Source organism: Streptomyces sp. NPDC096311 (assembly GCF_044763085.1).
Classification (GTDB): domain Bacteria; phylum Actinomycetota; class Actinomycetes; order Streptomycetales; family Streptomycetaceae; genus Streptomyces.
Window position 1 is genome coordinate 869,868 of sequence record NZ_JBIWFN010000001.1, and the last position, 115,343, is coordinate 985,210.

Annotated in this window: 93 protein-coding genes and 2 pseudogenes (1 of these 95 only partly in view); 52 read left to right on the forward strand and 43 right to left on the reverse strand. The window is 68.3% G+C overall.

Translation table 11 applies throughout. From position 1 onward, the window contains the following. From ACIRA5_RS03870 to ACIRA5_RS03880, 3 genes are all read right to left on the reverse strand, one after another. Positions 1 to 10, reverse strand: the 5' end (the start) of a protein-coding gene (locus tag ACIRA5_RS03870) for an NtaA/DmoA family FMN-dependent monooxygenase (RefSeq protein WP_403686891.1). It extends 1,334 nt beyond the left edge of the window; only the first 10 of its 1,344 coding nucleotides appear in the window; its start codon is at positions 8 to 10; its stop codon lies beyond the left edge, outside the window. Positions 11 to 277: 267 nt separating this feature from the next. After that, positions 278 to 1,402, reverse strand: a complete 1,125-nt coding sequence (locus ACIRA5_RS03875; RefSeq protein WP_403686893.1) for an alkene reductase — start codon at positions 1,400 to 1,402, stop codon at positions 278 to 280. Positions 1,403 to 1,491: 89 nt separating this feature from the next. Then, positions 1,492 to 2,415, reverse strand: a complete 924-nt coding sequence (locus ACIRA5_RS03880; protein ID WP_403686896.1) for an LLM class F420-dependent oxidoreductase — start codon at positions 2,413 to 2,415, stop codon at positions 1,492 to 1,494. A 439-nt stretch (positions 2,416 to 2,854) separates the two neighbouring features. Between ACIRA5_RS03880 and ACIRA5_RS03885 the strand changes: the two genes are divergently transcribed. Both ACIRA5_RS03885 and ACIRA5_RS03890 read left to right on the forward strand, forming a co-directional pair. After that, positions 2,855 to 3,292 (forward strand): nuclear transport factor 2 family protein, encoded by a 438-nt coding sequence (locus ACIRA5_RS03885; RefSeq protein WP_403686899.1) that lies wholly within the window; start codon positions 2,855 to 2,857, stop codon positions 3,290 to 3,292. 116 nt (positions 3,293 to 3,408) lie between these two features. Then, positions 3,409 to 4,111: pseudogene (locus tag ACIRA5_RS03890) on the forward strand (transposase); the annotation flags it as partial. Positions 4,112 to 4,274: 163 nt separating this feature from the next. On the opposite strand, the gene ACIRA5_RS03895 reads toward ACIRA5_RS03890, so the two are convergent. From ACIRA5_RS03895 to ACIRA5_RS03905, 3 genes are all read right to left on the reverse strand, one after another. Further along, a complete protein-coding gene (locus ACIRA5_RS03895; RefSeq protein WP_403686901.1) occupies positions 4,275 to 5,411 on the reverse strand; it encodes a M24 family metallopeptidase in 1,137 nt (378 codons plus the stop codon). Positions 5,412 to 5,418: 7 nt separating this feature from the next. Then, positions 5,419 to 6,018: a cysteine hydrolase family protein gene (locus ACIRA5_RS03900; protein WP_403686904.1), complete on the reverse strand. Its 600-nt coding sequence runs from the start codon at positions 6,016 to 6,018 to the stop codon at positions 5,419 to 5,421. 151 nt (positions 6,019 to 6,169) lie between these two features. Next, on the reverse strand, positions 6,170 to 7,513 hold the full coding sequence (locus tag ACIRA5_RS03905; RefSeq protein WP_403686906.1) for an NtaA/DmoA family FMN-dependent monooxygenase: 1,344 nt from the start codon (positions 7,511 to 7,513) through the stop codon (positions 6,170 to 6,172). A 254-nt stretch (positions 7,514 to 7,767) separates the two neighbouring features. On the opposite strand from ACIRA5_RS03905, the gene ACIRA5_RS03910 reads away from it, so the two are divergent. Continuing rightward, on the forward strand, positions 7,768 to 8,676 hold the full coding sequence (locus ACIRA5_RS03910) for a LysR family transcriptional regulator (protein ID WP_403686907.1): 909 nt from the start codon (positions 7,768 to 7,770) through the stop codon (positions 8,674 to 8,676). 72 nt (positions 8,677 to 8,748) lie between these two features. Here the strand turns inward: ACIRA5_RS03910 and ACIRA5_RS03915 are convergent, their stop codons facing one another. Beyond that, positions 8,749 to 9,273, reverse strand: coding sequence for a flavin reductase family protein (locus tag ACIRA5_RS03915; RefSeq protein WP_403686908.1), 525 nt, complete (start codon positions 9,271 to 9,273; stop codon positions 8,749 to 8,751). A 1,310-nt stretch (positions 9,274 to 10,583) separates the two neighbouring features. Between ACIRA5_RS03915 and ACIRA5_RS03920 the strand changes: the two genes are divergently transcribed. Then, entirely contained in the window at positions 10,584 to 11,933 is a 1,350-nt protein-coding gene (locus ACIRA5_RS03920; protein WP_403686911.1) for a TetR/AcrR family transcriptional regulator, read from the forward strand. Positions 11,934 to 12,241: 308 nt separating this feature from the next. On the opposite strand, the gene ACIRA5_RS03925 is transcribed toward ACIRA5_RS03920, so the two are convergent. The 4 genes from ACIRA5_RS03925 to ACIRA5_RS03940 all read right to left on the reverse strand — a co-directional run bounded on the left by ACIRA5_RS03925 (position 12,242) and on the right by ACIRA5_RS03940 (position 16,168). Continuing rightward, complete coding sequence (locus ACIRA5_RS03925) at positions 12,242 to 12,862, reverse strand: GTP-binding protein (protein WP_403686913.1); 621 nt, start codon at positions 12,860 to 12,862, stop codon at positions 12,242 to 12,244. Continuing rightward, positions 12,843 to 13,217 carry a DUF742 domain-containing protein gene (locus ACIRA5_RS03930; protein ID WP_403686915.1) on the reverse strand — a complete coding sequence of 125 codons (375 nt, stop codon included), beginning with the start codon at positions 13,215 to 13,217 and terminating at the stop codon, positions 12,843 to 12,845. The genes ACIRA5_RS03925 and ACIRA5_RS03930 overlap by 20 nt, the downstream gene beginning before the upstream one ends. Before the next feature lie 105 nt (positions 13,218 to 13,322). After that, the gene (locus ACIRA5_RS03935) at positions 13,323 to 13,766 is read right to left on the reverse strand and encodes a roadblock/LC7 domain-containing protein (protein ID WP_403686917.1); all 444 of its coding nucleotides are present in this window, start codon (positions 13,764 to 13,766) and stop codon (positions 13,323 to 13,325) included. Continuing rightward, complete coding sequence (locus ACIRA5_RS03940) at positions 13,763 to 16,168, reverse strand: nitrate- and nitrite sensing domain-containing protein (protein ID WP_403686919.1); 2,406 nt, start codon at positions 16,166 to 16,168, stop codon at positions 13,763 to 13,765. Before ACIRA5_RS03940 ends, ACIRA5_RS03935 begins: the two co-directional genes overlap by 4 nt. Before the next feature lie 1,033 nt (positions 16,169 to 17,201). Between ACIRA5_RS03940 and ACIRA5_RS03945 the strand changes: the two genes are divergently transcribed. From ACIRA5_RS03945 to ACIRA5_RS03970, 6 genes are all read left to right on the forward strand, one after another. Further along, positions 17,202 to 18,356, forward strand: coding sequence for an acyl-CoA dehydrogenase family protein (locus tag ACIRA5_RS03945; RefSeq protein ID WP_403686922.1), 1,155 nt, complete (start codon positions 17,202 to 17,204; stop codon positions 18,354 to 18,356). 11 nt (positions 18,357 to 18,367) lie between these two features. Further along, complete coding sequence (locus tag ACIRA5_RS03950; RefSeq protein ID WP_403686924.1) at positions 18,368 to 19,396, forward strand: acyl-CoA dehydrogenase family protein; 1,029 nt, start codon at positions 18,368 to 18,370, stop codon at positions 19,394 to 19,396. Next, positions 19,393 to 20,541 (forward strand): acetyl-CoA acetyltransferase, encoded by a 1,149-nt coding sequence (locus ACIRA5_RS03955; RefSeq protein WP_403686927.1) that lies wholly within the window; start codon positions 19,393 to 19,395, stop codon positions 20,539 to 20,541. The genes ACIRA5_RS03950 and ACIRA5_RS03955 overlap by 4 nt, the downstream gene beginning before the upstream one ends. 80 nt (positions 20,542 to 20,621) lie before the next feature. Next, positions 20,622 to 21,041: a Zn-ribbon domain-containing OB-fold protein gene (locus ACIRA5_RS03960; RefSeq protein WP_403686929.1), complete on the forward strand. Its 420-nt coding sequence runs from the start codon at positions 20,622 to 20,624 to the stop codon at positions 21,039 to 21,041. 20 nt (positions 21,042 to 21,061) lie between these two features. After that, a complete protein-coding gene (locus tag ACIRA5_RS03965) occupies positions 21,062 to 21,889 on the forward strand; it encodes a MaoC family dehydratase N-terminal domain-containing protein (RefSeq protein WP_403686930.1) in 828 nt (275 codons plus the stop codon). Beyond that, positions 21,886 to 22,698 carry an HpcH/HpaI aldolase/citrate lyase family protein gene (locus tag ACIRA5_RS03970; RefSeq protein WP_403686932.1) on the forward strand — a complete coding sequence of 271 codons (813 nt, stop codon included), beginning with the start codon at positions 21,886 to 21,888 and terminating at the stop codon, positions 22,696 to 22,698. The genes ACIRA5_RS03965 and ACIRA5_RS03970 overlap by 4 nt, the downstream gene beginning before the upstream one ends. 54 nt (positions 22,699 to 22,752) lie before the next feature. Here ACIRA5_RS03970 and ACIRA5_RS03975 read toward each other — a convergent pair whose 3' ends face one another. The 3 genes from ACIRA5_RS03975 to ACIRA5_RS03985 form a co-directional block, all read right to left on the reverse strand. Next, entirely contained in the window at positions 22,753 to 23,961 is a 1,209-nt protein-coding gene (locus ACIRA5_RS03975) for a cytochrome P450 (protein ID WP_403686933.1), read from the reverse strand. Positions 23,962 to 24,082: 121 nt separating this feature from the next. Next, positions 24,083 to 24,862: an SDR family oxidoreductase gene (locus tag ACIRA5_RS03980; protein ID WP_403686935.1), complete on the reverse strand. Its 780-nt coding sequence runs from the start codon at positions 24,860 to 24,862 to the stop codon at positions 24,083 to 24,085. Between the two features lie 43 nt (positions 24,863 to 24,905). Continuing rightward, positions 24,906 to 26,384: an aldehyde dehydrogenase family protein gene (locus ACIRA5_RS03985; protein ID WP_403686936.1), complete on the reverse strand. Its 1,479-nt coding sequence runs from the start codon at positions 26,382 to 26,384 to the stop codon at positions 24,906 to 24,908. Positions 26,385 to 26,607: 223 nt separating this feature from the next. On the opposite strand from ACIRA5_RS03985, the gene ACIRA5_RS03990 reads away from it, so the two are divergent. The 7 genes from ACIRA5_RS03990 to ACIRA5_RS04020 all read left to right on the forward strand — a co-directional run bounded on the left by ACIRA5_RS03990 (position 26,608) and on the right by ACIRA5_RS04020 (position 36,232). Continuing rightward, positions 26,608 to 27,156, forward strand: coding sequence for a TetR/AcrR family transcriptional regulator (locus ACIRA5_RS03990; RefSeq protein WP_403686938.1), 549 nt, complete (start codon positions 26,608 to 26,610; stop codon positions 27,154 to 27,156). 61 nt (positions 27,157 to 27,217) lie between these two features. Continuing rightward, the gene (locus tag ACIRA5_RS03995) at positions 27,218 to 27,598 is read left to right on the forward strand and encodes a hypothetical protein (protein WP_403686940.1); all 381 of its coding nucleotides are present in this window, start codon (positions 27,218 to 27,220) and stop codon (positions 27,596 to 27,598) included. A 202-nt stretch (positions 27,599 to 27,800) separates the two neighbouring features. Further along, on the forward strand, positions 27,801 to 29,363 hold the full coding sequence (locus ACIRA5_RS04000) for an AMP-binding protein (RefSeq protein ID WP_403686942.1): 1,563 nt from the start codon (positions 27,801 to 27,803) through the stop codon (positions 29,361 to 29,363). A gap of 295 nt (positions 29,364 to 29,658) precedes the next feature. Further along, positions 29,659 to 30,522, forward strand: coding sequence for a 3-carboxyethylcatechol 2,3-dioxygenase (locus tag ACIRA5_RS04005; protein WP_403686945.1), 864 nt, complete (start codon positions 29,659 to 29,661; stop codon positions 30,520 to 30,522). Between the two features lie 8 nt (positions 30,523 to 30,530). Further along, positions 30,531 to 32,144, forward strand: a complete 1,614-nt coding sequence (locus tag ACIRA5_RS04010) for a bifunctional 3-(3-hydroxy-phenyl)propionate/3-hydroxycinnamic acid hydroxylase (protein ID WP_403686946.1) — start codon at positions 30,531 to 30,533, stop codon at positions 32,142 to 32,144. A gap of 1,178 nt (positions 32,145 to 33,322) precedes the next feature. Further along, positions 33,323 to 35,497: a carbohydrate-binding module family 20 domain-containing protein gene (locus tag ACIRA5_RS04015; RefSeq protein WP_403686949.1), complete on the forward strand. Its 2,175-nt coding sequence runs from the start codon at positions 33,323 to 33,325 to the stop codon at positions 35,495 to 35,497. A gap of 477 nt (positions 35,498 to 35,974) precedes the next feature. Further along, positions 35,975 to 36,232: a hypothetical protein gene (locus ACIRA5_RS04020; protein WP_403686951.1), complete on the forward strand. Its 258-nt coding sequence runs from the start codon at positions 35,975 to 35,977 to the stop codon at positions 36,230 to 36,232. 127 nt (positions 36,233 to 36,359) lie between these two features. Here the strand turns inward: ACIRA5_RS04020 and ACIRA5_RS04025 are convergent, their stop codons facing one another. Continuing rightward, on the reverse strand, positions 36,360 to 36,998 hold the full coding sequence (locus tag ACIRA5_RS04025; protein WP_403686953.1) for a TetR-like C-terminal domain-containing protein: 639 nt from the start codon (positions 36,996 to 36,998) through the stop codon (positions 36,360 to 36,362). A 134-nt stretch (positions 36,999 to 37,132) separates the two neighbouring features. Between ACIRA5_RS04025 and ACIRA5_RS04030 the strand changes: the two genes are divergently transcribed. Both ACIRA5_RS04030 and ACIRA5_RS04035 read left to right on the forward strand, forming a co-directional pair. After that, positions 37,133 to 37,669 carry a glutathione peroxidase gene (locus tag ACIRA5_RS04030; RefSeq protein ID WP_403686955.1) on the forward strand — a complete coding sequence of 179 codons (537 nt, stop codon included), beginning with the start codon at positions 37,133 to 37,135 and terminating at the stop codon, positions 37,667 to 37,669. A 3-nt stretch (positions 37,670 to 37,672) separates the two neighbouring features. Next, positions 37,673 to 38,155 carry a polyketide cyclase gene (locus tag ACIRA5_RS04035; protein ID WP_403686958.1) on the forward strand — a complete coding sequence of 161 codons (483 nt, stop codon included), beginning with the start codon at positions 37,673 to 37,675 and terminating at the stop codon, positions 38,153 to 38,155. Between the two features lie 42 nt (positions 38,156 to 38,197). On the opposite strand, the gene ACIRA5_RS04040 is transcribed toward ACIRA5_RS04035, so the two are convergent. The 7 genes from ACIRA5_RS04040 to ACIRA5_RS04070 all read right to left on the reverse strand — a co-directional run bounded on the left by ACIRA5_RS04040 (position 38,198) and on the right by ACIRA5_RS04070 (position 46,313). Further along, complete coding sequence (locus ACIRA5_RS04040; protein ID WP_403686960.1) at positions 38,198 to 39,727, reverse strand: ATP-binding protein; 1,530 nt, start codon at positions 39,725 to 39,727, stop codon at positions 38,198 to 38,200. A 32-nt stretch (positions 39,728 to 39,759) separates the two neighbouring features. Further along, positions 39,760 to 40,506, reverse strand: coding sequence for a response regulator transcription factor (locus ACIRA5_RS04045; protein ID WP_403686962.1), 747 nt, complete (start codon positions 40,504 to 40,506; stop codon positions 39,760 to 39,762). A 91-nt stretch (positions 40,507 to 40,597) separates the two neighbouring features. After that, positions 40,598 to 42,193 (reverse strand): streptophobe family protein, encoded by a 1,596-nt coding sequence (locus ACIRA5_RS04050; RefSeq protein WP_403686964.1) that lies wholly within the window; start codon positions 42,191 to 42,193, stop codon positions 40,598 to 40,600. A 247-nt stretch (positions 42,194 to 42,440) separates the two neighbouring features. Next, entirely contained in the window at positions 42,441 to 43,109 is a 669-nt protein-coding gene (locus ACIRA5_RS04055) for a response regulator (RefSeq protein ID WP_403686965.1), read from the reverse strand. Then, positions 43,106 to 44,497 carry a sensor histidine kinase gene (locus ACIRA5_RS04060; protein WP_403686968.1) on the reverse strand — a complete coding sequence of 464 codons (1,392 nt, stop codon included), beginning with the start codon at positions 44,495 to 44,497 and terminating at the stop codon, positions 43,106 to 43,108. Before ACIRA5_RS04060 ends, ACIRA5_RS04055 begins: the two co-directional genes overlap by 4 nt. Before the next feature lie 41 nt (positions 44,498 to 44,538). After that, on the reverse strand, positions 44,539 to 45,384 hold the full coding sequence (locus ACIRA5_RS04065; RefSeq protein ID WP_403686969.1) for an ABC transporter permease: 846 nt from the start codon (positions 45,382 to 45,384) through the stop codon (positions 44,539 to 44,541). After that, complete coding sequence (locus tag ACIRA5_RS04070; RefSeq protein WP_403686971.1) at positions 45,381 to 46,313, reverse strand: ABC transporter ATP-binding protein; 933 nt, start codon at positions 46,311 to 46,313, stop codon at positions 45,381 to 45,383. The genes ACIRA5_RS04065 and ACIRA5_RS04070 overlap by 4 nt, the downstream gene beginning before the upstream one ends. A 614-nt stretch (positions 46,314 to 46,927) precedes the next feature. Between ACIRA5_RS04070 and ACIRA5_RS04075 the strand changes: the two genes are divergently transcribed. Further along, on the forward strand, positions 46,928 to 47,842 hold the full coding sequence (locus tag ACIRA5_RS04075; protein ID WP_403686973.1) for an NADP-dependent oxidoreductase: 915 nt from the start codon (positions 46,928 to 46,930) through the stop codon (positions 47,840 to 47,842). A 282-nt stretch (positions 47,843 to 48,124) separates the two neighbouring features. On the opposite strand, the gene ACIRA5_RS04080 is transcribed toward ACIRA5_RS04075, so the two are convergent. Continuing rightward, positions 48,125 to 48,769 carry a TetR/AcrR family transcriptional regulator gene (locus ACIRA5_RS04080; RefSeq protein WP_403686974.1) on the reverse strand — a complete coding sequence of 215 codons (645 nt, stop codon included), beginning with the start codon at positions 48,767 to 48,769 and terminating at the stop codon, positions 48,125 to 48,127. A gap of 458 nt (positions 48,770 to 49,227) precedes the next feature. On the opposite strand from ACIRA5_RS04080, the gene ACIRA5_RS04085 reads away from it, so the two are divergent. Continuing rightward, positions 49,228 to 50,190, forward strand: a complete 963-nt coding sequence (locus ACIRA5_RS04085; RefSeq protein ID WP_403686976.1) for a cytochrome P450 — start codon at positions 49,228 to 49,230, stop codon at positions 50,188 to 50,190. Positions 50,191 to 50,509: 319 nt separating this feature from the next. Here the strand turns inward: ACIRA5_RS04085 and ACIRA5_RS04090 are convergent, their stop codons facing one another. After that, positions 50,510 to 51,151: a TetR/AcrR family transcriptional regulator gene (locus ACIRA5_RS04090; RefSeq protein ID WP_403686978.1), complete on the reverse strand. Its 642-nt coding sequence runs from the start codon at positions 51,149 to 51,151 to the stop codon at positions 50,510 to 50,512. A 172-nt stretch (positions 51,152 to 51,323) separates the two neighbouring features. On the opposite strand from ACIRA5_RS04090, the gene ACIRA5_RS04095 reads away from it, so the two are divergent. From ACIRA5_RS04095 to ACIRA5_RS04120, 6 genes are all read left to right on the forward strand, one after another. Further along, positions 51,324 to 52,616 carry a cytochrome P450 gene (locus tag ACIRA5_RS04095; protein ID WP_403686980.1) on the forward strand — a complete coding sequence of 431 codons (1,293 nt, stop codon included), beginning with the start codon at positions 51,324 to 51,326 and terminating at the stop codon, positions 52,614 to 52,616. A gap of 36 nt (positions 52,617 to 52,652) precedes the next feature. Then, the gene (locus ACIRA5_RS04100) at positions 52,653 to 54,152 is read left to right on the forward strand and encodes an aldehyde dehydrogenase family protein (RefSeq protein WP_403686981.1); all 1,500 of its coding nucleotides are present in this window, start codon (positions 52,653 to 52,655) and stop codon (positions 54,150 to 54,152) included. Between the two features lie 61 nt (positions 54,153 to 54,213). Then, positions 54,214 to 55,029, forward strand: a complete 816-nt coding sequence (locus ACIRA5_RS04105; RefSeq protein ID WP_403686983.1) for an SDR family oxidoreductase — start codon at positions 54,214 to 54,216, stop codon at positions 55,027 to 55,029. Positions 55,030 to 55,120: 91 nt separating this feature from the next. Then, complete coding sequence (locus tag ACIRA5_RS04110) at positions 55,121 to 55,318, forward strand: ferredoxin (RefSeq protein ID WP_403686985.1); 198 nt, start codon at positions 55,121 to 55,123, stop codon at positions 55,316 to 55,318. Position 55,319: 1 nt separating this feature from the next. Then, the gene (locus ACIRA5_RS04115) at positions 55,320 to 56,522 is read left to right on the forward strand and encodes an NAD(P)/FAD-dependent oxidoreductase (protein ID WP_403686986.1); all 1,203 of its coding nucleotides are present in this window, start codon (positions 55,320 to 55,322) and stop codon (positions 56,520 to 56,522) included. A gap of 247 nt (positions 56,523 to 56,769) precedes the next feature. After that, positions 56,770 to 57,534, forward strand: coding sequence for an SDR family NAD(P)-dependent oxidoreductase (locus ACIRA5_RS04120; RefSeq protein WP_403686988.1), 765 nt, complete (start codon positions 56,770 to 56,772; stop codon positions 57,532 to 57,534). Between the two features lie 120 nt (positions 57,535 to 57,654). Here the strand turns inward: ACIRA5_RS04120 and ACIRA5_RS04125 are convergent, their stop codons facing one another. Then, positions 57,655 to 59,283 carry an MDR family MFS transporter gene (locus tag ACIRA5_RS04125; protein ID WP_403686990.1) on the reverse strand — a complete coding sequence of 543 codons (1,629 nt, stop codon included), beginning with the start codon at positions 59,281 to 59,283 and terminating at the stop codon, positions 57,655 to 57,657. 148 nt (positions 59,284 to 59,431) lie between these two features. Here ACIRA5_RS04125 and ACIRA5_RS04130 point away from each other — a divergent pair, with 148 nt between their 5' ends. Further along, positions 59,432 to 60,046: a TetR/AcrR family transcriptional regulator gene (locus ACIRA5_RS04130; RefSeq protein WP_403686991.1), complete on the forward strand. Its 615-nt coding sequence runs from the start codon at positions 59,432 to 59,434 to the stop codon at positions 60,044 to 60,046. Positions 60,047 to 60,115: 69 nt separating this feature from the next. On the opposite strand, the gene ACIRA5_RS04135 is transcribed toward ACIRA5_RS04130, so the two are convergent. From ACIRA5_RS04135 to ACIRA5_RS04145, 3 genes are all read right to left on the reverse strand, one after another. Continuing rightward, positions 60,116 to 60,877 (reverse strand): SDR family NAD(P)-dependent oxidoreductase, encoded by a 762-nt coding sequence (locus ACIRA5_RS04135; RefSeq protein ID WP_403686992.1) that lies wholly within the window; start codon positions 60,875 to 60,877, stop codon positions 60,116 to 60,118. 239 nt (positions 60,878 to 61,116) lie between these two features. Beyond that, a complete protein-coding gene (locus ACIRA5_RS04140) occupies positions 61,117 to 62,553 on the reverse strand; it encodes an MFS transporter (protein WP_403686995.1) in 1,437 nt (478 codons plus the stop codon). Between the two features lie 160 nt (positions 62,554 to 62,713). Then, on the reverse strand, positions 62,714 to 63,985 hold the full coding sequence (locus ACIRA5_RS04145) for an MFS transporter (protein WP_403686997.1): 1,272 nt from the start codon (positions 63,983 to 63,985) through the stop codon (positions 62,714 to 62,716). 125 nt (positions 63,986 to 64,110) lie between these two features. Between ACIRA5_RS04145 and ACIRA5_RS04150 the strand changes: the two genes are divergently transcribed. The 5 genes from ACIRA5_RS04150 (at position 64,111) to ACIRA5_RS04170 (ending at position 68,908) form a co-directional block, all read left to right on the forward strand. Beyond that, entirely contained in the window at positions 64,111 to 65,100 is a 990-nt protein-coding gene (locus ACIRA5_RS04150) for a LacI family DNA-binding transcriptional regulator (protein ID WP_403687000.1), read from the forward strand. A 568-nt stretch (positions 65,101 to 65,668) separates the two neighbouring features. Next, entirely contained in the window at positions 65,669 to 66,148 is a 480-nt protein-coding gene (locus tag ACIRA5_RS04155) for a nuclear transport factor 2 family protein (RefSeq protein WP_403687002.1), read from the forward strand. Positions 66,149 to 66,181: 33 nt separating this feature from the next. Continuing rightward, positions 66,182 to 67,237 (forward strand): LLM class flavin-dependent oxidoreductase, encoded by a 1,056-nt coding sequence (locus ACIRA5_RS04160; RefSeq protein WP_403687003.1) that lies wholly within the window; start codon positions 66,182 to 66,184, stop codon positions 67,235 to 67,237. After that, positions 67,227 to 68,498: a thiolase family protein gene (locus ACIRA5_RS04165; protein ID WP_403687006.1), complete on the forward strand. Its 1,272-nt coding sequence runs from the start codon at positions 67,227 to 67,229 to the stop codon at positions 68,496 to 68,498. Before ACIRA5_RS04160 ends, ACIRA5_RS04165 begins: the two co-directional genes overlap by 11 nt. A gap of 5 nt (positions 68,499 to 68,503) precedes the next feature. After that, positions 68,504 to 68,908 carry a Zn-ribbon domain-containing OB-fold protein gene (locus ACIRA5_RS04170; protein WP_403687008.1) on the forward strand — a complete coding sequence of 135 codons (405 nt, stop codon included), beginning with the start codon at positions 68,504 to 68,506 and terminating at the stop codon, positions 68,906 to 68,908. A gap of 15 nt (positions 68,909 to 68,923) precedes the next feature. On the opposite strand, the gene ACIRA5_RS04175 is transcribed toward ACIRA5_RS04170, so the two are convergent. After that, complete coding sequence (locus ACIRA5_RS04175; protein ID WP_403687011.1) at positions 68,924 to 69,598, reverse strand: TetR/AcrR family transcriptional regulator; 675 nt, start codon at positions 69,596 to 69,598, stop codon at positions 68,924 to 68,926. 303 nt (positions 69,599 to 69,901) lie between these two features. On the opposite strand from ACIRA5_RS04175, the gene ACIRA5_RS04180 reads away from it, so the two are divergent. Further along, complete coding sequence (locus ACIRA5_RS04180) at positions 69,902 to 72,322, forward strand: SpoIIE family protein phosphatase (RefSeq protein WP_403687014.1); 2,421 nt, start codon at positions 69,902 to 69,904, stop codon at positions 72,320 to 72,322. Here ACIRA5_RS04180 and ACIRA5_RS04185 read toward each other — a convergent pair. From ACIRA5_RS04185 to ACIRA5_RS04215, 7 genes are all read right to left on the reverse strand, one after another. After that, positions 72,319 to 72,792, reverse strand: coding sequence for a hypothetical protein (locus ACIRA5_RS04185; protein ID WP_403687016.1), 474 nt, complete (start codon positions 72,790 to 72,792; stop codon positions 72,319 to 72,321). The two genes, ACIRA5_RS04180 and ACIRA5_RS04185, sit on opposite strands and share 4 nt — an antisense overlap. A 252-nt stretch (positions 72,793 to 73,044) precedes the next feature. Further along, positions 73,045 to 73,854, reverse strand: a complete 810-nt coding sequence (locus ACIRA5_RS04190; protein ID WP_403687019.1) for an SDR family NAD(P)-dependent oxidoreductase — start codon at positions 73,852 to 73,854, stop codon at positions 73,045 to 73,047. Between the two features lie 51 nt (positions 73,855 to 73,905). After that, the gene (locus ACIRA5_RS04195; RefSeq protein WP_403687021.1) at positions 73,906 to 75,117 is read right to left on the reverse strand and encodes a cytochrome P450; all 1,212 of its coding nucleotides are present in this window, start codon (positions 75,115 to 75,117) and stop codon (positions 73,906 to 73,908) included. A 64-nt stretch (positions 75,118 to 75,181) separates the two neighbouring features. After that, the gene (locus ACIRA5_RS04200) at positions 75,182 to 76,399 is read right to left on the reverse strand and encodes an NAD(P)/FAD-dependent oxidoreductase (protein ID WP_403687024.1); all 1,218 of its coding nucleotides are present in this window, start codon (positions 76,397 to 76,399) and stop codon (positions 75,182 to 75,184) included. After that, positions 76,396 to 76,590: a ferredoxin gene (locus tag ACIRA5_RS04205; RefSeq protein ID WP_403687027.1), complete on the reverse strand. Its 195-nt coding sequence runs from the start codon at positions 76,588 to 76,590 to the stop codon at positions 76,396 to 76,398. Before ACIRA5_RS04205 ends, ACIRA5_RS04200 begins: the two co-directional genes overlap by 4 nt. 145 nt (positions 76,591 to 76,735) lie before the next feature. Then, complete coding sequence (locus tag ACIRA5_RS04210) at positions 76,736 to 77,410, reverse strand: TetR/AcrR family transcriptional regulator (RefSeq protein ID WP_403687029.1); 675 nt, start codon at positions 77,408 to 77,410, stop codon at positions 76,736 to 76,738. 346 nt (positions 77,411 to 77,756) lie between these two features. Beyond that, the gene (locus ACIRA5_RS04215) at positions 77,757 to 78,221 is read right to left on the reverse strand and encodes a MarR family winged helix-turn-helix transcriptional regulator (protein WP_403687032.1); all 465 of its coding nucleotides are present in this window, start codon (positions 78,219 to 78,221) and stop codon (positions 77,757 to 77,759) included. Positions 78,222 to 78,332: 111 nt separating this feature from the next. Between ACIRA5_RS04215 and ACIRA5_RS04220 the strand changes: the two genes are divergently transcribed. Then, positions 78,333 to 79,691 carry a carboxypeptidase regulatory-like domain-containing protein gene (locus ACIRA5_RS04220; RefSeq protein WP_403687034.1) on the forward strand — a complete coding sequence of 453 codons (1,359 nt, stop codon included), beginning with the start codon at positions 78,333 to 78,335 and terminating at the stop codon, positions 79,689 to 79,691. A gap of 288 nt (positions 79,692 to 79,979) precedes the next feature. Then, a complete protein-coding gene (locus tag ACIRA5_RS04225; protein ID WP_403687036.1) occupies positions 79,980 to 81,182 on the forward strand; it encodes a lactonase family protein in 1,203 nt (400 codons plus the stop codon). Positions 81,183 to 81,435: 253 nt separating this feature from the next. Here the strand turns inward: ACIRA5_RS04225 and ACIRA5_RS04230 are convergent, their stop codons facing one another. Further along, a complete protein-coding gene (locus ACIRA5_RS04230) occupies positions 81,436 to 83,436 on the reverse strand; it encodes an RICIN domain-containing protein (RefSeq protein ID WP_403687038.1) in 2,001 nt (666 codons plus the stop codon). A gap of 67 nt (positions 83,437 to 83,503) precedes the next feature. Next, positions 83,504 to 84,883, reverse strand: coding sequence for a glycoside hydrolase family 43 protein (locus tag ACIRA5_RS04235; RefSeq protein ID WP_403687041.1), 1,380 nt, complete (start codon positions 84,881 to 84,883; stop codon positions 83,504 to 83,506). Between the two features lie 1,044 nt (positions 84,884 to 85,927). Between ACIRA5_RS04235 and ACIRA5_RS04240 the strand changes: the two genes are divergently transcribed. Beyond that, positions 85,928 to 88,003: an alginate lyase family protein gene (locus ACIRA5_RS04240; RefSeq protein ID WP_403687043.1), complete on the forward strand. Its 2,076-nt coding sequence runs from the start codon at positions 85,928 to 85,930 to the stop codon at positions 88,001 to 88,003. Between the two features lie 102 nt (positions 88,004 to 88,105). On the opposite strand, the gene ACIRA5_RS04245 is transcribed toward ACIRA5_RS04240, so the two are convergent. The 3 genes and pseudogenes from ACIRA5_RS04245 to ACIRA5_RS04255 all read right to left on the reverse strand — a co-directional run. Next, on the reverse strand, positions 88,106 to 89,716 hold the full coding sequence (locus ACIRA5_RS04245; protein WP_403687046.1) for a beta-xylosidase: 1,611 nt from the start codon (positions 89,714 to 89,716) through the stop codon (positions 88,106 to 88,108). Next, on the reverse strand, positions 89,713 to 90,720 hold the full coding sequence (locus tag ACIRA5_RS04250; protein ID WP_403687048.1) for a hydroxyacid dehydrogenase: 1,008 nt from the start codon (positions 90,718 to 90,720) through the stop codon (positions 89,713 to 89,715). The genes ACIRA5_RS04245 and ACIRA5_RS04250 overlap by 4 nt, the downstream gene beginning before the upstream one ends. 102 nt (positions 90,721 to 90,822) lie before the next feature. Beyond that, positions 90,823 to 91,731, reverse strand: a pseudogene (locus ACIRA5_RS04255) (family 43 glycosylhydrolase); the annotation flags it as partial. 232 nt (positions 91,732 to 91,963) lie between these two features. Here ACIRA5_RS04255 and ACIRA5_RS04260 point away from each other — a divergent pair. From ACIRA5_RS04260 to ACIRA5_RS04310, 11 genes are all read left to right on the forward strand, one after another. Then, a complete protein-coding gene (locus tag ACIRA5_RS04260; protein ID WP_403687050.1) occupies positions 91,964 to 93,058 on the forward strand; it encodes a LacI family DNA-binding transcriptional regulator in 1,095 nt (364 codons plus the stop codon). Positions 93,059 to 93,329: 271 nt separating this feature from the next. After that, positions 93,330 to 95,744 (forward strand): AbfB domain-containing protein, encoded by a 2,415-nt coding sequence (locus ACIRA5_RS04265; protein ID WP_403687053.1) that lies wholly within the window; start codon positions 93,330 to 93,332, stop codon positions 95,742 to 95,744. Between the two features lie 905 nt (positions 95,745 to 96,649). Then, positions 96,650 to 97,981: an ABC transporter substrate-binding protein gene (locus tag ACIRA5_RS04270; protein ID WP_403687055.1), complete on the forward strand. Its 1,332-nt coding sequence runs from the start codon at positions 96,650 to 96,652 to the stop codon at positions 97,979 to 97,981. A gap of 94 nt (positions 97,982 to 98,075) precedes the next feature. Further along, on the forward strand, positions 98,076 to 98,948 hold the full coding sequence (locus tag ACIRA5_RS04275; RefSeq protein WP_403687239.1) for a carbohydrate ABC transporter permease: 873 nt from the start codon (positions 98,076 to 98,078) through the stop codon (positions 98,946 to 98,948). Then, positions 98,945 to 99,856, forward strand: a complete 912-nt coding sequence (locus ACIRA5_RS04280) for a carbohydrate ABC transporter permease (protein WP_403687057.1) — start codon at positions 98,945 to 98,947, stop codon at positions 99,854 to 99,856. The genes ACIRA5_RS04275 and ACIRA5_RS04280 overlap by 4 nt, the downstream gene beginning before the upstream one ends. Continuing rightward, positions 99,853 to 101,910 (forward strand): alpha-L-arabinofuranosidase C-terminal domain-containing protein, encoded by a 2,058-nt coding sequence (locus ACIRA5_RS04285; RefSeq protein ID WP_403687060.1) that lies wholly within the window; start codon positions 99,853 to 99,855, stop codon positions 101,908 to 101,910. The genes ACIRA5_RS04280 and ACIRA5_RS04285 overlap by 4 nt, the downstream gene beginning before the upstream one ends. Positions 101,911 to 101,963: 53 nt before the next feature. Further along, the gene (locus tag ACIRA5_RS04290; protein ID WP_403687063.1) at positions 101,964 to 102,245 is read left to right on the forward strand and encodes a hypothetical protein; all 282 of its coding nucleotides are present in this window, start codon (positions 101,964 to 101,966) and stop codon (positions 102,243 to 102,245) included. Next, positions 102,245 to 103,780 carry an alpha-N-arabinofuranosidase gene (locus ACIRA5_RS04295; RefSeq protein WP_403687064.1) on the forward strand — a complete coding sequence of 512 codons (1,536 nt, stop codon included), beginning with the start codon at positions 102,245 to 102,247 and terminating at the stop codon, positions 103,778 to 103,780. The genes ACIRA5_RS04290 and ACIRA5_RS04295 overlap by 1 nt, the downstream gene beginning before the upstream one ends. Before the next feature lie 11 nt (positions 103,781 to 103,791). Beyond that, entirely contained in the window at positions 103,792 to 105,807 is a 2,016-nt protein-coding gene (locus ACIRA5_RS04300; RefSeq protein ID WP_403687066.1) for a TIM-barrel domain-containing protein, read from the forward strand. A gap of 36 nt (positions 105,808 to 105,843) precedes the next feature. Continuing rightward, positions 105,844 to 106,845, forward strand: coding sequence for an aldo/keto reductase (locus ACIRA5_RS04305; RefSeq protein ID WP_403687069.1), 1,002 nt, complete (start codon positions 105,844 to 105,846; stop codon positions 106,843 to 106,845). A 397-nt stretch (positions 106,846 to 107,242) separates the two neighbouring features. After that, entirely contained in the window at positions 107,243 to 107,494 is a 252-nt protein-coding gene (locus ACIRA5_RS04310) for a helix-turn-helix transcriptional regulator (RefSeq protein WP_403687071.1), read from the forward strand. Between the two features lie 1,562 nt (positions 107,495 to 109,056). Here ACIRA5_RS04310 and rpiA read toward each other — a convergent pair. Both rpiA and ACIRA5_RS04320 read right to left on the reverse strand, forming a co-directional pair. Next, complete coding sequence (rpiA, locus tag ACIRA5_RS04315) at positions 109,057 to 109,710, reverse strand: ribose 5-phosphate isomerase A (protein ID WP_403687073.1); 654 nt, start codon at positions 109,708 to 109,710, stop codon at positions 109,057 to 109,059. A 68-nt stretch (positions 109,711 to 109,778) separates the two neighbouring features. Further along, a complete protein-coding gene (locus tag ACIRA5_RS04320; protein ID WP_403687075.1) occupies positions 109,779 to 110,582 on the reverse strand; it encodes a Cof-type HAD-IIB family hydrolase in 804 nt (267 codons plus the stop codon). Between the two features lie 362 nt (positions 110,583 to 110,944). Between ACIRA5_RS04320 and ppgK the strand changes: the two genes are divergently transcribed. The 4 genes from ppgK (at position 110,945) to zwf (ending at position 115,251) form a co-directional block, all read left to right on the forward strand. After that, positions 110,945 to 111,718, forward strand: coding sequence for a polyphosphate--glucose phosphotransferase (gene ppgK, locus ACIRA5_RS04325; RefSeq protein WP_403687077.1), 774 nt, complete (start codon positions 110,945 to 110,947; stop codon positions 111,716 to 111,718). Positions 111,719 to 112,063: 345 nt separating this feature from the next. Next, the gene (gene gnd, locus ACIRA5_RS04330) at positions 112,064 to 113,095 is read left to right on the forward strand and encodes a phosphogluconate dehydrogenase (NAD(+)-dependent, decarboxylating) (RefSeq protein ID WP_403687079.1); all 1,032 of its coding nucleotides are present in this window, start codon (positions 112,064 to 112,066) and stop codon (positions 113,093 to 113,095) included. 5 nt (positions 113,096 to 113,100) lie between these two features. Continuing rightward, positions 113,101 to 113,793: a 6-phosphogluconolactonase gene (gene pgl, locus ACIRA5_RS04335; RefSeq protein WP_403687081.1), complete on the forward strand. Its 693-nt coding sequence runs from the start codon at positions 113,101 to 113,103 to the stop codon at positions 113,791 to 113,793. A gap of 48 nt (positions 113,794 to 113,841) precedes the next feature. Beyond that, positions 113,842 to 115,251 carry a glucose-6-phosphate dehydrogenase gene (gene zwf / locus ACIRA5_RS04340; RefSeq protein WP_403687083.1) on the forward strand — a complete coding sequence of 470 codons (1,410 nt, stop codon included), beginning with the start codon at positions 113,842 to 113,844 and terminating at the stop codon, positions 115,249 to 115,251. The last annotated feature ends 92 nt before the right edge of the window (positions 115,252 to 115,343 follow it).

The following is a 115,343-nucleotide window of genomic DNA, read 5'->3' on the forward strand; positions in this document are numbered from 1 at the left end:
CCTTGCGCATGTGATTACCTCTCGCGCCTTGGGTGTTCCGATCTAGCCACATCGCGTACCTACTGCAATACGACCGGCAAACTGCGGGAGCGGCGGGGGATATGACTATCCGTCGCCCATCACGTCACCGTATGCCGCATCATGACCCGACTGTACGAGTGGCTTCACCTGCGAACCAGTCGTAGATCAGTGCAAACAAAGTATCCGCCCTTGCATGACACGCAATTCTCTTGGAACTCCTCTCACGAAGAGCCCTTTACAACCGATGCTGTCGGGATCACTCGTGTCCGTCAGGAGCTTCGTGGGCTTGTCCACCTTTCCCGCCCTTGTCCGGGGGGAGCGCGGGGTAGTCGGTATACCCGCGGTGGTCACCGCCGAAGAAGGTGGCACGGTCATGGGTGTTGAACGGGCCACCCGCGGCGAGGCGCTTGGGCAGGTCAGGATTGGACAGGAACAACGTGGCATAGGCGATGAGATCCGCCGTGCCATCGTCCACGAGTTTCAGCTCTTCCGGTCCGGTCGGGCGGGTGCCGGTGAACGGGTTGAGGATGAACGTGCCCGGCCAGTCCCTGCGCAGACGCAGGGTCAGGTCCCGTACCTCGGCAGCTTCCATCTGGTGCAGATAGGCAATGCCCAGCGGTGCCAGCCGCTCCACCAGTGCGCCGTAGGTCGCAGACAGATCGTCCTCGCCGATGTCGTTGTTGGGGTTGCCCGGCGAGATGCGGAAACCCACCTTCTGCCCGCCGACGGCCTCGGCCACAGCGGTCGCCACCTCGACCCCGAAACGTGTCCGGCCACCCACAGAGCCACCCCAGCCGTCGGTGCGCCGGTTGGTACCGGCGGAGAGGAACTGTTGGATCAGGTATCCGTTGGCGCCGTGAAGCTCCACTCCGTCGAACCCCGCCGCGATCGCGTTGCGCGCCGCCGTGGCGAAGTCGCCGATGGTGCGGACGATTTCGGCCTCGGTCAGTTCTCTGGGAAGGGGGAAGTCCTTCGGGCCGTCGTGGGTGTAGATCTGTCCCCGCGCTCGCACCGGAGAGGGCGCGACAGGGTGCAGGCCCTCGGGCAGCAGGCTTGGATCACTGATCCGGCCCGCGTGCATGAGCTGCGCGAAGATCACGCCGCCCGCCCGGTGCACCGCGTCAGTCACCTTCCGCCAGGTCTCGACCTGTTCAGGGGAGTACAGACCCGGTGTGTCGGGGTAGCCCTGGCCGACCACCGACGGCTGAGTGCCCTCGGTGACGATCAGCCCGGCGCTCGCCCTCTGGGCGTAGTAGGCAGCCATCAGATCCGTCGCAACCGCCCCGGGGCCGCGGGCACGACTGCGCGTCATCGGTGCCATCACGATGCGGCTGGACAGGCGTTTGCCGCCCAAGTCGTAGGAGTCGAAGGCCGTCGGCATCAGCACATTCCTCGCTTCAAAAGGTGGCCGTCCCCGGGGGTCGTGGACGTTTCAGACGCCTGGTCGCGCCGTTGCCCGTAGTGCCGTGGCTAGGGCGCTGCTCGTCGCAGCCCGAAGGTCTCGGCGTACCCCTGGAGCGCGTCCACTGCCGCATCGACGCCGACGGCCGGCGGGTGAAGCACGAACGAGGTGACACCGGCCTCTGCGAGTCGCCCCAGCAGATCGCGATGCTCCTCCACCGATCCTGGGTTCTTGAGGTAGCCGGAGGCGGCCGATTGCACCTGAACATCGACGACGGCACCGTCCCCGCGCTCGGCGACGGCCAGTTCGCGAACCTCGGTGATCATCGAGGCGAGCCGTCCGACCGTGGCGATCACAGGCGACCGCGTGGTCCGGGCCACTTCCTCGCTGGCCATCATCGGGCTCCAGCCCTGGTTGCGGGCGGCTCGGCGGCGGGAGAGCGCACTGTTGCCGCCGATCCACACCGGCGGCCCGCCGAACTGCACCGGCCGCGGCAGGGCGGCGACCCCGTCGGCCTCGAAGTGCCGTCCCCGGTACGTGAAGGGAACGGTCGTCCAGACACCGCGCATAGCCGCGAGCGCCTCGTCGAACAACTCGTTCCGCTCCTCGAAGTCGACACCCAACGAGCGGAACTCCGAGCGCAGGTAGCCCGTGCCGGCCACCACTGTCAACCGCCCGTCGGAGAGCACATCCACTGTCGTGAGTGCCTTCGCGCTGAGGAAGGGATTCCGGTAGGGCAGCACCATCAGATAGGTCATCAGCCGGATCCTGCTGGTGACGGCAGCGCAGTAGCTCAACGCGGCGGCGAGGTCCAGCGACTCGTGACCGCCCGCGTCGAGCCACCTCTTGGACGGCGCGGGATGCTCGGTGAAAGCGATCGAGTCGAACCCGAACTCGTCGGCCGCCCGCGCGACCCGGGCCATGCCGGCGCCCGTCACCAGCGCCGGATCGTATCCGGCGGCGCTGACCGGGTACTCCACAGTGAACTTCACTCGGTTCTCCTCCGTTCAGAGAGCGTGCGCGGCGCTGCCCAACCAGGGCTGCGCGCGACGCTCGGCGCTACGTTTCGCAGCAGTTCGGCGCTGCATCAGGCGATGGTGCGTGCGCGAGCCCGAGGAGTACGGGGCTGAAGGAAAAGCGCCCTACCCGTCGGCAAGCACGGGCACGGGCTGCTTCAAGAACGCCTTCACCAAAGGCCACGCCCTGTCGGCGGACGACGCATGACACCGGCTCCTCGGTCCAGTAGTGCTTCCACGACGAGGGACACGGGCAGCGCATCGGCGAGCAGGACCGGTACCCGTCATCCGCGTGATCCGGACCGGCGAAGCGCCGGCAGGGACACGCGGCATAATCGGCGGCCGGTCTCGTTGCCGTCCACCCCGTGCCGGCGACGACTGTGCAACGGAACCAGAGCCGAGGAGAGCAGGAACCGTGGAGGACTGGGAACTGAAGGCTCGCGAGCTGGTGCGCGACACCATCGCCCGCTACACGCACGCCGGAGACCGCTTCCGGCTGGAGGCACTGGCCGGGTGTTTTCTGCGAGAGGGCGTGCTGGAGATCAAGGGTCGCGAACCGGCCCGCGGTCGGGCGGCCATCGTGAGTCTGCTGTCGGACACCGGAAAGACTGCCTCTCCGCCGACACCCGGATTCTTCGTCCGCCACTTCGTCGCGAACATCGCGTTCGACCAGGTCGCCCCTGATCGCATCGACGCGTCCTCGTACTTCATGGTCGTGACCGACCAGGGCCCCGACCACTGGGGCCGTTACCGTGACGTCTTCCGTCCCGTCGGGGACCAATGGCTGCTGGAGCACCGACTTGTCGCCATCGACGCGATGCGCGAGGGCGGCTGGCAGGCGCAGCAAGCGTAGCCACTCGGCGCGCGAGGGGATCCGTCCACGCAGTCCGGGAAGCGCCGCAGGCAGAGCGCGCATGCCCGGCTCGGTGGACGGCGGGCCGACCCGGTGCCGCGAGACATTCCTCATGGCGCGGACGAGGGACGCTGATCCGTACCGATACCGGGGGGCGGCGCCTGCTTGTTGGTGGTCTGGTTCGCGAAACGTGGGTGGTGACTGTCGTGTCCGGTGGGTACGGCCATGGCCGACGCCTTCCACCGGGGCGTACTCGTGGTGCCGCTTACGGCGTGGACGTCGGCCGTTGAGCCGGATGGAGAGTTCCGCGGCGGGGGCTGGGTCGCCGTACGGACGGGGGGCCTGTTTGAGCGCATGCCGCTGCTCGCCTGGGAGGAACGACCTTACCCCGGCGCCCAGTTGAGGATCACGGACGCCGACGGGATGCGGATCACGTGTTGCGTGACCGGCACCACCGGCCGGCCCCTCTCCGAACTCGAACTCCGCCCCGGCCTGCGGGCACGGGCCGAGGACCGCATCCGGGCCGCCCGCGCGACCGGCCTGCACAAGCTGTGCCTGCACGACACCGCGCAATACAGGGTCTGGCTGGAGAACAGCCGGGTCCCACCCGACCTGCCAGCCTGGACGCCGATGCTTGCGCTGGACGGCAAGGCCCAGCTCCGGGAGCCCCGCCGCCTGCGATTCCCCCTGATCAGCCCGGCCGGCCGACTTGTTCCCGTGGGGCGCCGCCAGATTCGCCGCCTCGCGGCCCACCTGTCCTGGACCCATGTCGTCACCAACGCCCTCGAACGGCTCGACCAACTGCCCAACCCGGACTGAACAGCAGCCTTCCCGTCCCTGCGGAGCTGCACTGTCGCGCCGGGAGCCGTGGAACCCTGGTGCCCGCCCGACGCGACAGTCGGGCCGTACACATACCAGCGATCAGGTATGAACGTGCAACGGTCCACCGATCCCCATCGGCAGACGCCGCGAAGGATCGAGGCTAGACCTCAAGGAACTCGACCGGGCTGCTGTTGAGGCGCTGCGGTTCGGAGTCCGTGACAACGTAGGTGTCGCCGCGCATGAAGAGGCTGGCGGCATCGGACCGGATCGAGGGATGGAAGACGAGGGTCATCCCCGCCTCGAATTCGATCACGTTGTTGAGTCCGAGACGCGGTTCGGTGAGCTCGATGCCGAGGAGGTGCCCGATGTCGGTATTGACCGGCTCGAATCCCTCCTCGGCGATGACGTCGAGCATCGCCTGGGCGGCACGGGCGGAGTTCGAGCCCGGCCGCACTTCGGCGAGGCCGGCCTCCCGGGCGCGCGCGGTGACGTCGAACAGTCGCCGCATCTCGGGTCCGGCCGGTCCGATGGACACGGGAACGGTGAGCTGGCTGAAGTAGCCGTGGACGCGCGGGGAGATCTCAAGGGTGAAGGTGTCGCCCTTCTCCAGTGGCCTCGTGTCCTCGGCGTAGCCGTTCACGCCGCCGGGCTTGTGCCTGAAGATCAGGTTGAGCGAGCCCTGGTAGGCGTCTCGTGCGGGGTCGGCTCCATGGTCCAGGGCGAACCGGTGCACGTCCGTGACGACCTTGGCGACGGGGCGGCCGACCTGGACGAACTCGGCGGCGCGCGCGAAGATCTCGTCGGCGATGGCGACGCTGCGACGGATGATGTCCAGCTCTTCCTCGCCCTTCACGAAGCGCGATTGGAGCAGCTCCGCCTGCCAGGACACGACGCTGACGTGCGGCAATGCCTCTGTCAGCGCCTGCGTCAGGGCCGCGATGGTCGGGACGTTCACCGCGACCCGCGTCGCGTCGTGTGCCTTGAGCCAGTCGATCGCGCTGTCCGGCAGGGGCGTGGCACTCATGGGCTCGTAGACGATCTCGGAGCTGGTGCCGGACACCCATGACTCCGTGGGCCGGGGCAGGCTGAGCCCGAACGGGCCGCGCAGGATCAGGCGGACATCCCCGTTGCGGGCGAGGAGGAAGATCGCGTTGCCTCCGCGGTACTGGTAACCGCTGATGTGGATCAGTTCGGCGGTCGCCGGGCCACCCGTCACGATGACCGCGTCGAGGTCCGCACCGACGAGTCGATCGCGGAGCCTGGACCACCGTCGGCTGAGTTCTGTCGGAGAGATCATGAGAGTCCTAAACTGAGTGCCCGGCGAATTCGGTGATTTCGGTGATCCAGTCCTCGATCGTGACAAGACGCGCCCTGCGGGGTGGCTTGACGAATACCTTTAGCATCGCATCATGAATGTCCTGCTCGAAATCCATGACTCCGTCGGAGAGGACCGTGATCCTGTAGTTTCGGTCGTTGGCGTCGGTGAGAGTTCCCAGCACGGCGCCACTGGTCGCGATACCCGAGAGCACGAGGTGGTTGATGTCCTTCAACCGAAGAATACTTTCGAGATCACTGCCGGAGAACGCATTGCACCGAGGGTTGGTGAATTGGACGTCGTCCTCCTGCGGAGCGAGGGACGCATGGACGTCGTTGTTCACTCCGGCGATCAGAGTTCCCCGGGAAAGGAGACCCGGCCGTGCGGGATCGTCGCTACCGATCTCGGGATATCCGGGACGATAGCCGATACTGACGTACATCACCTCTACCCCCGACTTTCGAGCGGCCGACACGGCTTGTGCCACACGGGCGACCATTTTGTCAGCACCTGGTATGTCCGTCAGCGGCGGCTGCAAATGCAGGATGAGCAACGCCGCCCTGTCGGGGACTCCAAGAGTGGAAGGCACTGGATAAACTCCTGTCGAAGAACGGATTCGCAACCTTCAGTGTACGGAGCGGAATTCGAGGAAGGGATTCCGCTCCGCTCAGGGGTCCGGCGGCCGCGGTCCGGAGCATTGGGGGTACGCCGTGCCCCGGACCCGGAACCACCGCCGCGTCTCAACGAGAGGTGCGGTCGCCGAGGCCCATGCGCTGACGGAAGGTCTGCGTCGTGTTCGACATCTCCGGGAACACCCCGCGCTTGCGCAGTTCGGGGATGACGTACCTCCCGAACTCCTCAAGGCTGCCAGGGGTGTCCGTCTGGCTGACGGAGAATCCGTCACACGCGTAGGCGTGGAACCACTCGCACATCTGGTCGGCGATCTGTCCGGGGTCGCCGACGAACTTGATTCCGGGGCCCGCCGCCGACATCGTGCCGAGATCCCGGGGGGTCGCGTCCGGACCGTACACGTCGTGCAGCCTGCCCAGCACGCTCTTGATGATCGCCTGGGACCCGCTGGTCGTTTCCGTCAGATCCTTGGGCAGCGGCTCGTCCATCGGGTAGGCCGCGAAGTCCAGACCGGACAGCTCGGCCAGCAGCATCAGCGCCTCCTCCGGGTCTCCCAGCGACTCCAGGTAGGCGGCCTTCTCGCGGGCGATGGACTCGGTGGCTCCCACCACGACCGACACACCCGGAAGCATCTTCGCCGGCGGCGCGGTGCGGCCCACGGCCTTGAACACATCGTGCTGTGCGGCGTACGCCTGCTGCCCCTTTTCGATGCTCGACGCCGCGATGAAGAGGAGGTCTGCCCAGCGCGCGGCGAACTGCCTGCCCCGGGGCGACTGGCCGGCCTGTAGCAGAACCGGCCAGCCCTGCGGCGGTTGGGGCATGGTCAGCGGCCCCTTTGACGAGAAGTGCTTGCCCTCATGGTTCAGCGGGTGCACCTTGTCCGGATCCGCGTAGATCCCCGCCTCACGGTCGATCTTGAGGGCGTCGCGCTCCCATGTCTCCCAGAGTCCGGTCGTTACTTCGAGGAATTCGTCGGCCCGGTCGTATCGGCTGTCGTGATCGATGAATTCGACGCCGAAATTCGCCGCCTCATCCTCGTTGAGCGAGGTCACGATGTTCCAGATGGCGCGTCCCCTGGAGAGGTGATCCAGGGTTCCGAACGCGCGCGCGACATGGTACGGATTGTAATACGTCGTCGAGTATGTCGCCCCGAGACCGATCCTCGTCGTGTGAGAGGCGATCAGGCCCATTACTGTCAGAAGGTCCAATTTGACCGGACGGGTACCCTTTTCCACCGTTGCGCGGACCGAGCGACCGTAGACCGCGGGCATGGCCAGGCGGTCATCGAAGAAAATCATGTCGAACCCGGTACGTTCAACCGATCGAGCGAGGTTGATGTAGTACTCGGGGTCGGTGATATTCGGGTCGCTGCCTGCGTGTGTCCATGCGCCGTGTTGACCCTTGCTGATGGTCGTCTGGGCGAACGCGGACAGCACCATTGTGTCCTTGCGCATTGAATTACCTCTCGTGCTGTTGGGGGTAATGGGTACTCTGCTCTGGCCGCAGTGGGCATTTTCTTGAGCGGGGCAATTGGGCTAACTAGGCGGCACGGGTGCGGACCATTCGGTGTCCTGAGCGATCCGCGACTCCGCGTCATGCGCCATGAGGTTGACTCTACGAGCGGTTTCACCTATAGACCAATGCAAATGAAGTATCTATCCTTGCATGAAACGCAACACTGTTTACCGCAAGGACCAGGTGGCCACCGTTGGACATCAGCAAGCTCGAACACTGCGTGGCAGTGGCCCGGGAGGGCAGCTTCGCCGCCGCGGCCGCGACGATCCCCCTCTCGCAGTCCGCGCTGACCAGGAGCATCCAGTCGCTGGAGCGCACGTACGGCATCACGATCTTCGAACGCGGCAAGAACGGTGTGCGCCTCACCGGGGAGGGGGAGGAGTTCATCGCGATCGCGGAGGAGATCCTGTGGAGTGCCGGGCGCGCGGAGGAGCGCCTGACGGCGGTCGCCACTGGTGAGAACGCCACAGTGCGCTTCGGCGCGGGTTCGGCCATGGCGTCCAGCATCCTGCCGGCTGTCCTTGCCTGCATGGAAGCTCGGTCAGTCCATTTCGAGATTCGCACCGGCTCCAATGCGATCCTTCGCTCCCTGCTCAGCCGAGGTGAGATCGACTTCTTTCTGGGTGCGGTCCCCACAACAGCGCAGACCTACAAGTCGGCCTACGGATATCGAGTGGAAGTCGTCGCGCCTGTGGTCGGCTCATTGATGGTGGCCATGCGGGCCGGTCATCCGCTCGCCGAGGGCTTGCTTTTTCCCGAGAGAGTCGAACAATTTCCGGTGGCGTGCAAACCGTTCATGAAATCCAGGTACGAGGAGTCCGGACTGGCCGAGCTCGGCATCCGGCATCCGGCCATCTATATTGACGACTATCATGTTCTCGTCAAGCTGATTCACGACTCGGATTTCATTATGCTGAGCAACTGGGCGGTGGATACGTTGCAGCCACCGGGTGAAATCGTCACGCGGTCGCTACCGGCTCCGAATGAGTTCCAGCATTGGAGCTGGGGGTTCGTATCGTCGAGCCATACATCGTTTTCGGCTGCGGCTTCAGCCGTCCTGGAGGCCGTCCGCGATCACATCAAGGGACTCTCGGCGGTGTGAGATGAATGAGACAACTTCCGCCTGTCGCAAGCTGTTTCCCATCTGAGGGCCGTCCTTCCCCTTCACCCCGTCTTACGCGGAGGTGGGAAAACCCGCATGGGTGCCGAAGGTGCGCAACTGATACGTCAGTGAGTCGCTGGTGCCGCCGGGCTCGACGTTCAAAACGTTCCCGAGCGCGATGTGGTGGTCGCCGCCGGGTATGAGATCAGCCAGCTCGCACGCCAACCAGCCGATCGTTTCCGGGATGCGGGGGACCTCATGATCAAGGGTCCACTCGATTCCAGCGAACTTCCCCCGCCCCTTGCCGGCGAACGTGGTCGCCAGAGAAGCCTGTTCGGCACTGAGAACATTGAGGCCGAACCGACCGGTCCGACGAATTATGCTCAGCAGCGTCGAGTTGTTGTCGAGCGATACCAGAACCATGGGCGGCGATACGGACAATGACGTGAACGCCGTGACCGTGGTGCCGTGGGCACCCTCTTCGTCAATGGACGTCACCACGGCCACGGCTGCGGGAACCCGCGCCATTGCTTCACGGAAACGGTCCTTCAGCGCTGTCACTTGAACGTCGAGGGAGGTGGAAGCGTCGGTTTTCATGACTCAAAGCTAATGTTCACGTTGAATCGAAGTCCAGTGCATATTACGAACGGTCAATTGCATCGGACGCAATCGTGCTGGAGCGTTGTGACGAGGCGTGACATCGCGCCCCTGAAGGGCCGCTCATGCGCCGCATGCGCAGTTGCCGCGGGAACCCTTTTCGCCCGTCCCACGGGCGGGTGCGGTGGATGAGACGTCCATGGAGGACTCATCGGGATGGCCGACCACCTCGGCTGCAGACGGGCGATCCGGTCAGGAACGGGGCCTCTCTCGGTCGCGAAAGCAGCCTGAGCGGCGAGTGGCGACGGGTGGGTCCGGTCACGGTTCGTGAACGGCGATGTCGCCGGAGTATGCCAGGACGAGACCGAGCAGTGATCGACCTCGTCGCAGAAGTCGGGCCGCCGAATGCCGGATGGGTGGCTGGTGCTTCTGAACGAAGAGATCTACGTCGCCTCCGAACGCGGTGAAGCACCTGCTCTTCGGTGCGAGGCCCATACGACGGCCTGGTTCGAGGGAGCGGCTGACTGGTGCGAGGTCGGCTCTGGAGGGCGCTGTCCGCGACCGTCAACGGTCGATGAAAGCCCTCGGTGGCCGGCGCCGCAGCCACCGGATCCGCTCGACCTCGACGCACCGCAATCCGGCTGGATCGACTCTGGTCGGCGGACGTGACTCGTGTGCGGTCGCGTCCCGCGTCGTGGTGCAGTGGGAGCAAGCGGTACGCGTTCCGGTACAAGGCTCCAGGTGATCTTCGCCGAGTTGGTGGTCTACGAGGCGCCCTGCTGGGGCGAGTTGAGCGCCCGGTTGCACGGAGTCGGCGCCGCCCGCCTGCGGATTGCGGCGACTTGACCGGCTGCACCACCTGGGGGGACGCCGCCTCGTGTGCGGATCTGATCCGGCCAGAATCACGTGGCGGAGGTCCTCGACGCCGGTTCGTGGACGGCCATCAGCCGATGCCTCGCCAACGCTGGTGGACCGAGATGCCGTTGGACGTACCGGAGACGCGATGACCGCGATGCTGAACGCCATCTTCAAGGCCGAGCCGAGACGTCTTCTGGCGTGGCGCGGCAGCCCGGCCACGATTTGCCGCAGCCGTCAAGATCCGGCTCTGCGAAACCTGCGGCGGTTCACGGACGGCTGCTCGTCGGGTCCGCACGGACCCCCGATTTGGCCCGCAGGACCAGGTGAAGCCATGGGTCACGCTGCGCCGGGATCCGTTCACTTCTGGGTGGACTGATGTCGCGCAGGACGTCGGGCGTGACGGCGAACACGGCGTCCGCGCTGCTCAAAGTGGCGATGCCTGTACACTAAACATGATGTCAGAGGAACGAAATCTGCGGCGCGATGGATACGGGCCGACCAGCCCGCACGTGGGGGCGCGAGGCGCCCAGACACGACGCCGTATCGTTGCCGAAGCGCTTGCCCTGTTCGGCGAGTTCGGGTACCACGGCACGTCCGTGGAGAACATCGCGAGCGCGTCCGGGGTCTCGCGGGCGGCGCTCTATCAGTATTTCGAGAGCAAGGAACAGATCTTCGTCGAGCTCCTCGACGAGTGCGGCAGCGCACTCATGAGGGTGGTGCGCCGCCTAGGTCCTCTGGGCCCGACCGAAGAGGGGTTCGACAACCTGCGCTGGTGGCTCGGCGAGTGGGCATGGGTCTACGACAAGTACGCCACCATGTTTGTGGAGTGGGAGCATGTCGACCAGTCCGGCGACACCGTCCGGCCGACGGTCCTCGGATTCATCAGGTCGTACAACGGCCGGATTGCCGGGCGGCTGGTGTCCAGTGGAGTCGCCGGTATGGAGGCGGGCGAAGCCGCACTCGCCCTCACCGCCATCGTCAGCCATTTCAACTACCTTCGGCACCGGGGGACCCTTGCCCTGCCCGGCCCGGAGGAAGCGGTCGATGGACTGTCCGTGCCGATGCAGTTGATGCTCTTCCCGGACACCCCGACTCATGTGCTCGGGATACTTGATGACGGCTCGCGTCTGGCGCACGACCTCGCGACCCCTGGGATGGTGCCGCCGCGGGCTCGAACGTCGGTATGGCCTGGCGGGGAACTCGGAGCACGTGCGGCCGAGACCGCTCGACGGATCCTTGACCACGGCGCCGTACTACTGGCCAGGCGGGGTTATCACGAAGCAAGCATCGACGAGTTGATCATCGCGGCGGGATTTGCCAGGGCCACGTTCTACAAGTATTTCGAGGACAAGCTGGATCTGCTCCGGCGGTTGTCCGCGGAGTGCCAGGCAGCCTTGGACGACCTGCTCCCAGGCCTGGCCGATATCCGGCCCGGCACTGACGGCGGAGCCGCGCTGCGGCGATGGCTCGGTGAGTTCGTGACGTTCCACCGGCGCTACAGAGGGGTGCTCCGCACGTGGACCCAGGGCTCCGTGACCGATCCGGAGATTGCGCGCATGGCAGAGCAGAGCAATGCCGCGCTGCGTGCGGCGGTGGTCCAGGTTCTGGCCAGGATCGAACGTTCGTATCCCCTTGATCCCGATGTCGCCGCCGGGGTGTTCATAGCGGTACTCGACCGACTTCCGGGGGAAGCCGCAGACGTCGCTCCGAATCTGAGCGAATCAGACATCGTGGAGCTTCTGGCTGTCGTGCTGGAGCGGGGACTGCTCAACAGTCACCAGGCTGACGAGATCGCGCGATGACCTGCGCGGTCACCGAGCGGGTCGCCGCTCCTACCGGATCGAGGGACCGGTAGTTCCAAAGCTCTCGGGCCGACCGGCACGATGTCGTCGTCGGTTGGGGCACCGAGTAAGGGGCGCCGAGTTCAGGCCTTCGAGCCCGCCGCTCCGAGGCCACAATCGAGTCTGCCGACCAGCCCACGGGCGATGCACGGCGGGTCCGCGCTGGACTGCCGGCACCGCCCTCGGCCCTCCGCAGTCCACGGCTGGTGCCGGGGGTCGATCCGTGCGCTGATCGAGTGCGCGTTCCGAGACTCTCAGGGAACGGTTTGTCAGGACATGCTCGCGGAGACCCGCGCGGCGAGCCCGCGCATGACATGTTCGAGCAGTGTGATCAGCACGGACTTGACGGATTCGCGGTCGCGGGCATCGCATAGGACGAGGGGGACCTCGGGGGACAGGTCGAGGGCGGCGCGGATCTCTTCCGTGTCCTCCTCACATGTGCCGTCGAAGCAGTTGACGGCCACCGCGAAGGGGATGCCGCGGTGCTCGAAGAAGTCCACGGAGGCGAAGCAGCCGTCCAGTCGTCGGGTGTCGGCCAGGACGACGGCACCGAGGGCTCCGCGGGACAGGTCGTCCCACATGAACCAGAAGCGATCCTGTCCGGGTGCGCCGAAAAGGTAGACGACGAGCGACGAACTGAGCGTGATCCGGCCGAAGTCCATGGCCACCGTCGTAGTGGTCTTGTGCTCGATGCCGGCGAGGTCGTCGACGCCCGTGCTGGCCTCGGTGATGAGTTCCTCGGTGCGTAGGGGCTGGGTCTCGCTGACGGCGGCCACCAGGGTGGTCTTGCCGACACCGAAACCTCCGGCGATGAGGATCTTGGCCGACGCGGCGTCGGGGGCGAGTTCCGGATGGGCGCCGGGGCGGGGGTCAGATTCTGCGTATGCCATCGATCACTGCCTGGAGGAATTGGACGTCCGGAGCACCGGCCGCGGAGGGGGAGGAAACGGAGACCAACGCGTGGTCGAGCAGGTCACCGAGGAGCACCCGGACGACTCCGATCGGCAGGTCGAGTCGCGCGGCGGCCTCCACCAGAGCGGTCGGGACACGGCACAGGGCGAGCAGCTGGTACTGCTCGGGTTGCAGCCGCTGCGCGCGGGTCGGCGGCCGGATGGTGGTCACCAGCGAGATGAGTTCGATGTCGGCCCCGGTGGCCCGGGTCCGGCCGCCTGTGAGTGTGTAAGGACGGATGAGCGGGCCCGCGCTGTCGTCTGTCCAGGGGTCCTCCTGCGACCAGTGCCTCATTCATGCTCACCCGCAGATGGCGCCCCGGTGGCCCGGCACCCGGGAGGAGGCGGAAGAAGGGGGCTGCGTCGTCGTCCGCCCAAGGGTCTTCCCACGACCGGCGCTTCATTCATGCCGGCCCGCGTACGGCTCGTCGGCAGCCCGGTACTCGGGGAGACGTGGCGCAGCGGACATGAACTGACCCACCTGCCGCACCAGCATCGTCATCTCGTACCCGACACTGCCGACGTCGACCGCCGAGGTGGCGAGCACGGCGAGCCGGGCGCCGTCGCCCGCGTTCGTGACGAAGAGGAAGAGATCGTTCATCTCGATGACGGTCTGCTGCACCGAACCCCCGCCGAAGTGGCGGCTGGTGCCGTGCGCCAGGGACTGGAGTCCTGAGGCGATGGCGGCCAGCTGCTCCGCGTCCTCTCGGGACATTTCGCCGGAAGCGCCGACCAGCAGACCGTCCTGGGACAGCACGATCGCGTGCCGGGTCTCCGGTATCCGGGTGATCAGGCTGTCCAGGAGCCAAGCGAGGCCGCTGTGCGCGGTGTCGGTTGCTGTCATGGGGCGTTCCTTCTCGGGCGAGGGCGGGAGGGCATCGCACGCGGATCGGCGTGCGGGGGGCTTGGCGGATCGGTCGCGTGCGGTGCCGGCTGCCAGACCGGAGAGGGGACGTCCTCCTGGGCCCGGGCGCGGCGGGTGCCCTCGTGGAGGGCCGCCAGCATCGACCGCGCCTGCTCCGGACGGCGCTCCGGTACATCGCCCTGGCCGGGGTCGCAGGCCAGTTCCTCCTGTTGTTGGAGCAGTTGCGGGGCGAGGTGGGCCTGCCGTACCCGGCGGGGCAGTTTGCCGGAGCCGCCGCGCCGAGGTCCGGACGAGGTCGGGGCGGCAGCGGGCGGAGCGGTCCTGGTCCGTACGGGCATGCCGCCCGCCGTCACCCCAGTCGATGCCGTCGGCGCCGGAGGTACGGAGGCGAGACGGCGGTCGTCGCGGGGAGCGAGAGACTCCGGCGCGTCGTCGGTGACCGGCGCGACGAGTGCCTGCGGGACTACGACGACGGCCATGGCCCCGCCGTACGAAGAGGGTTGCAGGGTGACGGTGATGCCGTGCCGCTGCGCCAGGTGGCCGACGGTGAACAGGCCCAGGCGGGGGTCCTCGCCCAGCGAGGTGAAGCTGAAGTCCGGTGGATTGTGCAGCATGGCGTTGGCCGTCGCGTACTCCGCCGCCGACAGCCCGAGGCCTCGGTCCTCCACCTCCACCGCGATACCCTGCGCCACCGGCAGTGCCCGTACCCGTACCTCGGTGTGCGGCGGGGAGAAGGTCACGCCGTTCTCGATCAGCTCCGCCATGAGGTGGATGGTGTCGCCGACCGCGGGCCCGATCACGGCGACGGACGGCATCGGATCGACCACCACCCGCGCATAGCCCTCGACCTCGGACACCGAGCTGCGCAGCACGTCGCTGAGCGGCACCGCCTGGTTCCAGCGGCGGCGCGGAGTCGAGCCGCTCAGCACGGTCAGGCTCTCGGCGTTGCGTCGCATACGCGTCGCCAGATGGTCGACGGTGTACAGGTCGGCGAGGAGGTCCGGGTCCTGTTCGCGGCGTTCCATGCCGTCGATCAGGGTGAGCTGACGGTGTACCAGGACCTGGGTGCGGCGCGACATGTTCACGAATACCAGACGGGCGCCCTCGCGTAGCTGGGCCTGTTCCAGCGCCACGGTGACAGCGGTGCGCTGGGCGGTGTTGAAGGCCTCGGCGACCTTGCCCAACTCATCGCTTCCGTAGTCGAGTTCGGGAAGTCCGTCGACTTCGGCCCGACTGCCCTGGGCGCGCAGCAGGGCGACCATCTCGGGCAGGCGGTCCTGAGCCAGTTCCAGTGTCTCCCTGCGCAGGCTGGACATACGGCCGATCAGCGAGCGCGTGATGCGGTACGACATCGCCGCGACGGCGAGGACGGCGATCAGGGCGAGTGCGCTGCCGAGCATGACGCGGGTGAACAGCGCCGAGGTGCGGTCGGTGCCCTCCTTGCCGATCACCGCCAGGTACTGGTTCAGCACGCTGCCCATCGACGCCGTCACCCGGGCGGGTGCCGCTGCCTTGGTGTCTGGGAAGCGGTGGACCGCGATGGTGTCGCCGTTGCCTTCGGGCGCGGCGGGGATCGCAGCTTCCAGCGCGGTCAGATCCGTCCAGTCCCGGCCGCTCGTGATCCGCGCGAGTGCCGTGCGTTCGTCCGCCGGCAGGTAGGGCGTGACCTCGTCGGTCAGGAGAGCGGTGTGTACGGCCGCGGCGGAGGCCAGGTCGGCCCGCTCGGCCGTGCTCAGTCGGCCGGACGCGGCGGCCTGGGCGAGCAGGGCGCTCTCCTGCGACAGCTTCTCCGTGGCACGGAAGAACGACAGGGTGTGGCCGGCGTCGGTGGCGGTGTCGCCGTTCTGGGCACTCAGAGCGCCGAAGAGATTGAGTACGGAGGTGACCGTGGCGGTGTAGTCGGTGTAGGCCTGTCGCCGGGACTCCTTGTGAGTGTCGACCGCGGCCCGTTCGGTGGTCAGCCCGGCGAGTTCTGTGCGCACGGTCCGCAGCCGGGCGAGGTAGCCGGCCGTTCCGTCCTTCCCCGAGACGGCGTCCGTCCTGCGGAAGCCGGCGAGCGCGGCGTCGGTCTCGCGGCGCTGGGCGTCCAGGGCTGTACGCGAACCGGGCGAAGCGAGCCAGGTGACGGTCTGCAGCCGTTCCTTCTGCAGTCCGTTCATCACGGGCATGAGGGCGAACGCAGTCTTGGACGCGGCTTCGTCGCGGTTGGCCTGGCGCCACTGGTTGAGCAACACCGCCGAACCGCTGGCCCACAGAACGATCAGCGCGAGCCCGGGTACCAGCGCGAGCGCGACCAGCGAAGCCCGGATGCTGCGGCCCGGGCGCGCCCCCTGGCCCGTGCCGGGGCTTCTTTGCGCGGATCTGCCCCGGCGTCCGGTCATCGAGGGCTCCGAGGTCCGGTGGCGCGGCGCGCCGCGGGTTCGTTGTCCGGGGTGTACGGCACGAGCGGGTCCTTTCCGGGGCGGCACATGCGCGCGGGCTCAGCCGGGCACGACAAAACACGCCGACGAAGGGCGAGGGATGGGAGAGAACGGCGTACTGAACGCACGCGAGCGGGAAGGCGACCGGCGATTGAGCCCGCCGCTTTGATGGCTGGTATGTAATCGAGCCCCACGACAGGGGTCAAGTCGTCCGGATGGGCGGGAATTGACCCCCCGTCATGGCCGGTGCCGATCACAAGCTGTACCGGAGGTGATTCTCTCAGCGATGTTTCGGCTGCGTATGGACGTGCGAGAGGTGTCCCGGGGCGGGGTGGGGGCGCGGCTGACCCGTTGCCGGTTGCGCTGTGGCAAGGGGTATGACCCGGACGAGTGTGTGACATGAGTAACACGCCAAAGAGGCGTGAAGTGCGTTCGGTCGCGGGGTGACGGCCTGAATTCATGGGACTCCGCGTCGGATCGGCCCTGTGGATGGGTCTGCCTCGTCTCGTTGTGAGGTCACGCCCGTCGAGGGCTGGCGACCCGCTGCCGCTCCGGCCGCGGGGCTTCTCGGTCGCGACACATGCTGTCAGATTCCGTCGATCCGGCACCGCACTACGTTGCCGCGCGCGTGAGGTTCCCCGTGCGGATCCGCTGCTGACTGCCTGCTCATGGCGGTATCCGGTGCGCGTCGGTGAGTGCTCGACTAGGGGATGAGCTGTGCGGTACCGTAGACTCGATGTCAGAAATAAGCTCTTCGAGTGAAGGAAGGGCTGGCGTGGTCCTTCCGTCACGCTATGCCTGACGTGGGGCGTCCCGGCATGCCTGGCAGGTCATGGACAGTGTGTCAGATATGAGTGAGATCGGCGCATGTGCCGCAGCGAGGTACGTGGAGCACGCGGCCAGGGTCGGCGCGATGCCTGCGGGATCGATACGGGTTCGGCCGGGGCCTCAGCCGTAGAAGGGGATGGGTGTGGATCTCGACTTTTCAGATGAAATGGTGGACTTTCGCGAAGAGGTGCGAACGTGGCTCAACGAGCACGCGCCCACCGAGCCGCGACCGCGCGCCGACGCCGCGGCGATGCGGGAGTTCGACCTTGCCTGGCAGCGTGAGCAGTGGGAGGGGGGATGGGCGGGGATCGCGTGGCCGGATGAATACGGCGGGCGCGGGTCCTCCCTCGTGCAGCAGTTGATCTGGCACGAGGAGTACGCCAGGGCGGGACTGCCCAGCATGGATGCGTGCTTCGTCGGCCTCAACCACGCCGGTCCCACCCTGATCGCCCAGGCCACGGAGGAGCAGAAGTCCTTCCATCTGCCCCGGATCCTGCGGGGGCAGGACATCTGGTGCCAGGGGTTCTCCGAGCCCGGCGCCGGCTCGGACCTCGCCTCACTGAGCACGAAGGCCGAGCTCGACGGGGACCACTTCGTCGTCACCGGGCAGAAGATCTGGACCAGCTTCGCGATGGTCGCCGACTATCAGGAGCTGCTCGTACGCACCACGCGCGGCGGCACCAAGCACGAGGGCATCACCTGGCTCATCTGCGACATGAGTTCTCCCGGCATCGACGTCCGTCCCATCCGGACCATGGACGGCCAGGCGGAGTTCTGCGAGGTCTTCTACGACGAGGTTCGCGTCCCGGTGTCCAACGTGGTCGGAGAACGTGACGCCGGCTGGCGGGTCGCGATGTCCACCCTCTCCTTCGAGCGGGGCACCGCCTTCACCGCGAGCCAGGTTCAACTCGCCCGGCTGGTTGAGCAGTTGATCGAGATCGCCCGCGATTGCACCGGCCCGGACGGCCGCCGCCCGGCGATCGCCGACGAGGAACTGGCCTGTCGCCTGGCGACCGCCCGCGCCGAGGTGTCGGCGCTGCGGGCCATGACCTATGCCGGCGTCTGCCGCAACCTGACGGCGGTTCAGCCGGGACCGGAAGGCTCGATGCTCAAGCTGTACTACGCGGACATGGCCAAGCGGGTGGCCCGGCTGGCCATGGACGTCCTCGGTGCGGACGGACTGCGCTCAACTCCGCTGCGCGAGCGGCTTGTCGACTGGTCCGGCTACTACCTGCACTCCTTCGGTGCCTCGATCGGTGGAGGCACGTCGGAAATCCAGCGCAACATCATCGGCGACCGTGTCCTCGGACTGCCGCGGTAACTGGAGGAATCATGGATCTTCTCCCGTCGTCCGACCAGCTCGAACTGGTCGCCGTCGCCTCGGAGTTCTGCCGCGAGCAGCTACCCGTGAGCGCCATCAGGGACCGTCAGGACGAGCCGACCGCGATCACGCGAAAACTGTGGTCCGCCGCCGCGGAGCTGGGCCTGCTCGGTGTGAGCGCGTCCGAGGAATCCCAGGGGCTGGGCCTTCAGCTGGACGACGAGGTGCTGTTGTTCCGGGAGCTCGGCCGGCGTCTCGTACCCGGGCCGCTGGTCTCCTCGGTGCTGGGTGCCCGAGTGGCGATGCTGGCCGGCCGTGGCGACCTCGCGCGGTCGATCGTCGTGGGCGAGACGTTGGTGGGACTCGCGCGGCGACGTGACGGAGTGCCGGGTGACGGTGGCCCGGTGAGCGGAGGGTTCGATTTCCTCGACGCCACGGACGCCGAGTACGTGCTCGTCGTCGAGCCTGGTTATGCGGGCCTGGTGGAGACGGAGCGCCTGGGAGGCATCGAGTCCGCCGGGTGCATCGACCCCGGTACCAGGCTGGCCACGGCGGTCCTCGACGAGGTCTCCCTGTCGTGCTGGGTCCCCACCGACGACGATCCGGTCCGGCTGCGTGGGCTGGTATTGGCGTCCGCCCTCCAGGCCGGCATCGCCGAGGCGGTCCGGGACCAGGCCGTCGAACACGCCTGCAACCGCGTCCAGTTCGGCCGTGCGATCGGGGTCAACCAGGCGATCAAGCACGCCTGCGCCGACATGGCGGTGGCCGCGGAGGCGGCGTGGCAGCAGACGGTGTTCGCGGCCGTCAGCCTCTCCTCTGCCCTCCCCGACGCCGAGTTCCAGGTGCTGGCCGCCAAGACGGTGGCCGGCCGGGCCGCGATCGACGGCGCCGAGGCGAACATCCAGATCCATGGCGGGATGGGCTTCACCGACGAGCACGACGCACACCTCTATCTCAAGCGGGCCCGCGTTCTCGACCAGTTCTTCGGCTCCCCCCGCGACCATCTCAAGGAACTGCTCGCCCAGGAGGTCGCCTCGTGAGTCGTCGTACCGTGATCGCCGGAGTGGCGCTGGCCGACACCTCGTCGGCCGCCACGAACCCGTACGGGCTGATCGCCCAGGCCGGAAGCCGCGCGCTGGCCGAGGCAGGGCTGACCAAGGACCAGATCGACGGGCTCGCTTCCACCGGGCAAGGCACCATGGCACCGGTCGAGGTCGCTGAGTACCTCGGCCTGCGACCGCGCTGGATCGACTCCACGACCGTGGGCGGCGCGTCCTGGGAAGTGATGGTGGCGCACGCCGCCGACGCGATCGCGGCAGGCCACGCGGACGTGGTGCTGGTGACCTACGGCTCGACCGCGCGGTCGGACCTGCGCGGCGGGCTGCGCACCGCGAACCTCGACTGGGGCTCGCGCGGCCCCTCGCAGTGGGAAGTGCCCTACGGCCACACGCTGATCAGCAAGTACGCCATGGCCGCGCGCCGGCACATGCACGAGTACGGCACGACCATCGAGCAGCTCGCCGAGGTCGCGGTGTCCGCGCGGGCCAACGCGAAGGACAACCCCGAGGCGGCCTACCGCGACCCGATCACGGTGGACGAGGTGCTGTCCGGCCGGATGATCGCCGACCCGTTCACCAAGCTGCACTGCTGCATCCGCTCGGACGGGGCGGCGGCCGTCGTGCTGGTCGCCGAGGACCGGATCGCGGACCTGCCCGGGAAGCCGGTGTGGGTACTGGGATCGGGTGAGGCCCTCTCGCACGTGTCCATGAGCCAGTGGGAGGACATGACGACCGGACCCGCGGCGGTCTCCGGTCCGCTCGCCTTCCAGCGGGCCGGGGTCACCCCCGAGGACATCGACGTCTGCGAGATCTACGACGCCTTCACCTCCATGCTCCTCATCTCCATGGAGGATCTCGGGTTCTGCAAGAAGGGCGAGGGCGGCCCTTTCGTCGCCGACGGCAGACTGCGACTCGGCGGCGCCCTGCCCACCAACACTGACGGCGGCGGACTGTCGGCCTGCCACCCAGGGCAGCGCGGGCTGTTCCTGGTCGTCGAGGCCGTACGGCAGCTGCGGGGGGAGTCCGGCCCGAGGCAGGTTCCCGACGCCAGGCTCGCCTGTGTCAGCGGGACCGGCGGCTGGTTCTGCTCCAGCGGCACGCTGATCCTGGGCGCGGACGGGCCGTGACCCGCTGTGCGGACTCCATCTGACAGGACCGAGCAGCCGGCACATCGTGCCGAACGACAACGAGCGCAAGGAGATGAGGGATGACGGTCACGAACGCCGGCAGAACAGATCTTCCCACCGTGGACGACGACAGCCGGGTCTACTGGGACGCATACCGCGACCGCGAGTTCCTGATCGCCCGCTGCGGCGCCTGCGAGCGGGTTCACCACTACCCGCGGCCCCAATGTCCGTTCTGCTGGAGCGAGGACGTCTCGCCGACGCGGGCATCGGGCGACGCCACCCTCTACACCTACTCCATCGTGCACATGAACGACTTGGCGCCGTTCCGCGACCAGCTGCCCTATGTCGCCGCCGTCGTCGAACTCGCCGAAGGCCCGCGGGTGATGACGCAGGTGGTCGGCTGTTCTCCGGAGCAGCTGCGGATCGGCATGGCACTGACGGTGGACTTCGAGGTCCGCACCGAGGACATCACCGCGCCGGTCTTCCGGCCGGCGGGCTGAGAACGGAAAGAGTGCGCCAAGTGACCGACTACGTCGAGCGGACCGAGGTCCTGCGACCCGAGCCCGCCCAGGCGCTCGGAGCCCTGCTGGACCTGCTGGTGCCGGACCTGGAGCGCGAGGGGCTGCCGCTGCTCTGGCACTGGATCTACCTGCTGGACCGTCCCGCGCAGACCGATCTGGGCGCGGACGGCCACCCGCTGAGTTCCGGCATCCCCGCGCCGCCGGGACCGGGGCGTCGGCGCATGTGGGCCGGCGGGCGGGTCCGGACCCAGGGCCTGCTGCGCTGCGGGGAACCGGCGACCAGGCGCAGCAGAGTCCTCTCGGTCGCGGAGAAGACCGGGCGGTCCGGGCCGCTGACCTTCGTGGCCGTCGAACATCACGTTCTGCAGTCCGGACAGGTCGTGGTCGAGGAGCGACAGGACATCGTCTACCGGCCGACCACACCGGGGACGTCGCCCGCTCCCGAGGACACTCCGCCCGCTCCGGTCGAGCCGGTCGCCACCGACGAGTGGTCGATCGACGTGTCGCCGACCCTGCTGTTCCGGTTCTCGGCACTCACCTACAACGCGCACCGGATCCACTACGACCGTGACTACGCACGTGACGTCGAGGGCTATCCGGGGCTGCTGACCCACGGACCGCTCCAGGCGCTCGCCATGGCGGAGGCGGCCCGCGCGGGCGGCGGAGGCGGGGACCAGTCCTTCGAGTACCGGCTGACCGCACCGCTCTTCGACCACCAGGGCATGGTGGTCCGGGCCGTCCGCGACCAGGACGCGATCAGCACAGCCGTCCGCGACATCCACGGCCGTCGGACGGCCGAGGGATCTCTGAGGAGCATCGACCGATGAGGGACCTGATCGCGACCGCCCGGACCTTCCTCTTCGTGCCGGGGGACCGGCCGGACCGGTTCGCCAAGGCTGCTGCCAGTGGCGCGGACATCGTCATCCTCGACCTTGAGGACGCGGTCGGCCCGGACTCCAAGGACGAGGCGAGGGAACACGTCCGCTCGTGGCTCGCGCGGGGCAACCGGGCGGTCGTGCGGGTCAACGGGACCGGCACCCCGTGGTACGACGACGACATTACCGCGGTCACCGACCGGGACTGTGCCGTGATGGTGCCCAAGGCCGAGGACCCGGCCCAACTCGCCGCCCTCTCCCGGCGCCTGGGTGCCACCACCGGCATCATCCCGCTGATCGAGACGGCGATGGGCGTCAAGCAGGCGATGGAACTGTGCATGGTGATCCCGGTGGTGCGCCCGGCATTCGGCAGCGTCGACCTCGCGGCACAGCTGGGCGTCGACCACCGCTCGCACGCAGCGCTCCGGTACGCACGGTCCGCGGTCGTGCTCGCCGCTGCCGCGGCCGGGTGCGACGCCCCCGTCGACGGCGTCACGACGACACTCGACGACGACGGCCCGCTCCACGCCGACCTCGCGCACGCCGCCGAACTCGGGTTCACGGGAAAGCTCTGCATACACCCCCGCCAGATCGACATCGCCCACCGCGCCTTCGCGCCCACGGACACCGAGACGGCCTGGGCCCACAGCGTCGTCGAGAGCGCCCGGGCCGGCTCGGTGACCGTGCACGACGGTCAGATGGTCGACACCCCCGTGGTGCTGCGCGCCCAGGCCATCATCGCCCGGGCCCAGGCCGAGTGAGCCGCCCGGGCCAAGCGTGATCGACGCCCGGGGCAGGGGTCACCTCTCAGGCGGTCACCATGTCACGGGCAGTCGGTGCAGGCCGTAGACGACCGCGGTCTCCTTGAAGGTGAGTTCCTCCGAGGGGACCGCCAGCCGCAGGTCCGGGAAGCGGCGAAACAGCGCGGGAAGCGCTATCTGCAGTTCTAGACGGGCCAACGGCTGCCCCAGGCACTGGTGGATACCGAAGCCGAAGCCCATATGCCGGCGGGCCTCCTGGCGCTTGAGATCCAGTACTTCCGGCTCCTCGAACATCTCGGGGTCATGGTTGGCGGCGGACAGCGGGACGATCACTCCCTCGCCCTTCCTGATCGTGGCTCCGCCGATCTCCACGTCCTGCGTGGCGAGCCTGCGCAGGCCGCCGTGGACGATCGACAGATAGCGCATCAGCTCCTCGACGGCGTCGACAGCGCTCTTCGGGCTCTCCAGCAGAACCGCTGTCTGCTCGGGGTTGCGCATCAGCGCGAGAGCGCTCAGGCCGAGCATGTTGGCGCTCGTCTCGTGCCCCGCCAGCAACAGGAACGCGCCCAGGTCGCGCGCCTCGTCCAGGGTGATGTCCCCGGCCGTGGCCCTTTCGCCCAGGGTCGTCAGCACGTCGTCGCCCGGCACACGCTGACGCTCCTGGATCAGCTCCTGGAGGTAGGCGCCCAGCGCGCCGAAGGCCGCACCGACCTGTTCGGGTGTGGAACGCAGGTCCACCAGGGTCTGCGACTCCTTCTGGAAGAAGTCATGGTTGTCGTAGGGCACACCGAGCAGTTCGCAGATCACCAGGGAGGGCAGGGGAAGGCAGAAGTTCTCGACCAGGTCGACGCCGTCGTCGCCGCCTCCCCGTTCCGCCACCTGGTCCAGGAACCGGTGAGTGACGCGCTCGATCGCCGGTCGCAGGCGTTCGATGCGCTTGACCATGAACTCCCGGGTCAGAGCCCGACGCATGACGTCATGGGTGGGCGGGTCGATGGCGGTGAGGGCACCGGGCGGCTGGTTGCCTCCCTCGGCACCGTTGGGGAACCCCGGTCGGTTCTGGTCGGAGCTGAAACCCGGGTGGCCCAGTACGGTACGGACGTCCTCGTACCTGGTGACCACCCAGGGGTACACCTTTCCGCCGATGGACACCCGCGTCATGGGCTCGCTCGCACGCCAGTCGGCGAACTGGGCAGGAGGGGCGAGTCGGTCGTGCTTCGGTCGCAGCAATGGGAAGGCGGGCGGTTCGGAGTTCGTGGTCATTCCTTCTCCTTGGTCGTACGACAGGGGGGCGTGGACAGCGCTCGACCGGCGACCGGGCGCTCCCGCCCAGGGACCGAGGCGTCGCGCCCCGGTGGCTGGGAGGTCGCGCCCGGCTCCGCGGTCAGGGGCGCAGGATCCAGCCGCCGTCCACATGCAGCACCTGACCGGTGATCCAGTCGCCCGCCGGCGCGGTCAGCAGCAGGAGGGCACCGATCAGGTCGGTGGTCTGGCCGGCCGGACGCATCACCACGACCTGTTCCATCATGGTCCGGAAGGGCGAGCCCTCCGGGACCATGGCCAGGCTGGCGGAACTCTCCACCATCCCGGGGGCGATGGCGTTGACGGAGATGTGGTCCGGTCCCAGATCACGGGCGAGCGCGGTGGTCAGGCCGACCAACGCGATCTTCGTGATCCCGTAGACCGAGGAGGGCGGGTAGGCGCCGCCGGACGACTGGTTGACGATGCGTCCGCCACCGCGTTCGCGCATCAGGTCCACGACACTGCGGCAGCAGTGGAGGGCGCCGTTGACGTTGACGTCCATGGCCCGGTGCCAGGTTTCCAGGTCGTAGTCCAGGACGGGTATCTGGGGCAACTGCGCCATGAGTGCGGCGTTGTTGACCAGGATGTCCACCCCGCCGTACTCACGCACGGCGACACCGGCCATGGCATCGGTCGAGTCGGGGTCGGTGATGTCGACGCCGACGCCGACGGCCCGGTGCCCCTCGCCGATGAGGGTGTCGGCCACGGCCTTGGCACCGGAGGCCTGGATGTCGGCGCACACGACTGATGCCCCGGCCTCGGCCAGCGCTCGCGCGTAGGTTTCACCGATGCCGCCCGGAGCGGTTCCGGTGACTACGGCGACCTTCCCGTCCAGGGACCAGTCGGCGGTTGCTCTGCTCACGACGTACTCTCCACTTCGACGGCCGAAAGGCCGCGGGCGATGATCACTTGAAAGCGATGGACTTGACGCGCAGGAACTCGGCGATGCCCTCCCGGCCGCCTTCCTTGCCGACTCCGCTGATGCCGATTCCGCCGAAGGGTCGGTTGACGGCCAGCCCCGTCGCGCCGTTGACGAGCACCTCGCCGGCTTCCAGGGCCTCGGTCACCCGGTGGGCGCGGCCGAGGTCGTTGGTCCACAGGTAGGAGGCGAGCCCGTAGCGGGTTCCGTTGGCGATCTCGACGGCCTCCTCCTCGGTGTCGAAGGGGATGATCGCCAGGACCGGGCCGAAGACCTCGGTCTGGGCCAGTTCGGACTTCGGGTCCACGTCCGCGAACACCGTGGGTTCGACGAAGTAGCCGCCGGACAGCGGGCCTTCGAAGCGCCCGTTCGCCATGCCGCCGCCGATGACGAGCCGGGAACCGTCGGCCTTGGCCTGCTTGACCATGCCCTGGATCCGGTCCACCGCCGCCTGGTTGACCACCGGCCCGGACAGCGTGGTCGGGTCGAAGGGATCACCGATGGCGATGGCCCGCGCCATGTCGGCCACCCGTTCGATGACCTCCTCGTAGACCGGGCGCTGCACCAGCATGCGGGTGGGGAAGGCACATCCCTGGCCGCTGAGTGTGGCCAGGGCCAGCATCGAGCCGAACGCGCAGGCCTGTTGCAGATCCGCGTCCTCGAAGACCAACTGGGCCGATTTGCCGCCCAGTTCAAGGACGGCGGGTTTCATGTCCTGGGCGCAGGCCGTGAGAATCCTGCGGGCGGTGGCGGGGCCGCCGGTGAAGCTGATCTTCTCCACCAGGGGGTGTTCCACCAGGGCGGCGCCCGCTTCGGCGGCGCCGGGAAGGACGTTGACGACACCGGCGGGGAATCCGGCCCGCTCGATCAGGTCCGCGAAGAGTTCGCCGCTGAACGGGGTCAGTTCCGAGGGCTTGACGACCACGGTGTTCCCCGCCGCGAGGGCTGCCGGGATCTTCATCGCCAGGGAGATCAGCGGACCGTTCCAGGTGATGATGACGCCGATGACGCCGTAGGGCAGCGGCAGGGTGTAACCGAGTTCGCCGTCTGTGGTCCGGGTCGTGGTGACGTCCCCGGAGAGCTTGTCCGCCCAACCCGCGTAGTAGCGGGTCCACTCGATGGCCATCTGGCCGATTCCGGCGGCGACGGAGACCGGCGTGCCGTTGTCCAGGGCCGCGCGGCGGGAGAACTCGCCGAGGTTCTCCTCGATCAGATCCGCGAGACGGGTCAGCAGGCGCCTGCGCTCGGCCGGGGGGACGTGTCGCCACTTCTCGAACGCCGCCCGCGCGGTGTGTACCGCACGGTCCATCTCGGTGCTGCCGGCGAGCGGGATTCGCGCGTCCACCTGGCCGGTGGCCGGGTCGATGTGGTCGTGTACTCCGCCCGAGCCGGAGGTTAGCCGCTCGCCCCCGATTCTCAGATGGACGGCGGGCCTGGTGCGATCGACGGTGATCTTGTCGCTCATGGTGTGCGGTGATGTCCTCTCAAGGGACGGGCTCACGCACCGGACGACGCCTTGTGCGTGGGCTTTCTGTGGCCGTACGTTAATACGGACAATATTCGTCTGCAATAGGTGGGGCAGTATGTTTCGCATGACGCAGCCGGACCGAAAGACTGAGGCGACCCCGAGATCCAGGCCGGGCAGGACGCGCGATCCCAGCCTCACGCCACGTGCGCTGGAGGCGGCTATGGCCGAATACGGTCTGGTCGGCTGGTCCGCGTTCACCCTGGACGGGGTCGCCCGCCGCGCGGGCATCGGCAAGGCCGCCCTCTACCGGCGCTGGCCCACCAAGGAGCAGTTGCTCGCCGACGCCATCGCTCAGCTCATGCAGCCGTCCGCCCCCTGCGACACCGACTCCTTGGCGGACGATGCCAGAGCTCTGGCCGCGACCCTGCTCTCCCATTTCCTCGACCCCGCCGGCTGGGTGACCATGAGGGTGGCGATGGACGCCACCGTCGGACTGGAGACGTTCGCGCCGTTCCAGGAGCAGATCATCGCCGCGCATCGGGAACACGTGCGTGGCATGATGCAACGAGCAGTCAGCCGGGGCGAGTTGCCCCCGGGCACCCAGATCTCGCCCTTCGCCGAGGCGCTGTACGGTTCGGTGGTGATGTACGCGCTGTCCATCAAGGCCCACGAGCGCGAGCACGTCCGGGGACACGTCCATGAGTACGCGTCCCCACTGGCCGATTTCGTCCTGGCCGCACTCCCCGTCCGGCCTGTGGAGAACTGCTGAGCCCGTCCGCTCCGGACGCTCATCGTCCGAGGCCGCGACACCCTTGCGAAAGGATCGGCTGATGGCCGACGCATTGCTCCTCGTGTTCTCGAACCCCGTTCCGGGCCGTGAGGACGAGTTCACCGACTGGTACGAGCATCGGCACCTGGGTGATGTGCTCGCGGTGCCGGGCGTGACCGCTGCCCGTTTCTACGAGAACGCGCAGACCCCGCCGTCGAAGGCCGAGGACGCCTCCGAGTCGCTGCCCGCCGGGCATTCCCACCTGGCGGCCTACGAGTTGGACCGGGACGTGGACGACGTGCTGGCCGAATTCGGGCGCCGGGTCCGGAGCGGAGAGATGCCGATGAGTGAGGCGATGGACCGGGAGACGATGACCATGACGGCCTGGCGGCCGCGTGGACCACGCCTGGAGAAGGGTGCGGAGGCCGACCAGGGGATCTGATCGTGCGGGTGATCGGTGCCGGATGCGCTGCGCCACGGTCGTCGAGTGGCCGACCGGACCCGATGTGCCCGCCTGTACGACCCGTCGGCCCGCGGGAACGCTCCGATGAACCTGCGCGCCGGCGCACCCGGACAGTGCTGTGCCATGGACGGCCGCCGTGTCCCGCTGCGGGATCACGGACATCGGAACGGAGATGGGCAGGATGAAAGACAGCCGTCTGACGGCGGACCGGATCTGGGAGCTGGTGGGTCTGCGGGCCGCCGCGACGCCGGAAGCGGTCCTCGCCTACGACGAGCATGGCCGGCAGCTCACGTTCGGCGGCCTCGAAGCCGACGCGAAACGGGTGGCGGCAGGTCTGGCCAGGCGAGGAGTCCGGCGCGGCACCGTGGTCTCGTGGCAGCTGCCCAGCCGGCTCGAGACGATCGTGGTGATCGCGGCGCTCGCGCGGCTCGGAGCCGTGCAGAACCCGCTGATCATGATGCTGCGTGAGCCGGACGTACGGTTCATCTGCGCCCAGGCCGGGTCGGAGCTGCTCCTCGTGCCGCCGGACTTCCGGGGCTTCCCGCACGCTGAGATGGCGGCGGCGGTCGCCCGGGACGTGCCCGGTCTCGACGTGCTGGTCATCGACGGAGCACTGCCCGAAGGCGATCCGGCGCAACTGGAGCCGGAATCGGCTTCGCCACGGGTGCGCTGGCTGTTCTACACCTCCGGCACGACGGCGTCGCCCAAGGGCGCTCGGCACACCGACCCCGGCCTGATCGCCGCCTCGACCACCTTCTGCGCGGCCATTCGTCCGGGCCCGCAGGACCGCGTCGCCGCCCTGGCCCCCATGGCCCACGTCGGCGGCGTGCTGCATGTCGTCACCGCACTCCAGACCGGGTGTGCGCTGCTGGTCAGCGACGTGTTCTCGCCCGCCAGCACGCAGTTGCTGAGCGAACGCCAAGTGACGTTCGGAGGCAATGGCGTGCCGTTCGCCCGGACGCTGATCGAGCAACAGCGGGCGCGGCCGGATCGTCCGCTGTTCCCCGGTCTGAAGGCCTTCCTCGTCGGTGGCGCGCCCCGGACCGCCGCGCTGCACGAGGAGATCCGTTCGGTACTCGGCGGGGTCGGCGTGGTGTCCGGCTACGGGCTGACCGAATGCCCGTACTTCGCCTGGGCCGCGCCGGGTGACGGTGATCACGAGCTGGCCACCACCGAAGGCAGGCCGGGGCCCGGCGCTCAGGCCCGGATCGTACGATCGGACGGCACTGAGGCCGCGCCGGGGGAGTCCGGTGAACTGCGGGTCAAGGCACCCCAGTTGATGCTGGGCTACGTCGACGCGGATCTGGACTCCGACACGTTCGACGGGGACGGCTATTTCCGTACCGGTGACCTGGCGATGCTCGACGAGAAGGGTTACCTGACGATCACCGGGCGGCTCAAGGACGTGATCATCCGGAACATGGAGAACATCTCGGCCCGGGAGGTGGAGGAGGCGCTGCTCGCCTGTCCAGGCGTGGCCGACGCCGCCGTGATCGGCCTGCCCGACACCGTCACGGGGGAACGGGTGTGCGCGGTGGTCGTTCCGGCGAACCCCGCGGATCCGCCCGTCTTCGAGGAGCTGTGCGCGAGGCTGCTGGCAGGAGGCCTGAACAAGCGGAAGCTGCCGGTCCAGCTGGAGCTCGTCGAGGATCTGCCGCGCAACGCGCTGCTCAAGGTGGTCAAGCGTGAGCTTCGGGAGCGCTTCGCCCCTCGGGGACAGTCCACCTCGCCTGGTCGTGCGTGAGTCGGTGAGCCGCTGTCCGCAGCACAAGATCTGACCATGTGTAGCCACAGTGCCCTGGCTCTCGCGACGCCTTGTGGCCCGTACCTGCCCCGCGATCCGCCGGGCCGACTGCCCGGCTTGCGCTGGAAGATGCCTCAAAAAACGGCGATATCTTCTATTTGTCCGCCTCCTCTCGGGCGTGGATCTCGCTGGTGTGACTCCGTCGCGACTTTGTTTCTGGACAGGCGGCAAGTTCTGACACAGAATGTTTCTGACAGTGTGTGCACTTGACGCTGAGGTTCGAGGAAGGCGCGTGATGAGTTCGACCATGGTGCTGTGCGCCAGCCATGCCCCGGGGATGGACCGCGATACCGAACATGGGCTGGGCCGGTCCTTCCGGGCCGGCGTGGCACAGGGGCGCGCCGCCATTGCGGAATTCGCGCCCGAGGTGGTGCTGCTCTTCGGCGGCGACCACCGGCGTGCGTTCACGACGGTCGTGCCGGCCTTCGGGGTCGCCCTCACCGCCCGGCTGAGGGCCGAGGGAGCACAGCAGGGGGCCGCCCTCGATGTGCCCAGAGACCTCGCGCTTGAGCTGAGTGAGTTCCTGCTGCAGGCGCGGTTCGACGTGGCGGTCTGCCGGTCGATCGAGCTGGATCATGCCTTCGGCCAGCCGCTGGAACACTTTCTCGGCGGCGTCGGTACGGTCCCGGTGATCCCGATGCCGGTCAACTGCGCAGGCCCGCCGCTGCCCGATGCCGCCCGGGTGCTCGACTACGGTGCCGCGGTCGGCCGGTTCCTCGCCACGCTGGACCGGCGGGTGCTGGTCATCGGCACCGGGGGCCTGGCGCACCATCCGGCGAGCCTGGCCACCGACCGTTACGACCTCTCCGACGACGAGCGCCGCACGCTCAACCAGGGCGCGGCCGGGCAGGCGCGGAGCCGGATGAATCCCGACTGGGACCGCCAGTTCCTCGCGGCGATGGAGTCCTGGGACACCGGGGAACTGATCCGGATGACGCGCACCTGTGAGCCGGTGGCCGGGGTGGGCGCACACGAGGTCAGGACCTGGCTCGCCGCGGCGGCCACCACGGGCGGGAGGGGTCTGCGCACCCTGGCCTACGAACCGGTGGGCGAATGGATCACAGGCATGGGGGCGATGACCGCCCAGCCGGTCGGTTAGGAGGGGACATGAACGAGTTCGACTGCGACGTCGCGATCGTCGGAGCGGGACCCGCGGGTGCCACGCTGGCGAACCTGCTGGGCGAGGCCGGGGTTTCCGCGGTGGTGCTGGAGGCGAGCGGGTCGATCGTCGCCTACCCCCGTGCGGTGGGCATCGACGATGAGGCCATCCGGACCCTCCAGTCGTTCGGGTTGGCCCAGGTGGTCCTGGACAACTCGCTCCAGAACATGCCGATCCGCTATCACGACGCGGCGGGCACGGTACTGGCGCACGTGGCGCCGAGCGCACAGCCCTACGGCTGGCCGCGACGAAACCTGTTCTACCAGCCGTATCTCGAAGAACGCCTGCGGGAACATCTCGCCGGCTATCCGACGGTCGAGCTGCGGACCGACACCGAGGTGACCGGTCTGAGCCAGGACGAGGACGGTGTCCGGCTCGGCATCCGTACCGGCACCACCGAGAGCACCGTGCGGGCCCGCTACGCGGTGGGCGCGGATGGCGGCCGCAGCTTCGTGCGCGGCGTCCTGGGGACCGAGATGCTGGGAGACACGGCGCCGGTCAAGTGGCTGGTCATCGATGTCGAGAAGGACACCTGGGACGCGCCCTACTCCGCCGTCTACACGTCGTCGGTGCGGCCGTCGATGACCATCCCGCTGCCTTTCGGCTACCGCCGGTTCGAGTTCCAGATCCGTGCCGAGGAGGACCCGGCGGCCGCGAGCGACCCCGATCGTGTGCAACGCCTGCTCAAGCGGTTCTATCCCGATTCGCCGGTGCCGCCCGTGGTACGAGCCGACGTGTACTGGCACCACTCCCGCACCGCCGCGGAGTTCTCGGTCGGCCGGGTCTTCCTCGTGGGGGACGCGGCGCACATGCAACCGCCCTTCTTCGGGCAGGGCATGAACTCCGGCTTCCGTGATGTGACGAATCTGGCCTGGAAGCTCGCCGCTGTGGTCGACGGCCGGGCATCGGAGCGGATCCTGGCGAGCTACGACAGCGAGCGCCGTTCCAACGCCTCCGAGATGGTCAAGTTCGCGACGCGGATGGGCCAGATGTACAAGGCGAAGAGCCCGTTGACCGAGCGGGTGCGCAGCACCCTGTTCCGGGGTGCCCAGAAGGTGCCGGGCGCGCGGGACTACATCCTTCAGATGAAGCACAAGCCCGTGCCGCGCTACACCGAGGGCCTGGTCGTCGGCGCCGCCGCGTCCCAGGGTGGTTCGCTGGTGGGCCGGGCGTTTCCGCAGCCCATGGTCCACTCGGCCGACCACGACGGTGCGCGGCGGCTGGACGACGTGCTGGGCTCGCGGATCGCGGTGGTGGGACTGGTGCCCGACGTGGCCCGTGCGTTGAGCACGCACACGGTCGGGCGGCTGCGGGCTCAGGGCGGCGTACTGGTGCAGGTGAGGCCTGCGACGGTCTACCAGCGCGACAGCACCGAAGCGGCCGATCTGGCTTCCGAGGCCCTGGACGTCTTCGATGTCGACGGGAATTTGCGGGATCTGGTACTGTCCCGGCCGGCTGACGAGGTCTACATGGTCCGGCCGGATCGTTACGTGGCTGCGGCGTGTCGGGCCGCAGATCTTGAGCGTGTGTTGGGGGCCTTCCTGGCACTCCTCGAACAGTGAGCCGCTTTGAACCTGAAGGTGTGGTTGGGGCGTTGGCGGGTGCTGGCCGTCGGAACCACGAAACTCCTGGTAGACCGAGTCTCAATCAAGATCACCCATGTCCGCGTTTCGCGTGCTTGTCTGCCCGGCGTCGATCGATCTGATCAGCCGCGCTCTTCGATCTCCGACTGCGCACCTTCGTGCCCGGCAACAACAGAGCGGAACCCGCTGGCGACGGCTCCCGGTGGGCCGTCAGGCCTTGCTCGCCCTGGGCCCATCGGGGCCGCCGCGACACTTGCCGGCAGCTCGCCGGGTTCGGCATCGGTATCGCGACCCTGTACCCCTCCATTCCATAATCGAAGCCATCGGCGTCCTGGCCGCACTCGCCCCGTCCGTGGCTCACGCGACGAAGATCGCCCGTACGTAGCCCTTCGTCATCCTGGACGGCACGCAGCTGCCTATTGGCCGAATCGCCGCAACACCTCGTACTACTCAGGGAGACGCGAGCGCCACGGCACGCGCGTCCGGGTCCTGACGCAATCCCGCTGACGTTAAGTCGATCTTGGTGGGGCTGTGTGGGTGGGCAGGTTGGCGAGGCGGAGGGTCGGTGGCTGCGGGTGCTGGCGGCCGTGTTCCTGGGGCCATTTGAGGCGGTAGCTGTTGTGGCGGGTCGACATGGGTCAGCAGTTAGTCATACCGCTGCGGCGGCGGCTCCCAGAGCGACCGCCTGTGTTGCCCCTCCGTCCGTCCGCACCCTGCTATCCACTGGAACCCGGGCCCGATCCGGCGCGCCGGAAGCCGGGGTGCCTAACGTGAAATCCGGACAACTCTCGTGCAGGGAAAGCGACATGACGGGTCGCAAGTTCTTGCAGAAACTTTCAGCATCACATTGTCGGATCTCTTGACAGTCAGCGCGCCGCGGCGGCATCTTCGTCCTCACGCACCACGCCGCCCGTCCAAGTGGAGGGTCCGGACGCCGGGCATCCGGCGCCCGAGTCTGCGTGTGTGGACGCCGGACTGCGCCCGGGCGGGACACCTGGAGGCCGTCCGGCAGCCGCACCCGCGCGACGCCGGCCAGGGAACGAGCCGCCTTCACCGGCCCGCGACGACCATGCCCCCACGGCCAAGAGCTCAGCGGCCTTCGCCTGTACGCACCATGCATCGGCTCACCAGACCCGCCCACACCCCACGGAGTCGCCATGCCCGCGCTGACCCGTCCCGCAGCAAGACCGGACGCCACCTCTCCGCGCCGTACCCGACGCGGCCCCCTCGCTGTTCTCACCGCCTGCGCACTCCTGGTCGGTGCCGCGCTGCCGATCGCCTTCCAGGGCACCGCGCACGCCGCCACGGCCCCCAACGGTGGCGACGTGATCGCCAACCTCTTCGAGTGGAACTGGAACTCGGTGGCCGAGGAGTGCACCACCGTGCTGGGCCCCAAGGGCTATGGCGCTGTCCAAGTCGCTCCGCCCCAGGACTCCATCAAGCTAGACGGCGCCCACCCCTGGTGGGAGGTCTACCAGCCGGTCTCCTACAGTCTCAACAGCCGCATGGGCACCGAAGCCCAGTTCAAGGCCATGGTGACGGCCTGTCACAACGCCGGAGTGAAGGTCTACGCCGACGCTGTGATCAACCACATGGCCGGCTCCAACCAGACCAGCACCACCTCCTACGGCGGCGCGAGCTTCAACCCGTCCAGCTACACCTACGGCACCGTTCCCTACAGCCGCTCGGACTTCCATGGCTCTCCACCGTGTCCCAACTCCGACCTGTCCATCAATGACTGGAACAGCGTCAGCCAGGTCCAGGAGTGCCAGCTTCTCTCTCTGTCCGACCTGAACACCGAGAGCGACTACGTGCGTGGCAAGATCTCGGGGTATCTGAACAGCATGGTGGACGTCGGCGTGGACGGCTTCCGTGTCGATGCCGCCAAGCACATCGCCCAGGCCGACATGGCCAACATCCTCTCCCGCGTGCACGACACCACCTGGGGCGGGCGGCCGTACATCTACCAGGAGATCTTCCCCGGCAGTAGCGGCCAGCTTGCCCCGGCCGCGTTCGAGGGCAACGGTAGCGTGCTGGAGTTCACCTACGCGTACAAGCTCAAGGACCAGTTCAACGGCAACATCGCCAACCTGAAGACATTCGGCCAGAGCTGGGGCTTCGAGCCAAGCGACAAGTCCGCGGTCATGGTGACCAACCACGACCTGGAACGCGACAAGACCACCCTCACCTACAACGACGGCGCCAAGTACAACCTCGCCCATATCTTCGAACTCGCCTGGAACTACGGCACCCCACAGGTCTACTCCGGATTCCGTTTCGGCAACCGTGACGACTCCCCGCCCGCCGACTCGGGCGGCTACGTCACCGACACCGACTGCGCAAGCTCGAGCTGGATCTGTACCGACCGCAACCAGTCCATCGCCAACATGGTTGGCTGGCACAACGCTGCCAAGGGCCAGGCCGTCGCCAACTGGTGGGACAACGGCAACAACGCCATCGCCTTCAGCCGCGGCAGCAAGGCATGGGTGGCCCTGAACAACAGCTCCAGCGCCGTCACCCAGACCTTCACCACGGGCCTCGCGGCCGGCACATACTGCAACATCATCCACGGCGATGTCACCGCCGGCGGCACCTGCACCGGCTCCACCGTGAGCGTCGACGCCTCCGGCAAGGCCACCGCCACCATTCCGGCCGGCGACGCCCTCGCTCTGTACGCGACCGCCACGCCCTGCACGACCGACTGCCCGACGACCCCGCCGCCGTCCAGCGACACCGTGTCGGAGACCTTCAACGAGTACAAGACGACCGTCTGGGGCCAGAACGTCTACGTCGTCGGCTCCATCCCGGCCCTCGGCACCTGGGACCCGAAATCTGCCGTCCCGCTCTCCTCGGCCGGCTACCCGACTTGGTCCGGCACGGTCACTCTGCCCGCCAGCACCGCCTTCGAGTACAAGTACATCGTCAAGGACGCCGCCGGGAACGTCACCTGGGAGGATGGTGCCAACCACAGCGCCAACAGCGGATCCGGCGGCACCCTCAACGACACCTGGAACGGCGCGACCGGCGGCGGAACCAGCACCTCGGTGAGTGTCACGTTCACGGAGAACAAGACGACCCTCTGGGGCCAGAACGTCTACGTCGTTGGCTCCATCCCCGCCCTCGGCACCTGGGCACCTGCCTCGGCGATCCCACTCTCCTCCGCGAACTACCCGAACTGGTCCGCGGCCGTCCCCATCCCGGCGGACACCGCCTTCGAATACAAATACATCGTCAAGGACAGCGCGGGGAATGTGACCTGGGAGTCCGGCGCCAACCGCAGCTACACCACCGGCGCCTCCGGCTCGGTGAATCTCAACGACAGTTGGAAGTAGCAGCCCGACTCACCCACGCGGCCTCGGCGGCGGTCCCACACAGGGCTGCCGCCCAACCCGAGACCAGATCCAGGGACTCCAGGCGGCCCCGAAGGCCACAACCGACACGGCGGTGGGTGCGGCCCCGGCCGTTGTCAGCCCATTCGCCACCGCCGATGCAAGACGGGCGGCCGTGCAGGGGTCCCCGCCCTGGCCGCAGCGCGGAGTCTGTCGGTCGACGGTAACGGTGGAAAGACCAACAGGGTGGACGCCCTGCGCTATGCCTACGGCCAGATGGCGCCCACCGTCGTCAAGGCCGTGGTGAACACGTCCGACAGTGCTTGGCGTTCCCAGCACGTTCCAGAACCTGGTGCGCCGTTGACCAGGCGGGGGCCTGCTGTCGGGCCGTCAGTTTGGGTCGCCTGCACTTGATTTCGTCCTTTGCCCGGACAACGGCCATGCCTCCGCGGGTGCGCATGCGCAGGAGGTCGACCTCATGTGGCCATCGACACCGGCCCCAGCAGCAAGGCGTCAGCGCCGACCGGGCTCACCGCGGCAGCGGCCGACGGCAAGGTCACCCTGCGCTGGAAGGCCCCCGTGCGGGCCGTCCTGTACACCGTGCTGCGCGCCACCGCCAAGGGCGGGCGGTACACGCAACCAGCCACGGATGTGCGCGGCACCACCTACACGTACAAGCCGGCCGAACACGGGCGACGTCACTACCACGAGGTTGAGGCGGTGGGCTACGCGGAATGACGCCTCGTCGGGCCAGCCGAAGGCAAGGCGTTGCGCCGACTACGGCGGAAGCTGCGCGGTGCGGTCACGAGAGTCCTTTCCGTGACCGCACCGCGTTGAGTCCATGGCACGGCCCCGACGCGGCGGGTCACTCCCGAGTGGCACGCGGCGCACCGGTGCCCTGAGTGGGGGCGCGGATGCCGTTCAGCAGGAGCGTGGCGAGGTCTGTCCGAAGGCCGGCTGGCAGTACGTGTTCCAGGCCCAGGGATGCCCTCATCAAGGCGAATCCGGTTACGGCTTCCGCCACCGTCGCGGGGTTCACGCTCTCGCGGACCTCACCGCGTCCGATCGCGTCGTGGACCGCGTCCTCGATGGCTGCCATGCAGCGGTCGACCGAGTCGCGACGGAACGCCTCGTAGAGGTCGGGAAACCGTTCCATCTCCGCCGCGCACCGCTGGAGGATGCCGCGGCGCGGTTCCACGTACACGGCGGCGACCTCGTCGAGCAGGATCCGTAGGTCTTCGGAGATCGACCCGGTCCGGGGAGGGCTGAGCCCTGCGGCGAGCGTGGACATCCCGGCCAGGATGAGATCCTCCCGGCGTGGCCAGCGGACCTGGATGCTGCGCTTGGCGGCCTTCGCCCGGGCGGCGACCGATGTGACGCTGAACTCCGCGATGCCCTTCTCGGCCAGCTCGTCCACCGTCGCGGCGAGCACGCGACGGTCCACCGAGTCGTCGCGCGGGCGTCCTCGGGGGCGTGCCGGGGTGGACCGGGCCTGGGCAATCATCCGCACAGCCTATTCGCAACCGAGTCCGTTGCCTCAGTACACGTTCTCAATTAATGTCACTCTCAGAGTTGCATAATTCGCCACGCGAGGCGCGGCAGGTCGCGCGCGCCCACACGAGACCCTGAGGAGCCCGCATGGGCGTCTATGACTTCGATGTCGCCACCGCCGACGGCACCACCCGCAGCCTCGGTGACTACTCCGGCAATGCCCTGCTGATCGTCAACGTTGCCAGCAAGTGCGGACTGACCCCCCAGTACGAGGGACTCCAGTCTCTTTACCGTGAGTTCGGGCAGCGCGGGCTGGAGATCCTTGGCTTCCCCTGCAACCAGTTCGGCGGCCAGGAGCCCGGCACCGACGAGGAGATCCAGGACTTCTGCTCCACCAAGTTCGACGTCACCTTCCCGGTGTTCGGAAAGGTCGATGTCAATGGTGCGGACGCCGCGCCGCTGTTCACTTACCTGCGAGGTCAGGCGCGCGGAGACTTCGGTCCGGACAACGGCTTCCTGTTCGAGCACATCAAGAAGATCCGGCCCGAGGCGATCGGCACCGATGAGGTCAAGTGGAACTTCACGAAGTTCCTGGTCGCCAAGGACGGCACGGTGCTGCGCCGTTATGAGCCCACGGTCACACCCGAAGAGATCCGTTCGGACCTCGACGAACTCCTCGGCTGACCCATGTCCGACTCCGAACGTATCGCCGCCACCCGCCGGATCGCCGCCTCGGCGAGCACGATCTTCGACCTCGTCACCGACCCCAACGGGCATGTGCACATCGACGGATCCGGCATGCTCGTGGCGGCCCGCAACGCCGGTCGCCTGCGGAACGTGGGGGACACCTTCGAGATGGACATGGACCGGGAACCGCTGGGGGATCTCCCCATGGGCAAGTACCGGGTGCAGAACACCGTGACCCGCATCGCGCCGGACGCGCAGCTCGAATGGGCGGTCGGGCGGGTGGGTGAACCGCCCTTCGGCCATGTGTACGGCTACCTTCTGCATGCCGTCGGTGAGCGGGAGACGGAGGTGACCTCCTACTGCGACTGGAGTGGAATGTCGGCGGAGATCAAGGAAGCGATGAGCTGGCCCGTGGTGCCGGTCGACGCGCTCGTCAACTCCCTGGAGAACCTCGATCACATCGTGGCGGAGAGGAACAACTGAGCGCGGCGAGTCCGTTTCCCGATCGGTGAGCATGTCTCTTGGTCACTCGTCGCCGTCGGCACGGCCTTCGCCATCGGCGACGGAAGGCACCAGAACACGGAAGGTCGCCCCCTGTCCGGGCGCCGTCGTCAGTTGCACCCGCCCGCCGTGCGCGGTGACCAGGGACTGGACGATGGCGAGCCCGAGGCCGGCACCGCCACCGGCCGAGCGGGAACGTGAGCTGTCGGCACGGTAGAACCGCTCGAAGACCCGTCGGGCCTGTTGGGTGTCCAGGCCCGCGCCCTCGTCGGCGACCTCCAGCACGGCATGGCCGTCGACCGTACCGACGCCGATCCGTACGGGGGTTCCGGCGGGGGTATGGGTGACGGCGTTCCCCACCAGGTTGGTGACCACCTGACGCAGCCGCGCCTCGTCGGCCAGGGCCGCCGCCGAGGAGGGTGGCGTACCGCCGCCCGGGCCGGTGAGTTCGACCGGGCGGGAGGGGTCCAGGGCCCTGATGTCGTGCAGGGCGTCGACGGCGAGGGTGCGCAGGTCCGTAGGGGCGAGATGGATCGGGAGCCTGCCGTTGTTCCCCGCCCCCGGCACGCTCTCGTCGAGCCGGGCCAGCAGCAGCATGTCCTCGACCAGCCGGGTCAGCCGCTCGGCCTCCCCGGAGATGCGCCGCATGGTCCGGTCGATGTCCTCCCGGTCGGGGAGGGCGCCCATGCGGTACAGGTCGGTGAAGCCCTTGATCCCGACGAGCGGCGTGCGCAGTTCATGGCTCGCGTCGGCGACGAAGCGCCGCATGGTGGCCTCGGACTCGGCCCGGGCGGCGAAGGCCGTCTCGATCTGTACGAGCATTCCGTTGAGAACCGCGGCCAGCCGTCCCACCTCGGTGCTGGGCGCGGCCAGTTCGGGTACCCGGCGCGACAGGTCCCCGCCGGCGATCGCGGACGCGGTCTCCTCGATCCGCAGCAGCGGACGCAGCCCGGAGCGGACGGCGAACCAGCCGACCAGGGCGAGGACGGCCAGCAGGCCCGCTCCGACCCCGGCGGAGATGGTCCCCAACCTGCCCACCGTCGCATCGACCTCGCTCAGGGAGGTGGCCACGACGACCGTGGTGGCGGACGAGTCCGAGGAGTCGTCCAACTGTCTCGCGGTCTCGGTCAGCGGTTCGGCGATCACCCGCCATCGTTCGTTGCCGTCCTGGCCGCTGACGGTGAAGGGGCGGGCGCCGTGGCCGGCCACCGCGGCGCCATCGAGATCGGGCAGCCGCGGAGCGGCTCCCCTCAATGTTCCGTCGTGGCGCAACTCCCCGACCGTCCGGCCGTCGGAGTCGACGTAGCTCACCAGGGGGCTGTTGAACAGGGCGAGCCCCGTGGCGGAGGCCGCGTTCTTCTGATCAGCCTGTACGGATGTCAGGGCCAGGGAGACCGGTGCGTGCGAGAGGAGCGTGGCGGCCGGGCGGAGCTGGTCGTCCACCTGCTCGTTGAGATAGCCGCGCAGCAGGCTGTTCACCGTGACGGCCGCGGTGAGCAGGCCGACCGCGAGCAGACCGACGGTGAGTAGGACCAGACGGGTCCGCAGGGACATCCTGCTCGCCCGGCCGCGGAGTCGGCCGCCGCTCACGGCTTGGGCCCGCGCAGGACGTAGCCGACGCCGTGGACGGTATGGATGAGCTTGGGTTCCGTGGTGTCCAACTTCCGGCGCAGATAGCTGATGTAGGTGTCCACGATGCTGGGGTCGCCCCCGAAGTCGTAGTTCCAGACGTCGTCCAGGATCTGCGTCTTGGAGAGCACACGCCCGACGTTCAGCAACAGGAAGTGCAGCAGCCGGAACTCGGTGGGGGACAGTCGCACCGGCCGTCGGCCCCGGGTCACCTGATGGCCATCGGGGTCCAGTTCCACATCCCCCACGGTCAGCACAACGGGGACGCTGCCGCCGGTACGGCGCAGGACCGCCTGGATACGGGCGATCAGTACCTGGAGATCGAAGGGTTTGGTGACGTAGTCGTCCCCACCGAGCCGCAGGCCGTTGAGGATGTCCTCCGTGGTGTCCAGGGCGGTGAGGAAGAGCACCGGGACATGCCGGCCGCGGGTGCCCGTCGTGGGGAGGGGTAGGTCGCGCAGCCGCCGCAGCACACTGAAGCCGTCCATGTCGGGCAGCATCACGTCGAGCAGGACCAGATCGGGCGGATCCTCCTCAGCGGCGGCCAGCGCCTGCTCCCCGGTGGCGGCCGTCGTCACGGTGAAGCCGGCGTGCCGCAGGGCCGCGGGCAGCAGTTCCCGGACGATCGGTTCGTCGTCGACCACCAGTAGCGATCCGGTGTTCAGGGACGACGCCGGGGCGGCCTTCCGCTCAGTCCGTTCCATGATGTCCTCTCCCGGTGGTGCGGTGGTGCGGTGGTGCGGTGGTGCGGTGGTGCGGTGGTGCGATGGTGCGGTGCTGCCGTCGGTCCGGAACTCACTTGGCACTCTGTGAGGAGGATACGTAATGTGAGGGATCCCTCCGGTTGACGAAGGCGCGTGCGCGGACGGACCGATAGGCGTCGTGCGTGAGGCTGCCGGCGAATCCGGCCACCGCGCCGGCGAGCAGCCCCATGACCAGGGCGAGCCCGGCGTTGCCCGCTAGGTGCGCGCCGAGATTCATCATCGACATGCCCATGATGGATATGGCCGCGCTGCCGGAAATCTTGCCGGCGAGGACGGCCAGGAGCAGCAGGGCCGACCACACTCCGGCGAGCCGGATCGCGTGCGTCGACGCCCGGCGGTAGCGGCTCTCCAGGGGGGTGCCGTCGCGCTTGACGCGCAGGGGGGTGCGGGAGGCGGTCAGTGCACCGCAGAGCACCAGGCCCGCGACGACGAAGAGCGGGAGTCCTACCTGCAACGCCGGGCCGGCTTCGCCCAGGCTCGCCAGGCTCAACGTCCGGTCCTTCGGGGTGCCGAGACCGCCCGCCCCGCCGAGGCCACCACCCGCTCCGCCCATGCCACCGAGCATCCCGAGCATGCCTCCCATGCCACCGGCCGGGGAACCGGTCTGTGTCGCGAACGACCACGGCACGCCGACAGCGACCGACACGACCGCGAGCAGCAGGTTCGGCAACGCGAGCAGCACGATCCCGGCCGCCATCAAGCCCTTGTCGCCGGCAAGCGCCAGGGAACCGAACGTGCCGAGCGTGAACAGCACCGCCAGCAGAGACAGGGCGACCGTGGTGGTGGCCGAAGCGGCCGGTCCGGCCATCGTTCGAGGCCTGCCCGTCATGACGGCCGTCGGAAGGTTCGCCCGCCGGGCGATCAGCAGACCGAGTCCCAGCACGACGAGCAGCCAGGCCAGTCCGCCGAGGAGCGTCGACCCCGTGTCGATCCGAAAGCCGATATCGGTCAGGCCGCCTCCCAGCCCGCCCCCGGAGCCGCCGCCCATGCCGCCGAACAGGTCACCTAGACCGCTGCCGAGGCCGCCCTCCGCGTCACCCGCCCCGCCGAAGAGGCCGCCGAGTCCGCCCGACGCGCCCGCGCCGGAACCGCCCGGCGTCAGCCGGTCGGTGACCGACTCCGGCAGTCTCAGGGCTTCCCGAGCCCAGTGTGCGCATGCGAGGAGCGAGAGGAAGCAGGCGCCCGCCGCGACCAGGGCCCGGGCGGCGAGCGGGCCCGCGGCGACGCGACGGCGGCGCAGGGGGCGGAAGAAGGCGAATCCGAAGGCCACGGCACCGACCAGGGTCACGCCCAGCGGCACGGCGCGGACGCTCCCCTCGATGCCCAGTGACAGGAAACCGCCGCCGGCTCCGCCGGACAGCTCGGCCGAGCCGCCCACGGCCAGACACACCGTGGCCGCGGCCGCCGAGCCCAATGAGGTCGTGGACGGTGCGTCCACGAAGTACAGGCCGAGCACGGCCACCGTGAACATCGCCGCGAAGGCGGCGAGAACGGCTGCCAAAGCCTCCACGGCGTTGCGGCGGGGCGTGACGTCGGGGATGCGAGCCGAACCGTCCGGCCGGAGCGGCGGCCGGGACGGGGATGAGTGGGGAGAGCGCTTGAGCGCGGGGACGGGGGTGTGCGTCATAGGCGCAGAGCATGCTGCGTGCGAACGACCCTTTTCTGAGGGGTTCTGGGAGAACTCTGTGAGTCAGAGCTCGCTGCGGGGCCCGCGGTGCCGAAAGCCCGCGAATCGGGTCGGCTCGGCGGTCGTTCTCCCAGGAGACTCTTCGGCTGCCGTGTGCCGCACGCTGTCCTGACAGGGCTCGAACTGCTTGAGTTGCAGGGCCTGTTCATCACACCGGCCGTCGGAGACCGATGCGCCGATGAGGCTGTCAGCCGCGCGGCCGGACGAGCCCGGTGTCGTAGGCGATGATGACGGCCTGGATACGGTCACGGGCCCCGACCTTGGACAGGACACGGCCGACGTGCTTCTTCACGGTGGACTCGGCCAGCCCGAGCCGTTCGGAGATTTCCATGTTGGTCCAGCCCTCCCCGATGGCCACGAGGACCTCGCGTTCGCGTTCACTGAGTTCGCGCAGCTGGGGGTGATCGTCCCCGGTCGGTGGCCCGGACCGGCCGAGCAGGTGGGCGTGGGCGTCGAGGAGCCGGCGGGTCAGCCTCGGTGACACGACGGCGTCCCCCGCGGCGACGGCACGGATGGCGGCCAGCAGTTCGTCGGGCAGCGCGTCCTTGAGGAGAAACCCGCTGGCGCCGGCCCGCAGTGCCGCGAACGCGTACTCGTCGAGATCGAAGGTGGTCAGCACGAGGATCCGCGAGCGACCACCGGTGGCGACGATCCGGCGGGTGGCCTCGATTCCGTCCATCCCCGGCATCCGTACGTCCATGAGCACCACATCGGGCCTCAGCGAGGCGGTGAGGCGCACCGCCTCGGAGCCGTGGGACGCCTCCCCGATCACCTCGATGCCGGGCTTGTTCTCCAGCAGCATCGCGAAACCCATGCGCTGGAGCGGCTGGTCGTCCGCGATGAGAACCGTCGTCACCGGGGAACGCTCCTGAGACCGTCGGGGGAGGCGGGCGGAAGGGGGGCTCCTGCCTCGTTGAGGACCGCGGTGGTCACCCACCCCCCACGCGCGCCCGGTCCTGATGTCAGTGATCCTCTGTAGAGCCCGGTTCGCTCCCGCATCCCGACGATTCCATGTCCGTCGCCCTGCCGTAGCCCTGCGGGCTGTATCGCGGGCGTCCTTCCGGGGGCGGGGCCGGTGTCGGTGACGGTGACCCGGACCTGGTCGTCTCCGAACTCGACGGCGACGTTGATGGACGTCCCGGGGCCGGCGTGCTTGAGGCTGTTGGTCAAGGCCTCCTGGACGATGCGGTACACGGTCAGTTGCACGCCGTCGGCAATGCCCCCGAGATCGCCCGACGTGCGGAACGAGACGTCGGCGCCAGCGGCTCGGACGCGTTCCATCAACGGCTCCAGATCGCCGATCCCGGGCTGTGGTTCGAGCTGTGGCTCCTCCGACGACTCACGCAGCACACCCAGGACTCTGCGCAGTTCTGTGAGTGCCTGCCGTCCGGTGCCCGCGATGATGCGCATCGCTTCCGCGCTGCGCTCGGGACGGGTGACGACCAGGTTCTCGGCACCGTCGGCCAGGCTGATGATGACGGCGAGGTTGTGTCCGACGATATCGTGCATCTCCCGGGCCACACGGGAGCGTTCGGCCGCCGCGATCAGACGGGCGCGTTGCTCCTGCTCGACCTGCAACCGTGCCGCCCGGTCCTCCAGGGCTGCCAGGTGCGCCCGCCTGATACGCAGCGTCAGCCCGATCGCCGCGGCGGCGGTGGCCGTACCGAGGACGAGGAACGCGGCCACCCATGGGTTATAGACACCGGACCGGAAGATCATGGCGATCAGCCCGGTGGCGGCGAGGCCCGCCGCCACCGGAAGGTGCCTCAACCTCCCGTGCAGCGCGAGGCTGTAGAGCGCGATCAGCAGGCTGACATCTGTCCTCAGCCAGACCGACAAGGACCAGTGCGCCAGACAGACCGCCGCGATCACGGCGAACGTCAGGGACGGCGACCGGCGGCGCCACCACAGCGGGACCGCCAGCGCCAGCTGCCACAGCAGCAGCGTCGCCAGCGGGACGTCGGCCGGGTGTACCCCGAACATCGCGGACCCGGACGGGTCGACGAGGAGGTCTGGCAGCCCCATGAGCAGGACGAGCAGCACCAACCCCGTGTCCAGGACCCATGGCCGTCGGCGGTCGGCCGCCTGCCGCCGGTGCTGGGCCTGGACCAGACGGCTCAACACGGGCTGTCCACCGCGCTCCTGGCCCTTCCCGCCGTCGATGCCCCCGCCCGGTGCGGACCCGTCGGACGGGACGGCTCCGGGCGGGGGCGGGCTCATGTCGTCCCGCAATGCAGACCTCATTTCCAGGGGGTCATGAGCAGTCCTTCGAGGAATGGGGTCCGTTACGCGTCCTTGCGGACCAGACGCACGGCGGCCCCGGCGAGGGCGGCCAGCGTCCACCCGGCCAGTACCGCGAAGCCGGCACCCGGGCTGAGCTGGTCCGAGTGCTGGACCAGGCTCATCATGGCATTGCCCGCATTGCTCGGCAGATACGGAGTGATGTGGTTCTCCCAGGAGTCGGGCAGCAGCAGGGTGAGGCCGGGAATGACCAGCATCGCCGCGACGAGTACGGCGATACCGCCCGCGACCGAGCGCAGCACCGAGCCCAGCGCCACGCCGAGCACGCCCACGAGCGCCAGATAGACGGCTCCGCCCGCGAGGCTGCGCAGTACGCCGGCGTGGGAGAGCGACAGCTCCATCGAGGTGCCGGTCAGTTGAGTCATGCCCAGCAGGAAGGCGACGACCACCGCGACGGCGGAGAGCACGAAGGCGATCGCCCCGTAGTTCAGCGCCTTCGCCCAGAGCACTGGCAGCCTGCGCGGCACGGCGGCCAGGGTGGCCCGGATCATCCCGGTGCTGTATTCGCCGGCGCTCACCAGGACGCCTAGGACACCGATGGCCAGTTGGGCCAGAGTCGCTCCCGCGAGCGCCAGCCCGACCCCGTCGGTCGGCTGCTGTGAGCGGGGCCCGGGGGCGTTCGCCGCGGTGGCCGGATCGTAGACGGCCGTGGCGATGAATCCGAACGCGATCAGGATGACCATCGCGACCGACAGGGTGATCCAACTGGACCTGAGCGTCCAGAACTTCATCCACTCCGAGTGCAGGACACGCGGTCCCGTCACCCGGTAGCCGGGATGCGGACGCTCCGTGGTGGACCGCGCCGTGGTCGAGATGTCCGAGACCGTCATGCTGCCCTCCCGGCAGGCTGGAGAGCGTGCGTGGTGTACTCGGCCTCGTCGCGGGTGAGTTCCATGAACGCCTGCTCCAAAGAGACCGCGAGCGGGGTGAGTTCGAACAGGGTCAGTCCGTGCTCGGCGGCGGTCCGGCCGATCCGCCGGGCGTCGGTTCCGCTCACCCGCAGCTCCTCGGAGCCGACCTCGCCGGTGATCTCGACACCCGGCCCGGCCAGCAGGTCCCGCAGTCGTGACGGTTCGTCGGTCACGACCTTCACCCCCGAGCCGTCGGCATCGCGGATGAACGCCTCCACCGTGGTGTCGGCCAGCAGACGGCCGCGGCCCACGATCACCAGGTTCTGGGCGGTGAGCGCCATCTCGCTCATCAGATGGGAGGACACCAGGACCGTACGGCCCTCGGCGGCGAGCCCGGTGAGCAGGTTGCGCACCCAGAGAACACCTTCCGGGTCCAGGCCGTTGACCGGCTCGTCCAGCATCACGACCTCGGGATTGCCCAGCAGGGCGGCCGCGATGCCCAGACGCTGCCCCATGCCCAGGGAGAAGGCGCCCGCCCGCTTGCCGGCGACGCTCTGCAGACCGACGAGTTCCAGCACCTCGTCCACGCGGCGCGGCGGAATGCCATGGGTGCAGGCGAGCACGCGCAGATGGTTGCGGGCGGAACGGCCCGGATGAATCGCCTTGGCCTCCAGCAGCGCGCCGATCTCGTGCAGCGGGGCGGAGTGCGCGGAGTACGCCTTCCCGTTGACGGTGACGGACCCGGAGGTGGGCGCGTCCAGCCCGACGATCATGCGCATCGTCGTCGACTTGCCGGCGCCGTTCGGCCCGAGGAATCCGGTGACCGTGCCGGGCTTCACGGTGAAGTCGAGCCCGTCCACCGCCACTTTGTCGCCGTAACGCTTCGTCAGTTGCCGTACTTCGATCATCGCTGCGCCTTTCATGGGGCATGTGTCTCAACAGCTCGCTCCAGCAACGCTAGGTAGCGGCCGGAGCCGGTTGATGGACCCGCAGGAGGTATCGAGGCGCGTGCGGTGATACCTGGGTACACCAGGGGCTCGTCCCGTGGGTGTACCGCACCACGGACCGTGGGGCGGTGTGGGGCGAGCGCGGTCACATGAGCGCGCGTCCGGGGCGCTGATCTTGCGAGGGGCCGACGTCGCTGTTCCGGAGTGGCACCGCGTTCCGGAGCGGAACCGCCCAGACAAAGACAGCTCGGCGGCGCGATCGCACGCGGGGCCCACGGTGATACCTGCCCATCACGGTCCGGCCACCCCGGCGGGGTAAGCGGAGGGGTCTCTCATCTTTACTGCTACGATCGGCAAATATGAGGTATGCCTCGACTTGATGTGAGGGCATGCCCGCGACGATCGGAGCGCGCGGACGTGAGTCCCTTTTCTGCGGATCGTGACGCCTTCCCGATCCGCCCGGAACAACGCTGACTCCCCGCACTCGCGCCCGTCCGTCGACCGGCACGAGCCGGATGCCACCAGGCAGCAGCGGATTTCAACCGATGACCAGAGAACAAGAGAGGTGGACTCCCATGCCCAGGGCTTATGTGTTCACGGAATACGGTGGTCCCGAGAACCAGGCGTTCCTTGAGGTGCCCAAGCCTTCGGCGGGCCCCGGCCAGTTGCTCGTCGCCGTGCGGGCCGCAGGAGTCAATCCGGTGGACTGGAAGACCCGGGTCGGCTACCTGCGTCAGTGGAAGGAGACTCCGCTGCCCGCGGTCATGGGCTCGGAGGTCGCCGGTGTGGTGGAGGAGGTCGGCGTCGGGGTCGAGGGCTTCGAGATCGGCGACGCGGTCTTCGGCACGCCGGTCACGGGCGGCTTCGCCGAATACACGCTGGTCCCGGCGGCGACCGCGGCGCACAAGCCCGAGAGCGTCTCGTTCGCCAAGGCGGCGGCTCTGCCGGTCGCGGCCGCCACTGCTTACGACGGAGTGCGGCAGGCGGGACTGGGGGCCGGCGCCACTCTGCTGGTCACCGGTGTCGGCGGTGGTGTGGGTGTCGCCGTCGCCCAGATTGCCGGCGCCCGTGGTATCCGGGTTGTCGGTACCGCGAGCCCGGCGAAGGAGGGATTCGTCGCGTCACTCGGAGTGGTCCATGTCGCCTACGGCGACGGGGTTGCCGAACGGTTGCGGAAGGCCGCTCCCGATGGGGTGGACGCGGTACTGGATCTGGTCGGCGGTACGGCTCTGGAAGATGCTGTCGTCCTGCTCAAGGAAGGCGGCCCGTTGATCACCGCCGCCGACCCGGCCACGGCGGCCAAGCACGGTGGAGTCATGATCGAGCGTACGGCGACCGCGGATACCCTGACCGAGGTGGCCGGTCTCGTCGCGGAGGGAAACCTCGATCCGCTGATCGTCGACACCTATCCGCTTGCCGCCGCCGCCGACGCGCTGGCGCTGGTCGAGGCCGGTCACGCGCGCGGAAAGGTGATCATCGAGATCTCCTGACCCCGGGCTTTCGCCGTGGGGAGCACGGCGGAGTGCGTCGTTCTCCCCTTCGCGCGGATGCCGGGAGGCTTACACGAGCGCGGGTCGGCGCTCTGTACGGGCGTGCCGGGGGTCCGGGTGGTTGAGCCGAGCGGGGCACCGCCCCCGGGACCCGCTTCCGGCGGCACGACCTCTGCTGTCGCCCGATGCGGAGACGGATTCGCCGAAGCGCCGGTTGCCGCGCACGATCGGGGTGCGGCCGAGAGCGTCCGACCGTACGGTCTTCGGCTGCCGACGGTGTGGTCAGCAGCGCCCGAAGAACTCACGCAGCAACGAGTCGCGCAGCTCTTCGAGTTCGGAGACGGGGACTCCGGACAAATTCCACCACAGCGCCAGTTGGCCGTGCAGGCTGGTCCACAGCAGTTTTGCGACTTGGTCGCAACGGGCCGCGTCGGCGCCGACGGCGACGGTCAGATAGGGAGTGACGGCGGCGCGCCAGGCTTCGAGAACCTGGTGCATGGGGTGATGGGCGAGTTCGGTCGAGGGCGGGAGCGAGGGAGCGATTCGGAAGAGCAGGTCGTACCGGCGGGGCTCATCCGTGGCGAAGCGGCAGTACGCGTCGACGGAGGTGCGCAGACCCACCCAGGGGTCACTCGCAGGAGCCGACCGTTGTGCCGAGCGGATAATTTCGGCCAGCGAGGCATAGACATCATCCAGCAATGTCCACATCAGTTCCGCTTTGTCCCTGAAGTGTTTGTAGATGGCTGGTGCGGTCACTCCCGCCCCACGGGCGATGGCGCGTAGGGAGATCTCGTCCGGACTGCCCGCCTCGTCCAGGAGACGAGCCGCCGCGTCCAGGATTTCCTGGCGCAGTCGCTGGCCCTCGCCCCAGCGATTCGGCACGCGGCTCCGCTGCGGTTCCACATCGGCGTGTTCAGCACTGCTCATGACTGCCTATTCTCCTTGGTCGCCAGGGGACCGTACCCGCCCCCGGCCTGACCGTCGTGGCCTATGACTTTCGCAGTCGTCGCCCCTGTTCGAACCCTGCTCTCCTCGGTACCATCCATCCGGAGTGGTTAACAGTGTTCACCAAGTTGGTGAAGGACGATCACCAACTGCATTCCCCCGCATAGACGGAGGCCATGGCTATGACCAACACCCACGACGAGAAGGCCCTCGAATTCCCGCTGACGAGGTCGTGCCCCTTCGATCCGCCGCCGGAGTATGCCGAGCTGCGATCGAATCGCCCGGTCGCGCCGGCGAGGCTCTTTGGCCACGACGCCTGGCTGGTCGCCAGGTACGACGATGTGCGCCAGGCCCTTTCCGATCACAGATTGAGTGCCGACGTCGGCCGTCCCGACTACCCGAAGTCCCCGACCCGCACGACAGCTCTCCGGGATTCGGGAATGCCTTCCTTCCTGCGCATGGACCCGCCCGTTCACGACGATCTGCGCCGTCTGGTGACGCGCGACTTCACGATCAAGCGGGTCGAGGCGCTGCGGGCGAGGATCCAGGACGTGGTACACGGTCTGATCGACGACATGCTGGCGGGTCCCAAGCCGGCCGACCTGGTGCAGGCTCTTGCCCTGCCCATGCCCGCGACGGTGATCTGCTGGCTGTTGGGCGTCCCGTATGACGACCACGCGTTCTTTCAGGACCGCACCACCTACCTCTTCCGGCATGGTGTCGCCGACGACGTCCGGAATGGGAAGATCGCCGAGCTGAGCGACTACCTTTACGCCCTGGTCGACGGGAGGAACGCCGACCCGGACCTCGACCCGGAGGCCGACATCATCAGCCGCCTGGTGGTCGAGCAACTGCGCACCGGGCAGATGGATCGCAAGGGCGTGCAGGGCATCGCCTTCCTGATGCTGGTCGCCGGTCACGAGACCACCGGCAATATGGCCGCCCTCGGTACACTCGCGCTGCTCCAGCACCCGGAGCAGTTCAAGGCGCTCGGCGACGATCCCTCTCTCGCGCCGATGGCGGTGGAAGAACTGCTGCGCTATCTGACCATCCTCAACGAGCCGGACTGGCGGGTTGCCAAGGAGGACACGGTCATCGGCGGCCAGTTGATCAAGGCCGGCGAGGCGGTGGTCCCGCTGACGTTCTCCGCGAACCGGGACGAGGGTCACTACGACGACCCGAACAGCCTTGACATCCGGCGCGGCGCTCGTGACCACCTCGCTTTCGGCTATGGCATCCACCAGTGCCTCGGCCAGCCGCTGGCCCGGGTCGAGCTCCAGGTCTTCTACGCCACGCTGGCCCGCCGCGTCCCGACGCTGAAGCTCGCCGTGCCGCTGGAAGAAGTGCCCTTCAAAACGGACGCCCTCATCTACGGCGTCCACGCGCTGCCGGTCACCTGGTGACCGGTCCTCCCGACGGACGAGCGCAGGCGTGATTCCCAGCGAGGCGGACGGAGGCGACCGCCGCGGCATCGGCGGGGCGTTCCCGGCCGGGGGCCATCGGTTGTGCGGTGGCGTCGCGCCTCGGGGAAACCCGCCGGACTGTCGCCAGGTCTCGTCGGCGGTGTTGCCGGGATCAGGGAGAGTATCGGCGTCACGAGTTCGCTACATGAGTCGGGGCCCTGGTCTCCCATGCGCTCCGGGGTCGCCACGCTCCTGACCCGTTCGGTCGTCGGCCACACCTTGAGAGCTCCCAGGTGTCGTGCATCGGGCGGACGCGGTGTCAGCGGCGCCGGAAGATGGCGAACAGCAAGGCGTCGCGCATGGCGGTGAGTTCGCTGCGGTCGATGGCGTACGGGGCGTTGTGCCACAGTCCGAACTGGCCGTGCAGACCGGTCCACAGCAACTTCGTGGCCTCGTCCACGGTGAGCTGATCGGCCGCGGTCTCGTCCAGGCAGGGGGCGACCGCCCGCCGCCAGGCCTCAAGGACCTTGTTCGTGGGGTGACTTCCGGACTCGTCGCGGGGAGCGAGGGTGGGACCGACGCGGAACAGCAGCTCGTAGCGGCGTGGTGCGGCCGCCGCGAAGCGGCAGTACGTGTCCACGGTGCCCCACAGACCGGCCCAGGCATCGTCCGCCGGTGCCGACCGGCGAGCCTCGTTCAGCTCTTCCGCCAGCGTTTCGTAGACGTCGTCCAGCAGCGTCCACATCAGTTCGGCCTTGTCCTCGAACTGCCTGTACACGGCCGCGGAGGTGATGCCCGCCTCGCGGGCGATGGCCCGCAGCGACATCTCCTCGGGGTGTCCGCCCTCCTCCAGCAGGCGTCCAGCCGCGTCCAGAATCTCCTGGCGCAGCCGTTGCCCCTCGCCTCGTGGGTTGCGCGTCCGCGACGGCCCGGACCTTCCGCCGACCTGTCCAGTGCTCATCGAGTGCCCAGTCTCCTTGTCGTGTACAGCGTCTGTTCAGTGTGGGCCAGGCAGCCGCTCTGGCCGAATTCTATCCCCGGGCTTCCAGGGTCACCCTAGATGGTTTACAGTGTTTCCCAGTTAGGTAATCACTGATTACTTACCCCGGTTGCTACCTGCGGAGGCGTGTGAAATGCCCGAAAAAACCGGTCAGGATCTCAGCGGTGACCGCATCGACGCCCACACCCGCGAGCTGATCAAGGAGCTCGCCGACGGTGCCGAGCGACTCACCTTCCCCCTGCCGCGCTCCTTCCCCTTCGGCCCGCCGGCCGAGTACGCCGAGCTGCGGTCGAAGTGCCCGGTCGCCCCGGCCGTGCTGCATGGCAAGAACTCCTGGCTGATCGCCAAGTACGACGACGTGCGCGAAGCGCTCCAGAGCACCTCGCTCAGCGCCGACATGTCCCACCCCGACTACCCGCTGAACCCGGGTATGCGGGCCAGCCTGGCCGCGAGCGGACCCGGCGCCGGGTCCTTCCTCAAGATGGACCCGCCCGAGCACGACGTCATGCGCCGCATGGTGACGCGTGACTTCACGGTCAAGCGGGTCGAGGCCCTGCGGCCGAAGATCCAGGAGCTGGTCGACGGCCTGATCGACGACATGCTCGCCGGCCCCCAGCCCGCCGACCTGTTCCAGGCGCTCGCCACGCCGATGCCGAACACCGTCATCTGCTGGCTGCTCGGCGTGCCCCAGAGCGACCACGACTTCTTCCAGGAACGCTCGACGTATTTCTTCCGTCGCGATGTCCCGGACGACGTACGCCTGACGGCGTCCAAGGAGCTCAACGAGTACGTCTACAACCTCATCGACCAGCGCATCGACGACCCGGACACGGACCCCGAGGCGGACATCATCAGCCGTCTGGTCGTCGAGCAGCTTCGTGACGGGAAGATCAGCCGCCGGGAGGTGCAGGGCATCGCCTTCCTGATGCTGGTCGCCGGTCACGAGACCACCGGCAACATGGCCGCCCTCGGCACCCTCGCGCTGCTCCAGCACCCCGAGCAGTACAAGGCGCTCGGCGAGGACCCCTCGCTCGCGCCGGGCGCGGTCGAGGAGCTGATGCGCTTCCTCACGATCAACAACGAGCCGAACTGGCGGGTCGCCAAGGAGGACACCGTCATCGGCGGGCAGCTGATCAAGGCCGGCGAGGGCGTGGTCCCGCTGACCTTCTCCGCCAACCGTGACGAGGGCCACTACACCGCCCCGAACACCTTCGACATCCGCCGCCCGGACCGCGACCACCTCGGCTTCGGCTACGGCATCCACCAGTGCCTCGGCCAGCCGCTGGCCCGGGTCGAGCTCCAGGTCTTCTACGCCACGCTGGCCCGCCGCGTCCCGACGCTGAAGCTCGCCGTGCCGCTGGAGGAGGTGCCCTTCAAGACCAACGCCGAGATCTACGGCGTCCACTCGCTCCCGGTCACCTGGTAATCGGTTCCGCTTCCTCAACGACGAGGAGTCAAGCGCATGACCACCACAGGCTGTGCTCCGACCGGGAACATACTGGCCGAGCCGCGGCTGACCATCGACGGCAAGCTCGTCCCGAGCGCGGACGACGGTGTCTTCGCCAACGTCAATCCCGCCACCGAAGAGGTGATCGGGCAGACCTACGACGCCACCGCCTATGACATGGACCGGGCCATCGCCGCGGCTCGGCGGGCGTTCGACGAGACGTCGTGGTCCACCGGCCACGCCTTCCGCAAGCGGTGCCTGCTCCAACTGCACGAGGCGCTGGGCAACCACCGTGAGCTGCTGCGCTCGGTGGTGGTGGCCGAAGCGGGGGCCCCAGTGGTACTCACCCGCACGATGCAGCTGGACACGCCGCTGAGCGAGAACCTGCGCTGGCCGGCCGAGATGATCGACACGTTCGCCTGGGAACGGGACATCGGCGACAGTGACCTGTTCGGGGTGCACAGCTGGCGGCGGGTGCTGAAGGAGCCGGTCGGGGTCGTGGGGCTCATCATTCCCTGGAACTTCCCGGTCGAGACGACCCTGAACAAGCTGGGCTTCGCCCTGGCCACCGGCAACACGGTCGTGGTCAAGCCGGCGCCCGACACTCCGTGGAACGCCACCCACATCGGGCGGATCATCGCGGAGGAGACCGACATCCCGCCGGGTGTCGTCAACGTCGTCCCGTCCGCCGACCATCTGCGTGGTGAGCAGCTCGTGGACGACCCCAGGGTCGACATGATCTCCTTCACCGGCTCGACCGCCACCGGCCGGCGCATCCAGGAGCGGGGCGCGGCCACCAGTAAGCGTCTCCTGCTCGAACTGGGAGGCAAATCCGCCCACATCGTCCTTGACGACGCCGACTTCCCGTCGGTGCTGGGCCGGTGCGCCTTCTCCACCTGCGTCCATTCGGGACAGGGCTGCGCGCTGCTGTCCCGGGTACTGGTGCCGCGCTCGCGCTACGAGGAGGCGGTCGAGCTGATCGCCGCGGGCTTCGCCCGCGTGCCCTATGGCGATCCGACCGACCCCGCACACATCCAGGGGCCGTTGGTGAGCGCCCGGCAACGGGTGCGGGTGCTGGACTACATCCGTGTCGGCCGGGAGGAGGGCGCCTGGCTGGTCCTCGGCGGTGGCCGCCCCGCCCATCTCCCGCGCGGCTACTACGTCGAGCCGACGCTGTTCGCCGATGTGACGACCGAGATGCGGATCGCCCAGGAGGAGATCTTCGGCCCGGTCCTCACCGTCCTGTCCTACGAGGACGAGGACGACGCGGTCCGTATCGCCAACGACAGCCCGTACGGCCTGTCCGGCGCGGTCAGCACCGCCTCCAACGAGCGGGGGATGGCGATCGCCCGCCGGATCCGCACCGGAAGCTTCTCCGTCAACGGCGGTGTCTTCCACGGGGCCGACGCTCCGTACGGGGGTTACAAGGCCAGCGGCCTCGGCCGTCAGACCGGTCCGGAGGGCTTCGAGATCCATCTGGAGACCAAGACCGTCGCCGGCACCGGAACTCTCTGAACCCCATCTCTTCGACCCAGAACTCTCTGGCCTCGATCAAGCGATCCACGAAAGGATCATCATGAGCAGGAACTTCGACCTCGGATACTCCGGAACCAGGGTGATCGTCAGCGGCGGCGGCGGTGCCGGTATGGGTGCCTCCCTCGTCGGCAAGCTGACCGAGCTCGGCGCCGAGGTGCACGTGCTGGACCTCAAGGAGCCGCCGACCGGGACCGGCGCCGTCTTCCACAAGACGAACCTGTCGGACCCGGCGGCCATCACCGCCACCGTCGCGGAGATCGGCGGCCCGGTCAACGCCCTGTTCAACTGCGTGGGCGTGCCGGGAACCCGGACCACCCCGCTGGAGACGATGCTGATCAACTTTGCGGGCGTACGGCATCTGACCGAGTCCGTCATCCCGTTCATGGACGGGGGCGGTTCGGTCACCACCGTCGCCTCGCAGGCCGGCGCGGGCTGGGCCCAGAATCTCGACACCTGGCTGCCTCTGGTCCAGACCGAGGGCTTCGAGGGCGCGCGGGAGTGGCTGGAGAAGAACATCGGGGACGTCACCGTCCCCTACAACAACTCCAAGGAAGTCCTGGTCATCTGGACGCAGTACTCGGCCGTGGCCCTCGGTGAGAAGAACATCCGCACCAATGTGATCGGCCCCGGCCCGACGGCCACCCCGATGACCGAGGACTTCGAGAAGCTGGCCGGCAAGGACTTCTGGGACAAGTACCCCATTCCGCTGCACCGGCCGGCCACCCCGGACGAGCAGGCCGACACCCTGGTCTTCCTCGGCAGCGCCGCCGCCTCCTGTGTCACCGGCTCCTACCTGATCACGGACGGCGGCACCAACGCCGGCCTGGTCACGGGCCTTCTGAAGATCACTCGCTGACCAGCACAGCCGGGCCGCGGGGCACCCCTCCCGTCCCGCGGCCCACCCCCGATCCACACCGAACGCAAGAACGCAAGAAAGGGAGACCCCCATGAAGGTAGAAGTGGATGTTCCGAAGTGTGTCGCCTCGGGACAGTGCGTCCTGATCGCCCCCGAGGTCTTCGACCAGCGGGACGACGACGGCATGGTCATCCTGCTCGACGAGAACCCCGCGCCCGAACTGCACGACGGCGTGCGCGAGTCAGCGATGGTCTGCCCGGCGGCCGCCATCCGCCTTCTGGAGGCCTGACATGAACCGGATCGCGGTGGTCGGCGCATCCGCGGGCGGTCTGGCCACGTCCGAGGCGCTGCGCAGGCTGGGCTACGACGGCGAGTTGACGCTCATCGGTGAGGAGGAGCACCTCCCGTACGACAGGCCACCGCTGTCCAAGCAGATCCTGAGCGGGGAGTGGGGCATCGAGAAGCTGCCGCTGCGTGCGCGGGAGGACATCGAATCGCTGAAGCTGGATCTGCGGCTGGGCGTGCGGGCCAACGGCGTCGAGGTCGAGGGACGCTCGGTGCGGCTGGCGAACGGGGACGCGGTCGACTACGACGCGCTGGTCATCGCGACCGGGGTGCGCCCTCGCCGGCTCCTTGGCAGTGAGGGCGTGTCCGGGGTGCATGTACTGCGCACGCTGGAGGACGCCGTCGCGCTGAAGCAGCGACTGGTCGTCGGGCGGCGGCTGGTGGTGGTCGGCGCCGGGTTCATCGGTGCCGAGGCCGCCGCGGTCGCCCGCGGGCTCGGCCTTGAGGTGACGATGCTGGAGCCCGCTCCGGTGCCGCTCGCCCATGCGGTCGGCCCGGAGGTCGGCCGCGCGCTGACCCAGGCGCACTTCGACAACGGGGTCGATCTGCGCACGGGTGTCATGGTGCAGGAGATCCTCTCGTCCGAGGGACGGGTCACCGCTGTCCAGTTGGCCGACGGGAGCCTGATACCCGCCGACGACGTGGTGGTCGGCATCGGTTCGCTGCCGAACGTCGAATGGATGCAGGACAGCGGACTCCCGCTGGACAACGGTCTGGTGTGCGACGAGTTCAGCGAGGCGGTGCCCGGTGTGTACGGGGTGGGCGACGTGGCCCGCTGGTACAACCCGCTGTTCGATGCGCATATGCGCATCGAACACCGCACCAACGCCGCCGAGCAGGGTATGGCGGTCGCCCGTAACCTTCTGAACCCCGACGGGCGACGGCCGTTCGCTCCGGTGCCGTACTTCTGGTCGGACCAGTACGACATGAAGATCCAGGCATACGGGTACCTGCGCGGGCACGAGGAGGTCGCCGTCGTGGACGGCGACCTGGAGGCGCGGCGTTTCGTCGCCCTGTACCGGACCGGTGACCGGCTGGCCGGAGTGCTCTCCGTGGGCATGCCGCCGAAGGTGATCCGCACCTGGCGAGCCGCCATCGCGGCACGCAGCCCTTGGACGGACGCGATCGGCGGGGCCGTGGCGGCATAACCGCGCCTGCCGGCCGCGATGGGCGAGGGGACGAGGTCACCGACCTCGGGCCTTGACCCACCTCGGAATCTCCCGGCATGTCGTCGTCCCGCTCACTACGCATCGCTGCATGGCGGTCGTCGAAGAAGAACCAAATCCCCAGGAGCGCCGGTCGGTTCGTGTACGGCGCTCCTGAGCGACAGACGCACGGTCAGTACCCAACGGCCATCGCGCGTTTCGGCGCGGGGCCCGAGCACAAGGAGCGGGCATGAGCAGCACCGGTCTGGAAAACAGCAGTGTCATCATCACCGGCGGAGGGTCGGGCATCGGCCGTGCCGCCGCCCTGCGGTTCGCGCAGGAAGGCGCCCGGGTCGTGATCGCCGACATCAACGCGGACTCGGCAAAGGAGGTCACCGAGGAGATCCGCTCGGCCGGTGGCACCGCCGTGACCGTCGTCGGGGACCTGAGCGACCAGGCGGTGGTGGACGAGGTCGTGACCACGGCCGTCGAGGCCTTCGGGGGGATCGACGTCCTGGTCAACAACGCGGGAATCATGGGCCGGATCGCCGCCACGGCCGACATCACGGACGCCGAATGGGAGCGCATCCTCCGCGTCAACCTTACTTCGCCCTTCCTGATGACCCGTGCCGTCCTGCCGCACATGCTCGAAAAGGGCAAGGGCGCGATCGTCAACACGTCCTCGGAGGCGGGCCTGCGCGGCAGCGCTTCGGGCACCGGATACACCGTGACAAAGCACGGGCTCATCGGGCTGACCCGCTCCACCGCGGTCATGTACCGGGACAAGGGCATCCGTACTAACGCGATCGCCCCGGGAGCCATTGAGACGCCCCTGCCTTACGAGATGGACCCCGAAGCCCAGGGACCCTCCGTCGTCATCAAGTACGCGGGCAACGTCGGCCGCAGGGCGGACGCGGACGAGGTGGCCACCGTCATCGTCTTCCTCGCCTCCGACGCCGCAGGCAACATTAACGGCGCCGTTCTTCCCGTGGACAACGGCTGGTCCGCCGTCTGACAGGGCCGATCCGGGCGGTCTCCTGCCCCATGCCGAAGGGCCGACTGCAATGGCAGCCGGCCCTTCGGCATGTCTCCGACCCGACCGTTGCTGTCGGATCTTCTTCGAGTCGGCCGCAGTTCAGCCGGCGACCGGCACCGGCTCGGCGTCGGCCTTGGGCGCCTCCGGCTTCGCCCCGCTCCGCAGTGGTTCCTGGCGGATGAAGAAGGCGATGACGACACCGACGGCTGCCACGATCGCGCCCCAGGTGAAGAGCGCGGTGATGCCGTCGGTGACGGCCTGCTGGAACAGGTGGCGCGCCGCCTCAGGCAGCTGCTTCAGCGCCGCGGGCGTCATCGAGGACACGGAGGCGTCTACGCTCTGTCCAGCCGCGCCCGCGCTGGTGAGAGAATGGGTCAGGTGGCTGGTGTAGACGGCGCCGAGCAGTGAGACACCCAGCGAACTACCCATGCTGCGAAGGAAGTTGGACGCGCCGGTACCCGCGCCCATGTCGCGCATCTCGATGCTGTTCTGGGCGATGAGCGTACTGGTCTGCATCATTCCGCCCATGCCGGCGCCCAGGATGACCATGTAGAGCGCGGTGACGGTCTTCGAGGTACCGGTGTCCAGCGTGGCGAACAGGCCGAGGCCGACGGTGACCAGCGAGGCACCCGCGACCGGGACCCACTTGTAGTGTCCGGTCTTGCTGATCAGCGCTCCGGCGCCCAGGCTGACCACCATCGCGCCGAGCATCATCGGCATCAGCAGGAGACCGCTGTTGGTGGCCGAGGATCCCTGGACGAACTGCTGGTACTGCGGCAGGAAGCCCATCGCGCCGAACATGGCGAAGCCCGAGACGAAGGCGACCCCGCCGGCCAGCGTGAAGTTGCGGCTCTTGAAGACGCGCAGCGGCATGATCGGCTCAGCCGTCCGCCCCTGGACGATGACGAAGGCGATGAACCCGATCACGGTCAGCGCGACGAGCCCGAGGATCTGCGCCGAGTCCCAGTCGTACTGGGAGCCGCCCCAACTCGTGATGAGCACCAGCGCGGTGATCCACACGGTGAGCAGTGCGGCGCCCAGCCAGTCGATACGGGCCTTGCCTGCACCCTTCGGCAGCTTGCCCAGGGTGACCCAGCAGACCGCCAGGGTGACCGCGCCGAGCGGCAGGTTGACGTAGAAGGCCCAGCGCCAACTGAGGTTGTCCGTGATGAAACCGCCTATGAGCGGGCCGCCGATCATCGAGACCGGCATGACCGCCATCATCACGCCCTGGTACTTGCTGCGTTCCCGGGGCGGGATCATCTCGCCGATGATCGACATCACGCCGACCATCAGGCCGCCGGCTCCGAGGCCCTGAATGGCACGGAAGGCGACCAGCTGTCCCATGTCCTGGGACATGCCACACAGTGCCGAACCCGCAAGGAACAGGGCCACCGCGGACACGAAGACGATGCGGCGGCCGAAGAGGTCCCCGAGCTTGCCCCAGAGCGGGGTGGCGACGGTGCTCGCGAGGACGTAGCCCGTGGTCACCCACGCCAGATGGTCGAGTCCGCCCAGGTCGCCGACGATGGTCGGGAGTGCCGGGGCGACGATCATGTTGTCCAGCATCGCCAGCAGCATGGCGATGACCAGACCACTCATCGTGAACATGATCTGCCGGTGGGTGAACCCCAGCCCGACCTTCTCGGCCGCCGAGCCCGCCGCTGTAGCCGAGGGTGTCTTGTCGTCCCTGGCGTCGTCTTGAGCCGTCACTGGAATGCCCTCCACACTAACTTGCTTACCGGCCGGTTAGTAATCTAGGGCGCTTACCGGTCGGTTAGCAAGTGACGGTGGAGTAATAAGATGCAGAGGGCATGCCGCCATGGATGGGCCCGGGCAGGCGACGTAGTGGCGGGAGAGTGGGCAGGTGGTAGGTATGCGGCGCAAGGGCAGTGACACCCGTGCCGAGATCCAGCACGTCGCGATGGACCTGTTCACCGAGCGGGGCTACGAGGCGACCTCGATGAGGGAGATCGCCGAACAGCTCGGCATCACCAAGGCGGCGCTCTACTACCACTTCGAGAACAAAGAGGCGATCATCCTCAGCCTCCTCGACGGGCACTTGAGCGCCCTCGATGAACTCCTCGACAGGGCTGCCGAGCGACCGCATTCACCGGAGATGGCCTCCGAGCTCCTCGGAGGGTGGCTCGCCCTGACTGCTGCCCGCGGGATGCGTACCATGCGGTTCGCCGCGGCGAACCAGAACGCACTGCGTGCCGCCCGCCCGCCGGGGAGCGGTGGCACTCTGGAACGGATCGAGCGGGCGTCTCTCCTGATGCTCGGGCCGGACTCCGATCTTCAGGATCAGCTGCGGGTTCGCATGGCCCTGCTCACTGTCCACAGCGCGGTACTGGCTTCCCAGGGGACCAAGGCCGAGGACACCGACATCCTCGCGGCGGCCATGGACGGGGCGGCCCTGCTGATCGGTGACCTGTTTCCGGTGCCGGAAGTGCCCACCGAGGGGGAGTGGCTGACGAACGCGTCCGCGTGAGCGACACCGCGTCAGTGTCCAGCCGTCGGCGCACGGCTCGTCGCCCTCGCCGATCGTCTCCGTGCCGTCTCAGCGGAAGGTGCCGGAGCCGCCGTCGGCCATGAGGGTGTTGGCCGTGAGGTACGAACCGGCATCGGAGGCGAGGAACACGGCGAGTGCTCCGAGATCGTCCTCGCAGTCCCCGATCCGCTTGAGCGGTACGGATGCCAGCAGCGCGGCGTACTCGTCGGGAGCGGCCTGCTCGTAGGCGAGCATGCCCGGCGAGTTGGCGAAGGGGCAGATGATGTTGGCCCGGATGCCCAGCGGTCCCCACTCATGCGCGGCGACCCGGGTCATTCCTCGGATGGCTTCCTTCGTCGCCGCGTACGACGCGAACCCAGGGGTGCCGAACGTGCCGATCCCCGACCCGAAGTTGATGATCGACCCGCCGCCCTTCTCCGCCATCAGCGGCGCGCATGCCTGCATCAGCCAGAACGCCGCCATCACACCCGACTCGAAGGTGGCGACCATGTCGTCGTCGGAGTGGTTCAGGAACGGTACGTTCGACGTCGTCTGGATCGCGTTGTTCACGAGGATCGTCGGAGCGCCGAGTTCGGCCACGGTCCGCTCGACGGCGCGCAGACAGTCGGCCTTGACGCGGACGCTGCCCGCGATGCCGATGGCGCGCTGCCCGCGGGCCTCGACCTCCCTCACGACCGACTCACAGTGCGCGGCGTCACGCTCAAGAATGGCGACATCGGCGCCGGCGCTCGCGAAGGCCAGCGAGATGCCACGGCCGATCCCTTGGCCCGCACCGGTGACCAGTGCGACCTTGCCGTCGAGAACACCCATCTCTTCACTTCCATTTCCCGCCGGCCGCGCGGGGCGGGACGGCGAACCAGGGCTGAAACGCAGGACATGTGTCGCGTGTACCGGGTCGGTCAGTCATGACCGTGTGTGCGGCGACGGCAACGACGACCCCACCGGTAAATCGTCACTGTGCGTCTGGTGAGGGTAACCAGGCAGTCGGATGTGACGGCGCCCGGCAAGGAGACTCAAGATGAGCCGCGCGGCCGGCGGGATATCCTGGGTCACAGTGATCCTCCATCGTCCCGTCGTGCGGGCGTGAGAAGCCCGACCGCCAACGCGCCCACGGCGGTGACCGCGGCGATGGTGAAGACGACGCTGTACGCGGTCCCGCTCGGGAACGACGCCCCGTGCGCATCGACGACCAGCGCACTGGTCACCGCGGCGGCGACGGACGTGCAGGTCGAGTTGCCCAGCTGACGCATCAGGGTGTTGAGGCTGTTCGCGGCGGCGGTCTCGGTCACCGGCACCGCGCTCATGATGAGCAGGGGCAGCGCCGAGTAGGCGAGAGCGCCTCCGATGGCGCCGACGGTCGCCACCGCCACGAGGATCCACACGGATCCCGGTAGCAGGGCGAAGCCGATGTTGCCGACCGCCATCAGCCCGGTGCCGAAAACCAGAGTGAGTCGCGGGCCGTATATCCGTGACATCCGGGCCGACGTCGATGAGAAGACCACCATGCAGCCGCCGAGCGGCAGCAGGGCGAGTCCGGACACGATCAACGAGAGGCCGAATCCGTATCCGGTCACCACCGGCGCCTGGAGGATCTGGGTTGCCAGGACGAAGGTCGCGAACATCGAGAACCCGATGAGGACGGTGGCCAGGTTCGTACGCAGGACCGCCGGGCGGGCCGATACTCGCAGATCGACGATCGGGCTGGCTGCCCGCAGCTCCCAGTTCATCCAGATCGCGAACATCAGGGCGGCGCCGACGAAGAGCAGGATCACGGTCGGGCTCAGCCATCCCCAGTCCGCTCCCTTGGAGATGCCGAGCAGAAGACAGACCAGGATCCCCCCGAGACCGGCGGCCCCGGCTCCGTCGAACCTGCCCCCCGAGCGGAGGGGGGACTCCGCCACCAGTCTCCTGACCAGGACGATTTGGAGCATCGCGACGACCGCCGCGCCGGCGAAGAGCCACCGCCAGTCGGTCCACTCCGAGACGGCCCCGGCGATCGGGAGACCGATGGCCCCGCCCGCGCCGACGGATGCGCTCATCATCCCGACGGCGCTGCCGATCCTCTCCTCGGGGAGGATGTCCCGCATCAGGCTCATGCCGAGCGCGACGACCCCGAACGAAACGCCTTGCAGTGTCCGCCCGATGAGGAGCACCAGGATGTTCGGCGCGATCGCTCCGAGCACCGAGCCCACGAGGATCAGGCCGATGGAGATGAGCAGCATCCGGCGTTTGCCGTACATGTCCCCGAGGCGACCGAAGACCGGGGCCGAGACCGCGCCGGAGACAAGAGTGGCTGTCACCAGCCAGGCTGCCGTGGAGGTGCTCACGGACATCAGCCGGGGGAACGCGGGCAGCAGGGGAACGACCATTGTCTGCACCAACGACACCAGGAGGCCGCAAGACGCCAGTACGGCGATCGCGCGGCCCGGGCTCCGCACGCGGCTGTCAGGGTTGATGGTGGACTGCTGGTCCAGCGACGCGCTCATCGGCGTCCCTGACCTCGGGAGTTCATGGGCACCCCCGCGGGGACACCTCTTGAAAGAGATGTCCCTGCGGCGGCTAGGACGGACTGGACTCGCAGACTGTTGATGTCGTCGCCCCGATCGTGATGCTGGGTGGTGGTTGAGGAAACCGTCGGCCGCGAGTTCAGCGGACCTTGCGGATACAGAAGGCGAAGCCTCCACCGAGGGCTGCCATGACGGTGCCGAAGACGTAGAGCGCTGGGTAGCCTCCGCCGACGCTGATGAGCGCCCCGGCGACCAAGGCGGAGATGACGGTCGGAACCCCGGCCGCCGACGCCAGAAGCCCGAAGTCACGGCCTTCACGGTCACGGTTGGGCAGGACCATCGACATCAGCGCGAGATCGACGGCGAAGTAGGTTCCGATGCAGGCACCGCTGACGATCGAGTAGGCGACCATTCCGGTCCACGTCGGGCTGACGATCGGAATGAGCATGCATGCTCCGAGGCCGACGGCGGCGACACCGACGAACACCTTGCGCCGGTCGAGCTTGTCCGCGAGCCATCCACAGCCGGTCGCGACGACGACCCAAGTGACGACGTTGATCGTCGAGAGAGTGCTCACGGCGCCGGCGACGTCGCCGCCCGGCAGCTTGTCGGCACCGATGTAGTCGCTCACCGTGTAGTAGAGGTAGCCGGCGATACTGAAGTAGGAGAGGAACAGAGCGAACCGGCTGAGAAAGGCCATCGTGAAGTCGCGGTTCCGGAAGGCGACGAAGTAGCTCGACAGAGCGACTCTGCGATCGATCCGCCGTCGTTGCGCGCGAGCCGGCAGATCCATCGACGACCTGTCCCGCGCCCCCAGCACGAGGGTCAGCGAGGTCACGACGAGCACCACAGCTAGGACCGTGTAACCCGCCAGTTGTCCTACGCGGCTCGCGACGTTCACACCTACGAGCGTCCCCAGGGGCGCTCCCAGCCCGATGATCGCCGACGCCATCCCGCGCCGGTCGAGCGGGATCCGGTCGGGCAGGATCGCGTTCATCGAGCCCTGGAACATGTTCGCCGCCAGCCAGCACACGGTGTAGACCAACGCCAGCAGTGCCAGGTTGCCGATGAAACCCATGGCGATCATCAGCACGCCGGTGACCAGTGAGAGAACGACGATCCAGGGGGCCCGGCGACCGTGGCGGGAGCGCGTGAGGTCCGAGAGCGACCCACCCAGCGGAACCGCGACCATCGACGCGATCCCTACGAACGTGGTCAGGAGGGCGAGGTTGCCCACCTTGTGCGCGGCGTCGATCCTCTCGACCTGCGCCGGCATCAGGATCTGCTGGACGCCGTTGAAGGCCGCGAACATCGCGGTGGACGTCGGGAGCAGGAAGGCGAGCAGACGTGGCAGCGGAGCGCGGTGAGGAGTGAACTCGGCGAGGTGCTCCGTCACTACGGGTGCGGTCATGGATCCTCCAACGGGACCGGCCGGGGAGTTGGTAACACGATTTACTAAATCGTCACATCCCGGCGATGTGCGAAACATACTCATGCCGTCGGTGCCCCGCAAGAGCCGTGACACAATACGAAGTCATGGCCAGGGTCACGATCAAAGACGTCGCCCATGAGGCGGGTGTCTCGCAGACGACGGTGAGTTTCGTCCTCAACGGCAGGGACAACGGGATCCCGGAGCGGACCCGAGACCTCGTGATGAAGGCTGCGGCGCGTCTCAACTATGTGCCGTCGGCAGCCGCGCGGACGCTGCGCAGCGGACACAGCAGTCTGGTGCTCTGCCTGGTGCCCCCGCTTCCTGTCGCGCAGGCCACCGAGGAGTTCAAGAACCACCTCTCGGGTGTCATCGCCGAAGCCGGTTTCACGTGTGTCTTCGCCCAACTGACCGACCCGTCCCGGCCCTCGTTGGACATCTGGAGGCACGTGCACCCGGTGGGGGTGATCACCTTGGCCTCGTTGCCCACGGCCGACAGCACCGCGCTCGCCCAGGCCGGGATCCCGCTGGTCGACGCCGCCCAGGAGCGGGAGCGGCCCGAGGACGGTGTCCTCGACCAGGCGGGGATCGGCGCGCTGCTCGTCGAACATCTCGTCGAGCGCGGCCACCGCCGCATCGGGTTCGCCAAACTCTCCGACCCCCTTGAATTCCCTTTCGTCGAAGCGCGGTTGGACGGGGTGCGTCGGGCGTGCCACGTCCACGACCTGCCCCAGCCGGTGGTCGCTGACCTCAGCTACACGCGCGTCAGCGCGCTGGCCGCTCTGGAGAAGTGGAGGGCGGAGGCAGCGGGGGTCACCGCGGTCGCCGCGTTCAACGACATGGCAGCTGTGGCGATCATGACCTCGTGCCACGCCACGGGCGTACGCGTTCCGGACGACCTCGCGCTGATCGGTGTCGACGACCTGCCCATCAGCTCCCTGATGGAGCCCGCCCTGTCGACGATCGCCCTTGACCTCCGCGGCTCGGCCCGTCGTCTCGCCAATCGGCTCCTGGCCCAGTTGCCCGGTGCGAAGAAGCTGGCGTCGAGCACCTATGACGTCGCGCCGATGCGGCTGATCCATCGCGGCACCAGCTGAGGCGGAGCTCCGCGCCTCGGGGCCGGGAGCCCGCTCGTCCGCGTGACGACCGGGTCGGCGGCGCGGTGGCGAGGGCGGGCGGCGCCTCGTTCGAGGCGTGTGACCTGGCGTGGGTCAGGTGTGCCCGGGGCGCCATCATTGCATCCGGGTGTTGACGTCGGGGTGCTGTGACGGCACTGTAGCGTTCTACTAAATCGTCACCGTAGTGCGAGGGCGACGGAACAGCCGAACGCGGTGCGGGTGTACCGCGAGGTCGGCGAGCCGATCCCCGGCCGGTGAGGTTCACCGCGCGGCGGCCTGAGGAGTTTCGTCGGCCCGAGCGCGGTGCATGCCTGGACCCGGCCGTCGATCGGTCCGACGCGGTGGTGCGGACACCGAACATTCGGCGTCGTTGTCAGTCAGGAGGCGGGTTCGACCTCTTGATGGTCGAACCCGGAGATGTCGCGCCGGTCCGATCGCAGGACGGGCTCAGCGCCAGGAACGAGCACAGGAGGATTCAATGGAGAATCGGACTGCTGAGACTGCGGCGCCAGGTGGCGGCGCGGCTCGGGAAGCGGCCGTCCAAGCGATGTTGGACGAGCGGGCGATCACGAAGGTCATCCAGCGGTTCTGCCGGGGGGCGGACCGTTTTGACGGTGACCTCGTCCGGTCGGCGTTCCACGAGGACGCCACCGCCGACTACGGAAAGGTCTTCTCGGGCCCCGCCCAGGAACTGGGAAGCGCGGAGAAGCTCGAAGCGCTGCACGCCCCGACCTGGACCAACCACCAGCATTTCGTGACGAACATCGACATCGATCTCGACGGTGACACCGCGCACGTCGAGACCTACATGCTGGGCGTCTTCCGGCGCGTCGACGGCGGTGGACTGGATGTCTCCGGCGGTCGTTACGTCGACCGCTTCGAGCGCAGGAACGGCGAGTGGCGGATCGCCCATCGGGTGAACGTGGGCGAGTGGAACACGAGGATTCCGGTCGACCGGGAGGTTGAGATGCGTGACCTCTTCGTCGGCGGACGCCGTGACCGCTCCGATGTCTCATACCTCCGCTGACCGATCCCTGCGTCGCTGGAAGGAGAGGAAACCATGGACGGCGACCTCCTGGACCCGCAATTCTCCGTGCCGAACACCCCGAGGTTCCAGCTCGGTCTGGGGATACCGGCGCACGACTACGACGTCCTCCAACGCCGCGCCCGCGCGGCCGAGGCAGGCGGCTTCTCATTCGTGGCCGTCGGCGACAACCCGGCGCTGATCAAGGACACATATGTATCGCTCACGATGCTGGCGGTGGCGACGGACACCTGCCGGATCGGCACCGCGATGACCGACTGTGTGCACCGCGACATGCTGGTGACGGCCGCTGCGATGTCCTCGGTGGAATCGGTCGCCAGAGGACGCACGTTCCTGGGGATCTCCGCCGGTCGCGCACGAAAGCCGGGAACGATGAAGCAGTTGCGTGAGTTCGTGGTCGCACTTCGCGAGCTCTGGGAGCGTGGCGAGACGGAGTACCAAGGGGAGCGAGTCACCCTCGGATGGGACGCGCGGCCGGTCCCGGTGCTCCTCGGGGTCTCCGGACCTCGCGGTCTACGGATGGCCGGAGAGATCGCGGACGGCGCGATCTGTGAGGCGGGGGTCGACGAGTCGACCTTGGCCCGGGTACGGGGAGACCTTGCCGCGGGAGCGCTCGCCGCGGGCCGGGATCCCGAGGAACTTGAGATCTGGCACTCCTTGAAGACGAGTATCGCGGAAGATCCGGACGAGGCGATGTGGCAGATCGCCCCGCAGTTGGCGGCTCTCGGGGCCATCGCACTGGGTCGCGACCCGGAGCAGGCAGGTGTGCCCGAGCGGTTCCGTCCCGCGTGCCGCGACCTCGCCGAGCGCTACGACATGGCGGCCCACCTCCGTACCGACCCGGAGAACCCGAACCGCGAGCTGGTGCTCGACCCCGAATTCCGCGCCTACGTTCTCGACCGGTTCTGCCTGGTGGGCTCGGCGCGGGAGTGGGTGGAACGGCTGGAGGACCTGAAGAAGCGCGGTGCCGACCGGATCTTCTGCGTCGGCCTCGTCCCCGACCTCGACCGATACATCGACCTCGTCGGTCGCACCGTCCTGCACACGAGGGTGGGTTCGAATGAACGGTGAACTGAGCGAGGGCGTTTCCATCATCGGCGTCGGATGCACTCCGTTCGGAGACGTTCTGGAAAGCCCGGAGCTGGCGGGGATGACCGAACGGGAGCTGGTCGCCTGGGCCGCGTTGGAGGCCATGGAAGATGCCGGAATCGAGCCCAAGGACGTTGACGCTTTCAATATCGGACATGTATTTGACGAACAGTCCTCGGGAAGCGTGAACACCGCTGCCGCCGTCGCCGACTGGATAGGCATGCGGAACAAGCCCGGCTTCCATCATGAGGCGGCCTGCAGCACTGGTGGTATGGGACTGTGGCTCGCCTGCCAGGCGGTCGCGTCCGGTATGTACCGGACGGTGATGTCCGTCGGTGTCGAGGTGACGCGGAGCAGAGTCATCGCCGGCAAGCCGCCGTACATGAGGGAACCGCTGTCTGTGCGGGAGCGGAACAGGATGACCATCACCCAGGATCTTGCCTATTCGGACTCCATGCTGGGGGTCGGCGGTACCGACTCGATTCTCATGGCGTACGGAAAGAAATACGGCCTGACGCTGCGACAGGTGGAAGAGGCGTCGGTTGCCGCGGCGATCAAGAACAGGAGAAACGCGGTGCGGAATCCGCTGGCGGCACTCGCTGTGACGGATCTCCTCGACGAGGCCGAAGAGCACGGGTTCGGTGACGAGACGGACTATATGAAGTCGCAGTTCAATCCGAGGCTCGGGGCCCTGGCCCGGAAGTCGGACTTCTACGTCCACGCGGATGCGGCGTCCGCTGTCATCGTGTGCCCGACCAGCATGGCCAGGAGTTTCACCGAACACCCTGTCGCTGTCACCGGGCTCGGCGTAGCCACGGCCATTGGATATCACAGCGAAGGGCTGGACTGGGAGTCGGACGCCGTGGCCTTCGCGAAGGCTTTCGAGATGGCCAGGGTCGACCCCGCCAAGGACGTCGACTACATGTACGTTCATGATGCCCAGGTGTGTCACCAATTCGTGGGCGCCGAGACGGCCGGGTACCTCCCGAGAGGCGAGGGATGGCAGGCCGTCATCGAGGGACGCACAGGTTTGCACGGCGACAGGCCGATCAACACCAGTGGTGGCCGCACCGGAATGGGGCATGCCTACGGCGCATCGATCGGGGCCGAGATCTCCGAGGCCGTGAAGCAGATGCGAGGTGCTTGCGCCGATCGGCAACTGAGTCCGCCCCCCGAAGTGAGCGTCGTACATGGACTCGGAGCCGGAATCAGTTCGTTTGCCGCAGTACTGGACGCGCGCTGAAAGGGATGCGGAAGTTGAAGATGCAACCCTACGTCAAGATGTGGTACGAGTTCTTCGCCGAGGGAAAGATCATGGGCCTCGCATGCAATCGCTGTGGGGCATACGAGTTCCCGCCCGTGCCGGTGTGCAACGCGTGTTCCGGTACCGGGCTGGACTGGGTCGAAATGAGCGGCGAAGGAGAGCTCACGTCGTTCAAAGTCGCACTCCACCCCGATCAACGCTTCGTCTCGGCCTGGCCGTATGTGAGCGGAAACGTGATCTTGAAGGAAGGGCCGGTCTACGGCGGCATGGTCCTGGGCGTCGGGCCGGAGGACGTCGAAGATCTCTACGAGCGACTGCCGCTGCCGGTACAGGGGGAAGTCCAGGACAGAGGGGACCACAAGTTCCTGGTCTTCCGCCTGAAGCACTGAGAAGGGTGGAGGAGGTCAGCCGCTGCAGGCGCTCGATCCGCCGAGGCGGATCATGGCCTGCCACAGCTCTTCGGAGGTGAGGGCCTGCTGGGGCAGGGGGTGGGCACGGTCGGCGCGAAAGCCGTCGAGCATCAGATACAGATGACGGCGCCAGACAGCGGGGGCGATACCCTGCGTCGCTTCCGTGATCCGGCTGTGGGACCAGATGACGAATGCGAGGTCCTCGGGGGTGAGATCGGGCCGCAACATGCCCTGCTTCTGGGCACGTGCGACGATGCGCACGGCGAGCTGGTGGATACGGATCTGAGGTTCGGCCAGGCGCGCGGTCTCCGGCAGGAGACTGGAAGCCAGGTCGTTGAAACCGCGGTCGTCCGCCTGGAGTTCGCACATCGTCTCCAGGAAATGACAGAAGCCGTTCCAGGCATCCTCCATCGTGGCCGCTCTCTCCGCTGCTGCCAGCCACGCGGCCAGTTTCTCGGCGAAGGTCGCCTGCACCAGATCCAGCCGGGTGGGGAAGTGCCGATAGAGGGTGCCGATGGCGAGGCTGGCCTGCTTGGCCACCTGCTCCAACGGAGCGTTGACCCCGCACTCGGCGAAACACGCACGGGCGGCCATGAGCAGTGCCTCGCGATTGCGCTGGGCGTCGCGTCGCAAGGGGCGGGCGGTTGCCTCGGCGGCGTGGTCGGACATGGCCTCAGGGTACCTACGGGCGGTTCGCCCAATGTTCGAGAACGTGTCCCTTCCGCTTACTGCCGCGCGGCATGTGGCGGAGAGCTGACCGCCGGTCACTCACAGGTCCCGGCGTCGACGTATGCTGTGCGTCCCCGGTGTGCACGGGCCTCGATCCCACGGCGGAGTCGCTCTCACGGCGGCCGGTGACGCGCCTCAAGGGTTGTTGCGACCCGGCCAGGCGGGGATTCTGGTAGTGGAGAGATACGGCCGCCGGATGCGCGACAACCTCTGGACGGTCAGCGATGACGAGACGAGCTTCGCATGACAGAGCGGCACGACGCACCAGGTCGTGTGGGTGACACCGGGTCCTCCTGCGTGATCGCGGTTGATGCGCACGGAACGGTCACGGCGTGGAGCGAGGCCGCCGAGCAGCTGTTCGGTCACTCGGCCGCAGGGGTTTCCCAACGGCCGGTGGCAGAGCTGTTCGATGAGGAAGAGCGCGAGGTCCTGGAGGCTCGGCTGGGCGCGGCCAGGCCCGCGGAATGGTCCGACGAGCTGACGGCACGGCATCGTGAAGGCCGGCTCCTCGCGGCGGAGGTCAGGGCGACCCCGCTGCTGGACGGCCTGGGGCGGACACAGTGGTTCCTGACGATCCGGTGCCGGGAACGGGCGACCGGTGAGGACGACGCGCGATTGGTGAAGTGGTCCTTCGAACAGTCGTCGATCGCGATGTCGCTCCACGATCGCGAGGGGCGGGTGGTTCGGGTGAACGACGAGATGGCACGCGTCCTGGCCCGCCCGGAGAAAGAGATGCGCGGCCTGCGCGCCACGGACATCACACCCGAACTGGCTCGGTCCCGGACTCTCGACCGGCACATCACGGAGGTGCTGCGGACAGGCGAACAGTCCGTGGAGGAGGCTGTGGTCCGGGCACCGATGGAGAACCGGGAGCGTGCCTGGACCGTTTTCCTCTCGCCCCTCAAGGACGCCGCGGGGCGGGTGTGGGGCGTGTGCAATTCCACGCTCGACGTCACCGAGCAGTACCGGTCCCGTCTCAGGCTCACGGTGCTCAACGAAGCGAGCGTCCGCATCGGCTCGGTCCTCGACATGGGCCGTACGGCGGAGGAGGCGGTGCGCCTGGTGGTTCCGACGTTCGCCGACTTCGCCAGTATCGACCTGTGGGAATCGGTGCACCGGGGTGAGGAGCCGCCGCCCGGCATGGTTGGTGGTCCGGTAACGCTGATGCGCATGGCTCAGGCCTCGGTCCTGACCGACCACCCCGAGTCGGCTGTCGGGCCTGGAGGGACGGACACGTATCCGGGGGACTCGCCCCCGGCCCGCACTTTGGTGACCGGCCGGTCCTCGCTGCGCCAGGCCGACGATCCGGAAGTCCGTGCTTGGCTCAGGGCGAGCCCGGAACGTGCGGAACAGGTCCGTCGGCACGGAATCCACTCGATGATGTGTGTGCCGCTCCGAGCTCGCGGTGTCACTCTCGGGACGATGCTCTACCTACGTCACCAGCAGCCCTTCCCCTTTGACGAGGAAGATCTGCTTCTCGCCGAGGAGATCGCGTCCCGAGCCGCTGTCTGCATCGACAACGCGCGGCGCTACACCCTTGAACGCACCACGGCCATGACCCTTCAGCGCAGCCTGCTGCCCGGTCACCTGTCGCCTCAGGTGGCGGTCGAAGTGGCCTCGCGCTATCTGCCGGCGAGCCCTCAGACGGGCGTCGGTGGTGACTGGTTCGACGTCATCCCGCTCTCGGGGAGCCGCGTCGCGCTCGTCGTCGGTGACGTGGTCGGGCATGGTATCCACGCTTCCGCCACCATGGGGCAGCTGCGTACCGCGGTGCGCACGCTCGCGGACGTGGAGCTGCCGCCGGACGAACTCCTCACTCATCTCGACGACGTGGTGAACCGCCTGGAGGCCGAGCACAGTGCGGCGGACGGCGAACGCGGCCACGTCGGGGCGACCTGTCTGTACGCGGTCTACGACCCGGTGTCCCGCCGTTGTGTGCTGGCCCGTGCGGGACACCTGGCACCTGTGCTGGTCGCTCCGGACGGTACCGCCGACTTCGTCGACCTGCCTCATGGCCCGCCGCTCGGGTTGGGCGGTCTGCCCTTCGAAAGTAGGGAAATCGAGGTGCCCGAGGGGAGTCTGCTCGCCCTCTACACCGACGGCCTGGTCGAGTCGCGTGAACGCGACATCGACGAGGGTCTGGCAGAGCTCCTCAGAGTACTGACGGAACCCGCGCCTTCGCTCGAACACACCTGTGACGCGGTTCTCAAGGCATTGCTGCCCCACCGTCCGGTCGACGACATCGCCCTGCTCACAGTCCGCACTCGTGCCCTTACCGCTGATCAGGTCGCCACCTGGGACCTTCCGGCGGACCCCGCGGTTGTCACCGAGGCCCGGAGTCTGGCCTGCCGACAGCTGGCTGTGTGGGGGCTGGAGGAGGCGGCCTTCGTCGTCGAACTCGTCGTCAGCGAGCTCGTCACCAACGCCATCCGATACGGCCGCCCGCCCATCCAACTGCGCCTGATCCACGACGACCGCGGCCTGATCTGCGAAGTGTCCGACGCGAGCAGCACAGCTCCACATCTGCGCCGTGCACGCGTCTACGACGAGGGCGGCCGGGGGCTGTTGCTGGTCGCTCAGCTGACCCAGGCATGGGGCACCCGCCATACCGCCACCGGGAAGACCATCTGGACCGAGCTGTCTCCAACCGATTCCGTCGGCTAGTGAGTGGCGAGCGCCTTCACCGCCACCACGCCCAGTCCGATCGCGGCGTCGAGTCCTCCTGTGATCAAGGCGGTCACCGGTCCGGCGCCGGTGCACAGGCCACCGAGCCACCCCCACAGGAACAGTGAGAACACATCCGTGGTGACCGCGACCGCCAGCGCGGTCGGCAGCTCCATGGTGCCTGCGGAGGACAGGCCCGCCAGGAGGAGCGGTCCGGCTCCGCTGAGCAGCAGCGGGGTCGCGACGTACAGCATGCGACGGATCTCCCCGGTCCGCGCCCACTGCCCGTGCACTGTGCGATGGGCCTGCGCGTCCGCCACCAGGGAGGCGAGCCACAGGCCGACGGCCGTCCCGGCAATGGCCAGTGCGGCGTCCGCCGGCTCCAGATGAGGGATCTGTCGCAGTCCCATCAACACGGCGACCATGGTGACGGTGGCGTAGATCCGCTTCTTCAGGCGCTCGACGGCCATCTGAGTTCGCCCCGGTGACATGCCCGGAGATGGCACGGCGTGTGCGGGGACGGAGCGCATGCGGGACGACTCCTGAGTGTGGGGACGGGAGACCTCCAGGATGAACGGGATACCGACGGACGGGCGTTACGACACCGCTTGAGGCCAGTCGGTCAGCCTCAGTGCCCGACAGCACCGAGCCCCGGTCCATCCGGCTCCTTGCCGGGCGGACCGGGGCTCGGCTCGCATCAGGTTCGGCGTGGGGAGAGAGGCCTACTGTCCCGGGGCCCCTCGAAGGCTGCTCCCGCCGTCCACCGGAAGCACGACGCCGGTGACGAACGCGGCCTCGTCGGAGGCCAGGAACAGCGCGGCGTTCGCGACATCCCAGCTGGTGCCCTGGTGGCCCATGGGGATCATGGCGGCGCGCTGGGCGGCGACCTCGTCGCGGCTGGCACCCGTGGCACGGGCAACGTTGTCGACACCCATGGGGGTGTCCACGATGCCGGGCGCCACGCAGTTCACGCGCACCCCGTGCGGCGCGTACTCCAGTGCCAGTGAGCGGGTCATGGCGTTGACAGCCGCTTTGGAGGTGGAGTACGCGATGGCGCCGCCGCCGGGCAGCAAGCCGGCGAGGGAGGAGATGTTGATGATCGCTCCGGTGCCGCGTTCGCGCATGTGCGGCAACATGTACTTGCAGGTCATCCACATTCCGGTGAGGTTGATCTCGAAACCCTGGCGCCAGAGATCGCCGCTCAGGTCCTCCGTGCGGCCGCCCGGAACGATGCCGACGTTGTTGTGCAGGATGTCGACGTGCCCGAGAACGGCGACCGCGGTGTCGGGCACCGCCGCGCAGTCGCCCTCGACGGTGATGTCGGCACGGTGGGCGGCGGCCCGGCCGCCGTCCTTGCGTATCAGCTCCGCGGTCTCCTCAGCCGAGTCGAGGTCGCGGTCCACGACCAGGACGTGTGCGCCCTCGTGGGCGAAGGTCAGGGCGACGGCGCGTCCGTTGCCCATGGTGGCGCCAGGTGTCTGGCCGCCGCCGATGATCACGGCGGTCTTCTCCGCCAGTCTTCCGGTGGTCACAGCTCTGCCTCCGTGTTGTCGCCGGTCACTTCGTACATGAGGTGCTGTCGCTCACCAGGTCACCGGAAGTTCGTGCAGGCCGTAGGTGACGCTGAGGTCGTGGAATCGCAGCTCCTCCTCCGGCACGGCGAGCCGCAGCCCGGGGATCCGCTGGAAGAGCCTCGGCCAGGCGACCTGCATCTCCACCCTGGACAGGTTCTGCCCCATGCACTGGTGGATGCCGTGGCCGAAGGCGATGTGGCGGCGCTCGGCGCGCGTGATGTCCAGCTCGCCGGGCGCGGCGAAGACCAGCGGGTCGTGGTTGGCCGCGGGCAGCGAGCACAGCACGCCCTCGCCGGCCCGGATCAGCTCTCCGCCGATCTCGGTGTCCTGGAGGGTGACGCGACGGGGCTCGGTCTGCACCATGCTCCAGTACCGCAGTACCTCCTCGACGCAGCTGGCGGCGTACTTATCCGGGTCGGACACCAGGATGCGGCGCTGCTCGGGCTCCCGGAGCAGGGCGTAGATGCCGAGTCCCAGCATGTTGGCGGTGGTCTCGTGACCGGCGCCGATCACGGTCACGCCGAGGCGTACGGCCTGTTCGAACGTGATGTCGCCCTTTGCGACGTGCACATTGACCAGACGGGACAGGAGCATTTCGTCCGGCTCCGAGAGCTTGGTCTCCGCGTACCTGTGTAGGAGGCCGCTCATCGCCTCGGTGGCGGCGATCTTGTCCTCGTGCGCGGCCTCAAGGTCGGTGAGCACCTGGGCCGCCCCGTGCACGATGTGGCTCTCGTCCTGGCCGACGCCCAGAACCTCGCAGATGACGGCGGTGGGAAGGGCGAGCGCGAAGTGCTCGATGATGTCGAACGGGCGGGGCAGCTGCAGCAACCGGTCGATGATCTCGTCGGTCAGCTCCACGATCCGGGGCCGCCAGGACTCGGACCGCTTGGCGGTGAAGTCCGGGTTGAGGATGCGTCGCACCGGCAGGTGACCGGGCCCGTCCTGGCGGAAGAACAGCCCGCCCTCGACCTCCGGCTGGGCGCTGTTGGTACGGGGGAAGCCCGGTTTGGTGACGTCGGCGCTGAACCGGGCGGAGTCACCCAGCACCTGCTGGACGTGGTCGTGGCGAGTGATCAGCCAGGGGGTGCTGCCGTCCCAGAGCGTCACCCGAACGGGGACACCACCCTCACGGGCCTCGGAGTAGAGCTCCGGCGGGGCGTAGGGACAGCCCCGGGTCGCGGGGAAGTCGGGTGCGCTCTTGGCGTGCGTGACTGTGCTCATGGGGGGAACTCCTCAGGAGAGGTGAGCTTGAACTCGTCGGGGGGAGGGGGACACTGATGACAGGTCAGGCCGCGCGGGCGGTGAGGGAGCCCGACGCCTCGTCCCAGTCCGCGCGTGCGGCCACGAGTGGACGCAGCCCGCGTAGTGCGCGGACCCTGTTGACGCCAACGGCCGCGCAGACGTGGCCGTCACGCTCGTAGAGGGCGGTGAAGGACCGGTCGGCCGGGCTGCCGTCGACGATCTGCATCCGGTCGAACCCATGGGTGCGGCCGTAGACCTGGATCTTCAGGTCGTACTGGTCGGTCCACACATATGGCACGGTGGTGAACGGCATCGCACGGTCGGGTCCGGCCAGGATGTTCAGGGCGACGGCAAGGCCCTGTTCGGAGGCGTTGGTACGGTGTTCGTTCCGCAGCCACTCGCCGGTGACCCGGTCGGGCCAGCACGCGACGTCGCCCGCTGCCCAGATGTCGTCCACGGCGCGGAGCGTGGCGTTGCACTCGACTCCGTTGCCCAGGGGAACGCCACAGCCGGCCAGCCATTCGATGTTCGGCAGTGCGCCTATACCGATCAGCACGGCGTCGGCGGCGATGACACGGCCGTCGGCGAGCCGGACCCCGCTGACGCGCCCGCCGTCGTCCAGCACTCCTTCGACCAGCGCCCCGGTCTCCACACGTACCCCGTGTTCGCGGTGGACGTCGGTCAGCATGGTGGCGGTACGGGTGCCTAGGGCGTTGGCGAGCAGAACGGCCTGTTCGGTCACGATGGTGACCTCGCAGCCGAGTTCACGGGCCACCGCGGCAGCCTCCGCACCGACGAAACCGCCGCCCACGACGACCACATGCGGACGACGGGCCAGCGACGCGCGCACCGAGAGGGCGTCCTCGAGAGTGCGCAGATAATGCACCCCGCCGATGTCCGCGGTGTTGGGCAGCCGACGGGCGCGTACGCCCGTCGCCACGACGAGCGAGTCGTAGGCGACCCGGTCGTGGTCGGCCAGCGCTATCTCACCGACCCGTGTGTCCAGGGCGACCGCGCGGGTGCCGAGACGCAGGTCCACGTCCAGCTCGGCCAGCGCCTCCGGGGGGCGGAGCCACAGGCGGTCGGTGTCCCAACTGCTGGAGAGGATCTGCTTGGACAGGGGCGGCCGGTCGTAGGGCAGGTGCCGCTCCTCGCCGATCAGTGTGATCCGGCCGTCGAAGCCCTCGCGGCGCAGGCCCTCGACAGCGGCGAGGCCGGCTGCCGAAGCCCCGACCACAGCCACACGGCGTGGTGTTGTCATGCGTGGATCTCGATGGCGGCGGCGGGGCAGACGGTCGCCGCCTCACGGGCGTTGCCGTGCTCCTCGGCGGGCGGTTCCGCGTCGAGGAGGATGACGACGCCGTCCTCGTCGCGCTGGTCGAAGACCTTGGGGGCCAGCAGTACGCACTGGCCGGCTCCGCAGCATTTGTCCTCTTCGATGGTGATACGCATACACGCTCCCGAAAGACGGCGTCGCGAGGCTGCTGCTCAACGGCGCCAATGAATAAACGCTTGTAAATTTACAAGCGTTTAGTCATCGAGGAAGCCATGTGGGCGACTCTCTGGAGTGGCATGGGTCACGATTCGTTTGTCAGTCCTAATCATGTCCGCGGGGGGCGAGGTCCAGCGACGCTGCGAAGTCGTCGACGAACGTGTGCACGTCTCCGAGACAGTGGGGGGAGGTGCTCTGATCGAGCGCGATGCGGCCGTGCACCGACGACCACGCCGATATCGCCGCCTGTTCGGGACCCTGCATCAGGTGCAGGCCAGCCTCGGACAGCCGTGTCATCGCGCGGAACCAGCGTTCGGCCAGTTCGGAGACCGGGCTCTGGGAGTTCGACGACGCATCTGTTGCCATCCCGGCGACGGCGAACATGACGCGGAAGCAACTCGGGTTCTCCTCCGCGAAGCGGCAGTAGGCATGCGCGAGGGCGGCGAAGCGCGAGGAGGGCGCGAGGTCGGCGGCCTCTTCGTCGGCTCGGTCCATGGCCTCGATGAGCTGCGAGAAAAGCTGCCTCATGACTGCTGCGACGAGTTCGTCCTTGTCGGCGAAGTGCCGGTAGATGGCGGGTGCGGTGATGCCTGCCTCGCGGGCCACCTCTCGCAGTGACAGGGGTGCCGGCCGCATGCGTTCATTGTCGGACACCAGGCGTACGGCTGCGGCAAGGACCTCCTCGCGCAGCTTGTCGCCCTCGCCGCGGGCGTTGCGGGTACGGGGTCTGTCGGCGGACGGGTCGGGGGCGCGGAGCGAGCCGGGATTCTGCTGAGACATGGCTCAAGCCTGCCACGGGGGTCTCCGCTGGAGCGGCGAACGCAGTCATGGTGCGGTTCTGTGCGGGGTGGGGCGGGCCGTGTACGACAGATCGAGAACCGGAAGCCCGGCCTGCGCATTTCTCCTGACGTCACCTGGACTGCGTACGGCGTCCGGTGGACGTCTTCGGCGAAGCGTGCTCGTGGCCACGAGCACGCTGATCGCGTTCAGTGATGGCGTATCCGTTCCGGTTCATGGAATCCGGCCTGGAGGTGACGGTCTCGTGCATCGCCTCCCTGGGCGACGCTCCTGGCCGACGGCCGGCAGCGGACGCGTGGGTCACCCGTTGCCGCCCGCAAGGCAGGCATCAGATCTTCTTGGCGTTCGCCGAGATGCGGTTCATGATCCGTGCGGCGGTCCGGATGTCCGTGCTCGACTCGCCCGCCAGCGCTTGGCGCAGCCGGTCGCGCACGGCGCTGTCCATCCGGTCCACGGCCTGTCGACCGGTCTCCGTGAGCTGCACGAGCTGTGCGCGATGGTCGGCCGCATCGCGCGTCCGCTCCACGAGCCCCTCGGCCTCCAGTACGACGACCTGACGAGTGGCGTGGGGGGCACGCACCATCAGTCGCTCGGCGAGCTCGTTGAAGCGGAGCGGGCGGTCGGCATCCACGAGCACACGCAGAGCGGCGAGACCGGCCCGGTCGATTCTGACGTCGACGGCCGCGGCCAGTTCGGCGTGCACCAGGTTGCGGCTCATCGCGTACGACAGGGAGGTCATCGCATGTACGAATGCGGAGATCGGGTCGTCGGCTACGTCGGGCAGGTCGGACATGCTCCCCATCATGCCGTGTGACCTTCACCCTCTTCCGCTTGCCTCCATCTGCTGGTCTCCGCACTCGCTGCTACAGTTACTTAAGTTAAGTATCTGAGAAGGAGAGTGCTGATGTCCGACCAACCGTCCAAACCGAGGGTCATCCGTGAGCTCGCCGAGAATCTGTGGTTCCCAGCGCTGTTCTTCTTCGGCTTCCTGCTCTGCTATGTCCTTCCGTTTCATGCGCCCGCGCCTCACGACGTGAAGGTCGCCGTGGTCGGACAGCACGCCGCGGCACAGGTGGAGGCGGCGCTGGACAAGGCGGCGCCGGGGGCCTTCGACATCGTCCCGGCCACGAGCGCCTCCGATGCCCGCGACCAAGTACTTGGCCGTGATGCCGTGGCCGCCTACGCGCCCGGCAAGACCACAGTGACCCTCTACACGGCCAAGGCCGACGGCGCCCTGCTGGAGTCGGTCGTGAACCAGACCTTCACGGGACTGGCGGAGCAGGGTGGCCAGAAGATCACCGTCACCGAGCTGGTTCCCACCGCGAAGGGGGATGTCACCGGCACTGGTCTGTTCTACGTCGCGATGGTCTGGAACATCGTCCCGTACATCGCGGTGATGATGCTGATGCGGGCCGTCACCCTCAGCCGTCGGGCCAAGGTGCTCACCCTGGCGGGCGTGGGCGCGTTCATCTCGGTGGTCGGCTACGTGGTCGCCCTGTCGATGGACGTGATCCCGAACGAGCCGCTCGCCATGCTGTACGGCTTCATGCTCAGCCAGGCGGTCGCCTGGGTCGCCTACGGGCTCGTGCCGTTCGCCAAGCAGTACCTGCCAGGCGTGGCGCTCAGCATATTCGTGCTGCTCAGCATCCCCTCCAGCGGAGGCGCCGTCCCCGCCCAGATGGTGCCGGGCTTCTTCCGCGCACTGCACCCCATCATGCCTTTGGGGAACGCGATCGACGCGTTCCACGGGATCTTCTACTTCGACAACGTGGGCCTGCTGCGGCCCACGCTGGTCCTCTGCGCGTGGTTGGTCGCGGGCGCCGCGCTCATCGGCGCGGGCGCGCTGCTGCAACACCGGAAGGCGGCGCAGGCGGCCGCGGACCAGGAGCCGGGGGAGGCGGTCGAGGAGATCGTGGAGGACCCGTCGATCGAGATGCCCGTCCCGCGTGCCGTGCCGCAGGGGGTCAAGCACTTGAGCGGCACGGAGCCGGTGCTGCACGGCACCGTCACGGAGGAGGGAGGTGAGCCGTTGGCCGGCGCCACCATCATGATCACCACCTCTCTCGGCCGCGAACTGACCCGCACGACGACCGACGCCAACGGCGACTACGGCGTCGCCGGGCTCCCGGAGGACTTCATCCTGCTCCTCCTCTCCGCGCCTCGGCATGCGCCCGCCGTCACCCGCATCCTTCCGCAGGAGGGCAAGGTGCTGCGCCAGGACTTCGAACTGGCCCGACGCGCACCGAAGCACGCACGGGTCTGAGTCGGTCCAACCGCCAACAAGGCGCGGGCTGATCCAGTCGACGCGGTATGCCGGTCGCCCTTCGGGGCGGCCGGCACTGTCGCGTCTATTGGCAGAACCTCGCGGATCCGGGTAGGGCGGGACAATGCGGAGGCCCCCCCCGTCCGGTCAAGTGCCTTGCGGCATCAGGAAGTTCTTACGAGGCGCTGACATGACCACCGATTGCCTGTCGCACCACCGGCCACTCCGGCAACTCTGGCTCTGCACGTCACCGAGCCGCGGTGGCGACGGATCCCCGAGGAGTCGGACGTGAGCAGGCATGACAGGCGCAGGTCGAAGACGCAGAAGCGGGCGACGATCGCCGGAGCAGGGCTGCTCGCCGCGGCGGCGGCCGTGACGACGGTGACCGTGGCCTCGGCGGGAGAGCCCCAAGCACGGCAGAAGGCCACGTACGCGGTCGGTGCCGTCTTCGTCCAGGGCAATGAGCTCGGCGGCAACACCGTCCACGCCTTCGACCGTGCCGTCGATGGCCGGCTCACCCCGGCCGGTGTCTACGTGACGGGCGGCAAGGGAGGCGACCAGACAGACGCGCCCACCGACTCCCTCGCCTCGCAGGGCTCCCTCGTCTACGACCGCCCCTCGAAGCTGCTGCTGGCCGTCAACGCGGGCAGCGGCACGGTGACCTCGTTTCGGGTGCGGGGCACCAAACTGACGGAGCGTCACGTTGTCTCCTCCAGCGGGGATTTCCCCTCGTCGATTGCCGTGCACGGACGGATCGCCTACGTCATGAACGCGGGAGGCGAGGGCAGCGTCCAGGGATTCCGTATCACCACCAAGGGACTTGAGCCGCTGGCCGGTTCGCGACGCTCCCTGGGGCTCAAGAACGAGAAGGTGCCCCTGTTCAGCAGCTCGCCGGGTCAGGTCGCGTTCACGCCGGACGGCCGGGAGTTGATCGTCACCACGAAGTCCGCGAACACCATCGAGGTGTTCCCGGTCCGCAGGGACGGACGGCCCTCCGCTCGGGCCGTGGTGAACAAGTCGGCCGGCGCGGTGCCCTTCGCGATCACCTTCGACACAGCGGGCCGCATGCTCGTCGCCGAGGCGAAGGACTCGACGGTCAGCACGTACAAGGTGCGCCGCGACGGCGTCCTCGGGATCGTCCAGAAGCCCCTCGCCAACGGCCAGAACACGCTGTGCTGGCTGGAGCGCGCAGGCGACTTCTTCTACGGCGGCAACACCGGCAATTCCACCGTCACCGGTTACCGCAGCAGGGGTGGCAGGCTGGAGCTGACCAATGACGTGGGCATCGCCACCCCGCCGTCCGCCATGTCCCAGGGCGTCATAGACCTCGCGGTGACCGCGGACGCGCGCTTCCTGTACGTGCAGAACGCGACCTCCGGCACCGTCGACGGATTCCGCATCGGCCGCGACGGACACCTCACGAAGGTGTCCACCACCACCGGACTGCCCTCCTTCGCCCAGTCGGGCATGGAGGGCATCGTCGCGGCCTAGGCCCCGGCGAGGCCGCGGTCATGGGAAGCGGCGGCCGCGGTCAGGGGGCGCCCCGGCACTGTCCGGGGCGCCTCATCGCGTCGAGGCTGAGATTCCGGCACGGCACACACCGAACTTCGGGCCCGGGTCGGCGGATTGAACCCGAGTCGATTCAGTTGGTCGATCGGTCCCGATGGTGACTGGCCGCCGCGCCCGTCCGCGGCAGCACCGCCACCGGTTGAGGTCGTGCCGGGGCAGGAGGCCCCGGATACGATCAGTTGACGTACCATTTCTGGTTGTTCTGGCCGTTGCAGGTCCAGAGGACCATCCTGGTGCCGTTCGCGGTGCCCGCGCCGGAGGCGTCCAGACAGAGCCCGGAGAGGTTGTTGGTGATGGTGCCGCCCGAGGTGACCGTCCATTTCTGGTTGGTGGCGTTGGTGCAGTCCCAGAGGATGACCTTCGTGCCGTTGGCCGTGCCGTTGTTGTCGGCGTCCAGGCACTTGTTGCCGTAGACGACGAGTTCACCGCGCGAGGTCTGAGCGAAGGTCTCGTTCTGGCCGCCGTAGCAGTCCCACAGGATGGCCTGGCTGCCGTTGGCCACGGTGTTCTTCTCAAGACCGACGCAGCGGTCGGACGCCGCGCCGACGAGTGCGACGCCGTTGGTGCCGGGAATGCCCTGGGCGCGGATGGCGTCGATGTCGGGGGCGGTGGAGCCGGAGACGGGGGAGAACCTCACGGTGTTCGTGCCCCTGGCCAGGTGCGCGAGGACGGACACGGTCCGGTACGTGCTCGGGGAACCGGTCGGCGGGAAGGACACGACGTAGCCGTACTGTCCGTTGACCTGGATCGTGGCCTTGCGCGCCGAACTGCCGCCGTTGGCGTAGGTGATGTCCACCAGCTCGGTGTCTGCGGCAGAGGCGTTGACGTTGCCGAAGGTGGGCGTGGTGGCGGTGGTGGTGTCCTCGTAGGCCGAGCCGGACCCCTCGGTACCGGAGACGGTCAGCAGTACGGCGTCACCTGCCGGGACGGTCGTGGTGTAACCGGTCGCGAAGGAGCCGGCGTTGGTGCCCGACCAGACGTCGCGCACGGAGGCGGAGGCGGAGGTCAGTCCGAGGTCGGTCCACCGGACGGTCATCGGCGCGGACGAGCCGGTGCGGTTGAGCAGGAGGACGGCACGCTTGCCGGTGCCGGCGAGCACCTTGCCGTACACCTGAAGGTTCCTGGTGTCCTCGGCGACCTTGACACCTTGCAGACCGCGAGGGTCCTGGTCGATGGCGAGGACCTCGGGGTCGGTCAGGATGTCCCGGGTGGCGGTGCTCATCGTGGCGAGGTTGTTTCCGGCGAGCAGCGGGGCGCCGGAGATCGCCCACAGGCTCATGTGCAGCCGGTTCTGAGCCGCGCTCAGACCGTTCATACCGACCATCAGCATGTCGGGATCGTTGTAGTACCCGGTGTGCTGGGCGGCAGGGTGGAGAGCCTGGTCGAAGTTGGTGAGCATCTTGGCGGTGTCCGCGGTCTGGCCCCAGAAGATGATGTCGTTGCTGGTGCGCCACTGGTCGCCGGTGCCCGACGCCCAGTTCCAGGTCAGTCCGGTGCCCCATTCGCAGAGCGACAGGACCAGCTTGCGGCCGGTGACGGCGCTCGCGGCGTCCTGGGCGGCGGCGATGGCCTTGTACGTCGTCTCCTGGTCGAGGCCCTCCTCGCGGCCACCACAGAAGTCGATCTTGAGGTAGTCGAAGCCCCAACGCTGGAAGGTCTCCATGTCCTGCTGGTAGTGGCCCTCCATACCGGTGTTGGGCGCGGCGGGTCTGGTGGTCGGGTAGTAGTAGCCGCAGCCCTGCTTGCCCGCGTCGGTGTAGATGCCCGCCTTCAGGCCCTTGCTGTGGATGTAGTCGGCGACGGCCTTCATGCCGCCGGGCCAGAGGTTCTCGTCGACGACGATGTTGCCGCCCGTGTCGCGTTGGCCCTGCCACCAGCCGTCGTCCAGGTTGACGTACTTGTAGCCGGCGGCCGCCATGCCCGAGGAGACCAGGGCGTCGGCCTGCTGCTTGACGACGTTGTGATCGATGCTGCTGGCGAAGCTGTTCCAGGACGCCCAGCCCATAGCCGTCGGGCTGACACCGATCTGACTGGTGCTCACGGCGGTCGGCTCCGTGGCCAGGGAGGCCGGCATCGACTTCCGGCCGAGAGAAGTGAGACCCGCCAGGGCGAGCACGACGATCAGGACCTGGGCGGTGACACGTCTGACCCAGCGCTGGGCGGTGTAGTGCGGCATACCGCTCTCCGGAGGTTGGAAAGCCCGCTCCGGGGCGGGGCGATCTGCCCCGGAACAGGCAGCGGTGTCAGGCCCAGGGGGTGATGGCCTGGAAGCTGCTGTCGGCGCGGAAGGTGTCACTGTCCTCGTACTGGTCGAGCCACAGCTCGAAGGCGCGGTGGCGCAGGTAACGGCCGGGGAAGTTGTACGACTCCAGGCGGACGGTGCCGGCCGTCGTGCCGGGGCGGGCGCAGAAGGTGGCGTCCTTGGCGAAGGTCGTGGTGCCCGCGTCGGTGTCCAGGCGGGCCCGGAAGGCGTAGTGGCGCAGATAGCGGCCGTCGGCGGCGCGGAAGGAGTAGCAGTTCGCGTCGGCCAGCCCGGGCACGGCGGCGAACGTGGCGCTCTGCTTGGTCACCGTGTCGCTGCTGGAGGTCACCTGGTCGACGTAGCCGAGGGAGTCGGAGCGGAAGCGCACGTACCGGTCGGGGTAGTTGGCGGACTGGAGCGAGCGGGTGGTGTTGAGCGGCAGCGTCACCCCGCCCGGGACGGTCTCCTTGATGACCGTGAAGTGCTTGATGGTGCCCGAGACACCGGGCAGTTCGGTGGGCGTGGTCCAGGTCTGGAAGGTGTCGTAGCTGTCGGTGTAGAACGCCTTGTGCACCTGGTAGGACTCCCAATACATCCGCCAGGCGCCGTTGTCGAGCTGCACCAGTACCGGGCCCTCGCCGTCGTAGTCGACGATGTTGTTGGTCCTGGTGTTGGTCCAGGGGCCGGTGAGGCTGCTGGAGGAGGCGAAGTCGATGGACTTGGTGGAGGTGGACTTGAGGAAGGCGTGGTAGATCGAGCCCACTTTCACGACGGTCGTGTCGATGTGGCTGTCCGAGATGCCGGACAGGGCGACCGGGGTGGACCAGGCACTCAGGGCGGAGTCCGTCGCGGTGACCTTGTACGGGTGGAAGACCCCGGACGCCTCGGAGTTCAGATGCAGCGAGACGATGATGTTGACGCTGCCGTCGCCCGGGTCCACGAACCACTCGGGTGCCCAGGCGTTGCCGATGCCGGACAGTCCGAGGGTGATGTTGCCGAGGAAGGTCCAGTTCTGCCGGTCGGTACTGCGGGCGAAGCCGATCTGGTCGGTGTTCCAGCCGCTGGTGTAGGTGACGTAGTAGTAGCCGTCGGTGTGCTTCATGATGCTCGGGTCACGGACCAGGCCGGACGGCGGGGTGTAGGCGGGGCCCTTGACCAGGTTGAAGGTCGTGCCGTCGGGAGAGTCGTACACGTACATGTCGGTCTCACTGCCGTACGTGAACGCCGTCATCGTGTAGCGGGTGGCCGAGCCCGCCGGAGGCGCCGCCGCGTGCGCGGAGCCGCCGAGCAGCACGGCCGACGGGATCAGCACGGCGAGGGAGGCGAGGAGGGCCAGCAGGGCTCTCACGGCGTTCCAGGGTGTGGATCTGAGGGGGTTCATGATCGCTCCGTTCATACGGTGATCCGGGTTCGTCGGATCCTCAGAGGGTGGGCTTGAGCTGCCACTGCCGGCAGTCGTTGGCGAGCCAGGTCCACCGGTGTACGTCGGTGCCGTCGGCGGTACCGCAGTTGGCGACGTCCGGATCGGTGCCGGTCAACTCCAGTGCCCAGAAGTTGGTTCGCGGCCTGGGGTGGTGTCCGACCGCACCTGGACGCTCGGCGCGGTGGCCAGGCCGGCGTGGGTGGGCGACTTGTGCATGCCCAGGACTCCGGTGAAGGTCGTGGTGATCAGGTGGTAGCCGCCGTTGTAGTACTCCAGCCACGGATCGGCGCCCCTTCACCGACTTGAGGGGGTTGGGGTAGGAGCAGCCGTCCGCCGCGGAAGCGGGCGGCGGCGCCGGGGACGCGCCGAGTGCCGCGAGCAGTGCGACCGGACTGACCAGTAAGGACATGGAACGGGTGCGACTCACCAGGCGTCCCTTCACCGGCATCGTTCGATATTCCGAACTCGGCTCGGAGGTTCGAGCAGAAGGTAGGGGTACCGATCAATGTCCGGCAATAGGTTCGACATCATTACCTGAGGCGGCCCTCCGTTTTCGTGCGAACCAGGGGTGGCGGATCACGGCCGGTCGTGCGGGCAGGCGGAGCGACTCCTCCGGTGCGGTCGGAGGTCTCTTGTGACCATCGCGGGCCCGGTCCGTTTGGCGGGGGATGGCCACCGCACCCGGGACGTCGCTGAGTACGTCCCACATCGAGAACCGCGCCTGTGTCCTTGGTCGGTCCGTGGGTGGCGACCTCGGAAACCCGCACGCTGTCCGTCCGTGCGCCGGGCCGTCGGTCTGCTTGGTGGAGGCGCCAACGGCGGGGCCGGGACCCTTCTTTGAAGTAGTTGCGGAGATTCCGTTATCTGCGGCGTCGCGCCCCGTCTCCTCTATGGCGGCACCCTTCGGGCCCTCCGCGGCCACCGGGTATCGAGCCGATCACCGGCCGGCACTGCTGCCACACCGTACGGATCCAGCCCCAGACCACCCACGGGACACTATTCATGCGTCATGCGCGATCCGGGCTGCTAGCCCGGCGTCAACCCCGTACATACCTTGCGGGTGTCACTGCCATCGCTGTTCTCCTCGCTCTCTACGCCTGGCTGGGACGACCCACGCCCGGTGCGGGCGCGGCCACCTCGACGGCGGCGACGGCCGTCGATGTGGCGCCGGCCAAGTTCGCTCATCCCGGTATCACCTTCGACAAGGCCGACCTGGTCCGGCTCAAAGGCAACCTGAAGCGTGAGCCGTGGAAGTCCTCTTACCAGAGCCTTCTGTCCGACTCGCGTTCCTCTCTGGACTACGTGATGCAGGGGCCCTTCGCGGAGGTCGGCCGCAATCGTGACGTGAACCGCGGTGCCTACGAGAACGACATGCAGGCCGTCTACAACCTGACACTGCGCGGCTACCTGAGCGGCCAGAAGACCTACAGTGCCAAAGCCACCAAGGTCATGACCGCCTGGTGCGGCACCCAGAAGAAGTGGTCGGGTGCGGAGGCGGCCTTCACCATCGGTGACTACTCGGTCCTGTCCATCGCCGCGGCCGACGTGCTGCGGTCGACCTACTCAGGCTGGACGGCGGCCGACACCCGGCTGTGCCAGAAGAACTTCAACGACGTCTACTGGCCCTGGCTCGGCGTCGGCAACGGCACCTCCGGCTCCGGCAGTCATCTGCTCAGCGCCAACCAGGGCGCTCTCGCGCTTCAGGGCGCGATGGCCATCGCGGTGTTCAACGACGACCGGGTGAAGTTCGACGAGGTGGTCAACGCCTATCGCACCGACCCTCTGGGCGGACTGCCCGACACACTGGCCAACGGCGAGATGGGAGACACCGGCCGCGACGGCGGCCATGCCTACGGACAGCTCATGCACTACGCCGCAGTGGCCGAAACCGCCTGGAAGCAGGGCGTGGACCTGTACTCGGACCAGAACAACCGGCTCCTGAAGGCCTCCGAGTACTTCAGCCGGTTCAACCTGGGCGGCAACCCCGTGTTCGTCCGCTTCGGCTCCAGCTACGGCCTGTACAAGTCCATCGCCCAGGACAGCGGTGGCGCACGGTGGCTGCCCCGCGCCGAGGCGATCGACATGATCTACAACGCCTATGTCGTCCGCAAGGGCCTGAAGGCGCCTTACACGACCGAGATCCGCGCCAAGATCGGCGAGTCCTACACCTCCATGATCTACCGCCGCTCGTCCGACACGACCAAGGCCACCCTTCCCCCCGCCGCCTGGAAGCAGCCCGCCGCCTCCGCCGTCACCAGCCTCACCGGCAAGGACGTGGGCACAGTGGGCGCCGCGGGCAGTTCCTCGTACGCGGGCGGCACTTGGACGCTCAAGACCTCCGGTCGGGACCAACTGGCCGGCTACCACTACGCCTACCGGAAGGTGACCGGCGACGCCACCATCGTCGCCCGGGTCAACAGCACCGGCAGCGCGGGCCAGGCCACGGCGGGGCTGATGATCCGGCCCTCCCTGGATACCCGCGACGACGTCCCCTATGTCTTCCAGCGCCTCATGAACCAGGGCTATCTCCAGAGCTACTGGAGCGGCAGCAAGGGCTCGGGCAGCTACTGGGGCAATTACACGAACCTCCCCGACGTCAAGGGGCCGTACTGGCTGAAGCTGGTCCGCCGGGGCGATTCCGTCTACACCTACTCCTCGCCGAACGGCAATGACTGGTCGCCCACGGCGAACGTGCTGCTGCCCAGCCTCCCGAACACCGTCTACCTCGGCCTCGCCGCCACCTCCGGCGACACCGCCGTCACCAACAACGTCACGTTCGACCACGTGGCCATCGGTACCGGCCCCAGCAGCAAGGTGTCCGCCCCGACCGGCCTGACCGCCACGGCGGCCCCGGGCAAGGTCACCCTCCGCTGGAAGGCCCCGGCGCGGGCCGTCTCGTACACCGTGCTGCGTGCCACCAGCAAGAGCGGGACATACAGCCGGCTCGCCACCGACGTGTACGGCACCACCTACACGAACAAGTCGGCGAAGCACGGCCAGCGCTACTACTACAAGATCGAGGCGGCGGGTTACGCGGAGCTCAGCGGCGCCTGTGCCGCTGTCGCCGCCACACCCTGACGCCGGTCGTTCGGCAGAGCGCCCACGGCGCGGTCACGGGAGGGAGTGGTATCCGTGGCCGCGCCGCGGTCTGTACGCGCAACGGACCGGCGAGACCGGTGGTCACCCGGGCTGATGTGCGCCAAGCACGGGCCGTTGTGTCACGAGCACCACGCTCCACGGGGGCAAGGACCGGGTGTGCCGCAGCCCTCCGTCACGGTCTGCTCGCAGGACCTCGGTGCGCGTGATCGCGGCCGCTTCCCGCAGGAAGGCGATGTCCTCGCGGGAGAGGGGGTCGGGCGAGCCTAGTTCGCGCCAGGCCGTGAGGGCATCACCGCTGCCCGGTTCGAGGATCTCGACGGTCACGGTGGCTCCCGCGGGCAGGCCGGTCAGCTCGATCTCAAGAACCTCGGGGCTGCCGAGCGCCAGAGTCGCCTCGACGACGTCGCGGCCCGGGGTGGACAGGGGAACGGAATACGGCATCTCCGGCGGGTAGTGATAGGCGAGTGCGGTCAGCCGTCCCGTGGCTGTCTCCCGGGTGACCACGGCACCCGGCCGACGTACCACCAGCTCGTCGCCGAGGGCGTGCAGAAATCGGTAGGCGTGGAAGGTCGGCTTCGCGATGCCCTGGAAGTTGATGAGCCCGAAGCCGCCGTGAAACGCGCTGCCGCCTGCGCCGCTCTCCTCGAAGACATCGGTGAACGTCCAGTACGCGAGGGAGTCCACCAGGCCGATGGACTCGACGTTCGCCTTGACGACGAACGTCGCGGAGGGGAGGTGGTCGTGGGTGTGGTCGCGCGGTGAGGGCGTCGAGCTCCACTCGGTGAGATGGATCTCGGCCTGCGGGAAGGCGCTCTTGTCCACGATCTCGCGCAGCACGGCGAGATCCCGGGGCGTCGCGTCCGCCCCGCGTGTGTAATGGGCGCCCTCGCCGTGGCTGTCCAACGCCCAGTCGGTGGGGTAGGGGTGGCAGGAGACGAAGTCGACCGGCAGGCCGAGGGATGCGCAGTGGTCGAGGAAGGCCTCCACCCACACCGGACGCCACTCCAGTGCCCGAAGGTCTTCGGCTTCGGTGACCGTAGCGTGCGCCGTCTTGTCCTCCCGCTCGCCGTCGAAGCGGGTGTCGGGCACGAAGTTGCTGGTCGCCGGGCCTCCGACGCGCAGGTGTCGGTCGACCTCCTTCACCGCGAGGGCGGTGGTCCCGTACAGGTCGAAGTACTCACCGCGGGTGCCGTCGAAGAAGGGGCGCAGATTGGGCTCGTTCCACACCTCGAAGTACCAGGAGCGCACCTCGTCGACGCCGTATCTGTCCACCCAGTGGCGGACGGTGCGGCCAACCAACTCCGCCCAGGCGCCGAGGTCCGTCGGCGGCGAGCCGTGGGCACCCCACCAGAAGACCGTGTTCTTGGTGCGGGCCAGGTCGCCCGGCATGAAGCCGAGTTCCACGAACGGTCGCACCCCGGCGTCGAGGAGCCGGTCGAACAGCTCGTCCACGTACTGGAAGTTGTAGTCGTGGCTTCCGTCCGCGCCCCGGTGGTGGACGAACATGTCGTCGTGGAAGAGACCGTGGAAGCGGACGTAGCGGAATCCACACGTGGCGGCGGCCGTGCGCAGCTGCTCCTGCCAGGCCGCGCGCAGTCCTTCGCCGGCGCGGCCCGCGCCCACGCAGACGCTCCAGAAGTGGGCCAGCGGCTCGCCGGGGTCGGCGGCATCGGCCCGGATCGTGATGGTCATGCGATGCGCTCCAGTTCGGTGGGGTCGACTTGGTGGAGGAGCGGGAGTCCGGCCAGCAGCCGTTCCAGCTCCTCGATCGCGTTCAGGCCCAGACGGGCCACCTCGTTGCCGTGCGAGCCGGCGAGATGCGGGGTGAGGAAGACGTTCGGGAGGTCGAAAAGCGGAGAGTCGGCGGGGAGCGGCTCCGGATCGGTGACGTCGAGGACGGCGCTGATCCGGCCCCCGCGCAGTTCGGCGACGAGCGCCGTGGTGTCGACGAGGTTGCCACGCGCGGTGTTGACGAGGACGGCGCCATCGGGCATCAGTTCAAGTTCACGACGTCCGATCATGTGGTGGGTCTCGGGCGTGGCCGGTGCGTGGACGGTGACGATGTCGCTGGTCCTCAGCAACTCGTCCGTGCTCACGAGGGGCACGCCGAGGGCGGCCGCCGCGCCGGCGTCGACGTACGGGTCGGCGAGTGCCACCCGGAAGTCAAAGGGGCGCAGCAAATCGATGAGGCGGCGTCCGGTTCTGGAGGCCCCGATGACACCGATACGGCGTCCGAAGTTGCCGATGCCCGGGACGATCCCGGCGAGGGTGAAGCGCCGCTCGGCGCGGTAACGCTCACGCGCCGCGAACAGGTCCTTGCCCGCCAGCATGATCATGCCGAGGGTGTACTCGGCGACGGGCAGCGCGTTGGCGGAGGCTGCGGACGATACGAGCAGACCACGCTCCCAGCACTCGGGTGCGATCATGCTCTTCACTGTCCCCGCGGCGTGCACCACCGTGTGGAGCTTCGGAGCGGCTTCGAGCACCGAAGCGTCGATGCGCGGGCATCCCCAGCCGGTGAGGAGGATCTCGGTGTCCCGCAGCACCCTGCGTACGAGGGGGTCGTCGAACGTACCGGCGATGAGGGACGGGTCGATGTCCACCGATGCCCGGATACGCGCCATGGAGCCCGGTGGATACAGCTGTGGAACGTGCTCGGCGCTCAAGGCGAACAACGCTGACGGACGGTGCACCAAGGAGGACTCCTCAGGATTCGGAGGACCAGGACAGAAATCGTTATCTTTACGGATCTGCGGCAATCGATGCCGATGGGACGTGACGGTGCGTCACGAGGGCCCGACGGCTCCTCGGGGGGCGTCGATCGCGACCTTGTCGCACCACGGCATGGACAGGCTCCGGGGCGTGGGGAAGGTCAACGGCAGCCACACGTAGCGTGACTCGTTGACCGGTCTGTCCCAGTTGGCAGCCCAGCGGTCGCCGAGATAGAGGTACGAGGCGGCCGACCCTCCGTCGTCGCGTACAGGCAGCACGTAGGCGGTCTGTGACGTGTAGGCCGTGGTGTCGCCGAAGTCCCGCAGTTCGCTCCACTCACCGTCGATCGCGTCGGCCGTCGCGTACTGCTGCTGGTTGGGCCGCCAGCCGGTGCAGCCGGAGGTGAGCATGAAGTACACGCCGTCCCGCTCGAAGGCCGCGGGTGCCTCGCGCGAACGGCCTTCCCACAGCCTCCGCACCAATTCCCGGGGAGCGAGACAGTCCTCTGTGAGTCGGTAGACGTGCAGGTCCTCGTTGTCGTTGGCGGCGGATACGAGGTACCCGGTGCCGTCGTCGTCGAGGTGGACGGTCAGGTCGCGTGACATGTGACCGAGCGGTCGGAAGCTGCCCCGGTACACGTAGTCGCCGTCGGGTGTGTCACAGACGGCGACGGCTGCGCGGGCCTCCCGGTAGTGGCCGGCCGCCTCCTTGTGCATCCACATGACGAACTGCCCGGTGGCAGGGCTGCGGATCACCTTCGGGCGCTCGATGTTGGCCTCTCGGAGCTCCGGGTCGGACTTCTGGGTGAGCACCCGTCCACGGAACTCCCAGGTCACGAGATCGCTGGAGCGATAGGCGCAGACGGAACGGAAGGTGTCGTCGGGGTGGCGGTCCTCGCCGAACCAGTAGTGGAAGCCGTCGGCTTCCACCATCCCGCCGCCATGGGCATGGACGGGGTTGCCCTCGGTGTCCGTGAACTGTGTTCCGTTGGTGACCTGCCGCCGCATGTGTCTGCCTCATCGCTGTCCTGACAGAAACCGTTGTCTATGAACCTTGCTGCCGCTGGGCAGTGGCGTCAAGACGTCGGGTCGTCCAGTGTCTCGGCCACGAACACCACCAATCGTCGGTGGTTCGTGGGGCTGTGGCAGGGGCGACGGCTTCTGTGGGACGGCAGCGGGCGACTAGACTTCGATCAATGCGGATCAACGTTTTCTAAGAGGGGGCGCGGTGAGTGGCGCAGCAGGCCAGAAAGGTCGGACGGCGGTCGACGACGGCTCGCGCGCCCGACTGCGTGACGTGGCCGAGCGGGCCGGGGTGTCGATGTCCACGGTGTCCCGGGTCCTCGCCGACAACTACCCCGTCGCTCAGGCCACCCGCCAGCGTGTGCTGCGCGCCATCCGGGAGATGGACTACGTGGCCAACACGCATGCCCGGGCACTGCGCGGCGTGGTCACCCAGACCGTCGCCTTCGTGCTCAACGACATCCGCGGCGGTTCGTTCACCCAGGTCGCGCACGGGGTCGAGGAAGAGGCGGCCCGCCGGGGCATGCTCTGCCTGATCTGCACCACACAGGGCGACCTGGAACGTGAGTTGTCCGTGGTCAGGACCATGCAGGAGCAGGGAGCCGCGGCGGTGATCCTCATCGGGGGCGTCGCCGACAACGCCGCGTACCGCGTGCGGATGACCGCGACGGCCCACTCGCTGGAGGCGTCCGGCTCCCGGCTGGTCCTCTGCGGGCGGCCGTCGATCGGCGACGACGTCCCGGCCACCGTCGTCGAGTACGACAACGAAGGTGGCGCCTACGCGATGACCAGCCGCATGCTGGTCGCCGGTCATCGCCGGATCCTCTTCCTCGGTACCGACCCCGTGCCGACCACCACGGTCGGCGGGAGGCTCGCCGGATACCGTCGCGCCCTCGCGGACTTCGGTGTCGAGGCTGACCCGGCTCTTGAGCAGGCGTGCGGCTTCGGCCGCGCGGACGCCTACGACCGCCTGACCGGGCGGCTGCGTACGGCCCGAGACTTCACCGCTGTCTTCGCGGTCACCGATCTCGCCGCGGCCGGCGCGCTGGCCGCGCTCAACGATGCCGGACTGAAGGTCCCGGAGGACGTGTCGCTCGGCGGGTACGACGACGTGGACACCGCGATCGATCTGCGGCCACGGCTTACCACCGTCCACGTCCCCTACGAGGAGTTGGGGCGCACCGCCGTACGGCTCGCCCTGGACCTGCGCGAAGGACGCGCCAGCAGCGCGGAACAACACGTGACGCTGGGCACCCATGTGGTCGTGCGGGAGTCGATCGCCCGGCGGCCCCTCGGCTGACCTCCGCTCTCGGCCCGTTTCCCGGGTTCGGCGCCCGGCGAGGAGTCGGGGCGGCGCACCAGTCGTAGCCATCGTTCTCTTTATCGCGGTCCTCCATGAGTCTTGTCAGGCCTGATGTAGGCGCTCTAGCCTCCAGACGACGATTTCTATGTCACGAGCCGCTCATCTCCCGGCAACACTCCGTTGACCCCCATGGCCGGACGACGCCCCGCAGGCCCATCGGATCCTCCTGCCACATACGTGGTGCCGGTCATCAAGGAGGCAGAACGACATGGAACTTTCCCGCCGCACCGTACTGAAAGGCGCCGCGATCCTTGGCGCGGCTGCGCTGACCGGGGTGACATTCTCACCCGGCACCGCGTACGCGGCTGCCTTCGCCCACCCGGGCATCGGCTTCAACCGGGCCGACCTCGACTGGCTGAAGGTGAACCTCTCCGTCGAACCGTTCGCGACGGCGTACGCCGCCCTGCGCGCCGACTCCCACTCCTCGCTCGACTACTCGATGCAGGGCCCGTTCACCGACGTGGGCCGCACACCCGACGTGCACCTCGGCGAGTACAAAAACGACATGCAGGCGATGTACAACCTCTCTCTGGTCGGCTACCTGACCGGCGACACCGCCTACAGTGCCAAGGCCACCGGGATCATTCGGGCCTGGTTCCGCACCCACACCACCTGGTCCGGCGCCGAGCCGTACCTGACCTCCACCGACTACGTGAACCGCAGCGTTGCCGGTGCCGATCTGCTGCGCGGCACCTACTCGGAGTGGACCACCACCGACACCATCCAGTGCAAGAAGTACTTCAACGACGTGCACTGGCCGGACTACAGCGTCGGTGGCGGTAACCGGGGTGCCGGAACCCAGGTCAGATCGGCAGGTCAGGGCGGCGACCAGCTTCAGGGTGCCATGGCGGTCGCCGCGTTCTGCGACGACCGGACGAAGTTCGACATGGTCGTCAACGCCTATCTGACCGATCCGGTGGGCGGGTTGCGGGACTCGCTCCCCAACGGCGAGATCGGTGACACCGGCCGCGACCAGGGCCATGCCTACGGACTGCTCATCCACTGGACGTTCATCGCCGAGACCGCCTGGAAAATGGGGGTGGACCTCTTCTCGGCGGAGAACAACCGGCTGCTGGCCGCGCTGGAGTACTTCGCCGACTACAACTCCGGCGGCAGTCCGGCGTTCATCAAGTTCGGCACGAGCTATGACCTCTACTCGTCGATCGGCGGCGACCGCCTCACCCGGACCCACGAAGCCCTCGATATCGGCCTCACCCACTACGTCGTGCGCAAGGGACTGAGCGCCCCGCACACGACCGCGTACCGCGAACTGACCACGGAGGACTACCAGTCGGTCGTCTACCGCCGGACCACCGACACCTCCACCGCCACCGCGCCCGCCACCCCCTGGTCCCCGCCGAACGGCTCCGCCGTGACCAGTCTGACCAGCGCCGACATCGGCACGGTGGGCTCGGCCGGCAGCACCTCCTACGCCAACGGCGTCTGGACGATGACCAGTTCCGGCGCCCAGCGCGAGACGGGCTACCGCTACGCCTACCGCGCCCTCACCGGCGACGGAGTGATCACCGCGCGCGTGCGCAGCGTCGGTGCCACCGGGACCGAGGCCGACGCCGGGGTCATGCTGCGCAGCGCTCTGCTCGCCGACTCCTCCTCCCCGTACGTCTACATGAGGCTCTTCGGGGCGGGCGGCGGCCAGGTGTTCTGGCGCGCGGGCCGACCCATTGTGACCGGTGACTACATCAACTACACGGCGATGGCACAGCCGTACTGGGTGAGGCTGGTCCGCCGCGGCAACTTCGTCTACGGCTACACCTCGCCCGACGGCACCAACTGGTCCCCGACCTGCAACACGCTCTTCCACGAGCTGCCGGCGACCGTGTACGTCGGCCTGGCCGTGACCTCCGGCGACACCTCGGTCACCAACACCGCGACCTTCGACAACGTCTCGATCAGCACGGTGCCCGCGACACCGACGGGCCTCACCGCGACACCCGGAGCAGGGCAGATCGCCCTTTCCTGGAGTGCCGCCGCCAACACGCTCTACTACGAGGTGTACCGGGGCAACTCCGGCTCCGGGGACTACTCCGTCATCGCCACCGAGGTGACCGGCACCTCCTATACCGACATCACGGTCGGAGCCGGAGGCGGCTCCGCGTACGACTACAAGGTCGCAGCCGCGGGCTTCGGAGGCCTGAGCAGCCTGTCCGCCTCGGCGTCGGCCACTGCGGGCGCACTGACCGTGGTGACGGGCTCGCACTCGCTCCGGTCCGTCAACTACCCCACCCGCTACATCCGGCACCAGAACGACCTCGGTTACCTTCACGAGGCCACCGACGCCCAGGCCATGCAGAACGAGACGTTCACCGTCGTGGCCGGGCTGGCGGGCACGGGTCTCTCCTTCCGGGCCCTGAACGGCATGTACCTGCGGCACTACGACTTCCGGATCCGCCTGGCGGGCGACGACGGCACGGACACCTTCGCCCAGGACGCCACCTTCCGCCCCCGGGCGGGATCGGCCGACGGGGCGATCTCCCTGGAGTCGTACAACTACCCGGGCTGGTACCTGCGGCACCGTTCCTACGAGCTGTGGCTCGACCCGTTCGAGAACACGATCGGGTTCCGCGCGGACAGCTCGTTCACAGTGGTCGATCCGCTGAGTTGAGCTCCAACTCCGCTTATGGAGCGGGCATCGGTCCACGGGCGCGGCCTGGTGTGATCACGCGGGAAGTGCCACGAGATCCGGTTCGCGCCGATTTCCTGGGTGACCGCTTCCCGGCGCGGCAGCCGGGCGACATCGCGGCCGGGCCACGTGCGATGGCGTGGCCGATGTGAACCTGGCCCCGGCCGCAAGACCCCGCGCGGCTGTCCCGTGCCGCCGTACAGAGTGTTGAGCCCATGGGGGTTGCTCTCTCGGTCCTCAGGCCTGCCCGTTCTGCGCCCACTTGCCCGGGTAGGCCGGAGCCAGTCTGGTTAAGTGGACGCGGAGCATGGCCTGTTCGGCGATCACCGGCGCGTCGTGGGGGTCAGCCTCGTTCTCCCGGCCGCAGGTGGCGCGACGGGTGAGGTTGCCGGTCGGGCCGGGCAGATGACGGGCCGTAGGCCCGCGACCAACGGCCGACGGTGACCAGTCCGCCCATGACGCCCGTCACGCCCGGACCGACGGGCCGGGCGACTCCGAAGCCGGGCAGCACCGCAGTGTTCGAGATCGCGCCGGCCAGCCCTCACGCAGAGGCCCGGGCGATCTCGACGTTCTTCAGTCGCGAAGCGGAGACGCCTTCTCGGCCCGGCACGAACGTGGCTTCCCCGACCTCCCCGCGGCAAGTGCCCTTCGTGGGCAGACGGCGACGGCGGGGCGTCTCGCCGACGTATGCCTGTCTCCATGAAAACGATGTCTATCTCGCCAGGATGGACAGTCTCGATCGTGTGGTCTCAAATGCTCTGTATGTCAGAGTGATTTGCTCGTAACCGAAGATTTTCCCGCCCGACATCTTGCACGTCTGGGCTGACACTTCTAGCTTGCGTAGACATCGTTTTCTATAGCGCTGTTCCCGCCCGAGGAGTGATTCCATGAAGGCCAAGAGGATCAGAGCGGCATCCGCCGGCGCACTGACGTTCTCGATGCTCGCTCTGACCGCCTGTGGCGGAGGCGGCGACAGCAAGGCCGACAAATCCTCCGGCCCCGTCACCGTCGAGATGTGGGGCTGGGGTGAGCTGAAGAACGTCAAGCCGATCGTCGACAAGTTCAACGCCACGCACAAGAACATCAAGCTGAAGTTCGTGAAGCAGGCCGACAACCCCGGCACCCAGCAGAACGTTCGCAACGCGGTGGCCGCCAAGGAGAACGTTCCCTGCCTGGTCCAGAACTTCGGCGAGGCGCCCTCCCTGGCCTCCGAGGGCCTGGCCACCGACGTCACCGACCAACTGAAGCCCTATCTGGGCAAGTTCGCCAAGGCGGCCCTGCCCTCGGCCCAGGCGGCCGGCCGGTACTACGCCGTTCCCGGCGGTTCCACACCCAGCTTCATGATGATCAATCGCAAGGTGTACGACCAGTACGGCATCGCCGTCCCCCGGACCTGGGAGGACATGATCGCCGCCGGCAAGGAGTTCAAGAAGCACGGCATCTACGTCATGAACCTCGCCGGCGAGGACCCCAGCACACTGGTCAACCTCGTCCAGCAGGCAGGCGGCACCTGGTACAAGGTGGAGGGCGACAGCTGGAAGGTCGACTTCCTCTCACCCGAGTCCCTCAAGGCCGCCGACGTCGTCCAGCAGTTCGTCGACGACGACATCGTCGCCCACCAGACGTACACCGACCGTCCCGCCCTGATCTCCTACTTCGACTCCGGGAAGATGGTCTCGCTGCCCACCTCCACCTGGCAGTTGCAGACCTACGAGCTGGAGTTCAAGAAGTCGACGGGCGACTGGCAGCCGGTCGACCTGCCGCAGTACGCCGGCGCCACCGGATTCACCACGCCCATGCACGCACCCGGCAGCGGCAACATCGTCCCCAAGGGCTGCACGCACGTGAAGGAAGCCGTCGAGGCCGGCGTCTGGCTCAGTACGTCCAAGGAGGCTGTCGACGCCTCCTACCAGGCGGACACCAAGCAGTACCAGTGGCCGGGCGCGATCCCGGACCCTTCCCCCTGGGTGAACTCCGTCGTCCCCGACAAGCTGTTCGGCACGCACAAGTCCGAGGCGACCGGCGTGATCCTCAAGGCCGTCGCGGGCGGGAAGGACACCTGGATCGCGGGCCCCGACTACACCGGCATGTTCAGCGAGCTGCAGGACGAGTGGGCCAAGGTCGTCGCCAAGAAGACCACGATGAAGGCGGCCCTGGAGCACATGCAGCAGTGGACGGTCGCCGACCTGAAGTCGAAGAACATCAACGTCGCGGAGTGACCCCATGACCGCCACCACCGCACCCCCCTCGGCCGCCTCGTCCGCCGCCTCTCCCGCGCCACCGCCTCGCAGGGGGATGCAGTGGCAGCGGGTCATGGCACTGAAAGGGGCGTCCTTCACCGTCCCGTTCTTCCTCGGTTTCGCCCTCTTCACGATCGCCCCGATCGTCATCGCGCTGAAGGAGAGCCTCTACACCCAGCGGAGTTCCGGCCTCGGCTTCGGCGAGAAGACCGTCTCCTTCAGCGGCCTCGACAACTTCGTCCGGGGCTTCGAGGACGGCCGCTTCTGGCTCTCCATGGGCCGGGTCGCCCTCTTCGCCCTGTTCGCCATCCCGGTCGTCATGCTGCTCAGCCTGGTCATGGCGCTGCTCCTGGACGCGGTCAGCCACCGGCTTGCCGGCCGCTTCCGGCTCCCTCTCCTCATCCCGCACATGATCCCGGGCATCGTCGCCATCCTCGTCTGGATCTACCTCTACAGCCCGTCCGTCGGCCCGCTGACCCCGTTCTTCGGCTTCTTCGGCATCCACGCGGACTTCTACAGCGGCTCGATGATCTGGATCTCCATCGGCAACCTGATGGCCTGGTCCGGGATCGGCTTCAACATGCTGATCGTCTACTCCGCGCTCCAGTCCGTCCCACGCGAGATCTTCGACAGCGCCCGCGTGGACGGCGCGTCCGAACTACGGATCGCCTGGTCCATCAAGGTGCCGCTGGTCCGCCGCTCCCTGGTCCTGATCACGGTCCTCACCATCATCGGCACCCTGCAGATCTTCAGCGACCCGATGCTGTTCCGGACCATGACACCCGAGACGGTCACCCGCGACTTCACCCCGATCATGGCGATCTACGACTGGGCCTTCCAGCAGGGCGAGTTCAACTACGCGGCTGCCCTCTCCGTCATCCTCGCCGCGGTCGTGGGCATCGCCTCCGCCGTCTTCTACCGACTCACCAACAAGGCCCCGGTATGACAGCCACTCTCGAACCCCCGGCCACCCGGGAGCCCGCCGTCCGCCGTCGCGTCGTCTCCGGCCGCGTCCGCCACGCGCGCCGCACCAGGATCCTGGTCGTGGCCGGCCTGACCTTCTTCGTCGTCTACTCCCTCGCCCCCCTGTGGTGGCTGATCGTCGCCGCCACGAAGAGCCAGAGCGACCTCTACACCACCGGCGGACTGTCCTTCGCCCGCTTCAACCTCGGCGAGAACCTGCACAACCTCTTCTCCTACCAGGACGGAATCTTCCTCCGCTGGATGTGGAACACGGTCTTCTACGGCACCGTCGGCACCCTCGGCATGACCCTGATCTGTGTCGCCTGCGGATACGGCCTGGCCATGTACGAGTTCAAGGGCCGCGGCTTCCTCATGGGCTGCGTCATCGGCTCCTTCCTGATCCCCGGCGCCCTGCTCACCATCCCGTCCTTTCTCCTCTACAGCGACCTGAAACTCATCGACAGCCCCGCCGCGATCATCGTTCCCGGCTTCTTCAACGCCTTCTCCGTCTACCTCGCCAAGGTGTACGCCGAGGGCGCCATCCCGCCCGAACTCCTCGAAGCGGCACGCATCGACGGCGCCGGCGAGTACCGCATCTTCTTCCAGATCGGCGCCCGCCTGATGTCCACCGGCGCCGCCACCATCTTCCTGCTCGGCTTCGTCGGCGCCTGGAACAACTTCTTCGGCCCGCTGATCTTCCTGCGCAGCCAGGAGAAGTGGACCGTCATGCTCGGCCTGTACTCCTGGCTCAAGGTCAAGACGGACACCTCCACGGACCTGACCGGCATGGTCGTCACCGGCTCGATCATCTCGCTGATCCCCATGGTGATCCTGATGGTCTCCCTCCAGCGCTACTGGCGCTCGGGCATCACCCTCGGGAGCCTCAAGTGACCCTGACCATCCGCCTCCCGTCGGCCGCGCCGGGAAGACCTATCAGCCCCGATCTGTTCGGGGTCTTCTTCGAGGACATCAACTCGGCGGCCGACGGCGGCCTGTACGCGGAACTGCTCCAGGACCGTCCCGAGGCCTGGGAGGCGGTCGTCCGGGACGGACGAAACGGCTTGCGCAACTCCGGTCACGGAGGCGTCCCGGTCGTCGCGGGCCGGACGTACGACCTGACCGTGGAGACGAGGCAGCGGCGAGGGGCGGAGCCGACCGCGCGTTTGGAGAGCGCGGACGCCGGTGTCGTCCACGCCGAGGCCGAGGTCCGCGACGGCCAAGCTGTCCTGAGTCCCTCCGTCACCGACCTCCACGCCCGCCTCACCCTCCTCGGCGACACCGGTCACGGACGGGTCTCCCTTTTTCCCCGCGACACCTTCCGGGGCAGAACGAACGGGCTGCGGGCCGATCTCGCCCAGGCCGTCGCCGACCTGAAGCCGTCCTTCGTCCGCTTTCCCGGCGGCTGCGTGGCCCACGGCCTCGGCCTGGACAACATGTACCGCTGGCAGGACACCATCGGCCCGCTCGCCGACCGCCGCGCCATGCCGAACCTCTGGGGCGGCCACCAGTCCATGGGGCTGGGCTACTTCGAGTACTTCCAGTTCTGCGAGGACGTAGGCGCCACCGCCTTGCCCGTGGTCGCCGCCGGGGTCTGCTGCCAGAACACCCCCGGCGGCCAGCAGGCCATCCCGCTCAAGGACATGGGCGCCTACGTCCAGGAGGTCATCGACCTCGTCGAGTACGCCAACGGCCCCGCCACCTCGCCCTGGGGCGCCCGCCGCGCCGAGGCGGGCCATCCCGAGCCGTTCGGGCTGCGCTACCTCGCTGTCGGCAACGAGGACACCGTCACGGACGCGTTCCGGACCCGCTTCGCTCTCCTCCACGACGCCCTGCGTACCCGCCACCCCGAGATCACGGTCATCGGCACCGTCGGCCCCTCCCCGGTCGGCGGAGAATGGACCCGGGGCTGGGACTTCGCCCGTGAGCAGGGCGTCGAGGTGGTCGACGAGCACGCCTACAAATCCCCCGCCTGGTTCCTGGAGCACCTCGACCACTTCGACGAGTTGGACCGCTCCGGCCCCCACATCTACGCCGGAGAGTACGCGGCCCGCGGCAACACCTGGCGCTGCGCGCTGGCCGAGGCGGCCTGGATGACGGCCATGGAACTGAACGGCGACGTCGTCCGCCTCGCCTCCTACGCCCCGTTGCTCGCCCGCCGCGGTCACACCCAGTGGGTCCCCGACCTCATCTACTTCGACCATTCCGACGTCCAGCTCACCCTCAACTACCACGTCCAGCGGATGCACTCCGCGAACAGCGGGGACACCCTGCTGCCGATCGAGGTGACCGGAGCGCCGGTGGCCGAGGTCGTGCCCGCCGCCGACCGGCGCGACGTTCGGCTCAGCGCGACGGGCGGCACCGAGGCCGACTTCGAGGACCTGACCGTCACCGACGACACGATCACCGTCCGGGCGCGCAAGACGGCCGGTCCCGAGGGCTTCCTGATCTCCTTCGGCGACCACCGCTGGGCTGTCGGCGGCTGGCGCAACCGCTCCCTCACCCTCCAGCGCGAGGACGACGGCCACACCCACGATCTGCTCGACCCCGTCCCCGCGCACATCGAGACGGACCGCTGGTACGACCTGCGCATCGAGGTCCACGGCACCCGTATCCGCTGCCACCTCGACGGAGTCCTCGTCCACGACCTGGACGACGCCCGCCCGCCCCGGTCCCGCTTCATCGCCTCGGCCGTATGGGACAGTCCGACCGGTGACCTGATCGTGAAGGCCGTCAACGCCTCCGGGAGCAGTCTGGACGCGGTCTTCGAACTGCCCGTGCGGCCGGTCCGGTTGACGGCCACTCTGCTGACGGCGGGCCTCGACGACGGCGCGCCCTTCGAGCCGTCGCCCGCCGAGCCCCGCACGACCGGACTGCGCCCATCCACCCGCGTCGGCCTCGACCTGCCCCCGTACTCCTTCACCGTCCTGCGCGCCGCCACCCGCTGACGTCTTCTCTGCCCCGAACCGAGTGCCCTCCCGCCAAAAGGAGAAGCTCCCGCATGTCCGTCGCCAGAAGAACCGTGCTCCACGCCACCGTCACCGCAGTGGCCGCGACGAGCGGTTTGTGGAGCACGGCCCTCATCGCACCCGCCTTCGCGGTCCCCGAGGCCGCCGGGGACTCGGCGGGTCCTCTGGACCTCCTCGATTTCGGAGGCGACGAGTCCGAGCGGGCCCACGCCCTGACCAGCGACGGCACCACCGATTCGGACGGCACTGCGGGGGACAGGGCCCGTGTCGCCCGACTGCTCGACCCGGACATCGACGAAAGGCAGCACCCGTGATGACCCAGTCCCCAGCCGCTCGCTTCACGCTGGATCCAGCGTTCGGGATCGGCGAGGTCAACCCGCGCCTGTACGGCTCGTTCGTCGAGCATCTGGGCCGCTGCGTCTACGACGGGTTGTACGAGCCCGGCCATCAGCAGGCCGACGAGGTCGGCCTGCGCGAGGACGTCCTGGCCCTGATCCGCGAACTGGGCGTCACGACCGTCCGCTACCCGGGCGGCAACTTCGTCTCCGGCTACCGCTGGGAGGACGGCGTCGGACCCGCCGAACAGCGCCCCAGGCGGATGGACTTGGCCTGGCACTCCCTGGAGACCAACCGGTTCGGGCTCGCGGAGTTCATCGACTTCTGCGGCAAGGCCGGCGTCGAGCCGATGCTGGCCGTCAACCTCGGCACCTGGGGTGTCGAGGACGCCGTACGCCTGCTCGAATACGCGAACCATCCCGGCGGCACCGAGCTGTCCGACCTGCGCGCCGCACACGGCGCCGAAGTGCCGTACGGCATCCGGATGTGGTGCCTGGGCAACGAGATGGACGGCCCCTGGCAGATCGGCCACAAGAAGCCCGAGGAGTATGCCCGCCTCGCGAGGGAGACCGCCGCCGCGATGAAGATGGTGGACGGGGGACTGGAACTCGTTGCCTGCGGCTCGTCCGGCTTCGGGATGCCGACCTTCGGTACCTGGGAGGCCACCGTTCTGACCGAGTGCTACGAGCAGGTGGAGTACGTGTCCCTACACTCGTACTACGGACTGGAGGAGGGCGACACCGACCTCGACTCCTTCCTCGCCTGTGGCGAGGACGTCGAGCGGTACATCGAGGGCGTCGTCGCCACCTGCGACCACATCGGCGCCAAGCTGAAGTCACCGAAGAAGATCATGCTGTCCTACGACGAGTGGAACGTCTGGCACGTCACCCGGTCACCGACGATGCCGCCCGCCGAGGACGGCTTCGCCCACGCGCCCCGCCTGCTGGAGAACAGCTATACCCTGGCCGACGCCGTCCTGACCGGCTCCCTCCTGATCGGGCTGCTGCGGCATGCGGACCGGGTCACCGCTGCTTCCCTGGCCCAGTTGGTCAACGTCATCGCGCCGATCATGACGGAGCCCGGCGGTCCCGCCTGGCGGCAGACGATCTTCCATCCCTTCGCCCAGGCGTCGGCGTACGGCCGCGGCCGGGTGCTGCGCGTGGAGCCGGACGGCCCCCGGCACACCACCGCGCGCTTCGGCTCGGTCGACCTGCTGCACGCCACGGCCGTCATCGACGACGAAACCGGCGACGTCACCGTCTTCGCCGTCAACCGAGGCTTGGACCGGCCGCTCCCCCTGGAAGTGGGGCTGCGCGGCTTCGGCGGCGAACTCCGCGTGGTCGAGCACCTGGTCCTGGACGGCGACGACCCTTGGGCCCGCAACACCCTCGACGCCCCCGACAGGGTCACCCCGCGTACGGCGACCGATGCCGTCGTCTCCGGCGGCACCCTGTGCGCCGGACTCACCCCGATGTCCTGGAACGTCATCCGCCTGAGCCACGCAGAGAGCTGACCCCACCACAGATGCATTCCGAATCGTCCTCCGAACCGCCTTCCTACGCCGAACGGGCCGGTGGTCTGGAGCGCCGGCGCTCGGGCGAACTGCTGCGCGTCGAGCCCTGGGGCCCGCACGCCGTACGGGTCCGGGCCACCACGGCAGCCGCCGTCGACGCCCACGCCCCGGGTGCCCTCGAACAGCCCGCGCCCGGCGCGCGGGCCACACTCTCCGTGCTGCCGGACGGCGGCGCCCGGCTCGTCAACGGACGCGTCACCGTCCACGCCGATCCCCAGGGACGGCTCCGCTTCACCCACACCGCCACGGGCCGCGAACTGCTCGCCGAGAAAACCCCATACACCTGGCACCCGGGACCGCGCGTGCTGGGTCCCGGCCGCACCGAGCAGCACTTCGAGGCATACGACGGCGAGCGGCTGTACGGACTTGGCCAGCATCTGCACGGCAGGCTCGACCAGAAGGGGTGCGTGATCGACCTGGCCCAGGGCAACACCGCGGTCACCATCCCCTTCCTGTACTCCTCGCGCGGCTACGGCCTGCTGTGGAACAACCCCGCGCTGGGCCGGGCCGAGTTGGCCGCCGACGCCACCCGCTGGACCGCCGACAGCCCTGGCAGCCCGATCGACTACTGGATCACCGCCGGCGACTCACCCGCCGACACCATGGCCGCGTACGCCGACGCCACCGGCCACCCACCGCTGCTGCCGGAGTGGGCGAGCGGCTTCTGGCAGTCCAAGCTGCGCTACCGCACCCAGGACGAACTCCTCGCCGTGGCACGCGAGTACAAGCGGCGCGGGCTGCCGCTGTCCGTGATCGTCGCCGACTTCTTCCACTGGCCGAAGATGGGCGACTGGCGCTTCGAGGAGAGCGAGTGGCCCGACCCGGCCGCGCTGACCGAGGAGTTGGCGGCTCAGGGGGTCAAGCTGGCTGTGTCCGTGTGGCCCACGGTCCAGGACGACAGCGACAGCTACGACGAACTGCGCGCCGCCGGAGGCCTCGTCCAGGACGGCGACGGAGCGCCGCTGACCACCGACTGGCCGGCCCGCGTGGGGAACGGCAGACCCGCCTTCCGGCCGATGGCGTACTACGACCCCACCGAGCCCCGTGCCCGCCGCCTGCTGTGGCGGCGCCTCGACGACAACTACCGCGCCCACGGCGTCACCGCCTTCTGGCTGGACGCCTGCGAGCCCGACCTGCCGCCCGAGCGGGCTGCCCGAGCGGTCTACGCTGCAGGCCCGGCCGCCCAGGTCACCAATCTCTATGGTCTCCATCACACCCAGGGCATCGCCGACGGCCTGCGCGCGGCGGGTGAGGAAAGGCCGCTGCTGCTGGTCCGTTCCGCCTGGGCGGGCGGCCAGCGGCACGGCGCGGCACTGTGGTCCGGCGACATCCCCACCACGTTCGACTCGCTCGCCCGCCAGATCCGAGCGGGCTTGAACGTCGCCATGAGCGGCATCCCGTGGTGGAACACCGACATCGGCGGCTTCCAAGGCGGCGACCCGGACGATCCGGTCTATCGCGAGCTTCTGATCCGCTGGTTCCAGTACGGCACGTTCAGCCCCCTCATGCGCCTGCACGGCGACCGCACCCCCAACCAGCCCTTCGGCGCGGGCATGAGCGGAGGCCCCAACGAGGTCTGGTCCTACGGCGACGAGGCCCTCACCGTCCTGACCGCCCACCTCCACCTGCGCGAACGCCTGCGCCCTTACCTGGCCGGGCTCTCACAGGACGCCCACCGCACCGGCGCCCCGCCCATGCGGCCCCTGTTCTTCGACTTCCCCGCCGACCCGCACGCCTGGGACACCGACGACCAGTTCCTGCTCGGACCCGATCTCCTCGTCGCCCCGGTGTACGAGGCAGGGGCCCGCACCCGCACGGTCCGCCTGCCCGCGGGGGTCCGCTGGCTCGACCCGGTCACCGGCGATGTCCATGAGGGCGGCAGCACCCTGAACGCCACCGCGCCCCTGGACCGCATCCCCGTCCTCGTACGCGAAGGCGCGGCCGTCGTCGCCGCCCTTACCGTCTGACAGCCGCCTTCACCACCTGACCTTGGAGACCCCTGTATGAAGCCCCCGCACCACCTTGCCGCCGAGGACCGCTACACCAAGGGCATGCGGTACAAGCGCTGCGGACGCAGTGGCGTCAAGCTGCCGGTCGTCTCGCTCGGCCTCTGGCACCGCTTCGGCGACACCACGCCGCTGGAGGCGCAGCGCGCCGTGCTGCGCCGTGCCTTCGACCGAGGCGTGGTCCACTTCGACCTGGCGAACAACTACGGCCCGCCGTATGGCAGCGCGGAGGCGAACTTCGGCACGCTGTACGCGCAGGACTTCCGCCCCTACCGCGACGAGCTGTTCCTTTCCACCAAAGCGGGCTACGACATGTGGTCGGGCCCGTACGGCGACCGGGGCTCACGCAAGTACCTGCTCGCCAGCCTCGACCAGTCGCTCGGCCGCATGGGCCTGGACCACGTCGACGTCTTCTACTCCCACGGACCCGACGACGACACCCCGCTGGAGGAGACGATCGGCGCGCTGGACACCGCCGTCCGGCAGGGCAAGGCGCTGTACGCGGGCCTCTCGAACTACAGCCCCGAGCGGATGGCCCGCGGGGCCGCGCTGCTGAAGGAGTTGGGCACCCCGCTGCTCATCAACCAGCACGCGTACAACATCCTGGACCGGCGGATCGAGGAGAACGGCCTGCTCGCCGCCTCCGCCGAGGCCGGCGCCGGGGTGATCGCCTTCTCGCCCCTCGCCCAGGGGCAGTTGACGGACCGGTACTTGGACGGCATCCCCTCCGACTCCCGGGCGGCCCTCGACCACTACCTCAGGAGTGAGGCGCTGACCGACAAGAAGGTCGTCCTGCTGCGAGCGCTGAACAAGTTCGCGGACGAACGCGGTCAGACGCTGGCCCAGTTGGCACTGGCCTGGGTTCTGCGCGACGAGCGGGTCACCTCGGTGCTGATCGGCGCGAGCAGCGTCGCCCAGCTGGACCAGAACCTTGGTGTGCTGGACGCGCCTCCCTTCGACGCGGCCGAACTCGCCGAGCTGGAAAAGCTGTTGGGATAGGGGCGCCGCGCCTCCCGGGGCTGCGGGTGAAGCGACCACCTCGCCGCCCCGGTTCCGCCCTGGTCCCGGCACGGCCTCTTTCGGACCCGTAGCGATCCTCAGCGACCGGCTCTTTGAGTTGTGCGACGACACCGGGTCGGCCCCGCGCCAACTGGCCCGGCGCGAGCTGCCCGGTGAACAGAGGGGCTGTCACCGGTCGTGAGCGGAACATAGACGGTCATCGCCGGTTGGCCAAACCGGCGATTCTGCAGACCGTTAAGAGCGCCCGCATCCCGCTGCCCATCGCTGTGGGAGTGGTTCTCTTCAGAGGTTCACCGGTCCCCCTGCCTCGGTCCCCCGAGTTCCAGGTGATGAATCGGATGGATGCGGCACCCGTCTCGGATCTGAGGAACGCCCTTTGCCCCGTCCACCCGCTCTAAAACTGACTGAGGTCTTGACGGAGATCCGCATGAGCCCATCGGCGTTCTACCGATTGCGCGCTCGTGGTCGGGCGCCACGAATGATCAAGCTTCCGAATGGCGAACTGCACTGCCGCCGCCCCGACTTGGACGCTTGGTGGGAAGCGTGCATCATCCGTCGGGATTCCAGGACCGGAAGAACTTGGCTGTTGAGTACTTGGCTGACCGAGCGGACACTGCCTGGGGCGTAGTGTCGCTGTCGGGTGAGCCAGTTGGAGGCATAGACCCCGAACCGTTCTCTTCCGATCTCGCGCTTGAGGTCTGCCTTTTGGCGAGGGGTGTTGCTCTTTTCGGCGTAAGCTTTGGTCAGCCGCTCGATCGCGGACTGCTGCGTCGCGTAACCTGCTTCTTCGCGCTGGCGACCTGTGGCGTCGCGGTAGCGAATGGCGTAGAGATGGGGGCACCTGTTCTGGCGAGAACAAGTGCAGAGCTTGAAGAAGCTGCCCATGCCACGGACGAGTTGGGTCGCCAACGTGCACGTCTCCTGACTCATGCTGGGAGTTTGCTGACCAAGTGGTCCCCAGCATGGGCCTGACCTGCGGCCGCGCCAAACTAAGAGACGTTGATGAGCATCTTCATGGGTACCTCCTGGTGTGACTAACAGGTGAGCCTCTGACCTCTATTTTTGCAGGTCAGGCCAGATTGGGCGAGCAAATGATCTTGGCGGTCCGTGCTGGTCGGAAGCGGGTTCCGGCGGTGCTGAAGCGGGCCTGGTGCCGACTTCGGTGACAGGGTGTCAGATATGGCTGGCACGGGTACGGATCGACCCGGGAAGCCCGCTCCGGGAAGTGTCGGCGCCGGGGCTGCGGTGATCATCCGTGCGGATGCGAACGGAAGCGTCGGCGGCTGTCCGGCTGCCGGGCGAAGCCGGGTCTCGGGGCGGGCTGCGGAGACACTGTCCGACGGAGTGTTCATCGGAGGCGCGGAGGGCTCCGGCGCGAGTGTAGTAAGCACTTCGTGTCTCGATCCCAGGCTCGGACGTGTTCCCCATTCCATGCAGGCCTGGAGGTGGAGAAGTCCGTTGCGGCCCGCTGAACCGAGCATCCCCGAAATTCTGGCTGGCTGCCAGATGTCGTGAAGGGGGTCGGAGGGGACGGCGGCGGCAGTCCTGGCGGGATTGCAGTCGGTCTAGGGACCGTCGTGTGGTGGAACTTCATCGGGCGTTCGCGGCAGGACACCGAGGAGGGGCGGAAGGGTGGGATGGAGAGGGAGAGGACTCGCTTCGGAGAGGTACACGATCACGGTGGCGCCCCGCTGCCCACTCCCGAAGTCCCGCCGCTGCCGCGGGGCGGGCTACGTTGGCCTGTGACGATGCCGGTACCCGGCGGGTCGTTGCGGTCGGCCGGCCCTTGCCGGGCAAACCAGCATGACCTTCGCGGCCGGGAGGAGTCCGGTGCCCCAGCCGCCGTCGGTAAGACGACGCTCGCCGAACAGCGCGTAGACCGCCGCGACGTGGTTTCCCAGGCCGTAGCGCGCCGCGTGGAACCCTGTGCAGGCCGCCGGCGTCACCCGTGCCGACCGACGCACCGCCCGCAGGCCCGGTCATGGGCCCTCAGCCCTTCCAGCCCACCGTCAAAGGGCACCCGTGGCGTCCTCGTGCCCGGGAATCAGGTCTGGGATCGCGCGCGACGGCCCAAACCGTGCTTGTCGGCCGGGAATCAGGAGTTGCGGGAACTGGTGGCAGAGAAGCGGGCGGAGGGTCGGGCGCCGGAGCAGAGGAGGCAAACGGCAGGCTGTCACGCCAAATGCCCTGTCAGGCTCGGGACTTGGCATGATGGTGGTGCTCGACCGAGTCGCCGCGGGCGACGAACACGTCGGCGACCAGCGTCGGAGGGAACAGGCCGTGCTCGACGACGCCAGGGGTGGCGCCGAGCAGCGCCGCCAGGCCCGCGAGGTCGTCGACGGCACCGTGGTAGTCCGCGATGACGCCGCCGTCGGGGCTGCGTGGCGCGTCGCGCAGGGAGACCGGGTGGAGCAGGCGCATGGTCGCGGCCAGCCCGAACTCGAGCAGCTCGAGCGGGACCGGCGGGTGCAGCGCTGTCACTGGTTTGCTCGAGTCGGCGATCACGACGAAACGGTCGGCGGCCGACGCGACAATCTTCTCCCTGGTGTGCGCGGCGCCGCCGCCCTTGACGAGCCAGCCGTCCGGAGCTATCTGGTCCGCACCGTCAATCGTGATGTCGAAACGGTCGATGCTGCCGAACGGCTCGACCCGCAGATCGAGCGTCAGGGCCGCCTCCTCGGTCTGCGGCGACGTCGCGACACACCGCAGTGACAGACCGCGGCGGGCCAGCGCAGGAAGGAGGTAGGCGACGGTCGAGCCGGTACCGAGGCCGACGGTCATGCCGTCCTCTACCAGCTCGGCCGCGGCTTCGGCGGCACGTTGTTTCTCATGCTCGACGCTCACGGTCCTCCACCTCCTTAGGCCCGGTCTCAGGCTGAGGACAGCCAGGCCCGGGCATGCGGTGACGCGGGTCATAGGATGAACTGCTCGACCGCGTTCGCGAAGCCCTCCTCCTCGTTGCTCGTCGTCACCCGCCTCGCCGCGCGCTGGACCTCGTCGCTGGCGTTGCCCATCGCGATGGACAGTCCCGAGTGGGCGAACATCAGTACGTCGTTGGGCATGTCGCCGATCGTGGCGATCTGGTCGGGGGAAATCTGGAGCTTGGCGGACCAGTACTTGACGACACCGCCCTTGTTGGCCCGCGGATGGGTCACATCGAGGTAGTAGGGCTGCGAGCGGGCGGCCGAGACATGCTCGCCGAACCGCGCGCGAGCTGCGACCGCGGCCGCCTCGACGACCTGGTGGTCATCGCTGACCCCGACGACCTTGGCGGTGTCCTGCTCGAGCCCGTCGAAGTCGGGAACGAGCGTGGGCGCGAACTGCACCGTCCAGCTCTCGCGATCCACGTGCGGCCCCTTCGCGTCGCGGACGTACCAGTCGGCACCCCGGTAGATCCAGACGCTGAGGCCGAACGACTCCATCAGCGCGACGACCGGGGCCACCACCTCCGCGGGAATGACCTGCTGCTCGACCACGGTCATATCCGGGTTGACGATGAGGCCACCGTTGAAGGCGGCGAGTTCAGTGACCAGCGCCAAGGGCTCGATGATCATGGACATGCCCCGGGGCGGTCTCCCGCTGGTCACCGCGAAGAGGACGCCGGCGTCGTGGAGCTTGTGGACCGCAGCGACGGCGCGGTCGGTGAGGACCTTGTCGCTCGTGACCAAAGTGCCGTCGACGTCGGCAAGAAGCAGGCGGATCGGGCGGGTTGGCATCGCGCCTCCGTAAGCTCTGGTTGCGGCCGGTCCGGGTGGGAAGAGGCAACGGCTCATGGATGCGGGGGGACCTGTGGGACGGGTTCCCAGTCGGCTTGATTTCCGAAAGTTGCTGGAGGGCACCGTCGCGGCTCGCATGAGTCGCAGTCGCGTTCCTCTCGAACAGAGGGGAAGGCCAATGCCCTTGAGGGCGCGCAATACTTCGATATACCCCTTGGGCCCCGATGTAACCCTGTAAGAGTGATGTGGCGAATATAAGGGATATGTGCGAGCGTTAAGGATCACATGGCGAAGCTCTTATGGGGCCTGACGTCCAAAATTCACCCAACACATTTTGGGCCGGCCCCTGAGGGGAGCGGGCAGTGGCGCAGGCAAGTCAGGACAAGACGGCCCATGCGCTCGGGATCGACATCGGCGGAACCGGTATCAAGGGAGCGCCGGTCGACCTCGAGCTCGGCAGCCTCATCAGTGAGCGGATCCGGATCCCGACCCCGCATCCGGCGACCCCCGGGGCAGTCGCGGACGTGGTCGTGCAGGTGCTCTCCCAGATCGGCGTCCCAGGACCGGTCGGGCTGACGCTCCCGGCAGTCATCCGGGGCGGCAAAGTCCAGACGACGTCCAATATCGACCCGGCCTGGATGGAGACGGACGCGGCCCAGCTCTTCGCACGGGCGACCGGCCGCGACGTGAGGGTGGTGAACGACGCCGACGCGGCCGGGATCGCCGAGATGCGCTTCGGCGCCGGCAAGGGACGCAAGGGCGTCGTCGTGATGGTGACGCTCGGCACCGGTATCGGCAGCGCTGTCTTCTCCGACGGGTTCCTGGTGCCCAACAGCGAGCTGGGGCACCTGCCGCTGCACCACGAGGACGCCGAGGACTGGGCCGCGGAGTCGGTGCGCGAGCGCGACGACCTGTCCTGGAAGAAATGGGCGCACCGTCTGGAGACGTATCTCGAGCTCGTCCAGCGGCTGCTGTGGCCCGACCTGATTGTCATCGGCGGCGGAGTCAGCAAGAAGGCCGACAAGTTCCTGCCGCACATCGAGCTCAGGACCGAGATCGTACCGGCGCAGCTGTTGAACGATGCGGGCATTGTCGGCGCGGCGCTCTTCGCCCCGGCCGGGAAAGCTCAACCCTAGTCTGCCGCGCTCGACATGAGCGCAGAGGCAGCACCTTCAGGGAGGCTCGCATTGAGCAACAACGGCCTGGAAACACTTTCCGTCAACACGATCCGCACGCTGTGCGTGGATGCCGTCCAGGCGGCCGATTCCGGCCGACCCGCCCTGATCCTCGACGACCTCACTCAGGATCAGCGGCGTGCAGAGCACGACCGGCGCGCTCGGCCGGGGCGTTGCGACCTCAGCCGGGATGGCGATCGCCGGGCAGTGACTCGCCGCCCGGTACCACCGCGACGACTACACCGTCTTCGACTTCGAACGCGCTGATCGGGCACTACCGCACGCTCAAGGACTAGGAGGCGCCACATGGCGACGGACAAGCCCATGCAGCTCGGGATGATCGGACTCGGCCGGATGGGGGCGAACCTGGTGCGTCGGCTGATGCGGGACGGCCATCGTTGCGTCGTGTCCGACGTCAACGCGGCCGCCGTCGCCGAACTGGCAGGCGAGGGCGCGACGGGCGCGGACTCACCCCGGGACTTCGTCGCGAAACTGGACAAGCCACGGGTTGTATGGCTCATGCTCCCGGCTGCGATCGTCGACTCCATCCTCGACCAGCTCGAGCCGTTGCTGGAGCCCGGCGACATCCTGATCGACGGTGGCAATTCCTACTACCGCGACGACATCACACGCGCCAGGCGTCTTGCCGGCAAGACGCTGCACTATGTTGACTGCGGGACCAGCGGTGGGGTCTGGGGTCTGGAACGCGGCTACTGCCTGATGATCGGCGGCGAGGACGAGGTCGTGGCCCATCTGGACCCGATCTTCAAGACGATCGCTCCCGGCGAGGGCTCCGCCGAGCCGACGCCGAGCCGGACCCGGACCGACGGCACCGCCCCGCTCGGGTATCTGCACTGCGGGCCGAACGGCGCCGGGCACTTCGTGAAGATGGTCCACAACGGGGTCGAGTACGGGATGATGGCCGCGATCGCCGAGGGCCTCAGCATCATCAAGGGCGCGGACGCAGGCAAAGGCCGGCAAGAGGTCGACGCGGAGACGACGCCCCTGCGCGATGCGTGGGCCTACCAGTACGACATCGACGTCGCAGAGGTGGCCGAGGTCTGGCGGCGCGGCTCGGTCGTCGGCTCGTGGCTGGTCGACCTGATCGCCGACGCCTTCGCCGGCTCGCCCACTCTCGACGGCTTCGCCGGGCGGGTCTCCGACTCCGGGGAAGGCCGCTGGACCGTCCTCGCCGCGGTGGACGAAGGTGTCCCGGCACCGGTCATCACCACCTCGCTCTACGAGCGCTTCGAGTCCAGGGAGGCCGGGGAGTTCACCGACAAGATCCTCTCGGCGATGCGCTCGGAGTTCGGCGGGCACGCCGAAAAGAAGGGCTGAGGGCTGTGCATCACGAACTCCAGGTCGTCGCCGACCCCGATGCGGTCGCCGGCACCGCGGCGGCGTTCGTGGCGCGGCTGGCGCGGGCGTGCGTGCAGGCCCACGGCCGATTCACGTTCGCCGTCAGCGGGGGCCACACGCCGTGGGCGATGTTCGCGCGGCTCGCACACGAGCACGTCCCCTGGGAGCACGTGGTGGTGTTCCAGGTCGACGAGCGGGTCGCGCCCGAAGGCGACCCGGACCGCAACCTCACCCACCTGCGGGAGAGCCTCGGTGCGGCCCCGGCCGAGGTCATCGCGATGCCCGTGAACGACGCCGGCCTGGACGCGGCGGCCGCTGCCTACGGGCGGTCGCTGCCCGGACGTTTCGACCTCGTTCACCTGGGCCTCGGCCCCGACGGGCACACCGCCTCGCTGGTGCCGCGGGACCCGGTGCTCGAGGTCTCGGACCGACTGGTGGCCCTGACGGAGCCCTACATGGGCCACCAGCGCATGACACTCACCTATCCTGCGCTCGCCCGCGCCCAGCAAGTGCTCTGGCTCATCACCGGAGCGGACAAGCGCGAACCGCTCTCGAGACTCGTTGCGGGTGACCGGTCGATTCCCGCCGGCCGGGTCGAGGCGGCGGCGTCGCTCGTCCTCGCGGACGCGGCGGCCGGCCAGGTACCGGCCGGCGCCGACGCCCAGTCGCCAGCATGACCATGACGCCCGACCCTAGTGCCGTGCCGGCCCCGTAAGGGGGATCAGATGGCTTTGAACTCGTCGAACGTTCCCGCAGACGTGCTGGTCATTTTCGGGATCACTGGCGACCTCGCGCGAAAGATGACGTTTCGCTCGCTCTATCGGCTTGAGCGGCGCAAGCTGCTGACCTGCCCGATCGTCGGGGTGGCGCGCGACGGCTGGTCCGACGACGCGCTGCGTGACCACGCCCGCGCGGCGATCAAGGCAACGGGCGAGCCGCTCGACGACAGCGTCTTCGCCCGGTTCGCCGCCCGACTGAGCTATGTGCAGGGCGACTACGCCGACGAGGAGACGTTCCATCGCCTCGCCCGGGCGGTCAACGGCAGGCGGCGCCCCGTCTTCTATCTGGAGATCCCACCGTCGCTGTTTGCCCGGGTGGTCGGGGGCCTGGCAGGCGCCGGGCTGACCAAGGGCGCCCGGGTTGTCGTGGAGAAGCCATTCGGGCATGACCTCGCGTCGGCGCGCGCCCTCAACGCCGACCTGCGTCAGCTCCTCGACGAGGATCAGCTGCTGAGGATCGACCACTTCCTCGGCAAAGAGCCGGCGATGGACATCCTGTTCCTGCGGTTCGCCAACTCCGTGTTCGAGCCGGTGTGGAACCGCGACCACGTCTCCTGCGTGCAGATCACCATGGCCGAGGACTTCGGGGTCGAGGACCGCGGCCACTTCTACGACCCGGTCGGCGCGCTCCGCGACGTCGTGCAGAACCATCTGCTGCAGCTGCTCGCCCTGGTGGCGTCCGAGCCGCCGTCAGGCGCCGATGCGGACGCGCTCCGAGACCGCCGCGTTGATGTGTTCCGGGCGATCCCCGACGCCGACCCGGCCCACTACGTCCGCGGGCAGTATGAGGGGTACCTGCAGGTCCCCGGTGTGCGGGCGCACTCGCGCACCGAGACGTTCGTCGGGTTGCGGCTGGAGGTCGAGAACTGGCGCTGGTCCGGGGTGCCGTTCTTCATCCGCGCCGGCAAGTCGCTCCCCGAGCGAGTGACCGAGATCCGGATCATGTTCAAGCGCCCACCGCGGCTTGCGTTCGCGGAGCGGTTCGCGCCCGAGCCCGACCAGTGGATCCTGCGGATCGATCCGAGCCCTGGCATGAACTTTCGCATCCAGGCCAAGCAGCCAGGCAAGCAGGACACGCAGCTGGTGGACCTCGACCTCCTCTTCGCGGCCGAGCTGGGTGAGGCACCCGAACCGTACGAGCGCCTGCTCAGTGATGCAATGCAAGGCAACGCGAGCCTGTTCACCCGGGAGGACTCGGTGGAGGAGACGTGGCGCATCGTCCAGCCCCTGCTGGAGGCGCCCGGCAACCCCGAGCGCTACCGGCAGGGGACCTGGGGACCGGCGGGCGTGAGCAAGCTCGTCGCCGGATATCCGCGATGGCACGACCCATGGCTGACGGCGAGGTCTCCCGACTGACCCAGCCGCGCCCCAGCCCCGGTGAACCGCCGGTCGCGGCCCCGACCCGCTCCACCTCGCCGAGTTCTTCGGCCTGGCTGGGAAAACACCCG

Bases quoted from the DNA above. Each gene is read 5' to 3' on its own strand.
- ACIRA5_RS03875 (WP_403686893.1), bottom strand. From the start codon at position 1,402: ATGCCGACGGCCTTCGACTCCTACGACTTGGGCGGCAAACGCCTGTCC.
- ACIRA5_RS03895 (WP_403686901.1), bottom strand. From the start codon at position 5,411: ATGATCTCTCCGACAGAACTCAGCCGACGGTGGTCCAGGCTCCGCGAT.
- ACIRA5_RS03905 (WP_403686906.1), bottom strand. From the start codon at position 7,513: ATGCGCAAGGACACAATGGTGCTGTCCGCGTTCGCCCAGACGACCATC.
- ACIRA5_RS03915 (WP_403686908.1), bottom strand. From the start codon at position 9,273: ATGAAAACCGACGCTTCCACCTCCCTCGACGTTCAAGTGACAGCGCTG.
- ACIRA5_RS03920 (WP_403686911.1), top strand. From the start codon at position 10,584: ATGATGTCAGAGGAACGAAATCTGCGGCGCGATGGATACGGGCCGACC.
- ACIRA5_RS03925 (WP_403686913.1), bottom strand. From the start codon at position 12,862: ATGGCATACGCAGAATCTGACCCCCGCCCCGGCGCCCATCCGGAACTC.
- ACIRA5_RS03930 (WP_403686915.1), bottom strand. From the start codon at position 13,217: ATGAGGCACTGGTCGCAGGAGGACCCCTGGACAGACGACAGCGCGGGC.
- ACIRA5_RS03935 (WP_403686917.1), bottom strand. From the start codon at position 13,766: ATGACAGCAACCGACACCGCGCACAGCGGCCTCGCTTGGCTCCTGGAC.
- ACIRA5_RS03940 (WP_403686919.1), bottom strand. From the start codon at position 16,168: ATGACCGGACGCCGGGGCAGATCCGCGCAAAGAAGCCCCGGCACGGGC.
- ACIRA5_RS03945 (WP_403686922.1), top strand. From the start codon at position 17,202: ATGGTGGACTTTCGCGAAGAGGTGCGAACGTGGCTCAACGAGCACGCG.
- ACIRA5_RS03950 (WP_403686924.1), top strand. From the start codon at position 18,368: ATGGATCTTCTCCCGTCGTCCGACCAGCTCGAACTGGTCGCCGTCGCC.
- ACIRA5_RS03960 (WP_403686929.1), top strand. From the start codon at position 20,622: ATGACGGTCACGAACGCCGGCAGAACAGATCTTCCCACCGTGGACGAC.
- ACIRA5_RS03970 (WP_403686932.1), top strand. From the start codon at position 21,886: ATGAGGGACCTGATCGCGACCGCCCGGACCTTCCTCTTCGTGCCGGGG.
- ACIRA5_RS03975 (WP_403686933.1), bottom strand. From the start codon at position 23,961: ATGACCACGAACTCCGAACCGCCCGCCTTCCCATTGCTGCGACCGAAG.
- ACIRA5_RS03985 (WP_403686936.1), bottom strand. From the start codon at position 26,384: ATGAGCGACAAGATCACCGTCGATCGCACCAGGCCCGCCGTCCATCTG.
- ACIRA5_RS03990 (WP_403686938.1), top strand. From the start codon at position 26,608: ATGGCCGAATACGGTCTGGTCGGCTGGTCCGCGTTCACCCTGGACGGG.
- ACIRA5_RS03995 (WP_403686940.1), top strand. From the start codon at position 27,218: ATGGCCGACGCATTGCTCCTCGTGTTCTCGAACCCCGTTCCGGGCCGT.
- ACIRA5_RS04000 (WP_403686942.1), top strand. From the start codon at position 27,801: ATGAAAGACAGCCGTCTGACGGCGGACCGGATCTGGGAGCTGGTGGGT.
- ACIRA5_RS04005 (WP_403686945.1), top strand. From the start codon at position 29,659: ATGAGTTCGACCATGGTGCTGTGCGCCAGCCATGCCCCGGGGATGGAC.
- ACIRA5_RS04010 (WP_403686946.1), top strand. From the start codon at position 30,531: ATGAACGAGTTCGACTGCGACGTCGCGATCGTCGGAGCGGGACCCGCG.
- ACIRA5_RS04015 (WP_403686949.1), top strand. From the start codon at position 33,323: ATGCCCGCGCTGACCCGTCCCGCAGCAAGACCGGACGCCACCTCTCCG.
- ACIRA5_RS04025 (WP_403686953.1), bottom strand. From the start codon at position 36,998: ATGATTGCCCAGGCCCGGTCCACCCCGGCACGCCCCCGAGGACGCCCG.
- ACIRA5_RS04030 (WP_403686955.1), top strand. From the start codon at position 37,133: ATGGGCGTCTATGACTTCGATGTCGCCACCGCCGACGGCACCACCCGC.
- ACIRA5_RS04035 (WP_403686958.1), top strand. From the start codon at position 37,673: ATGTCCGACTCCGAACGTATCGCCGCCACCCGCCGGATCGCCGCCTCG.
- ACIRA5_RS04040 (WP_403686960.1), bottom strand. From the start codon at position 39,727: ATGTCCCTGCGGACCCGTCTGGTCCTACTCACCGTCGGTCTGCTCGCG.
- ACIRA5_RS04045 (WP_403686962.1), bottom strand. From the start codon at position 40,506: ATGGAACGGACTGAGCGGAAGGCCGCCCCGGCGTCGTCCCTGAACACC.
- ACIRA5_RS04050 (WP_403686964.1), bottom strand. From the start codon at position 42,193: ATGACGCACACCCCCGTCCCCGCGCTCAAGCGCTCTCCCCACTCATCC.
- ACIRA5_RS04060 (WP_403686968.1), bottom strand. From the start codon at position 44,497: ATGAGGTCTGCATTGCGGGACGACATGAGCCCGCCCCCGCCCGGAGCC.
- ACIRA5_RS04065 (WP_403686969.1), bottom strand. From the start codon at position 45,384: ATGACGGTCTCGGACATCTCGACCACGGCGCGGTCCACCACGGAGCGT.
- ACIRA5_RS04070 (WP_403686971.1), bottom strand. From the start codon at position 46,313: ATGATCGAAGTACGGCAACTGACGAAGCGTTACGGCGACAAAGTGGCG.
- ACIRA5_RS04075 (WP_403686973.1), top strand. From the start codon at position 46,928: ATGCCCAGGGCTTATGTGTTCACGGAATACGGTGGTCCCGAGAACCAG.
- ACIRA5_RS04080 (WP_403686974.1), bottom strand. From the start codon at position 48,769: ATGAGCAGTGCTGAACACGCCGATGTGGAACCGCAGCGGAGCCGCGTG.
- ACIRA5_RS04085 (WP_403686976.1), top strand. From the start codon at position 49,228: ATGCCTTCCTTCCTGCGCATGGACCCGCCCGTTCACGACGATCTGCGC.
- ACIRA5_RS04090 (WP_403686978.1), bottom strand. From the start codon at position 51,151: ATGAGCACTGGACAGGTCGGCGGAAGGTCCGGGCCGTCGCGGACGCGC.
- ACIRA5_RS04095 (WP_403686980.1), top strand. From the start codon at position 51,324: ATGCCCGAAAAAACCGGTCAGGATCTCAGCGGTGACCGCATCGACGCC.
- ACIRA5_RS04100 (WP_403686981.1), top strand. From the start codon at position 52,653: ATGACCACCACAGGCTGTGCTCCGACCGGGAACATACTGGCCGAGCCG.
- ACIRA5_RS04105 (WP_403686983.1), top strand. From the start codon at position 54,214: ATGAGCAGGAACTTCGACCTCGGATACTCCGGAACCAGGGTGATCGTC.
- ACIRA5_RS04110 (WP_403686985.1), top strand. From the start codon at position 55,121: ATGAAGGTAGAAGTGGATGTTCCGAAGTGTGTCGCCTCGGGACAGTGC.
- ACIRA5_RS04115 (WP_403686986.1), top strand. From the start codon at position 55,320: ATGAACCGGATCGCGGTGGTCGGCGCATCCGCGGGCGGTCTGGCCACG.
- ACIRA5_RS04120 (WP_403686988.1), top strand. From the start codon at position 56,770: ATGAGCAGCACCGGTCTGGAAAACAGCAGTGTCATCATCACCGGCGGA.
- ACIRA5_RS04130 (WP_403686991.1), top strand. From the start codon at position 59,432: ATGCGGCGCAAGGGCAGTGACACCCGTGCCGAGATCCAGCACGTCGCG.
- ACIRA5_RS04135 (WP_403686992.1), bottom strand. From the start codon at position 60,877: ATGGGTGTTCTCGACGGCAAGGTCGCACTGGTCACCGGTGCGGGCCAA.
- ACIRA5_RS04140 (WP_403686995.1), bottom strand. From the start codon at position 62,553: ATGAGCGCGTCGCTGGACCAGCAGTCCACCATCAACCCTGACAGCCGC.
- ACIRA5_RS04145 (WP_403686997.1), bottom strand. From the start codon at position 63,985: ATGACCGCACCCGTAGTGACGGAGCACCTCGCCGAGTTCACTCCTCAC.
- ACIRA5_RS04150 (WP_403687000.1), top strand. From the start codon at position 64,111: ATGGCCAGGGTCACGATCAAAGACGTCGCCCATGAGGCGGGTGTCTCG.
- ACIRA5_RS04155 (WP_403687002.1), top strand. From the start codon at position 65,669: ATGTTGGACGAGCGGGCGATCACGAAGGTCATCCAGCGGTTCTGCCGG.
- ACIRA5_RS04160 (WP_403687003.1), top strand. From the start codon at position 66,182: ATGGACGGCGACCTCCTGGACCCGCAATTCTCCGTGCCGAACACCCCG.
- ACIRA5_RS04165 (WP_403687006.1), top strand. From the start codon at position 67,227: ATGAACGGTGAACTGAGCGAGGGCGTTTCCATCATCGGCGTCGGATGC.
- ACIRA5_RS04170 (WP_403687008.1), top strand. From the start codon at position 68,504: ATGCGGAAGTTGAAGATGCAACCCTACGTCAAGATGTGGTACGAGTTC.
- ACIRA5_RS04175 (WP_403687011.1), bottom strand. From the start codon at position 69,598: ATGTCCGACCACGCCGCCGAGGCAACCGCCCGCCCCTTGCGACGCGAC.
- ACIRA5_RS04180 (WP_403687014.1), top strand. From the start codon at position 69,902: ATGACAGAGCGGCACGACGCACCAGGTCGTGTGGGTGACACCGGGTCC.
- ACIRA5_RS04185 (WP_403687016.1), bottom strand. From the start codon at position 72,792: ATGGCCGTCGAGCGCCTGAAGAAGCGGATCTACGCCACCGTCACCATG.
- ACIRA5_RS04195 (WP_403687021.1), bottom strand. From the start codon at position 75,117: ATGAGCACAGTCACGCACGCCAAGAGCGCACCCGACTTCCCCGCGACC.
- ACIRA5_RS04200 (WP_403687024.1), bottom strand. From the start codon at position 76,399: ATGACAACACCACGCCGTGTGGCTGTGGTCGGGGCTTCGGCAGCCGGC.
- ACIRA5_RS04205 (WP_403687027.1), bottom strand. From the start codon at position 76,590: ATGCGTATCACCATCGAAGAGGACAAATGCTGCGGAGCCGGCCAGTGC.
- ACIRA5_RS04210 (WP_403687029.1), bottom strand. From the start codon at position 77,410: ATGTCTCAGCAGAATCCCGGCTCGCTCCGCGCCCCCGACCCGTCCGCC.
- ACIRA5_RS04215 (WP_403687032.1), bottom strand. From the start codon at position 78,221: ATGTCCGACCTGCCCGACGTAGCCGACGACCCGATCTCCGCATTCGTA.
- ACIRA5_RS04220 (WP_403687034.1), top strand. From the start codon at position 78,333: ATGTCCGACCAACCGTCCAAACCGAGGGTCATCCGTGAGCTCGCCGAG.
- ACIRA5_RS04230 (WP_403687038.1), bottom strand. From the start codon at position 83,436: ATGCCGCACTACACCGCCCAGCGCTGGGTCAGACGTGTCACCGCCCAG.
- ACIRA5_RS04235 (WP_403687041.1), bottom strand. From the start codon at position 84,883: ATGAACCCCCTCAGATCCACACCCTGGAACGCCGTGAGAGCCCTGCTG.
- ACIRA5_RS04240 (WP_403687043.1), top strand. From the start codon at position 85,928: ATGCGTCATGCGCGATCCGGGCTGCTAGCCCGGCGTCAACCCCGTACA.
- ACIRA5_RS04245 (WP_403687046.1), bottom strand. From the start codon at position 89,716: ATGACCATCACGATCCGGGCCGATGCCGCCGACCCCGGCGAGCCGCTG.
- ACIRA5_RS04265 (WP_403687053.1), top strand. From the start codon at position 93,330: ATGGAACTTTCCCGCCGCACCGTACTGAAAGGCGCCGCGATCCTTGGC.
- ACIRA5_RS04270 (WP_403687055.1), top strand. From the start codon at position 96,650: ATGAAGGCCAAGAGGATCAGAGCGGCATCCGCCGGCGCACTGACGTTC.
- ACIRA5_RS04275 (WP_403687239.1), top strand. From the start codon at position 98,076: ATGGCACTGAAAGGGGCGTCCTTCACCGTCCCGTTCTTCCTCGGTTTC.
- ACIRA5_RS04280 (WP_403687057.1), top strand. From the start codon at position 98,945: ATGACAGCCACTCTCGAACCCCCGGCCACCCGGGAGCCCGCCGTCCGC.
- ACIRA5_RS04290 (WP_403687063.1), top strand. From the start codon at position 101,964: ATGTCCGTCGCCAGAAGAACCGTGCTCCACGCCACCGTCACCGCAGTG.
- ACIRA5_RS04295 (WP_403687064.1), top strand. From the start codon at position 102,245: ATGACCCAGTCCCCAGCCGCTCGCTTCACGCTGGATCCAGCGTTCGGG.
- ACIRA5_RS04300 (WP_403687066.1), top strand. From the start codon at position 103,792: ATGCATTCCGAATCGTCCTCCGAACCGCCTTCCTACGCCGAACGGGCC.
- ACIRA5_RS04305 (WP_403687069.1), top strand. From the start codon at position 105,844: ATGAAGCCCCCGCACCACCTTGCCGCCGAGGACCGCTACACCAAGGGC.
- ACIRA5_RS04320 (WP_403687075.1), bottom strand. From the start codon at position 110,582: ATGCCAACCCGCCCGATCCGCCTGCTTCTTGCCGACGTCGACGGCACT.
- gnd (WP_403687079.1), top strand. From the start codon at position 112,064: ATGGCGACGGACAAGCCCATGCAGCTCGGGATGATCGGACTCGGCCGG.
- zwf (WP_403687083.1), top strand. From the start codon at position 113,842: ATGGCTTTGAACTCGTCGAACGTTCCCGCAGACGTGCTGGTCATTTTC.